101 protein-coding genes and 2 tRNA genes (2 of these 103 only partly in view) are annotated in these 114,595 nt (G+C 61.2%); 48 read left to right on the top strand and 55 right to left on the bottom strand.

What is annotated here, in order from left to right:
* The 4 genes from aat to V7651_RS14720 all read right to left on the bottom strand — a co-directional run.
* A protein-coding gene (gene aat, locus V7651_RS14735) for a leucyl/phenylalanyl-tRNA--protein transferase (protein ID WP_335613603.1) crosses the window boundary here: on the bottom strand, positions 1-487 show its 5' portion. The gene continues 236 nt to the left of window position 1, outside the view; only the first 487 of its 723 coding nucleotides appear in the window; it begins with the start codon at positions 485-487; its stop codon lies beyond the left edge, outside the window.
* 73 nt (positions 488-560) lie between these two features.
* On the bottom strand, positions 561-1,931 hold the full coding sequence (gene accC, locus V7651_RS14730) for an acetyl-CoA carboxylase biotin carboxylase subunit (RefSeq protein ID WP_035537943.1): 1,371 nt from the start codon (positions 1,929-1,931) through the stop codon (positions 561-563).
* Position 1,932: 1 nt separating this feature from the next.
* A complete protein-coding gene (gene accB, locus V7651_RS14725) occupies positions 1,933-2,409 on the bottom strand; it encodes an acetyl-CoA carboxylase biotin carboxyl carrier protein (protein WP_035537944.1) in 477 nt (158 codons plus the stop codon).
* A 6-nt stretch (positions 2,410-2,415) separates the two neighbouring features.
* Positions 2,416-2,859, bottom strand: coding sequence for a type II 3-dehydroquinate dehydratase (locus V7651_RS14720; RefSeq protein WP_335613602.1), 444 nt, complete (start codon positions 2,857-2,859; stop codon positions 2,416-2,418).
* 63 nt (positions 2,860-2,922) lie between these two features.
* On the opposite strand from V7651_RS14720, the gene thiS reads away from it, so the two are divergent.
* The 3 genes from thiS to V7651_RS14705 are packed head-to-tail and all read left to right on the top strand — an operon-like array spanning position 2,923 to position 5,173.
* The gene (gene thiS / locus V7651_RS14715; protein ID WP_335591187.1) at positions 2,923-3,135 is read left to right on the top strand and encodes a sulfur carrier protein ThiS; all 213 of its coding nucleotides are present in this window, start codon (positions 2,923-2,925) and stop codon (positions 3,133-3,135) included.
* Positions 3,136-3,190: 55 nt separating this feature from the next.
* Complete coding sequence (locus V7651_RS14710; protein ID WP_034739626.1) at positions 3,191-3,961, top strand: thiazole synthase; 771 nt, start codon at positions 3,191-3,193, stop codon at positions 3,959-3,961.
* Complete coding sequence (locus V7651_RS14705) at positions 3,962-5,173, top strand: TIGR03862 family flavoprotein (protein WP_335613601.1); 1,212 nt, start codon at positions 3,962-3,964, stop codon at positions 5,171-5,173.
* Here the strand turns inward: V7651_RS14705 and V7651_RS14700 are convergent.
* Together V7651_RS14700 and V7651_RS14695 are read right to left on the bottom strand one after the other, a co-directional pair.
* Positions 5,152-6,153 (bottom strand): amidohydrolase family protein, encoded by a 1,002-nt coding sequence (locus V7651_RS14700; RefSeq protein ID WP_335613600.1) that lies wholly within the window; start codon positions 6,151-6,153, stop codon positions 5,152-5,154. The genes V7651_RS14705 and V7651_RS14700 overlap by 22 nt on opposite strands.
* Positions 6,154-6,242: 89 nt before the next feature.
* Complete coding sequence (locus V7651_RS14695; RefSeq protein ID WP_335613599.1) at positions 6,243-7,184, bottom strand: isopenicillin N synthase family dioxygenase; 942 nt, start codon at positions 7,182-7,184, stop codon at positions 6,243-6,245.
* 361 nt (positions 7,185-7,545) lie between these two features.
* Between V7651_RS14695 and V7651_RS14690 the strand changes: the two genes are divergently transcribed.
* The 3 genes from V7651_RS14690 to V7651_RS14680 all read left to right on the top strand — a co-directional run bounded on the left by V7651_RS14690 (position 7,546) and on the right by V7651_RS14680 (position 10,122).
* Complete coding sequence (locus V7651_RS14690) at positions 7,546-7,815, top strand: SEL1-like repeat protein (RefSeq protein WP_035537954.1); 270 nt, start codon at positions 7,546-7,548, stop codon at positions 7,813-7,815.
* Between the two features lie 120 nt (positions 7,816-7,935).
* Positions 7,936-9,393 (top strand): GumC domain-containing protein, encoded by a 1,458-nt coding sequence (locus tag V7651_RS14685; protein WP_335613598.1) that lies wholly within the window; start codon positions 7,936-7,938, stop codon positions 9,391-9,393.
* Positions 9,394-9,399: 6 nt separating this feature from the next.
* Positions 9,400-10,122 (top strand): P-loop NTPase family protein, encoded by a 723-nt coding sequence (locus V7651_RS14680; RefSeq protein ID WP_335613597.1) that lies wholly within the window; start codon positions 9,400-9,402, stop codon positions 10,120-10,122.
* A gap of 45 nt (positions 10,123-10,167) precedes the next feature.
* Here the strand turns inward: V7651_RS14680 and V7651_RS14675 are convergent, their stop codons facing one another.
* Positions 10,168-12,615 (bottom strand): TonB-dependent receptor, encoded by a 2,448-nt coding sequence (locus V7651_RS14675; RefSeq protein WP_335613596.1) that lies wholly within the window; start codon positions 12,613-12,615, stop codon positions 10,168-10,170.
* A gap of 180 nt (positions 12,616-12,795) precedes the next feature.
* Here V7651_RS14675 and V7651_RS14670 point away from each other — a divergent pair, with 180 nt between their 5' ends.
* Positions 12,796-13,440: a TetR/AcrR family transcriptional regulator gene (locus tag V7651_RS14670; RefSeq protein ID WP_035538635.1), complete on the top strand. Its 645-nt coding sequence runs from the start codon at positions 12,796-12,798 to the stop codon at positions 13,438-13,440.
* On the opposite strand, the gene V7651_RS14665 is transcribed toward V7651_RS14670, so the two are convergent.
* Complete coding sequence (locus V7651_RS14665) at positions 13,437-14,600, bottom strand: SO2930 family diheme c-type cytochrome (protein WP_335613595.1); 1,164 nt, start codon at positions 14,598-14,600, stop codon at positions 13,437-13,439. The genes V7651_RS14670 and V7651_RS14665 overlap by 4 nt on opposite strands.
* Positions 14,601-14,604: 4 nt before the next feature.
* Complete coding sequence (locus V7651_RS14660; protein ID WP_335591195.1) at positions 14,605-15,840, bottom strand: parallel beta-helix domain-containing protein; 1,236 nt, start codon at positions 15,838-15,840, stop codon at positions 14,605-14,607.
* Positions 15,841-16,161: 321 nt separating this feature from the next.
* On the opposite strand from V7651_RS14660, the gene V7651_RS14655 reads away from it, so the two are divergent.
* From V7651_RS14655 to V7651_RS14645, 3 genes are all read left to right on the top strand, one after another.
* Entirely contained in the window at positions 16,162-18,453 is a 2,292-nt protein-coding gene (locus tag V7651_RS14655; RefSeq protein ID WP_335613594.1) for a Tex family protein, read from the top strand.
* A 166-nt stretch (positions 18,454-18,619) separates the two neighbouring features.
* Positions 18,620-19,063, top strand: a complete 444-nt coding sequence (locus tag V7651_RS14650) for a hypothetical protein (RefSeq protein WP_335613593.1) — start codon at positions 18,620-18,622, stop codon at positions 19,061-19,063.
* 122 nt (positions 19,064-19,185) lie between these two features.
* The gene (locus tag V7651_RS14645) at positions 19,186-20,160 is read left to right on the top strand and encodes a LysR family transcriptional regulator (protein WP_335613592.1); all 975 of its coding nucleotides are present in this window, start codon (positions 19,186-19,188) and stop codon (positions 20,158-20,160) included.
* On the opposite strand, the gene V7651_RS14640 is transcribed toward V7651_RS14645, so the two are convergent.
* From V7651_RS14640 to V7651_RS14630, 3 genes are all read right to left on the bottom strand, one after another.
* On the bottom strand, positions 20,146-20,526 hold the full coding sequence (locus V7651_RS14640) for a helix-turn-helix domain-containing protein (protein WP_162174831.1): 381 nt from the start codon (positions 20,524-20,526) through the stop codon (positions 20,146-20,148). The two genes, V7651_RS14645 and V7651_RS14640, sit on opposite strands and share 15 nt — an antisense overlap.
* 193 nt (positions 20,527-20,719) lie before the next feature.
* Positions 20,720-24,826, bottom strand: a complete 4,107-nt coding sequence (locus V7651_RS14635) for a translocation/assembly module TamB domain-containing protein (RefSeq protein WP_335613591.1) — start codon at positions 24,824-24,826, stop codon at positions 20,720-20,722.
* The gene (locus V7651_RS14630) at positions 24,826-26,604 is read right to left on the bottom strand and encodes an autotransporter assembly complex protein TamA (protein ID WP_335613590.1); all 1,779 of its coding nucleotides are present in this window, start codon (positions 26,602-26,604) and stop codon (positions 24,826-24,828) included. Before V7651_RS14630 ends, V7651_RS14635 begins: the two co-directional genes overlap by 1 nt.
* 307 nt (positions 26,605-26,911) lie before the next feature.
* Between V7651_RS14630 and V7651_RS14625 the strand changes: the two genes are divergently transcribed.
* Positions 26,912-27,931, top strand: a complete 1,020-nt coding sequence (locus tag V7651_RS14625) for a calcium/sodium antiporter (protein WP_335613589.1) — start codon at positions 26,912-26,914, stop codon at positions 27,929-27,931.
* Positions 27,924-28,391, top strand: a complete 468-nt coding sequence (gene queF / locus V7651_RS14620; RefSeq protein ID WP_335613588.1) for a preQ(1) synthase — start codon at positions 27,924-27,926, stop codon at positions 28,389-28,391. Before V7651_RS14625 ends, queF begins: the two co-directional genes overlap by 8 nt.
* Here queF and V7651_RS14615 read toward each other — a convergent pair.
* Positions 28,373-28,984, bottom strand: coding sequence for a nitroreductase family protein (locus V7651_RS14615; RefSeq protein WP_335613587.1), 612 nt, complete (start codon positions 28,982-28,984; stop codon positions 28,373-28,375). The genes queF and V7651_RS14615 overlap by 19 nt on opposite strands.
* A gap of 186 nt (positions 28,985-29,170) precedes the next feature.
* Between V7651_RS14615 and V7651_RS14610 the strand changes: the two genes are divergently transcribed.
* From V7651_RS14610 to V7651_RS14590, 5 genes are all read left to right on the top strand, one after another.
* Positions 29,171-29,881 (top strand): TetR/AcrR family transcriptional regulator, encoded by a 711-nt coding sequence (locus V7651_RS14610; protein WP_335613586.1) that lies wholly within the window; start codon positions 29,171-29,173, stop codon positions 29,879-29,881.
* Positions 29,878-31,065, top strand: coding sequence for an efflux RND transporter periplasmic adaptor subunit (locus V7651_RS14605; protein ID WP_335613585.1), 1,188 nt, complete (start codon positions 29,878-29,880; stop codon positions 31,063-31,065). The genes V7651_RS14610 and V7651_RS14605 overlap by 4 nt, the downstream gene beginning before the upstream one ends.
* 13 nt (positions 31,066-31,078) lie before the next feature.
* Positions 31,079-34,180, top strand: a complete 3,102-nt coding sequence (locus V7651_RS14600) for an efflux RND transporter permease subunit (protein ID WP_335613584.1) — start codon at positions 31,079-31,081, stop codon at positions 34,178-34,180.
* A gap of 83 nt (positions 34,181-34,263) precedes the next feature.
* Positions 34,264-35,076, top strand: a complete 813-nt coding sequence (gene cysE / locus V7651_RS14595; RefSeq protein WP_035538655.1) for a serine O-acetyltransferase — start codon at positions 34,264-34,266, stop codon at positions 35,074-35,076.
* A gap of 96 nt (positions 35,077-35,172) precedes the next feature.
* Complete coding sequence (locus V7651_RS14590; RefSeq protein ID WP_034738270.1) at positions 35,173-35,385, top strand: DUF3126 family protein; 213 nt, start codon at positions 35,173-35,175, stop codon at positions 35,383-35,385.
* A 14-nt stretch (positions 35,386-35,399) separates the two neighbouring features.
* Here V7651_RS14590 and xseA read toward each other — a convergent pair whose 3' ends face one another.
* Positions 35,400-36,809, bottom strand: a complete 1,410-nt coding sequence (gene xseA, locus V7651_RS14585; RefSeq protein ID WP_335613583.1) for an exodeoxyribonuclease VII large subunit — start codon at positions 36,807-36,809, stop codon at positions 35,400-35,402.
* A 47-nt stretch (positions 36,810-36,856) separates the two neighbouring features.
* Between xseA and purD the strand changes: the two genes are divergently transcribed.
* On the top strand, positions 36,857-38,146 hold the full coding sequence (gene purD / locus V7651_RS14580) for a phosphoribosylamine--glycine ligase (RefSeq protein ID WP_335613582.1): 1,290 nt from the start codon (positions 36,857-36,859) through the stop codon (positions 38,144-38,146).
* A gap of 2 nt (positions 38,147-38,148) precedes the next feature.
* On the opposite strand, the gene V7651_RS14575 is transcribed toward purD, so the two are convergent.
* Positions 38,149-38,736, bottom strand: a complete 588-nt coding sequence (locus V7651_RS14575; protein ID WP_335613581.1) for a murein L,D-transpeptidase catalytic domain family protein — start codon at positions 38,734-38,736, stop codon at positions 38,149-38,151.
* Positions 38,737-38,842: 106 nt separating this feature from the next.
* Between V7651_RS14575 and V7651_RS14570 the strand changes: the two genes are divergently transcribed.
* The 6 genes from V7651_RS14570 to V7651_RS14545 all read left to right on the top strand — a co-directional run bounded on the left by V7651_RS14570 (position 38,843) and on the right by V7651_RS14545 (position 45,544).
* Positions 38,843-39,931 carry a phosphotransferase family protein gene (locus V7651_RS14570; protein ID WP_035538659.1) on the top strand — a complete coding sequence of 363 codons (1,089 nt, stop codon included), beginning with the start codon at positions 38,843-38,845 and terminating at the stop codon, positions 39,929-39,931.
* A gap of 36 nt (positions 39,932-39,967) precedes the next feature.
* Complete coding sequence (locus tag V7651_RS14565) at positions 39,968-41,167, top strand: serine hydrolase domain-containing protein (RefSeq protein ID WP_335613580.1); 1,200 nt, start codon at positions 39,968-39,970, stop codon at positions 41,165-41,167.
* Between the two features lie 74 nt (positions 41,168-41,241).
* On the top strand, positions 41,242-42,153 hold the full coding sequence (locus V7651_RS14560; RefSeq protein ID WP_335613579.1) for a hypothetical protein: 912 nt from the start codon (positions 41,242-41,244) through the stop codon (positions 42,151-42,153).
* A gap of 28 nt (positions 42,154-42,181) precedes the next feature.
* The gene (locus V7651_RS14555) at positions 42,182-43,219 is read left to right on the top strand and encodes an alcohol dehydrogenase family protein (RefSeq protein WP_335613578.1); all 1,038 of its coding nucleotides are present in this window, start codon (positions 42,182-42,184) and stop codon (positions 43,217-43,219) included.
* A gap of 14 nt (positions 43,220-43,233) precedes the next feature.
* Complete coding sequence (locus V7651_RS14550) at positions 43,234-44,526, top strand: metal-dependent hydrolase family protein (protein WP_335613577.1); 1,293 nt, start codon at positions 43,234-43,236, stop codon at positions 44,524-44,526.
* Between the two features lie 148 nt (positions 44,527-44,674).
* Positions 44,675-45,544, top strand: a complete 870-nt coding sequence (locus V7651_RS14545; protein WP_335613576.1) for an OmpA family protein — start codon at positions 44,675-44,677, stop codon at positions 45,542-45,544.
* A gap of 6 nt (positions 45,545-45,550) precedes the next feature.
* Here V7651_RS14545 and V7651_RS14540 read toward each other — a convergent pair whose 3' ends face one another.
* From V7651_RS14540 to V7651_RS14515, 6 genes are all read right to left on the bottom strand, one after another.
* A complete protein-coding gene (locus tag V7651_RS14540) occupies positions 45,551-46,618 on the bottom strand; it encodes a DUF2855 family protein (protein ID WP_335613575.1) in 1,068 nt (355 codons plus the stop codon).
* Positions 46,619-46,631: 13 nt separating this feature from the next.
* Positions 46,632-47,372 carry an enoyl-CoA hydratase/isomerase family protein gene (locus tag V7651_RS14535; protein ID WP_335613574.1) on the bottom strand — a complete coding sequence of 247 codons (741 nt, stop codon included), beginning with the start codon at positions 47,370-47,372 and terminating at the stop codon, positions 46,632-46,634.
* Entirely contained in the window at positions 47,369-48,706 is a 1,338-nt protein-coding gene (locus V7651_RS14530; RefSeq protein WP_335613573.1) for a cytochrome P450, read from the bottom strand. Before V7651_RS14530 ends, V7651_RS14535 begins: the two co-directional genes overlap by 4 nt.
* Positions 48,707-48,778: 72 nt before the next feature.
* Complete coding sequence (locus tag V7651_RS14525; RefSeq protein WP_335613572.1) at positions 48,779-50,113, bottom strand: cytochrome P450; 1,335 nt, start codon at positions 50,111-50,113, stop codon at positions 48,779-48,781.
* A gap of 11 nt (positions 50,114-50,124) precedes the next feature.
* Positions 50,125-51,105 carry a pseudouridine synthase gene (locus V7651_RS14520; protein WP_335613571.1) on the bottom strand — a complete coding sequence of 327 codons (981 nt, stop codon included), beginning with the start codon at positions 51,103-51,105 and terminating at the stop codon, positions 50,125-50,127.
* 18 nt (positions 51,106-51,123) lie between these two features.
* Entirely contained in the window at positions 51,124-51,543 is a 420-nt protein-coding gene (locus tag V7651_RS14515; RefSeq protein ID WP_051624804.1) for a hypothetical protein, read from the bottom strand.
* Between the two features lie 182 nt (positions 51,544-51,725).
* Here V7651_RS14515 and V7651_RS14510 point away from each other — a divergent pair, with 182 nt between their 5' ends.
* Positions 51,726-52,955: a potassium/proton antiporter gene (locus V7651_RS14510; protein WP_335613570.1), complete on the top strand. Its 1,230-nt coding sequence runs from the start codon at positions 51,726-51,728 to the stop codon at positions 52,953-52,955.
* A 12-nt stretch (positions 52,956-52,967) separates the two neighbouring features.
* Here V7651_RS14510 and V7651_RS14505 read toward each other — a convergent pair whose 3' ends face one another.
* A complete protein-coding gene (locus V7651_RS14505) occupies positions 52,968-53,576 on the bottom strand; it encodes a TetR/AcrR family transcriptional regulator (RefSeq protein ID WP_335613569.1) in 609 nt (202 codons plus the stop codon).
* A gap of 50 nt (positions 53,577-53,626) precedes the next feature.
* Here V7651_RS14505 and V7651_RS14500 point away from each other — a divergent pair, with 50 nt between their 5' ends.
* Positions 53,627-53,956: a darcynin family protein gene (locus V7651_RS14500; protein WP_335591223.1), complete on the top strand. Its 330-nt coding sequence runs from the start codon at positions 53,627-53,629 to the stop codon at positions 53,954-53,956.
* 21 nt (positions 53,957-53,977) lie between these two features.
* Here the strand turns inward: V7651_RS14500 and V7651_RS14495 are convergent, their stop codons facing one another.
* From V7651_RS14495 to V7651_RS14470, 6 genes are all read right to left on the bottom strand, one after another.
* Entirely contained in the window at positions 53,978-54,724 is a 747-nt protein-coding gene (locus tag V7651_RS14495; RefSeq protein WP_335613568.1) for a hypothetical protein, read from the bottom strand.
* Positions 54,725-54,756: 32 nt separating this feature from the next.
* A complete protein-coding gene (locus V7651_RS14490; RefSeq protein WP_335613567.1) occupies positions 54,757-55,716 on the bottom strand; it encodes a lysophospholipid acyltransferase family protein in 960 nt (319 codons plus the stop codon).
* Positions 55,713-56,708 (bottom strand): tetraacyldisaccharide 4'-kinase, encoded by a 996-nt coding sequence (gene lpxK / locus V7651_RS14485; protein WP_335613566.1) that lies wholly within the window; start codon positions 56,706-56,708, stop codon positions 55,713-55,715. The genes V7651_RS14490 and lpxK overlap by 4 nt, the downstream gene beginning before the upstream one ends.
* Positions 56,705-57,964, bottom strand: a complete 1,260-nt coding sequence (locus V7651_RS14480) for a 3-deoxy-D-manno-octulosonic acid transferase (protein ID WP_335613565.1) — start codon at positions 57,962-57,964, stop codon at positions 56,705-56,707. The genes lpxK and V7651_RS14480 overlap by 4 nt, the downstream gene beginning before the upstream one ends.
* Positions 57,961-58,698: a lysophospholipid acyltransferase family protein gene (locus V7651_RS14475; RefSeq protein ID WP_335591228.1), complete on the bottom strand. Its 738-nt coding sequence runs from the start codon at positions 58,696-58,698 to the stop codon at positions 57,961-57,963. The genes V7651_RS14480 and V7651_RS14475 overlap by 4 nt, the downstream gene beginning before the upstream one ends.
* Before the next feature lie 69 nt (positions 58,699-58,767).
* A tRNA-Val gene (locus V7651_RS14470) sits at positions 58,768-58,842 on the bottom strand.
* A 480-nt stretch (positions 58,843-59,322) separates the two neighbouring features.
* Here V7651_RS14470 and V7651_RS14465 point away from each other — a divergent pair.
* A complete protein-coding gene (locus V7651_RS14465) occupies positions 59,323-59,565 on the top strand; it encodes a hypothetical protein (RefSeq protein WP_034738295.1) in 243 nt (80 codons plus the stop codon).
* On the opposite strand, the gene V7651_RS14460 is transcribed toward V7651_RS14465, so the two are convergent.
* On the bottom strand, positions 59,562-60,242 hold the full coding sequence (locus tag V7651_RS14460; RefSeq protein ID WP_335613564.1) for an HAD-IA family hydrolase: 681 nt from the start codon (positions 60,240-60,242) through the stop codon (positions 59,562-59,564). The two genes, V7651_RS14465 and V7651_RS14460, sit on opposite strands and share 4 nt — an antisense overlap.
* Positions 60,243-60,328: 86 nt before the next feature.
* Here V7651_RS14460 and glmU point away from each other — a divergent pair, with 86 nt between their 5' ends.
* The 3 genes from glmU to gor all read left to right on the top strand — a co-directional run bounded on the left by glmU (position 60,329) and on the right by gor (position 63,904).
* Positions 60,329-61,699, top strand: coding sequence for a bifunctional UDP-N-acetylglucosamine diphosphorylase/glucosamine-1-phosphate N-acetyltransferase GlmU (glmU, locus tag V7651_RS14455; protein ID WP_335613563.1), 1,371 nt, complete (start codon positions 60,329-60,331; stop codon positions 61,697-61,699).
* Between the two features lie 4 nt (positions 61,700-61,703).
* A complete protein-coding gene (rpiA, locus tag V7651_RS14450; RefSeq protein WP_035538701.1) occupies positions 61,704-62,405 on the top strand; it encodes a ribose-5-phosphate isomerase RpiA in 702 nt (233 codons plus the stop codon).
* A gap of 95 nt (positions 62,406-62,500) precedes the next feature.
* Positions 62,501-63,904 (top strand): glutathione-disulfide reductase, encoded by a 1,404-nt coding sequence (gene gor, locus V7651_RS14445; protein ID WP_335613562.1) that lies wholly within the window; start codon positions 62,501-62,503, stop codon positions 63,902-63,904.
* A 19-nt stretch (positions 63,905-63,923) separates the two neighbouring features.
* On the opposite strand, the gene V7651_RS14440 is transcribed toward gor, so the two are convergent.
* Positions 63,924-65,222, bottom strand: a complete 1,299-nt coding sequence (locus V7651_RS14440; protein ID WP_335613561.1) for an AAA family ATPase — start codon at positions 65,220-65,222, stop codon at positions 63,924-63,926.
* A 152-nt stretch (positions 65,223-65,374) separates the two neighbouring features.
* Between V7651_RS14440 and V7651_RS14435 the strand changes: the two genes are divergently transcribed.
* Positions 65,375-66,754, top strand: a complete 1,380-nt coding sequence (locus tag V7651_RS14435) for a class II 3-deoxy-7-phosphoheptulonate synthase (RefSeq protein ID WP_035538708.1) — start codon at positions 65,375-65,377, stop codon at positions 66,752-66,754.
* A gap of 2 nt (positions 66,755-66,756) precedes the next feature.
* Here the strand turns inward: V7651_RS14435 and V7651_RS14430 are convergent, their stop codons facing one another.
* Together V7651_RS14430 and V7651_RS14425 are read right to left on the bottom strand one after the other, a co-directional pair.
* A complete protein-coding gene (locus V7651_RS14430; RefSeq protein WP_335613560.1) occupies positions 66,757-67,452 on the bottom strand; it encodes a GNAT family N-acetyltransferase in 696 nt (231 codons plus the stop codon).
* Positions 67,449-67,925: a MarR family winged helix-turn-helix transcriptional regulator gene (locus tag V7651_RS14425; RefSeq protein ID WP_335613559.1), complete on the bottom strand. Its 477-nt coding sequence runs from the start codon at positions 67,923-67,925 to the stop codon at positions 67,449-67,451. Before V7651_RS14425 ends, V7651_RS14430 begins: the two co-directional genes overlap by 4 nt.
* 160 nt (positions 67,926-68,085) lie before the next feature.
* On the opposite strand from V7651_RS14425, the gene V7651_RS14420 reads away from it, so the two are divergent.
* Positions 68,086-69,498 (top strand): MATE family efflux transporter, encoded by a 1,413-nt coding sequence (locus V7651_RS14420; protein WP_335591235.1) that lies wholly within the window; start codon positions 68,086-68,088, stop codon positions 69,496-69,498.
* A gap of 37 nt (positions 69,499-69,535) precedes the next feature.
* Here V7651_RS14420 and V7651_RS14415 read toward each other — a convergent pair whose 3' ends face one another.
* The 3 genes from V7651_RS14415 to V7651_RS14405 all read right to left on the bottom strand — a co-directional run bounded on the left by V7651_RS14415 (position 69,536) and on the right by V7651_RS14405 (position 71,893).
* Positions 69,536-69,802, bottom strand: coding sequence for an HU family DNA-binding protein (locus V7651_RS14415; protein WP_034738305.1), 267 nt, complete (start codon positions 69,800-69,802; stop codon positions 69,536-69,538).
* 99 nt (positions 69,803-69,901) lie between these two features.
* Complete coding sequence (locus V7651_RS14410; RefSeq protein WP_035538712.1) at positions 69,902-70,813, bottom strand: hypothetical protein; 912 nt, start codon at positions 70,811-70,813, stop codon at positions 69,902-69,904.
* Between the two features lie 57 nt (positions 70,814-70,870).
* Positions 70,871-71,893: an NADP-dependent oxidoreductase gene (locus V7651_RS14405; protein WP_335613558.1), complete on the bottom strand. Its 1,023-nt coding sequence runs from the start codon at positions 71,891-71,893 to the stop codon at positions 70,871-70,873.
* Positions 71,894-72,064: 171 nt separating this feature from the next.
* Between V7651_RS14405 and V7651_RS14400 the strand changes: the two genes are divergently transcribed.
* Together V7651_RS14400 and V7651_RS14395 are read left to right on the top strand one after the other, a co-directional pair.
* Positions 72,065-73,030: an alpha/beta hydrolase gene (locus V7651_RS14400; RefSeq protein ID WP_335613557.1), complete on the top strand. Its 966-nt coding sequence runs from the start codon at positions 72,065-72,067 to the stop codon at positions 73,028-73,030.
* A 98-nt stretch (positions 73,031-73,128) separates the two neighbouring features.
* Positions 73,129-74,052: a Gfo/Idh/MocA family protein gene (locus V7651_RS14395; RefSeq protein ID WP_335613556.1), complete on the top strand. Its 924-nt coding sequence runs from the start codon at positions 73,129-73,131 to the stop codon at positions 74,050-74,052.
* Positions 74,053-74,058: 6 nt separating this feature from the next.
* On the opposite strand, the gene pth is transcribed toward V7651_RS14395, so the two are convergent.
* Both pth and V7651_RS14385 read right to left on the bottom strand, forming a co-directional pair.
* Positions 74,059-74,673, bottom strand: coding sequence for an aminoacyl-tRNA hydrolase (gene pth / locus V7651_RS14390; protein WP_335591237.1), 615 nt, complete (start codon positions 74,671-74,673; stop codon positions 74,059-74,061).
* Positions 74,674-74,759: 86 nt separating this feature from the next.
* Positions 74,760-75,428: a 50S ribosomal protein L25/general stress protein Ctc gene (locus V7651_RS14385; protein WP_035538719.1), complete on the bottom strand. Its 669-nt coding sequence runs from the start codon at positions 75,426-75,428 to the stop codon at positions 74,760-74,762.
* 404 nt (positions 75,429-75,832) lie between these two features.
* Here V7651_RS14385 and acs point away from each other — a divergent pair, with 404 nt between their 5' ends.
* Positions 75,833-77,779, top strand: coding sequence for an acetate--CoA ligase (acs, locus tag V7651_RS14380; protein WP_335613555.1), 1,947 nt, complete (start codon positions 75,833-75,835; stop codon positions 77,777-77,779).
* Here the strand turns inward: acs and V7651_RS14375 are convergent, their stop codons facing one another.
* Together V7651_RS14375 and V7651_RS14370 are read right to left on the bottom strand one after the other, a co-directional pair.
* A complete protein-coding gene (locus tag V7651_RS14375) occupies positions 77,780-79,384 on the bottom strand; it encodes a stimulus-sensing domain-containing protein (protein ID WP_335591239.1) in 1,605 nt (534 codons plus the stop codon).
* A 33-nt stretch (positions 79,385-79,417) separates the two neighbouring features.
* Positions 79,418-79,882: a peptidylprolyl isomerase gene (locus V7651_RS14370; protein ID WP_335613554.1), complete on the bottom strand. Its 465-nt coding sequence runs from the start codon at positions 79,880-79,882 to the stop codon at positions 79,418-79,420.
* A gap of 111 nt (positions 79,883-79,993) precedes the next feature.
* Here V7651_RS14370 and V7651_RS14365 point away from each other — a divergent pair, with 111 nt between their 5' ends.
* Entirely contained in the window at positions 79,994-80,464 is a 471-nt protein-coding gene (locus V7651_RS14365; protein ID WP_335613553.1) for a DUF3995 domain-containing protein, read from the top strand.
* Here the strand turns inward: V7651_RS14365 and V7651_RS14360 are convergent.
* The gene (locus V7651_RS14360) at positions 80,448-81,083 is read right to left on the bottom strand and encodes a hypothetical protein (protein WP_335613552.1); all 636 of its coding nucleotides are present in this window, start codon (positions 81,081-81,083) and stop codon (positions 80,448-80,450) included. The two genes, V7651_RS14365 and V7651_RS14360, sit on opposite strands and share 17 nt — an antisense overlap.
* Entirely contained in the window at positions 81,055-81,747 is a 693-nt protein-coding gene (locus V7651_RS14355) for a response regulator transcription factor (protein WP_034738323.1), read from the bottom strand. Before V7651_RS14355 ends, V7651_RS14360 begins: the two co-directional genes overlap by 29 nt.
* Positions 81,748-81,991: 244 nt before the next feature.
* Between V7651_RS14355 and V7651_RS14350 the strand changes: the two genes are divergently transcribed.
* Positions 81,992-82,642, top strand: coding sequence for a hypothetical protein (locus V7651_RS14350; protein WP_335613551.1), 651 nt, complete (start codon positions 81,992-81,994; stop codon positions 82,640-82,642).
* A gap of 92 nt (positions 82,643-82,734) precedes the next feature.
* Here V7651_RS14350 and V7651_RS14345 read toward each other — a convergent pair whose 3' ends face one another.
* Both V7651_RS14345 and ilvD read right to left on the bottom strand, forming a co-directional pair.
* A complete protein-coding gene (locus V7651_RS14345) occupies positions 82,735-83,364 on the bottom strand; it encodes a hypothetical protein (protein ID WP_335613550.1) in 630 nt (209 codons plus the stop codon).
* Positions 83,365-83,612: 248 nt separating this feature from the next.
* Positions 83,613-85,451: a dihydroxy-acid dehydratase gene (gene ilvD / locus V7651_RS14340; RefSeq protein ID WP_418887253.1), complete on the bottom strand. Its 1,839-nt coding sequence runs from the start codon at positions 85,449-85,451 to the stop codon at positions 83,613-83,615.
* Between the two features lie 207 nt (positions 85,452-85,658).
* Between ilvD and V7651_RS14335 the strand changes: the two genes are divergently transcribed.
* Positions 85,659-86,312: a glutathione S-transferase family protein gene (locus V7651_RS14335; protein WP_335613548.1), complete on the top strand. Its 654-nt coding sequence runs from the start codon at positions 85,659-85,661 to the stop codon at positions 86,310-86,312.
* Between the two features lie 9 nt (positions 86,313-86,321).
* On the opposite strand, the gene polA is transcribed toward V7651_RS14335, so the two are convergent.
* Positions 86,322-89,111, bottom strand: coding sequence for a DNA polymerase I (gene polA, locus V7651_RS14330; RefSeq protein ID WP_335613547.1), 2,790 nt, complete (start codon positions 89,109-89,111; stop codon positions 86,322-86,324).
* 346 nt (positions 89,112-89,457) lie between these two features.
* Between polA and V7651_RS14325 the strand changes: the two genes are divergently transcribed.
* Together V7651_RS14325 and V7651_RS14320 are read left to right on the top strand one after the other, a co-directional pair.
* Positions 89,458-89,898: a hypothetical protein gene (locus tag V7651_RS14325; protein ID WP_335613546.1), complete on the top strand. Its 441-nt coding sequence runs from the start codon at positions 89,458-89,460 to the stop codon at positions 89,896-89,898.
* Positions 89,899-89,953: 55 nt separating this feature from the next.
* Positions 89,954-90,973, top strand: a complete 1,020-nt coding sequence (locus V7651_RS14320; protein WP_418887252.1) for an NADP-dependent oxidoreductase — start codon at positions 89,954-89,956, stop codon at positions 90,971-90,973.
* 264 nt (positions 90,974-91,237) lie between these two features.
* Here the strand turns inward: V7651_RS14320 and V7651_RS14315 are convergent, their stop codons facing one another.
* Genes V7651_RS14315 through V7651_RS14300 form a run of 4 tightly spaced genes read right to left on the bottom strand, consistent with a single transcriptional unit; the run spans position 91,238 to position 95,686 of the window.
* The gene (locus V7651_RS14315) at positions 91,238-92,674 is read right to left on the bottom strand and encodes an SLC13 family permease (protein ID WP_035538736.1); all 1,437 of its coding nucleotides are present in this window, start codon (positions 92,672-92,674) and stop codon (positions 91,238-91,240) included.
* Between the two features lie 7 nt (positions 92,675-92,681).
* A complete protein-coding gene (metC, locus tag V7651_RS14310) occupies positions 92,682-93,878 on the bottom strand; it encodes a cystathionine beta-lyase (protein ID WP_335613544.1) in 1,197 nt (398 codons plus the stop codon).
* Positions 93,836-94,678, bottom strand: coding sequence for a sulfurtransferase (locus V7651_RS14305; protein ID WP_035538739.1), 843 nt, complete (start codon positions 94,676-94,678; stop codon positions 93,836-93,838). The genes metC and V7651_RS14305 overlap by 43 nt, the downstream gene beginning before the upstream one ends.
* Positions 94,679-95,686 carry a cysteine synthase A gene (locus tag V7651_RS14300; protein ID WP_335613543.1) on the bottom strand — a complete coding sequence of 336 codons (1,008 nt, stop codon included), beginning with the start codon at positions 95,684-95,686 and terminating at the stop codon, positions 94,679-94,681.
* A 164-nt stretch (positions 95,687-95,850) separates the two neighbouring features.
* Here V7651_RS14300 and V7651_RS14295 point away from each other — a divergent pair, with 164 nt between their 5' ends.
* Together V7651_RS14295 and V7651_RS14290 are read left to right on the top strand one after the other, a co-directional pair.
* Positions 95,851-96,405 (top strand): cupin domain-containing protein, encoded by a 555-nt coding sequence (locus tag V7651_RS14295; RefSeq protein ID WP_335613542.1) that lies wholly within the window; start codon positions 95,851-95,853, stop codon positions 96,403-96,405.
* Positions 96,402-97,094, top strand: coding sequence for a DUF6134 family protein (locus tag V7651_RS14290; RefSeq protein WP_335613541.1), 693 nt, complete (start codon positions 96,402-96,404; stop codon positions 97,092-97,094). The genes V7651_RS14295 and V7651_RS14290 overlap by 4 nt, the downstream gene beginning before the upstream one ends.
* A gap of 16 nt (positions 97,095-97,110) precedes the next feature.
* On the opposite strand, the gene V7651_RS14285 is transcribed toward V7651_RS14290, so the two are convergent.
* Positions 97,111-99,672, bottom strand: a complete 2,562-nt coding sequence (locus tag V7651_RS14285; RefSeq protein ID WP_335613540.1) for an AsmA family protein — start codon at positions 99,670-99,672, stop codon at positions 97,111-97,113.
* 164 nt (positions 99,673-99,836) lie between these two features.
* Between V7651_RS14285 and V7651_RS14280 the strand changes: the two genes are divergently transcribed.
* A tRNA-Asp gene (locus V7651_RS14280) sits at positions 99,837-99,913 on the top strand.
* A gap of 374 nt (positions 99,914-100,287) precedes the next feature.
* Here the strand turns inward: V7651_RS14280 and V7651_RS14275 are convergent.
* On the bottom strand, positions 100,288-102,402 hold the full coding sequence (locus tag V7651_RS14275; RefSeq protein ID WP_035541317.1) for a TonB-dependent receptor: 2,115 nt from the start codon (positions 102,400-102,402) through the stop codon (positions 100,288-100,290).
* 352 nt (positions 102,403-102,754) lie between these two features.
* Between V7651_RS14275 and V7651_RS14270 the strand changes: the two genes are divergently transcribed.
* A complete protein-coding gene (locus V7651_RS14270; RefSeq protein WP_335613539.1) occupies positions 102,755-104,098 on the top strand; it encodes a neutral/alkaline non-lysosomal ceramidase N-terminal domain-containing protein in 1,344 nt (447 codons plus the stop codon).
* Positions 104,099-104,403: 305 nt separating this feature from the next.
* Here the strand turns inward: V7651_RS14270 and V7651_RS14265 are convergent, their stop codons facing one another.
* Positions 104,404-105,552, bottom strand: coding sequence for an alpha/beta hydrolase fold domain-containing protein (locus V7651_RS14265; protein WP_335613538.1), 1,149 nt, complete (start codon positions 105,550-105,552; stop codon positions 104,404-104,406).
* Positions 105,553-105,590: 38 nt separating this feature from the next.
* Complete coding sequence (locus tag V7651_RS14260; RefSeq protein ID WP_335613537.1) at positions 105,591-106,967, bottom strand: MFS transporter; 1,377 nt, start codon at positions 106,965-106,967, stop codon at positions 105,591-105,593.
* Positions 106,968-107,101: 134 nt separating this feature from the next.
* Between V7651_RS14260 and V7651_RS14255 the strand changes: the two genes are divergently transcribed.
* The 4 genes from V7651_RS14255 to V7651_RS14240 all read left to right on the top strand — a co-directional run bounded on the left by V7651_RS14255 (position 107,102) and on the right by V7651_RS14240 (position 111,271).
* The gene (locus tag V7651_RS14255; RefSeq protein ID WP_335613536.1) at positions 107,102-108,004 is read left to right on the top strand and encodes an ROK family protein; all 903 of its coding nucleotides are present in this window, start codon (positions 107,102-107,104) and stop codon (positions 108,002-108,004) included.
* Positions 108,001-108,885, top strand: a complete 885-nt coding sequence (locus tag V7651_RS14250; protein WP_335613535.1) for an alpha/beta hydrolase — start codon at positions 108,001-108,003, stop codon at positions 108,883-108,885. The genes V7651_RS14255 and V7651_RS14250 overlap by 4 nt, the downstream gene beginning before the upstream one ends.
* Before the next feature lie 38 nt (positions 108,886-108,923).
* Positions 108,924-109,985, top strand: coding sequence for an alpha/beta hydrolase (locus tag V7651_RS14245; RefSeq protein ID WP_335613534.1), 1,062 nt, complete (start codon positions 108,924-108,926; stop codon positions 109,983-109,985).
* Between the two features lie 158 nt (positions 109,986-110,143).
* Complete coding sequence (locus V7651_RS14240; RefSeq protein ID WP_335613533.1) at positions 110,144-111,271, top strand: glycoside hydrolase family protein; 1,128 nt, start codon at positions 110,144-110,146, stop codon at positions 111,269-111,271.
* A 17-nt stretch (positions 111,272-111,288) separates the two neighbouring features.
* Here the strand turns inward: V7651_RS14240 and V7651_RS14235 are convergent, their stop codons facing one another.
* From V7651_RS14235 to V7651_RS14225, 3 genes are all read right to left on the bottom strand, one after another.
* A complete protein-coding gene (locus V7651_RS14235) occupies positions 111,289-112,287 on the bottom strand; it encodes a LacI family DNA-binding transcriptional regulator (RefSeq protein WP_335613532.1) in 999 nt (332 codons plus the stop codon).
* 320 nt (positions 112,288-112,607) lie between these two features.
* Positions 112,608-113,882, bottom strand: coding sequence for an SGNH/GDSL hydrolase family protein (locus V7651_RS14230; RefSeq protein ID WP_335613531.1), 1,275 nt, complete (start codon positions 113,880-113,882; stop codon positions 112,608-112,610).
* Between the two features lie 55 nt (positions 113,883-113,937).
* Positions 113,938-114,595: the 3' portion of a GDSL-type esterase/lipase family protein gene (locus V7651_RS14225; protein ID WP_335613530.1), read on the bottom strand. It continues 89 nt past the right edge of the window; the window shows 658 of its 747 coding nt (coding positions 90-747); its start codon lies off the right edge, out of view; its stop codon occupies positions 113,938-113,940.

Genomic DNA, 114,595 nt, shown 5'->3' with positions numbered 1-114,595 from the left:
CATCGAGCAGCGTATAGCCACCAGCGATCAGACGCGCCGCCAGATGAACCAACGCGATCTTTGACGCGTCCGTTGCGCGCGAGAACATGCTCTCGCCAAAGAAAGCGCCTCCGACCGACACGCCATAAAGGCCGCCGACGAGGTGGTCACCATCCCAGCATTCGATGGAGTGGGCGTGTCCTTCGCGGTGCAGCGCGCTGTAAAGATTGAGGATTGCGGAGTTTATCCAGGTGCTTTCGCGCCCGTCTGTTTCTTCGCCGCAGAACTCCATGACGCGCGTGAAGGCGGTGTCTGCGGTAACACGGAACGGGTCCTTGAGGACCGTCCGCTTCAGGCGGCGGGGTATATGGAAGGCGTCCAGAGGGAGGATGCCGCGCATGTCCGGGTCGACAAGGAACAGGTTCGGATCGTCGCGCGAGTCCGCCATGGGGAAGACGCCCCGGCGATAGCAGGCGAGCAGGTCCTGTGTTCCAAAGCGCGAAGACATGGCCGGAATATGAGTCCCTCAGGCCCGCCTGTCCATGGGGCAGACGGCGCCAGCTGTGGACAAGCCTTGCGACCTATTCAGCGGTGATCTTGTTCTCGGCGAGGAATTTTTCCAGCCAGTGGATGTTGTACTCGCCGGCAAGGACATCATCATTCTCGACGAGACGGCGGTGCAGGTCGAGCGTGGTGAAGACGCCGCCGACAACCATTTCCGACAGGGCGCGGCGCAGGCGCATGATGCATTCGCGGCGCGTGCGGCCATGCACGATGAGCTTGCCGATCAGCGAGTCGTAATAGGGCGGGATGCGGTAACCGGCATAGGCCGCGCTATCGAGGCGCACGTCGGGGCCGCCCGGCGCATGGAAATCCGTGATAAGGCCCGGTGAAGGGACAAAGGTTTCCGGGTGCTCGGCATTGATGCGGCACTCGATGGCGTGGCCGACCAGCATGACATCTTGCTGGCTGAAGGACAGTTTCTTGCCTTCGGCGATGCGGATCTGCTCGCGCACGAGGTCGATCCCGGTGATCATTTCTGTGACCGGGTGTTCGACCTGCAGACGGGTGTTCATTTCGATGAAGTAAAACTTGCCGTCTTCATAGAGGAACTCGATCGTACCGGCGCCGCGATAACCCAGCTTTTTCATGGCCTTGGCGCAGATGTTGCCGATCTCTTCGCGCTGGGCCTGATTGAGGGCTGGCGAAGGGGCTTCTTCGAGGACTTTCTGGTTGCGGCGCTGCAGGGAGCAGTCGCGTTCCCAGAGGTGGGCCACGTTGCCATGTGTGTCGGCAATAATCTGGACTTCGATGTGGCGCGGGCCTTCGAGGTATTTCTCGAGATAGACGGCGTCATCGCCAAAGGCGGCCTTGGCCTCGGTCTTGGCGGTTTTGACCGCGTTTTCGAGGTCCGCCTCGGTGCGGGCCAGCTTCATGCCGCGGCCACCGCCGCCGGCAGAGGCTTTTACGAGAACCGGGAAGCCGATTTTCTTGGCGGCCTTCTTGGCCTCCGCAATGGAGGTCAGCGCGCCTTCGGAGCCGGGCACACAAGGCACGCCAGCTTCGATCATCGCGACCTTGGCGGCGATCTTGTCGCCCATGATGCGGATATGCTCGGCCGTCGGGCCGATAAAGGCGAGACCGTGGGCCTCAACCATTTCCGCAAACTGGGCGTTCTCGGACAGGAAGCCATAGCCGGGATGGATCGCGTCGGCGCCGGTGATTTCGGCAGCTGCCAGGATCTGGGACTTCTTGAGATAGCTCTCGGACGACGGCGGCGGGCCGATGCAGACGCTTTCATCGGCCAGGCGAACGGCCATGGCGTCGCGGTCAGCCGTGGAATGCACGACGACCGTGGACAGGCCCATTTCCTTACAGGCGCGGTGGATACGCAGGGCAATCTCACCGCGATTGGCGATGAGGACCTTCTTTATCGTGCGGGGCTCAGTCATGCTATTCGATCAGGGCTAGCGGTTCGCCGAATTCGACCGGCTGGGAGTCGGTAACATAGAGGGCCGTGAGCGTGCCGGCCCGGTCGGCCTCGACGGGGTTAAAGGTCTTCATGGCTTCGACCAGCATGAGCGTGTCGCCCTTTTTGACCTTGTCGCCGATATTGAAGAACTGTTTCGCGCCGGGTTCTGGGGCGAGATAGACGGTGCCGACCATGGGCGACTTGATCGCATTGTCGGAAACGGCCGGTGCTGCGGGCGCTGCAGCGGCAGCAGTCGGTGCGGCAGCTGCAGGGGCAGCGGCGACAGGCGCCGGTGCAGCGGCGTACTGGGCCGTTTGCATCACGGGCGCGGCGGGCTTGCTGACGCGGATGCGCAGGCCTTCGTGCTCGATTTCAACTTCGCCGAGGTCGGCTTCCCGGAGGATGGCGGCCAGCTCCCGGACGAGGCCGGTGTCGAGTTTTGTCTTTGCAGTGCTCATGGGGTGCTAATTATCTCCTTGGCCCGTCAGGGACTTGGCTGCCAGAAGCGCGAGCTCATAACCATAGGCACCAAGGCCCGCAATTGTAGCTTTTGCAACAGGCGCAACATAATTCACTTGGCGGAAGGCTTCGCGCGCCGCCGGATTGGACAGGTGCACTTCGATGACCGGCACTGTGCAGGCCCTGAGGGCATCATGCAAGGCCACAGATGTGTGCGTATAGGCGCCGGCATTGAGAATGACGGCTGAGCCTTCGCGGGAGGCTTCCTGTACCCAGTCCACCAGTTCACCCTCATGATTGGTCTGGCGCGCCTCAAGGGGCACGTCGCCGGAGAGGCTGCGCAGGCGGGTATGGATACCCTCGAGGGTTTCGTGGCCATAGATCTCCGGCTCGCGTGTACCGAGCAGGTTGAGGTTTGGCCCACCGAGAACATATATCGGTTTTGACATGGACCCCGTCTTGCTCTGGAACGCCCGGCAAGGCAAGGGGGCACAAACGGGAGGCGAGTAGACATGCACATCACCCTGAATGGCGAGCCACGGCAGGTGAACCCGGGGATGACCGTGGCCATGCTGCTGGAAGAGCTGTCCGAGGCCACCGGCCGCGACCCGCGCGGCGTGGCTGTGGAACGCAACCTGGAGATCGTGCCGAAGTCCGAACATGCCTTTACCGTGCTGGAAGAGGGCGACCGGCTGGAACTTGTACAGTTTGTGGGTGGGGGATAAGCCGAAAGGCCGCTAAAACCCGTCAGAGAAGCCGTTCAGGAACCATTGGAAGCCCATGTCAGACCCGTTGATCATCGCCGGAAAAACCTACAACTCGCGCCTCATCGTGGGGACGGGCAAGTATGCGAGCTATCAGCAGAATGCCGATGCTGCGCGCGCGGCAGGGGCCGAGATCGTCACCGTGGCGCTGCGCCGGGTGAACCTGTCGGACCCCGGCAAGGAGATCCTCACCGATTTCGTCAAGCCGGACGAGTTCACCTACCTGCCCAATACGGCGGGCTGCTACACCGCTGACGAGGCCGTGCGCACGCTGCGCCTAGCGCGTGAGGCCGGCGGCTGGAACCTGGTGAAGCTGGAAGTGCTGGCCGACCAGAAGACGCTCTACCCGAACATGCCGGAGACGCTGACCGCCGCGAAGGCGCTGATCGCGGACGGGTTCGAGGTCATGGTCTACTGCTCGGATGACCCGGTTTACGCCAAGATGCTGGAAGAAGCGGGTTGTTGCGCAATCATGCCGCTTGGCAGCCTGATCGGTTCGGGACTTGGCATCATGAACCCGGTGAACATCCGCCTGATCGTTGAGCAGACCCGCGTGCCGGTGATCGTCGATGCGGGCGTTGGCACACCATCGGATGCTGCCATGGCCATGGAACTCGGCTGTGACGGCGTGTTGATGAACACCGCGATTGCCGCCGCCAAGGACCCGATCCTGATGGCGAGCGCGATGAAGCATGCCGTCATCGCCGGACGCGAGGGCTATCTCGCGGGCCGTATGCCGAAGAAGATGTATGCCGATCCAAGCTCGCCCCTCGCCGGGCTGATCTAGTTGCGCACTGCCATCATTGGCGCGGGACCGGCTGGCCTGATGGCGGCCGAGGCGCTGCTGGCGCGGGGCGTGGGCGTCGATATCTATGACGCGATGCCGAGCTTCGGACGCAAGTTCCTGATGGCGGGCAAGAGCGGGCTCAACATCAGCCATGCCGAGGATATGGACGTGTTCCTCTCGCGCTATCGGAGCGATGCGCGATTGCAGGACATGGTGCGGGCTTTCGGGCCAGCGCAAGTCGTTACCTGGATGGAGGCGCTTGGCATTGCCGCACATACCGGGCCGACGGGGCGCGTGTTTCCGGAGATGATGAAGGCGTCGCCGCTGCTGCGGGCCTGGCTGGTGCGGTTGCAGGACGCGGGCGCTGTGTTGCATCCGAAACATCGCTGGCAGGGCTGGAATGCGGATGGCGCGCTGGTATTTGACGGGCCTGAAGGCGCGGTGACCGCTGCGGCCGATGCGACGGTTCTGGCGCTGGGCGGCGCGAGCTGGAAACGTCTGGGGTCGGATGGAGCGTGGGTGCCCTTGCTGGAAGCAAAAGGCGCGCAGACTGTTCCGTTCGGACCGTCGAATTGCGGGTTCCTTGTCGACTGGTCGGCCCATATGCGCGAGAAGTTTGCAGGCGCACCGGTCAAGTCGGTTCGCCTGTCAGTGGACGGACAGGACACGCGTTCGGAATTTGTTATCACGCATCGCGGTGTCGAGAGCGGAGGCATCTATACACTATCGGCGGCGCTGGTTGATGTCTTGCGCAGGGCCGGGACAGCAACGCTGCTGGTTGACTTGCTGCCGGATATGGATGTGCCAGCGGTGGTCGCGAAACTCGAGCGTCCGCGCGGCAAGCAATCCATGTCCAATCATTTACGCAAAAGCCTCGGCATATCCGGCGTAAAGCTCGCCCTGCTGCACGAGGCGGCACGCGGCGTACTGCCGGACCATAAGGTGACACTCGCCCGGCTCATCAAGGCCGTGCCAATCAAGGTTACCGGCACGGCGCCGCTGGACGAGGCGATTTCGACAACTGGCGGTGTAGCCTGGGACGCGCTGGATAATGCGCTGATGCTGCGCGAACTGCCCGGCGTGTTCTGCGCGGGCGAAATGATTGACTGGGACGCCCCCACGGGCGGCTATCTGATCACGGCGTGCATGGCGACCGGCAAGGCCGCAGGCGAGGGCGCAGCCGACTGGCTTCAGACGGCGTCGAGCTTGTAGACCTTGCGCGCGGTGCCGCTGAACATGGCGGTCTGTTCGGCCTCGGAATAATCGGCGGCAATTTTCTTCAGGCCATTCCATAGCGTGCGATAACTGATCGATAGGCGGTCGACCGGGAAATTGCTTTCGAACATGCAGCGCTCAGGCCCGAAGCACTTGATGGCGTGATGGTAGTAAGGCGCCTGCGCCTCGACGAACTCATTCGACGTGGGCGGCGTGGCGCGTGTGTTCCAGCCGAAGCCATTGTCGGGCATGGCGAGGCCGCCAATCTTGGCGAAGACATTCTTGTATTCGGCTACGGCGGCGATGTCGTCTTTCCATCGGGCGAAGTTTTCGTCGCGCTTGCCTTCATAGGGGCCAACGCCCAGCGGCGTGCCGAAATGGTCGAGGATCATGGTCGTGTCAGGCACGGCTGATGCAAGTTCTGCAAAGTCCGGGATCTGGTGGTGATAGTTCCAGGTGTCATAGGTGAAACCGCGCTCTCCCAGGCGGGCGACGCCGCGCCGGAAATCATAGTCGCGATAGAGCCCTTCGGGCGCGCGGCCCGGAATAGCGAATCCGGCGCTGTCCTTGTCGAAGGCGCCAGCGTGGCGAATGCCCCGAAAGAGGCCATTGGCGGCTGCGATATGAGCGTCGAGGACTTCATCGAGATTATCGAGGCGGAGGTCTGCATGGCCGACAAAGCCGGCAATGGTGGCCTTGTCCGGATCAGCAGCGGAGCGAGCGGCAGCGGCGGCGATGAACTCGGTTTCGCCGATGGGCTTGAGGCGTTCCGGGCCGTCCTTGCGATAGGAGGAGCCGCATTCCATGAAGACGGTCTGGACCACGTTGTGACCGTCTTCGGTGTCGGACCAGAGTTCCTCAAGGTCGTAGCTGAGGAAGGGTTTGGGCCAGAGATGATGGTGCGGGTCGACGATCTCGCGATCGGGGTCGATCACGTCTTCGCGGACTTGTGCGAGCCATTCTGTATTGTTGAACATGCGCGTCCTCCTGCCTTGCCGTCAGTCTCTGCTGAGCTGTGTCCCTATTCAGGGCGCAATGCGGCGGCGAGGCAAGGGGTGGCGCGGCGTCAGGCCTTTACGAGGCCGATCTCGCGGAGGCGTTCCATGAGATAGTCCTGCGCGGTGATCGGGGGCTGGGGCTCGCCGCCTTCGGCCACGCATTGGGGCAGGGCTTCGATAACAACATCCTGGTTGAAATGCAGGAAGAAGGGCGTCGAGTACCGTGGAAATTTCGCGCGCTCGGGCGACGGGTTGACGACGCGGTGCGTGGTGGAGGGCAGGACGCCCGCCGTGAGACGCTGTAGCATGTCACCGCAATTGATGACGAGGGCGCCGGGTGGCGGGTTGACCGCGAGCCATTCGCCGGAGCGGTGCTTCACTTCAAGACCCGCCTCTTCGGCGCCGAGGAGGAGCGTGATGACGTTGATGTCTTCATGCGCACCGGCGCGCACTGTGCCCTCGGGCGGCGGGTTTTCCTGTGGCGGATAGTGGAGCAGGCGCAGGATGGAATTGCCCATCTCGACGCGGTCTTCAAACCACATCTCGTCGAGTTCCAGATGGAGGGCGATGGCCCGCAGCAGGTCGCGGCCCATCTCGTCGAGTGCGTCGAACAGGGCGCGGGTGGCGCGGTCGAAATCCGGGATCTCGCCAACGCTGGGCGTGTCCGCCATGGTCTCGCGATAGGGGGACTTGGGCGGCAGGTGTCGGCCCGTGTGCCAGAATTCCTTGAGGTCGGCCTTGGCGGCGCCCTTGGCATTCTCGGTCGCAAAGGCGGTGTAGCCGCGCTGTCCGCCGCCAGCCTTGCCGTCATAAGCGAGCTTCGCAATGTCGGGCATGGCGAAGAAGGCCTTCGTGGCGCGCAGATTGTCGTCGATCGTACGCTGGTCCACAGGGTGCCCAGCGATGACGGCAAAGCCTGTTTCGCGGAACGATGTGCCCAGCGCCTCGGCGAAGGCGGCCTTGTCTTTGCGCCAGAGCGCATAGGGGATCGGTTTGAAATACTCGGTCATGTCTTAAATCTACCGCGAAGCTGCCAGCGTGAAAATGCGGCCAAGTCGTCACCTTGGGCCGAATTGCGGGGCGCGCAAGGATTTCCGGGCATCGTTCGGGCTTTATCCGGGCTGTTTTCGGATAGCGTTCGGGCACTGATTCACGATTTCGGGCCTATTGGGCCTGAAACCAGAGGTAGGGTTAACGCAATGCGCGCAGGGCTTAACGCTCTGCCCCTTTGGGGGCCTCGCTGTTAACCATAACGCAAATCTCTGAGCCCAATCTGTACCTATCGCCGGACATGGCGGGTGGTGGTTGCCAGAGCAGGACACGGGAATGATCCCGGCGATGCGACGGCAAGGTGAAAACAGGAATAAGACAATGCCTTTTGCAGATTACTCAGTCGACCTTGCAACGATGCTCCATTCGGAGTCCGCTCCGGAAGAGCTTTACCAGGCGGGCCTCGTCTATGCGACGGGTCTCAATGTGGAGATCGACCTGATCGCCGCGCATAAATGGTTCAATCTGGCCGCCCTGCGCGGTTCGGAAGAGGCCAAGGCTCAGCGCGCTGAAATGGCCGAAATGATGAGCACCGACGAGGTCAAGCAAGCCCTTCAGGCAGCCCGCGAGTGGCTGAAACTGATGAACTAGGCCGCAAGCAGCGAGCGGGGCCAGAGTGACCTGCCCGGACGCCGCTGTTAAGGTTAATGAAATATCAAATGCCCGCGTGCGAATCTAATGGCTTATGCGCCATGAGGAGCCGCAAACGACATGCCTGTGACCGAGGCCCCCAGCCGAGATCCGGAGGGTAATGGGCTGGTGCGGACATCCGCGCCGCGCCTGCGCCTCGGTATGGCTGACGTCCTGGTCCAGTTCTGGCGCGCCAAATGGTTGATGTTGCTGGTTTTTGTGCCGGTATTCGCCCTCGGCCTGGCGGCGGCCCTGTCGCGGCCTGACCTGTATGAGGCGCGGACACGGCTGATCGTGACGGGCGCCAGCGTGTCAGAGCCGAAGGCGCTCGTGGCGCCTGAGTTGGCGTTCCTGCGCAGTCCTGTGGTTGCGACGCGCGCGCTGAACCTGTTTCCGATGTCGCGCCTCTATCCCGAAATCAATGCAGCTTGCGAGGCGCGCAGCCGTTCCCTTCGCGGGGACGCCGAGGCCCTTTCCCGGCTCGCTTCAGAGTGCCGACAGATGTGTGTTGAGGCCCTTCAGCGGGACTTCCGAGTCCATTCCGAGTCCAGTGCGCCCGTGATGACCGTGAGCTACCGCAATTCCGACCCCGAAGCGGCGGCCGAAGTGCTGAACGCCATGGTCGGCGTGTACCTAAAATATCGTTCCGACGTGCTGGCGCGGCCGGAGGCCGATGAGGCCCCTGCGCCAGACCGGACTGTGCTGGAGCGCAGCCTGCTGAAATCGGAAACTGATATTGGCGCCTTCCTGGAGACAGAAGGGCTAAGCAGTTTCGAGGCGGAGCGCGATACGGTGGCCGGTCTCTACAAGGCGGCGAGTGAAGACCTGCTGGCGACGGATTCCCGGTTGCGGCAGGTCGAAAGCCAGCTGACGGCCTATCGCCGCCAGATCCGCTCGATCCGGCCGAAGCAGGAAATCTTCGTCGAAGATTCGACCGGGCAGACCCTGCTGGACATGAAGCTGGCGCGCGAGGCGCTGCTGGTGACCAGCCTGCCCGGATCAGCCGAGGTGATCGAGATGGACCGGCGGATCGCGCGGGCTGAGGCCTTTATCGCGACGCTGGACCAACCGGTTGGCACCACGCGGACGGGACCGAACCCGCGTTACGAACAGATGCTGACGACGATAGACGACCTGAAAGCCGAAGCGGCGGCGCTGACGGACCAGCAGGCGGCCCTGGCCCGGCAGATCGCGGCGTTCAAGGAGCGCCAGGCGAAACTGGCCGCGCTGGCGCCGCGCTACAATGAGCTGAAGCGCAAGCGCGATGTGCTTGAGCAGGAGATGATGACATCATCCGTTGGCGATGAGCGCACAGGCCGCTGGCAGGGCGAGGATGTGCGCGTGCTGGAACCGGCAACAGTGCCAACCGAGCCTCAGCCGACACGGGCTGTGCTTGCGGTAATGGCCTTTGCGGCGGCTCTTGGCGCGGCCCTGTTCGCAGGGCTTCTGAAAGCGCTGACGCGGACAGGTTTTGCGACGCGGCGATCGGTGGAGCGCACGCTGGACCTGCCGGTGCTCGCAACCGTGCGGGAGGTGTGACCGCATATGCGTGACCTGAGGCCTGATCTTGCAACGCTCTGGCAGTCTGTTTCGCGCCTGCGGTCTGCGCGTGGTGCGCGCAGTGTGATGTTCGTGGCAGCGCGAAGCGGCGAGGGAACGAGCAGCATGGCAGCGTCGTTCGCGCTGATGGCTGCCGGGCATGCGGCGCGCACGGCCTGGCTCGTGGATCTCGATCTCGGGGTGAATGAGGCGTTTGGCGGGTTCGATACAGGGTTTGCGGGCGGCGTGGCGCGGCCCGCGCGGGCCTACGACGCCGCGCTTGGGTGTGAGCCGATCTATGAACTCGTCCCGGCCCCGCTGGGAGGCGGCAGCAAAATGCTGACGGTGCATCCCGTGGAGGGGACGCGCCTGCTCGTGACACGGTTCCGCACGGAGCGACTGGCTGCGGGGCAGAGTGTTCGTTTACGTACACAGCCTGACTGGTGGCAGGCGCTGCGGCGGTCAACGGACTGGATCATCATGGACGCGCCTGCACTGGACCGGTCTGACGTGGCGCTGGATGTGGCGGCGGAAGCCGATGGCGTGGTTCTTGTGGTGCAGGCGGAGACGACTGGCGCCGAGGAAGTGGCGCGCCTGCAGGCCGGTATTGAAGACCAGGGCGGACGCGTGATCGGCGTGGTGTTGAACCGCATGCGGGCCGATGCTCACCTTGCCGGACGTTTTGGCGGGCAAAATTCGAGGCGCCAATATGAAGGCAGGCGGCGCTGATATCAGCGCCGCCTGCCATTTTAGTCGATGTAGGTGTGTGGCGTCCTAGTAGACGTATTTGAAGTCGACGCCCCAAATTTGCGGGTCGGTGAGGCCGACGAAGGCCGTGCCTTGCGTTCCGACAGTGATATTATTGATGCCTGATACGTAGCGATTATCAAACACATTTTTCACGAACGCGCCGACCTGGTAGCGGCCGCTTTCAGCTGTCCAGAAGGCCCGGACATCCGTGCGTTCCTGTGCTTCGCCTACGGAGAATGCGGCATAGGTGGCGCAAGAGCCCTGCCCATCGGATTCCGCGTTGCAACGGCGCTCGCCCGTATAGGCATGTGAGGCGGAGAATTCGATCTCTCCATTGTCTTGCAGGTCAAGCACATATTGCCCGCCGAAGGCGAAGGACCATTCCGGCTCGCCCGTTGGCGAACCGGACAGGTCAACACCGGAGCGCGTGACACGATCCTTGTAGAGGACATTGATATACTGGCCGTTGCCGAAGAAGGAGAGGGCGTCGGTCGGGGCCCACTCAACCTGCAGGTCGACACCAGAGGCTTCCTCATCGCTGGTCTCCACAACGTACTGAGAGACATTCGAGCCGTTCACGCCGCTGACCAGGCTGATCGCCTGTTTGTCATTGTACGTGTACTGGAAGACCGAGGCGTTGATCAGAAGGCCAGCCGACGGGAAGGTCGACTTGATGCCGGCTTCGTAATTGGTCACGTCTTCATTGTCGAAACGGGATGCCTGTTCGACGCTGTTGAACCCGCCGGCCTTGTAGCCTTTGGCGTAAGAGGCGAAGAGCAGGATATTGTCGGCCAGCTTATAGTCGACAACAAAACGCGGGCTGACATTCGACCATTCATCATTCAGCTCGCATGTGACGCCTTCGGCCACCGTGACGCCATTGTCGCAAGGCACGCCGGCAAGGCCTGACATGTCGAATACGAGGTCAAACTGAAAGTCTTCCGGCGAGGCGCCAACAAGGCCGAGAATGCCCGCTTCCTCCAGCGCGGCCAGCGTGGCATCAAGTTCTGGCGCGACGCGCGGTCCATTCAGCCAGGAGAAGGATTTTTCATCCTTCGTATAGCGCAGACCGCCGGTGAGGCTTAGCTTGTCTGTCGCTTCCCAGATGACGTCGGCAAAGGCGGCATAGGCCTTGAAGTCACCATGGTTGATCATGTCCTCGGTCCAGCCATTGCCCATGAGGCGCGCATCGATGTCGAATGGAATGAGGACGAAATTATCGATGTCAGAGAAGGGTGTGCCAAGGCCGAGATTACCAAGGGCGGTGTTGATCGTATTGGTGTAGGCGAATGTGTTGCTGCGCTGGTCGGCAGATTCATCATAATAGCTTGCGCCAACCACCCAGTTCAGTGGGCCCGTTTCGCCAGCCGCGCGGAACTCCTGATAGAAGCTCTCATTACTCTCGACATTGTTCGTGTCGAAATAGAGATCGATGCGGTTTGTGCCGTCTTCGTCTTCGCGGTTATTGGTATCGAATGTCCGGTAGGACGTGATCGATGACAGGGTGATAGAGCCGATGTCATGCGTGACCGCAAGCGTTAACTCGTCGAGTTCCCGGCGCTCGCTATTGTCGATCACATCATTGCGGATCTTGGCCGTGAACGGATTGAGATAGGTTGACTCGTCTACCGGATAGGCAGGCTGGGCGGGGGCATCCGGGATCGGGACAATGCCGATGGCGGGGCGGGCGTCCTGGTCCAGCTCGTCATGCGTGTAGGTCAGGATCGCGCGAGTATCGGGCGTGAGGTCCCAGCGCAGGGCGCCCTTGATGGCCCAGTTGTCTTCGCGGCCAAGATCCTGACCTGTAGCGGCGTCGGTGTAGATGCCGTCACGCTTGTTCATGACACCGTTCAGGCGGATGGCCACCTTGTCATTGACGGGCAGGTTCAGCAGGCCTTCGATACGTTGCTTGTTGTATTCGCCGACGCGGACACCGACTTCGGCTTCAAACTGGTCGCTGGGCTTGCGGGTGGTGATCGAGACGGCGCCGGCGGCGCTGTTGCGACCGAAGAGCGTTCCCTGCGGGCCCTTGATGACTTCGATCCGCTCGACGTCGTTGAAGGCGAGCAGCGAAGCGCCGGAACGTGCGGCATAGACGCCATCAACGTAGATGCCGACAGCCGGATCGGTGCCGACGCCGAAGTCTGAAGTCTGGATGCCGCGGATCTTGTACTTCGGCTGTGTCGGGCTGCCATCGGACACTTCCAGACCCGGTACGAAGGCGTCGATATCGCCCATATTGTCGGCGGCGAGCGTTGAGAGCGCGTCAGCGGAGAGGACCTGCAGCGTGATCGGCACTTCCTGCAGGTTTTGCTCGCGCTGCTGGGCGGTGACGAGGACCGTGTCCATCGTGCGCTGGCTTTCGGCCGCCTCTTCCTGAGCGGAAGCGGGTGCCATGCCCAGGGCAACGATGCCTGCGCTGGTCAGTAGCGCCAGACGCGCCGTGTTCATACCAAATCGATTCTTGTTCATGTGTATTCCCCGGTGTTTGCGTCACAGTGACCCCCTGCGACTGCATTGTTATCTTGATAAATGTTTCTATGTATTGATGTAGAAGGCAGCGATAGGGCCTCCCTGTTGCGTATCCCTTGATGTTTGTTTCTTTTTCTTCTCCGATGAATCTCGCTTGATAAAAACAAAGCAGAAATTTTTATGCCCCAGAGAGATTCCTTCGAAATCGGTCCGCTGAAGACGCGCGAAGATCCCCCGCAGGCGCGGGCGCGGCAGCGGGCGAATACGATCCTCAGGGCGGCGGCCGAGTTCCTGCGCACGCATGCCGTCAGCGAGCTCACGACGACGCTGATCGCCGAAGAGGCATCCATCCCTGTCAGCTCGGTCTATCGCTATTTCCCGACCGTGGACCTGATTGTTGACGAGCTTTACCTGCAGGTCACGGAACAGATTGACGCAAAGCTGTTCGAGGTGTTGCTGGATACGGAAACGCATACCGACTGGCGCTCGCGGCTGGGCGCGGTCATGGATGTTGTGCGCCAGTATTTCGACCTGCACCCGTATTACCGCAAGCTTCTGCAAGCCATACTGATACGTACGGGCGGCCTTGCGCTTGATATTGCCAAGCAGGACTCGATCACGCTGCACCTGGCGGAATACTGGGGCGCGGGCGGGGACAATTTCAAGGGCGGCGATCCGATGATTACGGCTCAGATCACGATGCAGGTGTTCCTGTCGGTCGAAAGCATTCTTGTCAGCCAGGCGGCAGAGGAGATGGCTGACAGCTATTTCGAGTCGTTGAAGCTCAACCTCGAAAGCTATCTGGCCAATTTCCTGAGCGACTAACCGGCGCATGAGCCATCCATATTCTGGATCCATTCGCGGATAAGTGCGACGCCTTCGTCATGCCTGAGGGACCGGCCAAGCTCCGGCATCATGGCGCCCGGGTCGGTCGATCCCATACGGTAGGCGAGAACGGAGTCCTCGGGATGACCGGGCACGATATCGTAGGGCAGGTTGCCCGTGCCGCCACCCGCTGCGATGGGCAGTTTGCATAGGCCTGAGGCCTCGCCGAGCGGGATGTCAGGCGTCAGGTAAAGGCCGGACGTATCGGCCGGACCATCACGGTTGTGACAGTGGGAGCAATTGATATCGAGATAGGCGCGGGCGCGGTCGTTGAGGGGGAGCGCTTCGTCTTTCCAGTCGGCATTCCGTGGCACATTTTCAGGCGCAGGCGCGTTTTTCAGATAGCCGATCATGGCGAGATATTCCAACTGGTTCGTCTCGCCATCGCCATGCTCGAAGCGCTTGTTGAGATGGCGTGGGCGGACACCGAGCGGAGCAATCACGCGCGTGGTGTTGTTCAGCGCGTGGCAGCCTGCACACTGGTTCGTGTTGGGCACGACGTAGGTGAAATCCGTCTCCTGGCCCTGATCGTCGACAATTGTCATGTCGCGATAGGCGCCGATCCTGGTGAGCTTGGCGTCTGTCTGCTCGTCGTTCCAGACATAGGAGATGGCCTCCCATGCCTTTTCGCGGCGGACCAGCAGGCGTGTTTCTACCAGGTCCACCGATGCGAGGTCGTCTAGGATCGGTTCGACCTTTCCGGGCGTGTCATTGGCCTTGAGAATGCGGGAGCGATCTCCCGCCGGTTCACCGGAAGCGCGGGGATAGTAGAACGTCTTGCTGATGATCGTTCCGACGGGGAAGTCAGGGTAGTCATTGTCGCGAAAGGCTGCGGCCTCACCTTCCGGCACATAGATGGTGCGCAGCTTGTGGGCATAGTCCGTGAAGAGCGGCGTGTTCAGGTCATAGGGCACAACGCCCGTGCTGAGGCGCAGGGCGCCTTTCGATGCACTGAGCACGCCCCACTCGCTCAAGAGCGCCGGGTTGGTGTCCGGATAGAAATGGACGGTCGCCGTTGCCGATTTGCCTTGTGCGCCACAGGCCGTGAGCACACAAAGCAATCCGGCAACCAGGAAACCACCCAAGCGATTCAAATGCATGAACCTAGCCCTCGCGGTTCAACTCGATGGCTGGCAGCTTCTCAAGCGTGCAGCGATGCGCGTCGGTCACAAGCGCCGGGGCGGCATATTTGTTCGGTGCATCGGCGTTGAGCACTTCCGCGTCGCCATTGTCGACACAGATGCGCAGATCATCCGGCATCTTGCCGTCCACCATCTTTGCCGGATCGACATAGCCGTCCCAGAGGACGTCCGGAAAGCTGCCATCTTCGCCGAACAGCGCCACACGCGCCGCTTCCAGGCCGGCTCTGTCAGGGGCGTTGCCGCCGCCCGAGAACGTGTTGCCATAGATGTAGATGCTTTCTGGATACGGATCGAACGTGTCGCTCTTCTCGTCGTCCGAGTAGCCGGTTTCGAAGAGGCTGGAGATGATCACATTGGAGGTCTTGTTGTCGGAAATCTCGTTGTTGAAGATTTCGACCTTGTCGTTCGAGTTGACGATGACGCCCGTACCGGCAGGAACGCTGGCGACGGGTGTGCCGGCATGGCCGAAATTGCCGAGATTGTTGGCATAGACCTTGTTGTCATAGACGCGGGTCGTTGTACCTGCCTGCTTCAGGGCAGGCATGTTGAAGACGAGGATGCCGCCTGTATTGTTGGTGGTGACGTTCTCGTAGACGTCGGCGCCAATTGTGTTCTCGATCTCGATACCGGCGACATTGTATTCAGCGCGGTTGCGGCGGACGATGACGTTTTTCGACTGGCCGACATAGATGCCGGCGTCAGAGGCGCCGATGGCGACATTGTCTTCCATCAGCACATTGGTCGTCTGGACCGGGTAGATGCCGTAGGCGCCGTTTTCTGTCGCTGGTCCGTTTGTCCATTCGGTGCGAATGCGGCGGATGGTGATATTGTCGCCTTCATTCACCTTCAGGGCATCGCCGATTGTGTCTTCGATGGCGAGATCTTCAATCGTGAAGTCGCTGGCTGTGACGAGGAGGCCTTCGGCGCCGGAAATCTGGTCGGCAAAGCTCAGCACGGTCTTGTCCATGCCCTGGCCACGAATTGTCACGCCATTTACCGTCAGGCTGAGGGCGCGCTTGAAGGAAAGCTTGCCTTCGGGAATTTCGATGACATCCCCCGCCTTGGCGTCGATGAGCTGCTGCATCAGCGTGTCTTCGGCGCTAAGCTGTTCGGTCGGGGCTTCAGGCTTGGGTGTATTCTGACCGCATGCGGCGAGCATTGCCGCCAGACATACGCTGATAAGGTGCTTGGATGTCATTTATGTTTCCTCCATTTGCGCCATCGGAACCTTAGAATTCCGGTGCTGTCTAGCGCTTGAAGCGAAAAAACAGAAAAAAATTCTGTTTTCCGGTATTTCTGCTCATGAGACGCAGTGCCGGTAGAAAAAGCGAGCTGAGGGGAGCGCTTTTGTCTAGATCGCCTGTAATGACAGGCCCACAAATATTACAATGAGGGAAGGCATCGATTAACTGCAGATGTTTCTTCAAGCGTAAACGAGGTGTGAACGATTTAGGGTGAATTGATGGACCCGCGCGTTCCTGGACGCGCTGTTCCTCCCTGCATTCAGAAGGCCAATATCATGACCGGCACATCTCGTTCCTCCGCTTCTACGACTTCAGACGCCATCGCCCGGCAGATCGCCAAGGAACTGGATGTCGCTGAACGTCAGGTATCGGCCGTCATGGCACTGCTGGATGAAGGGGCCACGGTTCCGTTCATTGCGCGCTATCGCAAGGAGCGTACCGGCGGCCTTGATGACACGCAGCTGCGCGCCCTGACCGAGCGCCTGGAATACCTGACGGAACTGGCGAGCCGGCGCGAGACGGTGCTGAGCGCGATCCGCGAACAGGACAAGCTGACCCCCGCGCTGGAGCGCGAGATCATGGCGGCCGAGACCAAGGTCGCGCTTGAAGACCTCTATGCCCCCTACAAAATGAAGCGGCGCACCAAGGCGACCATCGCCCGCGAGGCCGGGCTTGAGCCACTTGCCGACCGGCTGCTGGCCAATCCCGCCCTGCTGCCAACCGCCGAAGCGAAGGCGTTCGTTTCGTCTAAGAAAGGCGTAGCGGACCAGGAGAGCGCATTGGAAGGCGCCCGCGAGATTATCGTCGAGAAAATGGCCGAAGCACCAAAACTGGTCGGCAAGATCCGTGAGACCGTGTGGGGCAGTGGCAAGCTCGGCTCGGCGCTGGTGAAGGGCAAGGAAGAGGCGGGCGCGAAGTTTGCCGACTATTTCGATTTCGATGAGCCGATCAATGCGATGCCATCGCACCGGGCGCTGGCGCTGCTGCGCGGCCAGAAGGAAGGCGTGCTGCGGGTCAAGCTGGCTGTGCCGCATGACGAGACGCGCGACCATCCGGCCATACGTGAAATCTGTCAGGAATTCGGGATCGCGACCAAGGGCCGCCCGGGAGACTCGTGGCTGAAAGAGACGGCTCAGGCCGCGTGGAAGGGCAAGCTTGAGCCATCGAGTTCACGCGAGTCCATCACGCGCCTGAAAGAACTGGCCGACAAGGATGCGATCCGCATCTTCTCCCGCAACATGCATGACCTGCTGATGGCGGCGCCTGCCGGGCCCAAAGTGGTGATGGGTATCGACCCGGGTATCCGCACGGGTTGCAAGGTGGCTGTCGTGGATGCGACTGGCAAGCTGCTGGATACGGCGACGATCTATCCGCATGAGCCGAAGCGCGATTGGGCGGGTTCGCTCGCGACGCTCGCGGCCATTTGCAAGAAGCACAAGGTCGAGCTGGTCAGCGTGGGTAATGGCACAGCGGGACGGGAGACCGACAAGCTGGTGGCGGAACTCTCTGACAAGCTGCCGGACCTGAACCTGACGCGCCTGATGGTTTCGGAAGCCGGGGCATCGGTGTATTCGGCGTCTGAACTTGCGGCGAAGGAATTCCCTAACCTTGATGTCAGCATCCGCGGCGCGGTTTCCATCGCGCGACGCCTGCAGGACCCGCTGGCGGAACTCGTGAAGATCGAACCGAAGGCCATTGGCGTCGGCCAGTACCAGCATGATGTGGACCAGGCTGCGCTGTCGCGGTCGCTGGATGCCGTTGTCGAGACATGCGTCAATGCGGTTGGCGTTGACGTAAACACCGCGTCGGCCTCGCTGCTGGCGCGCGTTGCTGGCCTCAATGCCACGATTGCTGCCAACATTGTCGCGTATCGCGATGCGAACGGGCCGTTCAAGACGCGGAGCGAGTTGAAGAAAGTACCGCGCCTCGGGCCCAAGGCGTTTGAACAGGCAGCTGGTTTCCTGCGAATCTCCAAAGGCAAGAACCCGCTGGACGGCTCATCCGTTCATCCGGAGGCCTATCCCGTCGTTGAGCGGATTGCCAAGAAGACGGGTCGCAAGCTTGAGGCGCTTATTGGCGACAAGGCCTTCCTCTCGAAGCTGAAGGCGGAAGAGTTTGCTGATGCCATATTCGGCGTACCAACGGTGAAAGATATCCTCGTCGAACTTGAAAAGCCGGGCCGTGACCCGCGCCCTGAATTCCGGACGGCGACGTTCAAGGATGGCGTGGAGAAGGTGACTGACCTGAAGCCCGGCATGCGGCTGGAAGGCGTGGTCACCAATGTCACGGCGTTTGGCGCCTTTGTGGACATCGGTGTTCACCAGGACGGGCTCGTGCACGTATCGGAACTGTCGGACACGTTTGTGAAAGACCCGCACACGGTGGTCAGTACGGGGCAGGTGGTGAATGTGGTCGTGCTGGACGTGGATGTTCAGCGCAAGCGCATCGGGCTCAGCCTCAAGCAGGCCGCGGGCAGGGCGCCGCGCAATACATCCGCGCCCAAGACGGTTGCACCCAAGGACACGCCATCGTCCAGCCCGTTCGATGTGCTTTCTTCCCTGCGCTGAAACAGCCCGAGTGCGCTGCGACAGGCGCAGTGCACTCGGGCGCCTGGGCCAGTCTTAAACTCCGTCCATATGGCCGATTCGTAACTGGCGCTGCAGCGGCAGGGCTTCTAGATTCCAATCACGATGGGTGAGGCCTGTTTGTCCATATCCGTGATTGGAGACTGCCGTGTTCTATCCGCAAATTCCCTCCCGCCAGCCTGGAACCATTCCGCGCGGGCTGCCCAATTCACCCATCGCTGCCGAGCAGGTCGAGATCGTTCGATTGCTCACCGATCCCGAGACATTCGGTGGCCATGTGCCAGCCTATTTCGACACGGCTGTCTCGCACCTCTTCGTCAATGGAAGCCATCTGTACGTCCTTCGCAAGCCGATCGACGATGATGGGTTCCGTTGCGCCACCGTCAATGATCGCTGGGACTGGTGTGAAACGCAGTGCATGCGCGGCGTCAGCGGGTTTGGTGTTGTGGCAGCGCGGCCCCTGCCGATCGTGCGGCGCGAAGGCCGGCTATGCCTTGGTGGTCCAGGAAGTATTCGCGATTGGGTTTTGAAAATCACCTGTGAATCCGTCACAGTAGATCCGGGATTCATTACGCTTCGTCGAGCTGCCTGAAGAGATAGACGGTATAGATTTTACGAATACTGGCTGGATTCCGGTAATGACGTGCCTTGTCTGCCCCGATATAGATGCGTCAGGCATGGCGTATGGCTTGTGCCCAGCGGAAGGATACGGGCATGCCGTCGGAGCGCCTCAATTGGGATAATCTCCGGGTCTTCATGGTTGTCGCGGAGCTGAACAGCATGAAGGCCGCCTCTGTGCGCCTTGGCGAGTCCCCTCCGACCATCGGGCGCAAGATTGATGACCTCGAAACCGAGCTGAACGTGCAATTGCTCAATCGCTCGACGCGGGGGGTGGAGCTGACCGAGGCGGGCAAGTTTGTCTTGAACCAAGCCAAGGCCATGGCCGGCGCCGCCAAGGAGCTGACACGCCAATCCAATGACAAGGGGCAGCCGGCTGAGGGAACAATCACGCTGGCGACAGGTGACGGGCTGGGCCCCTACTGGATCGCGCCGCGCCTGCCGGAATTCCACCGTGCGAATCCGCGCATTCAGATCAAGATGAATGTGGTCGAGAAGGCGCCTGATGTCGGGGCTGGCGATGCGGATATCGCGATACAATTCACCGAGCCGAAGCAGCACGATGTCATCGCCCGGCGCATGGGCACGCTTCACTATATCAGCTTCGCCTCACGCGGATATCTGGATGAGCATGGCGAGCCCAACAGCCTGTTCGAATATTTCCGGCACCGCTCAATTCTTCATCAGGCCTATGTGCACCAGATTGAGCGCTGGGCGCCGAAAATGTCAGAGCTGCGGAAACTGGTGAGCTTCGCGTTCGTCACCAATTCCGCAAGCGCCATGATTGAAGTGTGCAAGAATGGCGGCGGCGTTGCCTTGCTGCCATCCTATATCGGTACGGTCGAGCCGTCCCTGGTGCCTCTGGAACTGCCAGAGGTCGCGCCGATCCAGTTCTGGCTGACCTATACCGAAAGAGTCTGGCGCATGCCGAGTGGTCGTATCGTCATCGACTGGCTGAAAGACATGTTCGAAGCGGAAGATGCGTTCTGGTTCACCGAACACTTCGTCCACCCGAATCGCGTCGATTCGCTCAAGCCATACCTGAAGGGCGATGCTTCAGCCGGTGGCTAGGGCTTTCAGCACGCGAGACATGGTTTCGAGTTTCTCGGGTGATTTGGTCCGCTCGATCCAGTCATGGCATTCGGCTCGTACACGCATTGCCGGATCCTTGATCGTCGGATCGGCGTCGCCTTCGTCTTCGAACAGGTCCGCAATGGGGACACGCAAAGCCTCTGCAACAGTCGACAGCATACCGGCGCTCAGGCGGTTCGTGCCTGTCTCGTATTTCTGCAACTGTTGATGGCTGATGCCGAGTTCCGTGCCAAGCTCGGCCAAAGTGCGGTTCTGCGCGATGCGCAGTGCGCGAATTTTTTCACCTACTAGCTGATCTACGCGCGTCGGTGCGCGCGAACTGGAGTGTCTTTGCTCGTGTTGCACGTTTAATTTTCCTTTTCCAACACCCCATGCATTTCGCGCTAAGGATGTTAAAGCAAGGTCATGGCTTACCAAAAATATGAAACGCTGCAGTGCCTATTTGATGCGCTTTTGTTTGCATCCACGACCAATGGGGGAATTAACTCACGCTAAATATACCTTTGGTTTCAATGGTAGTCATCGCTTCAAATTGGAACTAGTAGTCTTTTTTCCACCTTATGGAGAGCTTGTTCTCTCCTGTCGAGGTTGTTTCAGATGTCACGGAGACGTGATCAGCAGGCTCCCATTCGACCTCGACGGAGCTGCCACTGGCACCGGCGGCATTGAGCTGGAGATAGACGTCGTCGCTCAGATATTGGCCCACACCCAGTTCAGCATTGCCGGCATCGTTGGAGCCAATCGAGAGGCGGTCAACGCCTAGCGCCGACTGCAGCTGTGCTGCCGGGTCAAAGCCGCCGCCGCGCCCGCTGAGCTTGGCGATGGATGAGGCCAGCTGGGCCGCTTCGACGGGCGAGAGGTCGATGGACGATCGTCCGAACAGGAGCCGCGACAGGATTTCGTCCTGCGGCAGGTCCGGCGTGCTCGACAGTTCGAAGACCGGATTGGACGGCTTGCCGGACACCTGGACCCTCGCGACGAAGCCGTTGACGGACCGTTCCGCGTCCACGGCGATGCGCGCCGAGTCGACAGGGCCGTCAAATGTGATCTTGCCGCTGTCGAAGATGAAGGGCCGTCCCGCGAGGTCGAGGCTGCCGCGCACCATTGTGGCCTGGCCCCTGAGGTTCACGTCGGACAACGTGCCTGTCGCCGTCAGGTCAATCGCCCATTCGCTGTCCAGACCGCGCCCCGTAACATATACGCGGTGTGCAGCGTCGATATCGAGATTGAGCCTTAGTGACTGCCTCATCTTGCTGGCCCCGGAGGCCGACACGTCGTCATCGGTCCAGCGCACGTCGATCGCCTTGGGCCCGGAGGATGGCAGGTTGTCGAGCGATACGCGCGCTTCATCGACGACCAGTTTGCCCGCCGCGAGGCGTCCGTCGCCATCTTCCGTAACGGTCACTTTTCCGCTGAGGCGGGCGATGTCTCCGTCCCGATCATAGACAAGTAGGCGGCTCAGGTCCACGTCGACACGGGTGCGCGTTTTGGCCATTGAGCCACTAACCGAGACGGTGCCATTGCCGTCGCCGCGTCCGGTGCCCTGTACGGTGAAGGTCTGGTCGTCATAGGCGGCATCAAGAGCGATGCCTGTCAGGCGCATGCCGGTTGCGCCGAACTCGTATATGCCATTGCTGATGGTCGCTTTGGCCTGATAGGCGGGCGCGGAAAGCGACCCCGTCAGTGTTGCGAGAGCATCAATCCGGCCACCGACATCATGCCCGTAGGCAAGTGCGGCTGACTGGAGCGCGCCCAGATCGCCTTTGAGCGTTGCCTCTCCGTTGAGAGGCTGGTCACGGTCGAGACTGACAAGTGATGTGGCCGAAGGCTTCACCGGCAAAGCTGCGTCGGCGATGAGGACCAGATCCTTGCCGTAATTGCTGCGGGCGTTCAGCTTGAACACCCTTGCGTTCAGCTGGGCTGTCATGTCCAGCGACAGGGACGTATCTAGACCCGGGACAGGGCTTGTCGCGGAAAAGGCGAACGAACCCGACGGCGAGAGCCCGATCGGCTTGAACTCGCCATGGCCATTCAGGCGCGCATCCACCTCGCCGAGATTTGCCAGGGCAAACAGGGCACCAAAGTCGACTGCGTTGACGTCCACGGCCAGCGTGGCCGCTTCGCCGCTGCCCGAGAGGCTCGCCTTGATCTCGCCTCCCAGCAGATCCAGCTGACCGTTGAGATCGGGCGCATCGCCAAGGCGCCAGCGCGCAGGCTGAGGCGTGTTCAGCTTCTCACCGAGCGCAGTGCCAGAAAGGCTGAAAGTGCCTTCGGGCGCATCGCCGGAGAGATTGGCCTTGCCGGAAAAAGTGAAGTCGAACGGAAACGATTCCTGCGTGCTGACGAGGGTGGCGCGGAAATCATATCCGTCCTTGTTGTTCTTTATGTCAGCAGAGAAAGTGTCGAGCTTGACGCCGTTCTTCAGTCTCGCGCCACTGCCCTGGGCCTGCACGACCAGCGACATCGGGGCGTCGCCTTCCTTGATGATGCTGGCATTGGCGCGCAGGCTTTTGACGCGGATGTCTTCCGTCGTCAGGCCATCGCCATCGGCGTTGATGGCAACGATCAGGTCGCCTGCCTTGTTGATCTCGGTCCGGCCAGCGAGGGCTAGAGGGCCATAATTGCCGCTGATATTGTCGATGACCATGTCGCCATCGGCGCGTGTAAAGTCCGCCGTCACGTCGAGCGCTTCACCGGCGAAGCTTCCGGTCAGCCTGACAGGCCCGCTGATGCGATCACCGGCCAGCGTGACTGTCGCGGTTGTCGCCACGTCTTCCATATCGCGGGAGGCCACGTGGAACGTGCCCGAACTAGATTTCAAATCCACGACAAGCGCATCGGAGGGCCCGGTAAGACTGATCTTGCCTGTGCCAAGATCAAATGCGTTGCCGCTGATCTCAAGGGGGGCGGTCTGGTCGAAATCGAAGGCCAATGCGCTGTTGCCGCCAATCCGGTAGACGCCGTCACCTTTTAGCTCCAGGCCCGCGCTAGCTAGCGTTGCCCTGGCGATGCGTATGGCCTTGCCATCAATCTTCAGTGACGCATTGACCTTCGGCGCCGGACCGATGAGCGGCTGTACGCTGTCTGGAAGGCCTGAGAAACTCTGGCCTGTAAGGCTGGTCTCGATGGACGGGCTGGAGAGTTGGCCGTGCACGCGGAATGTGCCGGCGGCGCGCCCGCCAAATGAGCCGGGCAGGCTGCGCAGTGCCTGGTCCAGCGTGCCCCGAATGTCGAGCGTGCGGGCTTTTGTGGCGACAGTGCCGGACGCGGAAACCTTGCCCTCGGGCAGGGTGAGTGCGGAAGGCGCCAGCGTCAGCACGCCGGTGTCACGGGCATAGGCGCCGCTGGCCACGAGATGGGGCTGCTTGCCGAGCAGGCCTGTCACAGTGTCATTGCCCGCGAGGATGCCTTCGCCGATGAGGTCAGCCTGGAAAGGGATTCTGTCCGGTTCCACCGAGACGGTCACAGGCCCGCTCAGCTGGCGGAAGGGGAGGTCGGTGCCGTCGAGCGCGACGAGATTTGCCTGCCCGGTATAGGAGGGCACATCGCCCGCCATTTCCAGTGTGCCATCGAGTGAGAGGTTGGCATCAAGGCCCGCGAGATCCGGCAGGCCCGTGAACTTGAGTGTCACTGCGGCCGGGCCGTTGAGCTTCCTGGTCTTGGTGTCTGCTTCGCCCTTGGCTGTGAGCAGGCCGGAGGCCATGGAGGCCGAGAGGTCAAACGACGCAATGTTCTTCTTGATATCCGCGCCGAGCACAAACCGGGCATCGGAGCCGAGCAGTGTCTGCACGTTCTCCGGCAACGGAAGCGACAGGGCGTTGACGTCCGCATTGGCCGTCAGGCGACCGTCAAGAACCTTTGCAGTCATCGAGGCGGCGTCTTCGCCTGCGATCTGGAATTGCAGAAAGCCATCGCCTTCCTCAAGCGTGCCGTCCACAGAGGCGGTGAGGGATGCGTCCTGGCCATCTTTCAGGTGGAGCAGGGTGGCAAAGGTTCCGCCCGCAGGTGCGGCCCCTTCGGCGTTCAGGTTGAACTGGCCGGCTGCGTCGCGGCGCGCGTCAATCTTGAACCGGTCGCCGAGGCCCTCAATGGGCGTGATATCCAGTTTGGCGGTGAGGATGCTGTCCTTGCCGCGCGTGAAGGCGCCAGCGACGCTGAAGGCCGCTGCCGGGCCTGCAACACCTTCGGCGAGCGACAGCTTGCCGATATAGAGATCGTCCAGCTCGACGCTCCAGCCACCGCCGCCTGTGCTTTCGCGCGAGCCGGTCTGGGGCCGGCGACTGATACTGATTTCGCCTGCACTGGCGAGATTGAGTTCGACCTTGCGCGAGAACAGGGCGCGGGGAGTCCACTTCAGGCGAACATCGTTCGCCTCAAGCCAGATGCCATCACTGTCAGCGATTGTGAGATGGTTGAGGTGCATGCGATTGAGCGGATCGCCCGTCAGCCCCTCCGCAGAGATTGTTCCAAGACTGCCGATCTCGCGCCCGTCGATCTGCGACAGGACGAAGGCACGCCCGCCATCGCTGTTGATCCAGAGCCGTGCGCCGAGGATGACGACCAGGAGCAGTGTCACGATGCCGCCCGCGCCTGAGATCAAGGGGCGTCGGCGTATGAAGGTCCAGGTGGCGCGCAGATACTTCATCAGAAGGACTGCCCGATGGAGATATAGAACTGAACCGGGCTCTCGCCGTCACGGCGGTCGACAGGCGTTGCGATATCCACGCGGACCGGGCCGAAGCCGGGATAGTAGCGAAAGCCAAGGCCGACGGCCGTGCGCAAATCGCTGAACACTTCGTCTGTGCTATTCGCCGCCGAACCGGTGTCGACAAAGAGGACATAGCCGATCTTCTCGCTGCGGCGGTAACGCAGCTCGGCCGACATATCGAACAGTGCGCGGCCGCCGAGGATGGCGCCGGAGGAATCGGTTGGCGACAGGCTCTGATAATCAAAGCCGCGCACCGTGCCGCCGCCGCCCGCGAAGAAGAGGCGGTCAGCCGGAACGCCATTCGAGCCAAAGAAGGCGCCGAACTCGCTGCGCAAGGCGGCCACGAAGGGACCATCCGCGATCTTCTTGTAGGTCGATCCGGAAATGAGGAGGCGGGTATAACCCGCATTCGCATCGCCCACCGACATGCCCGGCTCAATGCCAAGGAAGGCCTTGTTGCCCGATTGCGGGTCGAGCGGTTGCTTGACGGTCGAATAGGTCGCCGCCAGCGGGAAGGAGAGGGTCACAAGTTCGCGCGGCTCCAGCAACGCGCGCAGGCGCAGCTCCTTGGTGCGGGTCGCATCGAGCGTGACGCCTGCCGAGAGCGTGAAGTTCTTGTTGAAAGGCTGCGACAAGGCCGCGCCGACCTTTACGCCTTGCAGGTCATAGGCGTCGGTCTCTTCGGCGCGGACGCCTGTCTCCGCGGTGAACGTGCGGCCATAGCGGCCGATATTCGGGCGGGTATAGGTGGCCGTCAGGTCCCGGGCGAGTGTCGCCACTGCGCCCTGCAGGCGGAAAGTGTCGCCTGCGCCGGTCACGTCGCGCCGTTCCCAGAAGGCGTCCGCGCCGACACCGTCTGTCGTGGAGGCCGTAACGCCCGCGCCCACAGAGCGGCGCTTGGCTTCAGTGAGCGTCAATTCGACAGGGTAGAGCCCGTTCGAGTCCGGCGTCTCCGATATCGCGACGCCGATGCCGTCGAACAGGCCGCTGCTGCGCAGGCGTGCGCGCAACTGGTCGATCTTGTCGGCGACGTAGACGTCGCCGGGTGTCCAGGTGCGGTAGAGGCGGATCGTGTCCATGTCGGACGCGCTGCCTTCGGTCAGTGTCATGTCGCCGAGACGGACATAGGGACCGGGTTTCAGGGCGTAGGTGATCTCGACCGACTTCTCCTTGCGGGACGCGAGCACATCAATGCCACCGCTTTCGGCAAAGGCGTGGCCATTATCCTGCAGCGTCCGCACCAGTCGGCTGTCCAGACCCTCGATATCGATTGTCCGAGCCGGCGAGCCGACAGGAACCGTTTTGAGCGCCGCGTCCAGTTTGGCCTGAAGCGGCTCGCTGACCGGGGACGCCATGGAGAGTTTGACGGAGGCAACTTCAAAACGTTCGTCGGCCTGCACGTCGAGGCGCGGCTTCTTCTCAAGCGTGTCGATCAGCTCGGGCGAGACCTGAGCGGCGAGATAGCCTTCCGCCGCCAGGAACTCTTCCAGCGTGCTGGCCGCATCGCCTGCCTGTCGGCGCGACTCCAGGATGCTCTTTGGCGGGGCCTCATCGGTTTCCAGAACGGTGCGTGTCTTGTCTTCCAGTCCGGGCGGCAGGCCGTCCAGTTCGACAGGCATCTGCTTGTTCGCGCCGCCTATGCCGTTACTGCCTCCGGGAAATCCGGCGCACGCCGTCACTGCGCTTAACATGCACAGGCCCGTTGCGGGGTGCATCAAGGCACTCCCGGCGACAGAGCTGAAACGGGCTAGCCGCTGAGACATCAAAGAATTTACCATTCGAATTGCAATGCGAGGATTGCGCCAGTTTTCCTAAATGAAGCCTGAACAGGCCTGTATAGTGGCAACATACTGCGCAGGTCTGCCGTTTACGCCCCGAACACTGCAAGAAAATGAAAAATATTCTCGTAAGTACATCGCCATTCAGGCGAGTTTTTATAGTCTTGGGGCGCTCCATACGGGTAATTGCAAGTATGAGCGGCAACACCATATAATGCAGTTATCAACGCAGTACGGAGACTGAATGACATACCTTATGGTGCTTGGCGGCCTTGTGCTCCTGTTTGTGGGTGGTGAAGCGCTGGTCCGGGGGTCTGTCAGCATTGCCCGGAAGCTGAATATTTCCGAGCTTGTCATTGGTCTCACGCTGGTCGGTTTCGGCACTTCGGTTCCCGAACTGGTCACCAGCCTGAGGGCCATTGGTCAGGGCGCAGTCGGCATCGCGGTGGGGAACGTCGTCGGGTCGAATATCGCCAATATCCTGCTCGTGCTGGGCCTCGCCGCTGTCATCCGCCCGATCCTGACCAATCCCCGGGCGTTAAGCCGGGACGGGGCCGTGATGTTGGGTGTGACAGCCCTTTTGTGTGCGTTGATCTGGTTTGATCTTTTCACCCGGGTGGCGGGTTTTGGCTTGATTGGCCTGTTGCTGGCGTATCTGACGTATTCACTGGTGGCGGATCAGAAACGCGAGACGGATGCGGCCGCGATGCACGCCGCTGAAGGCGAAAGCGTTCAGGCGCAATATGGCCTGTTTGTCGGGCTCATTATCGCGGTTGTCGGCCTGGTAGCGGTCATCATCGGCGCGCGTCTGCTGGTGGACGGCGGTGTTTCAATCGCGCGTGATTTCGGCATTAGCGAAACCATCATCGGTCTTACGATTGTTGCGGTCGGCACCAGCCTTCCGGAACTCGCCACAACGGCTGTGGCGGCCTATCGTGGCAAGTCTGACGTGGCGCTTGGCAATATCATTGGCTCGAACATTTTCAATGTGCTTGGTATTCTCGGCGTGACGGCTCTTGTCCAGCCATTCAGCGTGCGCGGAAACACGGCTGTGGGATCCATCGCCGACGGCGCGACGACCAGTCTCATTTCGCCGCTGGATATCGGCATGCTTGTGCTCTCGACTGTCCTGCTTATGCTTTTTGCGATCACCCGCAAGCGCATCTCGCGCTGGGAAGGTGCAGTCCTCCTGCTTGCCTATGCGACCTATTTCGGGCTCTTGTTCGGCCTTGTCCCCGTTCCAGGAATTCTGACCAATGCCTGATAATCCGATCTATAGCGGCCTCGATCAGCTCGGCCAGCAAACGGCCGCCCCGCAAAGCCCGGAAGAGGCGCAGCTTGAGCGCGTGCCCAACCCGCATGCTGGCACTCTCTATCTGACGCGCTTTGTTGCCCCTGAATTCACGTCGCTTTGCCCAGTAACGGGCCAGCCGGACTTTGCGCATCTGGTAATCGACTATGCGCCCGGCGACTGGCTGGTCGAGTCCAAGAGCCTCAAGCTCTACCTCACCAGTTTCCGCAATCATGGTGCGTTTCACGAGGATTGCACCGTCTCGATCGGCAAGCGCATCTTCGATTTTACCCACGCCACATGGCTGCGCATCTCGGGCTACTGGTATCCGCGCGGCGGCATTCCGATCGACGTGTTCTGGCAGTCCGGCGAAGTGCCTAAGGGCCTCTATGTGCCGGATACGGGCGTTGCGTCCTATCGCGGACGCGGCTGATCAGGCAGGCCCGTCCAGCGCGTGACCTTCTCGCTCATGTCCGCCCTCGGGCGCTCAAGAGAGGCCATCGTGGCGGTCCCGAGATAGATGTAACCGGCAACACGCTCGCCTTCCGTGAGGCCCAAAACAGCATCGACCTGTTTGTCGAAGGCGAGCCATTCGGTCAGCCAGACACCGGCCCAGCCTGACGCGTTGGCAGCCAGCAAGAGGTTGTGGCACACCGCGCCTGCCGACAATTCCTGTTCCCAGACGGGTGTCTTGTGGGTGTGGTCCGGTGACGAGATCACGGCCACCATGACCGGTGCGCGCAGGGGCAAACCCGCCGCATGAAGCACATCCTGGGATTCCGCGTCCGGCAAATTGCTGCCGTGGATTTTGGCGATGGCCTTGCCGAATTCAACGCGGGCATCGCCCTCAAACGCAATGAAGCGCCAGGGGTTGAGTTTGCGATGATCCGGTACGCGGGCGGCAATCGTCAGCAACTCGTCCAGGTCTGATGGAGAGGGGCCGGGTTCGGTCAGGAATTGCTTACCAACCGAGCGGCGCAAAGCCAGCATGGCGCGCGCGTCGGCGCTGGGACGGGTTGCCAGCATCGGTGTGCCAACGGGCGGAGCGGGGGGAAATCGATTTGCCATCCTCGCTACATAGAGGCCACAGCGGGGGCGTGAAAGGGCGCGGTTCCATGTTTCTTCTTGCCGGGGCAGGAGGGTGGCGGTAGATGAGGTGAACAGTGTTCACTTTCTGAACATGCCTTAAGCTCATCGACTGATTAACGCTCCATGCCAACTGATCTGTCCCTCGACCCCACGCCTGCAGAGCGCCGCCGTCTCAAGGTGCGCGGCGCCATTATCGAGGCGGCCGAGCGTGTCTTCGCGCTGGAAGGCGAGTCTGGCTTGTCGATCCGCCGGCTCGCCGAGGAAATCGACTATTCACCCTCCGCCATCTACAAGTATTTCGGGTCTAAGGATGAGTTGATCGACGAATTGAAGGAGGCGTTCTTCGAGCGGCTTCTGGCGCGTGTCGGCCGGGTCTCTGGCGTGGATGCCCCTTTTGCCGTGCGCGGACGTGCCTGTGTCTCCACCTATATCGAGACGGCGATTGAGCGTCCGTATCACTATGCAGCCGCTTTTTCCCAAATCGAAAGCGCTGAAATGTCCCCTCAATGTGATGCTGACTGGGATGCGTTTACGGCATCCAACAAGGGCCGTGCCTTCGGTGTTCTCGTCTCAATGGTGAAAGAGGGGCAGTCGCTCGGCATTTTCGATCCCGATCTCGACCCCTTCCTGTCGGCCACATCGGTCTGGGCCGCATCACACGGCGTTGCGCAATTGCTGACTCACCTGCCGCACTTTCCTGCCGTTGCGCCGACGCATGCGCCTGTATCTGCGAGCGACTTCATTACCTTTCATGCCGACTTGGTCTTTCGGGGTTTGCAAGGCCCCGGCAATCGGCAGCAAACTGATTTCATCCCCTTGGGAGACAAGCCATGACGCCTTCCGATCCGTATCAGGGCGACACTGCCCGCGAGAAGCGGCCGACCTTTTTAAAGGGGCTGATTTTCCTCGTGATCCTCGCTCTGGTGGCGGGTGGGCTCGTCTTTGCGGCGTTCCAGCTGCGCAGCGCGGAAGGGCCGAAGGTCGCGACCGTGGCGCCCGAGCCACTCGTTGTCTCGGTCCTGCCGGTGCGGCTCGCCAGCGAGTTCAAGATCGATGAATCCTATAGCGGTCTTGCCGAGGCGCGCCGCAAGAGCCAGCTCGGTTTTTCGACCGGTGGCCGTATCGAGGCGATCTCGGCAGATGTCGGCGACCGGGTCAAAGCGGGCACAACGCTGGCGCGTCTCGATACACGCAGCCTCGGCGCGCAGCTCGCGTCTGCTCAGGCGACCGTCGAAGAGGCCCGCGCCTCACACAATCTCGCCCTCAACACGGTTGAACGCCAGAGAACACTGAAGGCGCAGGGGCATGTGTCGCAACAGCGCGTTGACGAGGCCGAAGCGCAGGCCAGCACATCCATGGCGCGGATCGAAGCCGCCAAGGCGCAGGCGGACACACTGCGTGTGCAGATCGACCTGGCGCGCATCACGGCGCCGTTTGATGGCGTTGTCACGGCCCGCATGTCTGACGAAGGCGCCATCGCCGCGCCGGGCACGCCGATCCTTGAACTGGTCGAATCCGGCCATCTTGAAGCCAGGATCGGCCTTCCATCTGTCAGCGCCATCCGTCTGACCCCCGGCGATATCTACACACTTGTTGCCGACACCGGCCCTGTGGACGCCAAGCTCCGCACCGTGACGGGTGTGATCGATGCAGACCGGCGCACGGTTGCTGCCATGTTCGACATCGAAAACCCGGGTAACCTGCCAGCGGGCTCCGTTGTGCGCCTCTCCATGGAGCGCGAAATCGACGAGCCGGGCTTCTGGGTTCCGGTAAAAGCCATGTCGACGGCCTCGCGTGGGCTGTGGACCGTGTTCGTTGCTGCCCCCGTAGACGGCGGCGGCTGGCGCGCCGAGCCGCGCCCCGTCGAGATGGTCCATTCCGAAGGCGGGCGCGGCTTTGTCCGCGGCCCGGTTCAGGAAGGTGACCGCGTGATCGTCGATGGCCTGCAACGCATCGCACCCGGCATGCCCGTCACGCCGCGCGATCCGGTGCTGGCCGACGCGCCGAACGGCGGCTGAGGGCGGACCGGGCATGCGCACTGTATTCTTCAACCTCCCGCGTCTGACGATCCTGATCATGATGGTCATCATGGTCGGCGGCATAGGCGCGATGTTCTCGCTCGGACGGCAGGAAGACCCGACCTTGATCGAGCGCTATGGCTTCGTGCTGACGACCTTGCCCGGCGCTGATGCCGAGCGGATGGAGGCGCTCGTCACCGAACCCGTGGAAGCGGCCCTCATGGAATTGCCTGAGGTGGACGAAGTCCATTCGGTGTCTCGTCCGGGTGTGTCGCAAGTCAGCATTCAGGTGCGTGACGATCTTTCCAGGTCTGAAGTGGATGATGCCTGGACATTGATCCGGCAGAAGGTCGAATCAGCGCGCGCAAACTTTCCGCCGGGTGCCAGCACGCCCATCGTGCACCGCCAATATGTTGGCGCGGCAACATTGGTTGTGGGCTTTGTCTGGGAAGGCGAGGGCGATCCGCCGCTCGCGGTAATGCGCCGCATGGCGCTCAACCTTGAAGATCGTTTCCAGCGTCTGCCCGGAACCGAGCTGACCGACCTGTTCGGCGTTCCCGCCGAGGAAGTTCGCGTTGTTGTCGATCCGGAAAAGCTCTCGGCAACCGGGCTCTCGATGCGGCAGGCAGCGGCCCTGATTGGATCGGCCGACAGCAAGACCCCCGCCGGGACATTGCGCTCCGATGGCGGCAATGTCGGCCTCGAAGTTGGCGGCGAGTTCGACAATATCTCGCGTATACGCAGCGTGCCGCTCATCCAGCGCCCGGATGGCTCCGCCGTGCGGGTCAGCGATGTGGCCATAGTCCAGAAAGGGTTCGAAGACCCGCCTTTGCGCATGGCCTTCGAGAACAACAAACGAACCATGCTGGTCGGCGCCTATATCTCCGAGAACCAGCGGGTCGATAAATGGGCCAAGACAGCCCATGCGCTGGTCGACGATTTCGCCATGGATGCGCCACCCGGATTGCGGATCGAGACCGTTTTCGACCAGAGCGTCTATACGAATGAGCGCCTGAACGGCCTCGCCAAGAACCTCGTCATGTCGGCAGGCATCGTGTTCCTAGTTCTCTTCTTCACCATGGGCTGGCGTTCGGCGCTGGTCGTTGGCGCGGCCATTCCGCTGACCGTCGCGCTCGTGCTGATCCTGTTCAAGGTGTTCGGTAATCCGCTGCACCAGATGTCGGTTACCGGGCTTGTCATCTCTCTCGGCCTGCTTATCGACAATGCCATCGTCGTCGTCGACGATTTTGACCAGATGCGCGCGCGTGGCGCCTCGCGTATCGGGGCGATCGACAAATGCCTCCGACACCTGTTCGCGCCGCTGGCAGCCTCGACACTGACAACCGCGCTCGCCTTCGCGCCGATTGCCATGCTCCCCGGTGGCGCTGGCGAATTCATCGGCATGATCGGCCTGTCGGTCATCTACTCCATCACGGCCTCCTTCCTTGTCTCGGTGACCGTCATACCCGCCATGGCTGGCTGGTTTGACCGGACACGCGGTTGGGAGACAGGAGAGCCCAAGCGCCCCCGTCGCTGGTGGCGTGATGGCGTGTCGGTGGACTTCATCTCGGATGGCTATCGCGCCACGATCGAGGCTGTGCTGCGCTTCCCGCCGCTCGGCATTATTCTCGGCGTTACGCCTGCTGTGGTCGGCTTCTGGCTTGTCGGCCAGTTACCCTCCCAGTTCTTCCCGCAGACAGAACGCGACCAGTTTCAGATGAGCATGCAACTGCCCCCTGAGGCGAGCCTCTCGGATACGATTGAGTCCACCAGGCATGCCACCGAACTGATCGAAGCCATGGAGGGCGTGAAGTCGGTCACATGGGTGCTCGGTGAGCCATCGCCGCGTGTCTACTATAATGTCATCAACAATACCGAAGGCGTGCAGGGCTTCGCCGCTGGCTGGGTCCAGCTCGATGACAATCGCCGCACGCACCAGATCGTGGCCGAGGTTCAGCGCGAGATGCGCGATGCCTTCCCCGGCGCGCGTGTTCTGGCTTTGCCGTTTGAACAGGGGCCGCCCGCTGATGCGCCCATCGAGTTCACCATTCTCGGCGACGATTTCGATACGCTTGGCCGCCTTGGCGACGAGGCGCGCACCATCCTCGCCCAGACACCGGGCGTAACCTACACGGTGGCTTCGCTTGAGCTTGGCGCGCCGACGGTCAGCCTGAAAGCTGATGAAGCGGCCACGGCGCTTGCTGGCGAACGCCTCACGCAGATCGCCTCCGATATGAACGCCGAACTCGAAGGCGTGCGGGCGGGCTCGGTCGTGGAGGGAACGGAAGAATTGCCTGTCATGGTCATCGCGCCGGATGACCGCCGCGGATCGCTGGCCGACCTGCGCGCCATGACCATCGGCAACGGCACGCCCCTGTCGGCGCTCGGCACAATGTCGCTTGATCCGAAGACCGCCGTTGTCTCGCGTCAGGATGGCGAGCGTGTGAACCAGATCCTCGCCTTCCTGGACCCTTACACACTTCCAGCGCCCGTTTTTGCAGACTTCCAGGAACGTCTCGCGGCCAGCAACTTCCACCTGCCGCAGGGCTACAGGATCAGCATCGGGGGCGAAGCCGAGAATTCCGGGGAAGCCATCGGCAACCTTGCCGGCGTCGGCATTCCGCTGGTGCTGGTCATGGCCGGGGCGATCATGCTCGTGTTCAACTCGTTCCGCATGATGCTGCTGATCCTGACGACCGGTTTCCTGTCGCTCGGCCTCGCCTTCTTCGGTGTCTGGCTGTTCAATCTGCCCTTCGGTTTCAACGCCATTGTCGGCGGTCTTGGCCTGCTTGGTATCGCCATCAACAGTTCGATCGTGGTCCTCTCATTGCTAAGGGCCAGTCCCGAAGCCATGGCCGATGATGTCATCGCCCAGCGCGAGATCGTTGTAGATGCCACGCGCCACATCGTGGCCACCACACTCACGACAATGGGCGGCTTTGTGCCGATCCTGCTGACAGGGGATTCCTTCTGGATGCCACTGGCGGCGGGCATCTCCGGCGGCGTGGCGGGATCTGCCCTGCTGGCGCTGTATTTCACCCCATCCGTGTTCCGTATCATGACGCTGAAGCCCATTCGCCGGGCCTTTGGCTGGCGTCCTGCGCCCGCCGAGTGAGTCAAATATGAACGCGAGGCAACTTGATACGGGCGCTCAGTTCGCCCATGTGCTTACAAAGCCCACTTCTGACGGAGACCGGAATGGTCGAAAATCCTGATATCGGTTCGCCCCCACCGGCCTGGCGCCGCCTGCGCTTCGAAGCTGCAGCAGCTGCTGCAGAAGAGCCCACGCTGGCGAGCTATATCAATGCCGCTATCCTGTCGCATAACAGCCTCTGCCAGGCCCTGTCTTACCATCTCGCTGAAAAGCTCGGCGGGCCGGTGATGGGCACGCTTCAGGTGCGCCATATCCTTTCCACCGCATATGATTCCGACCCATCGCTGCTCACATCCGCGGAAGCCGACATGCAGGCCGTGCTTGAGCGCGACCCGGCATGCCGGGGCATGTTGCAGCCCTTCCTTTTCTTCAAGGGCTTCATGGCGCTGCAAACGCATCGCGTTGCGCATGTCCTGTGGCGTCAGGGCCGCGAGTCGCTGGCCTTTCATTTCCAGGGCCTCGCTTCCGAGCTCTTCGGCGTGGACATCCATCCCGCCGCACGCATCGGCAACGGCGTCATGCTCGACCATGCGACCGGCATAACCATCGGTGAAACCGCGATTGTCGGGGATGGCTGTTCGCTGCTCCATGGCGTGACGCTCGGCGGTACCGGCAAGGAAGTCGGCGACCGGCACCCCAAGATCGGTCGCGGCGTACTGCTATCGGTTGGCGCCAAAGTGCTCGGCAACATCACGATTGGCGACGAAGCCAAGGTTGCCGCTGGCAGCGTGGTCCTGAAGGACGTGCCGGCGCATTGCACTGTGGCAGGCGTGCCCGCCAAGATTGTTGGTGAACCGCTCTGTTGCCAGCCCGCACAGACCATGGACCAGAACATTCCGGACGAAATGGCCAAATAGTCCGGCCCCTGTTCCCACACTTGTTTACAGGCGCGCCGGTTGCGCCGGAAAAGAAAAAGACTAGGTTGCGCCGCTGAATTGCGAAGGAGTTGCGTCATGGAACGTGAAGAAACACTGCGTCTCGAGGCGTATCTGAAAGAGAAACTGCACCCGGGCCTGCGCCTGCTGGCCCGCGACAAGACAGACGATTCCGTCGAGGTCTATCTCGGCGCCGAGTTCATCGCGCTGGTCTACAAGGATGTCGACGAGGGCGAGACGTCCTACCAGTTCCAGATGACGGTGCTGCAGGAAGATCTACAGGGCGCCTGAGGCGATCCCTGATCCTAGAACAAAGAGCCCTGGCCCTTGGCCGGGGCTTTCTTCGTTTTGGGGGCAGGGGCCGCTGGTGACGAGGAGGGCGGCGGTCCATCCAGAGGAGCTGCCGACACGTCGCCATCGGCAAAGCTTACCTTGAATACGGCTGCGTTTTCGGCAACGCCTGCCGACCGGATGAGCTTGCCGTCTTCGCTGCGCACGATGGCAAAGCCGCGGCTCAGCGTGGCGTGATAGGACAGCGTTTCCAGCAGTTTGCCCTGCGATTCCAGCGACACACGGCGCCGGTCCATCAGGCGCAGCAGGGCAGGGCGTGCCCGCACAGCGGTCTCCCGCAGGCTCTGGCGTGCCCGGCGAATGTCCGCCCTGAGTCCACTCGGGCTCACTTGCGCGGCCGCAAGCCGGGCGCGGCTGCGCTCGATCAGCGTCCGCGTCGCGCGGGGCAGGCTGGCCGCCGCATAGTCCAGCCGCTGGCGTTTGGACTGCAAAAGCGTTTCCGGACGCGGCATCCGCGCGGCCCGCAGCGCATCCCGCGCACGTCCCGTCCGCCGCGCCAGCGCCCGCTTCAGCCGCGCGGCATGTTCGTCAATGTTCAGCAGCAGGTCGTTGCGCACAGGCACGGCAATCTCCGCCGCCCCGGTCGGCGTCGGCGCCCGCGCATCCGACACATAGTCGATCAGCGTCGTGTCCGTTTCGTGGCCCACAGCCGAGATGAGCGGGATTTCGCTTTCAAACGCCGCGCGTACGACATTTTCCTCGTTGAATGGCCAGAGATCCTCAATCGAGCCGCCGCCGCGCGCCACGATTATCACATCCGGCCGGTCCGCACCGATCATCGCGTTGAACCCTCGAATACCGGCCGTCACCTGCGCCGCTGCTGCATCGCCTTGCACCAATGCGGGCCAAACGATCACGCGCACCGGGAAACGGTCCCGGATGCGGTGCAGGATATCGCGGATCACGGCGCCGGTCGGGCTGGTGATGACGCCTATGGTCTGCGGCAGGTAGGGCAGGCGCTTCTTGTGCGCGGCGTCGAAAAGGCCTTCGGCGGCGAGCTTCTTCTTGCGCTCTTCCAGCAGCGCCATCAGCGCGCCGGCGCCCGCTGGCCGCATGGAACTGGCCAGCAACTGGTAGTTCGAGCGGCCTTCATAGATCGACAGGCGGCCCGTCGCGATCACTTCGAGGCCTTCCTCCGGCCGGAAGGGCAGCTTGTCGACCTGGCCCTTCCACATGATCGTGTTGAGAACGGCCTTGTCGTCCTTGATGTCAGCATACATGTGGCCGGACCGGGCAATCGTCACCCGTCCCAGCTCCCCGCGCACGACGACATGGTCGAAATTGGACTCGATTGTCCGCTTCAGGCTCGCGGCGAGCTCGGAAACGGAAACGGCGTGGTCATTGGAGACTGGCGAGTCGGACATCCAGCCTTTATAGCGGCTGGGAAGCAGCAGGCGAGGGGCCAAATCCCATGAACATTCTCCTCATCGGTTCCGGCGGGCGCGAACACGCGCTGGCCTGGAAGATCGACCAGTCGCCACTCGTGGATGTGGTCCATTCCACGCCCGGCAATCCCGGCATGGACGTCATCGGCCCGTGTTTCGATATTGCCGCCGACGATATCGACAATCTGGTGAAGCTCACGCTGCAGGTGGAGCCTGACCTCATCGTCATCGGTCCGGAAGCGCCGCTGGCCCTCGGCCTCGCCGATGTGCTGCGCGCCCGCGGCTTTGATGTGTTCGGCCCCAGCAAGCAGGCCGCGCAGTTGGAAGCCTCCAAGGCCTTCTCTAAAGGCCGCATGAAGGCCTATGGGGTGCCCACGGCGGCCTATGGCGAGTTCACCTCGCCAGAGCTGGCCAAGGCCTTCCTGCGCACGATGGAAGCGCCTTACGTGCTGAAGGCCGATGGCCTGGCAGCGGGCAAGGGCGTTGTCATCGCCGAGACGCTGGAACAGGCCGACACGGAAGTTGAAGAGATGCTTTCCGGCAAGCATGGCGACGCCTCCGCCACGCTCGTCATCGAGGAATTCATGCATGGCGAAGAAGCCAGCATCTTCGTCATCACGGACGGTGTGGGCGCCGTCTACCTGCCCGCCGCGCAGGACCACAAGCGTGTCGGCGACGGTGACACCGGCCCCAACACAGGCGGCATGGGCGCCTATGCGCCAGCGCCTGTCGTCACGCCTGCCATCATGGACCGTATCAAGGCCGAGATCGTCCAGCCCATGCTGAAGGGCATGGCGGCAGACGGCATGCCCTATCAGGGCGTGCTCTATGTTGGCGTCATGGTCACGGAGGAAGGCCCCAAGGTCGTCGAGTTCAACGCGCGCTTTGGTGATCCCGAATGCCAGGCCCTGATGAAAGGCCTCGCAGGCGACATCGTGCCCGCCATCCTCGCCTCGGCCACGAACGGCTTGGCCGGCAATGAAGAGGCCTTTGAATCCCTGCTGGAACTGGAGCGGTTCGAACCCACCGCCACCGTGGTCCTCGCCAACAAGGGCTATCCGGACAGCTATTCCAAGGGTTCAGTCATCAATGGCCTGACCGACGCGAACAACTTGCCCGGCGTCACCGTTTTCCAGGCCGGCACAGACCGCGATTCCGAGAACGCCATCGTCGCCGTTGGCGGGCGTGTGCTGAACGTCACCGCGTCAGGCGATACGCTCAAGGAAGCCGTGGACCGCGCTTATGCCGGTGTTGACCGCATCGACTGGCCCGAAGGCTTCTGCCGCCGCGACATCGGCTGGCGCGCGCTGAAATAGGCCTATTTGCCGACGAAGAGCAGCGATCCTTCCGGCACATCGGCGAGGAAAGTCTTCAGGTCGGCCTTGGAGAACACGATGCAGCCGTTGGAGCGGCCGAGCTTGCCGTGCTGGGCGAGGAATTCCGGTTCGGCATAGTCGGCTGCGTGCACAACGATGGCCCGCTCGCGGGATGCATCATTGGTCGCGTCGAGGCCGTCGAGGCGCAGGCTGCGGCCATGTTGGCCGACATATTCCTCGGCAGTGGCGAACGCTCCCTGCGGACTGGCGCTGGAACCGGAAACATTGGAGAAACTGTCCAGATAGCCATCATGATCGGCGTCTGATCCCTTGCCATGTGCGGCCCGGAATGCGGCGACGTCGCCTGTCTGGAGGTTTACGACGTAAAGTCGCGCCTCACGCGAATGCTGTGAATAGTCAACGATCACAAGGCGGCCCGTGTCGCGCAAGTCTGCCTTGTGGGATTCCTGCGCGGCGAGCGCCTGTCCGAGCAATTCGGGCCGTATCTGGCCCTGCGGATCAAGCGTCACGGCCTGCGCGCCAAGCGCGGTGAAAGCGAAGAAGGCGAGGGCACTAAGGGAACGTATCATGGGGGAGACTTTCCCCGGCAAATACGGCGACCTTACGGCAGGTCTTGGCACCGCGTATGGGCCCGTTATGGTGTCCCAGAGGAAACTTCAGAAACGAGAGTACCCAATGGCAGAGACAGAAACGGCACAGGACCTGTATTCAGGGACCAAACCGGTCGTGGAATCCCACAAGTTCGATGAGTCGAAACTCGCAGCCTGGATGGAAGCCAATGTCGAGGGCTATGAAGGCCCACTCGTCGTGCGCCAGTTCAAGGGTGGCCAGTCCAACCCGACCTACCAGCTGATCACCCCGAAGAAGAAATACGTGATGCGCCGCAAGCCGCCGGGCAACCTCCTGCCCAGCGCCCATGCCGTCGACCGTGAATTCCGCGTCATCAACGCGCTCTATCCCCTCGGCTACCCCGTCGCGCGGCCTTATGGCCTGTGCATGGATGAAAGCGTCGTCGGTACGATTTTCTATGTCATGGACAATGTCGAAGGCCGCATCCTCTGGGATGGCACGCTGCCCGAATACGAGCCGGCGATGCGCCGCAAGATCTATGAAGCGAAGATCAAGACTTTTGCTGATCTCCACAATGTCGATTGGAAAAAGGCCGGCCTCGAAGGCTTCGGCAAGGAAGGCGACTATGTCGCCCGCCAGATCCACCGCTGGACCAAGCAGTACAAGGCCTCCGAGACGATGCACATCCCGGAGATGGAACAGCTGATCGAATGGCTGCCCAAGAATATCCCGGCTGGCGACAAGACCACGATCGTTCATGGCGACTATCGCCTCGACAATATGGTGCTCCACCCGACCGAGCCGAAAGTTATCGCCGTGCTCGACTGGGAACTCTCGACCCTCGGCGATCCGCTGGCCGACTTCTCATATCACCTGATGAACTGGGTCATGCCAGCAGGCGATACGACCCGTGGCGCCATCTCGGCCATCCCGGACCTGAAGGCCTGGGGCATTCCGACCATGGAAGAATATGTGGCCATGTATTGCGAGCACACAGGCCGTGACGGCCTGCCGGAGCTCGACTATTACTTCGCCTACAATGCCTTCCGTCTCGCTGGCATCCTTCAGGGCATCATCGGCCGCGTGCGTGATGGCACGGCCAATAGCGCCAACGCCGAGTCAAACGCCGCACGCGTGGTGCCACTTGCGCAGTTCGCTGCGAGCTATGCCCGCAAGGCCGGCATGGAGGGCTAGCGCCCTCCCGCCGAACTTTTGGAAAGGGTATAGGCCATGGGACTTGGGCGGCGTCTCGCCATCGGCGTGGCAGCACTGGGCGTCGCCGGTCTCGCCGGCTGGTTCTTCATCGGGCCGGACTGGCGCGCGCTGCTGGCGCACCAGCCCTATGGCCGGGACATCCTTTTCTGGAATCTCGACCAGCGCGATGCGGGCTTCCGCATGCTCGACCAGATCCCGTTCGTCATCGAGTCGCATGAGATTGCGGCCGGTGACACGGCTCATCCCTTGCCCGATGGTGAGCCGCTCGTGCTCGACATGGACATGGATGCCTACCTTGCCTCAAACCGCACCGCAGGGCTTGTCATCCTTCAGGACGGCAAAGTGCGGCTTGAGCGTTACGCGCTGGGCTTCCGCGACAATGGCCGCTGGACCAGCTTCTCGGTCGCCAAGTCGCTGACGTCGACCCTTGTCGGCGCCGCGATCAAGGACGGCGCCATCAAGAGCCTGAATGATCCGGTATCGGACTATATCGACGAGTTGAGCGGTTCGGCCTATGCCGATGTCACCGTCGAGCAATTGCTAACCATGACATCCGGCATCGCCTGGAACGAGGATTATGGCGATCCAAATTCCGACGTCGCACAGTTCGACAAACAGCCCGCCGAAACCGGCAAGAGCGCCACGGCGACCTATATGGCCACCCTGCCACGCGCCCATCCGGCGGGTGAGGTCTGGAACTATTCCACCGGCGAGACAAACCTCATCGGCATTCTCGTCATCCGCGCCACCGGCAAGCCGTTGGCCGAGTACCTGTCGGAAAAGGTCTGGCAGCCCTATGGCATGCAGCAGGATGCGACCTGGCTGCTCAGTGAGGATGGCTACGAGATCAGTGGCTGCTGCATACAGGCGGCCGTGCGTGACTTTGCCCGCTTCGGCCAGTTCATCCTCGACGGCGGCGCGGTCAATGGCCAGCCCGTCCTGCCGGAGGGTTGGCTCGAAAAGGCCACGCAGAAACAAGTCTCCTATGGCGCCCCCGGCGAAGGCTATGGCTATCAGTGGTGGACATGGGACGATGGCTCATTCCAGGCTGATGGCATCTTCGGGCAGGGCATCTTCATCGATCCCGCCCGAAGCCTCGTGATCGCATCCAATAGCAGCTGGACATCGGCCCTTGGCGACAAGGACGGCGAGTTCGAGGCCCGCAAGGCTTTCTACAAGGCCGTGCAGAAAGCCCTCGACGCGGACGCGCAATAATACGGCAGTCCCTCGCAACGGGGTGACGCCGGAACATCAGGGTGGCATTGTCTGCCCAAAATAAGGGAGATGACATGACCGACATTCTCAAAGGCCCGCTCCGCGCGCCCGCACAGATGCTGCAGGAGCAATCCTATGGCGGCCACAAGTCGCTGCACGATGATGCCGAAGCCGAACGCCTCGGCATCAAGGCCGGCCCCATCGAAGGCCCCACGCACTTCCAGCAATTCGTGCCAATGCTCTATGATATCTGGGGCAAGGCCTGGTTCGAGCGCGGATGCCTGTCTGTCCACTTTCTCAACATGGTGTTCGAGGGCGAGAAGGTGCGCGCCTTTGTCGAGCGCCCCGCCGAAGGCGCCACCCGCGCCAGGTGCTGGGCCGAAAAGGAAGACGGCACGCCCGTTCTGGAGGCCAGCGCCACGCTCGGCCCGGACCACGGCACGACGCTGCTTGAAGAGCGCATGGCCAAGCTGCGCCCCGCCGATGATCTCGTCATCCTGGAAGACATGAAGGTCGGCCTGAAGACCACCAAGGACGAGCCCGTCCGCATGGGCCCTGACCAGCACATGGGCAATCTCTACCCCTTCAGCCTCGCGCAGAAACTGGCCGTCATCACCGAGCCGAGCGACTGGTACAGCGACGCCGAGGCCTCGCCCTGGGGCCGCCCCGTCATCCCGCTTGAGATGATCAGTGTGCTTGCAAATTATACCGGCGGCATGGCCAATTGGCCCGTCAAGCACCCGTCCATCGGCCTCTTCGCCGATCTCGAAATGCGCATGATCGACGGCCCGCTCTTTGTCGACGAGGATTACATCCTGCGCCGCGAAGTGGTCGCGCTGGGCGCCAGCCGCCGCGCCGAGAATTACTGGATCCGCACGCGCATCTTCGATTCAACCGGCACGAAACAGGTCGCTGAAACGCTGCTCAATCACGGCGTTCTGAAAGCCAGCTATCCGCATTATCCAGCCGACAAGCTACCGGCATAAGCCGCTCAAACACCAAGGAATACTCCCCATGAAAGGCCTTCTGTATCGCGGCGCCCGTGACATTGAATATGCCGATGCTCCGCCGCCCCAGCCCGAGGATATCCGCAGCGCGATCGTGAAGATCACGGCATGCGGTATCTGCGGGTCAGACCTGCACATCTATCAGGGACACGGCTTTTCCGAGACGAATGACTATTGCGTCGGCCATGAAGCCGTCGGCGAAGTCATCGAAACCGGCAGTGCCGTCACCCGGTTCAAGGCGGGCGACAAGGTGATGATCTCTGCGGCTGTCGGCTGCGGATCATGCCCTGCCTGCATGGCCGGCAACATGAACCGCTGCGAGACAAACAATATCCGCTGCTACGGCCTCGGCCATAAATTGCAGGGTGTGCAGGCCGAATATACGATGGTGCCCGTCGCCGATTTCGGCCTCGCGAAAATCCCGGACGGCATCAGCGAGGACCAGGCCGTCCTGCTGACGGACAACCTTCCCACCGCATGGTTCGGCCTGAAGAATGCCGACATCAAGCCCGGCAGCACGGTTGCCATTGTCGGCTGTGGCCCCATCGGCCTGATGGCGGTTGAGGGGGCATTCCTGATGGGTGCCGCGCGCGTCTTCGCGGTCGACCTCGTGGCCGAACGACGCAAGGAAGCCGAAGCGCTCGGCGCGGTCGCCTTCGATGCGTCAGATGCCCGCGACCGCATCACCGAGCTGACCTCTGGCCGGATGTGCGACAGTGTTGTGGAATGTGTCGGGGCAGATGCCGCCATCCATCTCGCCATGAAGCTCGCACGCAATGCCGGCACCGTGTCCTGCATCGGCGTGAACCAGTCGATGGACTTCAAGTTCCCGATGGCGCTGGCCTTCATCAAGGGCCTGACCTTCCGGACCGGCACATGTTCGGTCCCCATGCACTGGCCGGAACTCGTTCCGCTCGTTCAGGCTGGCAAGCTCCGCCCGGAACGCACCATCAGCCATCACATGCCCCTGTCCGAAGGGGCAGAAGCCTATCGCATGTTCGACGCGCGCGAGAACGGCGCAATGAAAATGATCCTCACCCCATGAGAAGGTTTGCACAGATGAAACCCGTGACACTGAAATCGCTCGCCCTGTCCGCCGTCTGTCTGGGCGCTGTCGGCGCCGCCGCTGCGCAGGATGCCATCGTGCATGCGGGCCATCTGCTGGCCGTGCCAGGCGAAGGCTATCTCACCGAGCAGACGATCACCATCAAGGAAGGCCGTATCGTTTCCGTCCAGCCGGGCTACAAATCCGGCGCCAAGAACGTGCCCGTCATCGACCTGAAAAACGCCTATGTCGTCCCGGGCCTGATCGACAGCCACGTCCACATCACCAGCGAAAGCGGTCCCGGCGAGCGCCTGAAGGCTTTCACCGATTCATCCGTCGATACCGCCTTTGATGGCGCGGCCTTCGCGAAGAAGACGCTCGAAGCGGGCTTCACCACGGTTCAGGACGTCGGCGGCGAGAATGACGCCGTCTTCGGCCTGCGTGACGCGATCGCACGTGGCGCGGTGGCGGGTCCAAGGATGCGGGCCGCTGGGCAGGCCATCTCGATCACTGGCGGTCATGGCGACATCAATGGCTACTCCTCCCCGGTCCTGAAGCTCTTCACCGGTACGAACATCTGCAACGGCGCCGATGACTGCCGCCGCGCCGTGCGTCAGCAGGTCAAGGAAGGCGCCGATGTCATCAAGATCACGGCAACCGGCGGCGTCCTGTCGAACACGGCCGCTGGCCTCGAACAGCAGTTCAGCAATGACGAATTGGTCGCCATCGTCGAAGCCGCTCACTCCATGGGCCGCCAAGTCACCGCGCATGCCCATGGCAAGGCCGGTGTCGACGCAGCCCTGCGCGCCGGCATCGATTCCATCGAACATGGGACCTATCTCGACGACGAATCCATCGCCCTGTTCAAGGAACACAAGGCCACGCTCGTGCCCACCGTGATTGCGGGCGTAACGGTCACCGGCTGGACCAATGAACCATGGCTGCCCGAAGCCTCGCGCAAGAAAGCCGCCATTGTTGGCCCGCTCATGCTGGACATGCTGCGCCGCGCCCATGCAGGCGGCGTGAACGTCGCCTTTGGCACGGATACCGGTGTCTCGCAGCATGGCCTGAACGCCAAGGAATTCGCGCTCATGGTTGAGGCAGGGTTCACGCCAGAGGAAGCTATCCGCGCTGCCACGGTATCTGCCGCCGAACACCTCGAAATGGATGGCGAGATAGGCACGATCGAGCCCGGCAAGTATGCGGACATCGTCGCCGTCACAGCGGACCCCCTGAAAAAGATTACGGAACTGGAATCCGTCGACTTTGTTATGCAGGGGGGCAAGGTCTACAAGGCGCTGGAATAGCTGCATCTGCCGCAGTTTGGCCCGGAACCTGCAAGACCTTCGCCTAACCCGCGAAGCATTTTGACATTGCGGGACAAAGGTCAGAGTGTTGGGCATGCAAAAATTCCGTACCAGAAACCCTCACACCTCCAGCAGGAAAGGGCACGTCATGGTTAAGATGGATCAATTCCTGCGGGTCGGAGTCGCTTCGACGGCCCTGCTCGGGCTGGTCGCCTGTGGCGGCGACAAGGCGGCTGAAGTGGCCGCAGCGCCTGCCGCTGATGGACTGGAATGCGTAACACTGCCCGAAGGGATGTACGTTTTCGAGAATGGCAAATTCTCTCCCACGATCATGCCGCAGCAGTCTCGTGCGCCAGAGCAGGTGACACGCGCCTCCGCTGGCTGGGTCGGTGACATCGAAGACGCCTTCAGCGCAGCAGGTTATACGTGGCTGGACTTCGTTGCCCGCGAGAATATCGGCGTTGTGACCGGCGTTGCCCCTGACGAAGACACAAAGCGCCGCGCCCTTGAAGCCGCAACGACCGCCATCATGGCCGACCCAACAGGCGGAACAGAGATCAACCTTGTCGTCGACGGCATCAGCGTCGCTGAGGGCGAGCCGGGTCCGGGCGCAAGCGTCGCAGCCCTCGCGCGCGGCGGTATCTCGCAGGATGCCTGCCAACAGGCCCTGAACGAGACCATGGAGGGGCAGAAGATACAGTTCCCCACCAACCGGGGTGACATCTCTCCGGTCAGCATGGGCCTGCTCGATGCGGTGGCTGGCATCGCGATGCTGTGTGACGACTTCAATGTCGAAATCGGCTCGCACACGGATTCCCGTGGGTCTGACGAATATAACCTCGTCCTCTCGCAGAAGCGTGCGGATGCCGTGAAGCACTATCTTGAGGAAAAGGGCGTCTCGACAGAGCAGCTCACAGCTGTTGGCTATGGCGAAGGCGTACCGCTCGACACGGCAGACAATGCTGAGGCATGGGGCCGCAACGCGCGCACCGAATTCAAGATTTCCCGCCAGCCTTGAGCCAGATCAGAACGCGAGGACAAGGCCCGTTTTCGGGCTTACCTTGCCGTTCACCGTATCATGCCAGGCAGCATCAATCGCTTCCATGCCGCTATCGCTTTGCGGTGTCACGAACGCGGCTGAGGCGCGATAGAACGACATCAGCGCCGATCCCAGCTTCTGGTTCAGCACGTCCGGCCCCAGCACCTTGGCGCGTTCGGCGGCATAGGTCGGCACGAAGAAGAATTCCGGTTGCGGATCCGGCAGCTGGATCGGCGCACGATTGCCCTCCCAGTCCGTCACGCCGATCACAAGGCTGCGCACCAGCCGGTCCCGAAATGCATTGTGCACATCAGCGGTGAGGGCAGGGCGGCCAAGGAAATCCACAAACGCCGTCAGCCCCCGCGCATGCATCGTGTCGACCTGATCATAGGTCTGCGTCCGCGCGTAAAGCCCCGTGCTCTTCACGAAATCCACATTGCCCGGCGATGTCAGCGCCACCGCATCAACGCCGCCGCGCAGTTTCAGGCAGTGCGCCAGCGCCAGCGCCGTCTTGGATGAGGCGCTTGAAATCACGACCGTCTCCGGCACGGCATCGCCCGTTTCCATCAGGCAGTCGTCGATCATCCACCCGGTTGTGAACAGCGGCCGGAACAGCATCTGCTGCGCCTCGAACGCGGCATCATAGGTCGGGTCCGCCGCAGTCACGATGTAAGTATTGTAGATCGGTGCGAGGCCCTTGCGGTGTTCCGCGCCGTCCATGAAGCTTTCCTTGCCCACCCGCGCTGGCTTCACATCGAACGTGTCCGAGATCGGCAGGTAGCCATAGACCCGCGCGCCCACTTCCACGCCGGGCGTCGTCGACTCGATAACCGTCGCAAAGCCCCAAACCGGCACGCGGCCATAGGCCGGGTCGGCCGCCGGGAAGAAGTCCCAATACTTCATCGCCTCGCCAAAGCTCGCATAGGTCACGTTATTGGCGGTCAGTGCGAAGGCTTCCACGCGCAGACGCGCCATGCCTTCGCCGAGTTCCGCCACCGCGCCCTCGGTCCATTGGCAATCGCGCAGGTCATTGCGCCTGATCAGATAGTCCATATTTCGCGTCCCCTTAGTCCTTGCGCATGAAGGCGCCGATTCGCGCCTGCATGTCAGGCCCGACGCCCTCATTTTTGAGCACTTCCCACTGTAACCCGGAATCCATGTCACGGGAATCCGTGGCTTCAAGCAGCCTTTTGTTGGCGGCGTGGGAGAAGGGCGAATTGGCCAGAATCTTCTGCGCCATCGCGTCAATGGAGGCATCGAACGCCGCGTCAGGCACCACCTGCTCGGCGAGGCCGATCCGCAACGCTTCAGCCGCGCCGAACATCTCGGCCGTGAACATCAGGCGCTTCGCCGTGGCAATGCCCACGCGCCGTGGCAGGCGCTGGCTCATGCCCCAGATCGGCGTCAGCGCCCATTTCGCATGCGTGTCACCAAACTTCGCGCTCTCTGCTGCGATGATGAAATCGGCGGCCAGCGCCACTTCCAGCGCGCCGGTGTAGCAATGCCCGTGCACCGCCGCGATCACCGGCTTCGGCAGCGTCTCCAGCATGCGCAGCGTTTCCGAATGCCAGCCCGGCGATGGCACTTTCTCGCCCTCGGCAATGTCGCCAAGGTCATGCCCGGCCGAGAAACACCGTCCCGCCCCGCGCAGCACGACGCAGCCAATCGAGTCATCTTTCTTGAGGTCGATGACATGCTGGCGCAGTTCGCGGAACACGCCCACGGTCAGCGAGTTCAGCTTGTCCGGCCGGTTCAGCGTCAGAACGGCCAGCCCGTCGTGGTCTTCCCGCAGGACAAGCGCGCTCATGCCGGCTTGCCGAGGTCAACCGTCAGCGACGAGATCGCATGCACGAAATTGCTTGGCGCAATCGACTGCTCGCCCGTCCAGGCAATATCCGGGAAGCGCGCGAGAATCTGCCGATAGGCGGCATCCACCTGCATGTTGGCCACACGTTGGCCAAGGCACACATGCGGGCCATGTCCGAAGGCCAGATGGTCCTTCGCATTGGCGCGCGTGATGTCATACGTATCCGGATTGTCAAACTTCGCCGCGTCGCGGTTGGCTGACGCATAATACATGACCAGCTTCTCGCCCTCGCCAATGGGCTGGCCGCCAAGCTCGGTATTCTTCGTCGCAGTCCGGCGCATATAGGTCACCGGGCTCACCATGCGGATCGACTCGTGCACGAAGTTCGGGAACAGGCTGTCATCAGCCATCAGTTTGGCCTTCTGGTCCGGGTTCTGCGTGAGCAGTTTCATCGTGCCCGACAGCGAGTTGCGCGTCGTGTCATTGCCCGCGAACACGATCAGCAGCCACGAGCCGTCAAGGAATTCCGGCGACAGCGGCTTGCCGTCAATCTCGACATTGGCGATGGCGCTCAGCAGGTCCGGCTGCGGGCTCTTGCGCCGCTCGGCCAGCAGATACCGGCCATATTCGAACATGGCCTGAATCTCGTTCATGAAGTGCGTGATCTGCTCCATCGACACATTGCCGAGGCCTTCCTGCTGCGCCTGGAATTGCGACTGCTCGAGGAAGTGCATCCAGTGCACCAGCTTCGGCCGGTCGGCCACAGGCACGCCGAGAATCTCGCACAGCGTGAACAGCGGAAGCTCGGCCGAGAAAGTCTCCACCATGTCGACAACCGGGCCCTGCTTGGCCATGCCATCGAGCAGCACGTTCACCTGCGCCGTCACGCGCTTGCGCAGCTCGGCCACGAAATCCGCCCGGAAATACGCCATATGCTCCATGCGCAGCGGTGTGTGATAGGGCCGGTCCAGGTTGATAAGCGAGTTCAGCGAGGATGAGTGCAGCAATGGATGGCGCGGTACGCCCTCCATGCCATAATTCATCAGGATACCGCCCTTTTGCGAGGAATAGGTCTCCGGGTCGAGTTCCATCTTCTTGACGAGGTCATAGGTGCTGACAGCCCAGAAACCGGCGCCGTACTCTTCCGGATGCCACATCACCGGGGCCTTCGTCCGCATCGTCTCGAATGCGTCGAACGTATAGCCGCCATTGTCGGAGAAGACGTTGGCAGTGGTCAGGTCCACAGGCGGTTTTAGGTCATAGACAGGCTTGCTGTGCGGCGTGATGGGCGGCTGCTCAACCTGGTAGGTTTCGGTGACGTTCTGGAATCCCATAGTCTGTCCTCCTGAAATGTTTCCTCTGTCCTGCAGCGCGCCTCGTTTCGCGGGCGCGGCTTGCAGGCCTGACTAGAACTTGTAGCGCACCGGAATCGATTTCGGGCCGCCGACAAAGTTCGCCTTGATGAAGGTCGGGTCGCCGTCGAGTTCGAACGACTTGATCCGGCTGAACAGCTCTTCGTAGATGATCTGCATCTCAAGGCGCGCGAGGTGCATGCCGAGGCACATGTGCCCGCCATGGCCGAACGAGATCAGCTTGTTCGGGCTGCGGTCCACCTTGAACTTGAATGGCTCGTCGAAGACTTCTTCGTCGCGGTTGCCGGATGGATAGCAGAGCAGCAGGCTCTCGCCTTGCTTCACGGTCTTGCCGCGCAGGTCATAGTCTTCTTGTGCCGTGCGCATGAAGTGCTTCACTGGTGTCGTCCAGCGGATGGCTTCGTCAACGGCTGTGCGCGACATGCCCTTGGGGTCTGCCATGATCTTCTTCAGCTGGTCGCGGTCCTGCAACATGGCCAGAACGCCGCCACCGGTCGAGGCGCTGGTCGTGTCGTGGCCTGCCGCCGCAGTGATGATGTAATAGCTCATCGCTTCCAACTGGCCGATTGGCTCACCGTCGACCATGCCATTGGCAATCACGGTCGATACGTCGTCGCGCGGGTTGGCGCGGCGGTCTGCCGTGATCGCCGTGAAATACATGAAGAACTCTGCGAGCGTTGCCTGGATGGAGGCGAGGCCGCCTTCGACGTCCCGGTCTTCCAGACTTTTCTTGTTGCGGTTCAGGTCTTCGTCCTGCGCGCCAAAGATTTCCTGCGTCAGCTTCAGCATCATCGGCTCGTCGGATTCCGGCACGCCCAGGATCTGCATGATCACACGCAGCGGGTAGTGAAGGGCCACATCCTGCTGGAAGTCGCACTCGCCGCCCAGGTCTTCCATCCGGTCAACGAATTGCTTGGCAATCGCGCGCACGCCCTCTTCACGCTTCTTCACGTTCTGCGGCATGAACCATTCCTGCGTCAGGTGGCGCAGCTTGAAGTGCAGCGGGTCATCCAGCTGAACCAAAGTCTTCAGAAGGTGCGGCTGGCCGAATTGCGCATAGACGCCTTCTTCGGCCTGCTTGTAGGACAGCATCTCGCGCTCGCCATTGGTGAACAGCTTGTTCTGGCGGCTCACTTCCATGATGTCGGCATGCTTGGTCACAGCCCAGAAGGGACGAAAGTTTTCCGGTTCACACCAGGCAAGCGGGTCTTCCGCGCGCAGCTTGGCGAAAGCGGCGTCCAGCTTGGGCTGGTCGGCATAGACGGCAGGGTCGACGATCTGGTCACACGTGGCCGCGGCCGCCGCGCTCATCGTCCGATCCGGGTCCATTTTGGTCTCGGGTGGGGTGGCAAGTGCGGTATCGGCCATGGGGCTCTCCGTCAGGATTGTCTGGGTTTGGGTTTCCTGTTTCCAAGTCTACTGGAACCGGGCCTTGTGCCAAGGCGTGACTTTGCGGCAGGTGCCGCGCGTTTCGGCGCTTCACGCAGCGGGCGATTGGCCTCTGCGATCATGTGGCCAACAGTTTCCAGCATCAGTTCAGGCGGAATCTCCTCCACCGCGCCGGGTCGCAGGTCGCCCAGCTCGAATGGGCCGTAATTGATGCGGATCAGCCGGTTCACGATCAGGTTCACAGCTTCCAGTGCGCGGCGCACCTCCCGCTTCTTGCCCTCGGTCAGCGTCACGGTCAGCCACGAGTTGGCGCCGTTCTCCCGGTCGAACACAGCCGTGATCGGGGCATAGTCCACGCCGTCGACCGAGATGCCGGCAGCCAGGTCGGCAATCTTGAAGTCCGTCACAGTGCCCTGCGCGCGCACGCGATAGGTCCGCTCCAGCGCATTCTTCGGCAGTTCCAGCTCGCGCGCCAGCTCGCCATCATTGGTCAGAAGCAGGAGGCCTTCGGTGGTCAAATCGAGACGTCCGACTGTCACAACACGGGGCAGGGATTTCGGCAATTCGTCAAAGATCGTCCGGCGGCCTTCAGGGTCGCTGTTCGTCGCGATCAGGCCGGCGGGCTTGTGATAGCGCCACAGGCGCGTCGGCTCGGGCGCGCTGATCGTCTTGCGGCCGACCTTGATCAGCTCGCGACCGGTCACCTTGAAAGCGGGGGAGGTCAGCTTGGTGCCGTTCACCCAGACATCACCGGCCTCGATCATCCGCTCCACTTCGCGCCGTGAGGCGACGCCGGCGCGGGCGAGATATTTGGCAATGCGCTCGCCTTCGCTCCAGTCGGGCTCGGCTAGCGTTTTCGGGTTGTGTCCGGGCTTTTTCCGGGCATCCTTCGGGGTTTTATTCGGGCTGTTCTGGGGGCGCGAACCGGGCTTTGCCTGGCGCGAGCGGCCCGTCTCTCGACGCTCCGTCATATCTCTATCTTTCGTTTTCTATCCCATGAACTGCAGGATTGGGGCCGCTATAGCAAGTCCACTGAGGAATTCCATGGGAATCCACACCGGGATCATGCCGCTGCCCCGGTTCTTCTGCTTATCCAGCACCAGCGACAGCGTCCGCCCGAAGGCCGCGCCAATCCATCCCGCCGCCAGCGGTAGCACCACCAGCACGCTCAGCACATTCACCTCGCTTTGCGACACGGTCAGTAGCAGGGCCGCCGTCATCATGTGCGAAAACATGAACAGGCCGCCAAACGTCGCCCGGAATTCGGAGAAGCCGCCCGGCCGCTCCGGATCAGGATCCTCAACCAGCCTGACAATACGGGCCATCCAGCCCGGCGACAGCATCGTCATGGCGCCGAGAACCGCATAGGCGCCAAGCACGACGAGGGAGATCACTTCGCCAATCTGCATCGATTTGCCTTCCTGTTTCCCAACTACCTAATCTGTTTGAGCGAAAAGCGTAGGGCATTGGGCAAATTTCGAGGAATTCACTGCGGTTTTGTCCGCTTTGCAGCCTGCTGGGAGTATGCCCTCACCGGCCTGTCACGTAAGAAGGGAGTCAGGCAAAGACTCACGCGGTTGAAGGATAATTGATGGAACTGGCGATCCTTTTTTGCAGCCTTGTTGTGTTCGCCACCTTTGCGCTGATGCCGCTGGCGCATAAGGCGGGCGCCCCCATCCTGCTTGTGGTGCTCGGCCTCGGCATGCTGCTCGGCGTGGACGGCCCGGGCGGCATCCGCTTCTACAGCTACCAGACCGGCTTCAACCTCGGCAGCATCGCTCTTGCCATCATCCTGTTCGCCGGTGGCCTGGAGACGGAGCGCGGTGTCATCCGCAGCGCGCGCAATTCCTCGATCATGATGGCGACGGTTGGCGTGCTCGTCACGGCGCTCATTGTCGGCCTGTTCGCAACATATGTCCTCGGAATGCCACCGCTTGTCGGGCTGCTCCTTGGCGCCACCGTGGCGTCCACCGATGCCGCCGCCACGTTCCTGCTGATCCAGCAGAGCAAGCGCGACATTGGCGACCGCGTGAAGAACACGCTGGTGCTGGAATCCGGCCTGAACGACCCGATGGCCATCTTCCTCGTTGTCGCGCTCACCACCATGGTCAATGGCGGTCTGCCGACCTCGGCGCTCGAAGTCGGCGGCTTCTTTGTGTTTCTCGTGGCGCAAATCGGGCTCGGCCTCTTGGGCGGCATCGGCGGCGGCCGGATACTGACCTTCCTTATCGACAAGATGACCCTTCCGAACGGCACCTATCCCGCCATGGCCCTGGCCGGCGCCCTCGCCATCTATTCAGCTGTGGCGCTCGTCGGCGGCAGCGGCTTCCTCGCCGTCTATTTTGTCGGCATCGCCATCCGCAACCGCCTGCGGCGTCCGCTCGACAATATCCTGAACTTCAACGAGGCCCTCCAGTGGATCAGCCAGATGGCGCTCTTCCTGATGCTGGGCCTGCTCGTGGCGCCCAGCCACCTCCTGAAGGATATCTGGGCTGCGCTCGCCGTGGCTGGCGTCCTGATGTTCGTCGCACGCCCGCTGGCCGTGATGCTCAGCATCGGATGGATGGGCTTTTCCTTCCGCGAGAATGTCTTCCTCAGCTGGGTCGGCCTGCGCGGCGCGGTGCCGGTCCTGCTCGCAATCTATCCCGTGATCACGCCCGGGCCGGTCACGATCGAGTTCTTCAACATTGTCTTCGTCATCGTCGTCACTTCGCTCATCGCGCAGGGCTGGACGATCGTGCCGCTGGCACACGTCCTGCGCCTGGGCAGCGACAAGACGGCAGAAGAAGACGAGGAACGTGAGGCGGTCGCAGAGACCTGAGGGAACGCCCCGTCAGTATTTCAAGTATCCAAGCGTTGCCCGCTTTACGCGCAGCGACAGAGCCTTGCTGTCTGTTTCGCCTGTTCGCCCAGCCGCATCAATCATGCCTTTGCTCATGGCCACGAGGTCTGCGGCCGCTTGATCAGCGAGAGGATAATCATAGCGACGCAGCAGCGAAGCAACGGCTGCCCGTATTTCATCGCCCATCTGCACGGTTTCGTCGAAGAGGTTCAGCGAATCCTCAAGATAATCCAGGGTTCTTGCAAGCCGCGGACGTGCCAGTTGATGCGCGACCGCCACCTCAATCAGCGCCAGCAGCGTCTCTTCCAGCGGCGCGGAATCAAACTCCAGTGCAACGCGGTTTACATTGTCCATGAGTATACCGCGCTCGCGCAAGGTCAGCTCTGCGAGGATTGCGGCCAGGTTGGGGAAGTACTGGTAGAGCGAACCGATGCTGACGCCTGCGGCCTCCGCGACGGTGTTTGTTGTCACAGCGGTGAGCTCTTCCTTCTCGATAATGCGAGCTGCCGCTTCCAGTATGTCATCAAACATCGCCCGAGAGCGTGCCTGCTTCGGGCGTTTGCGAACGCGGTCTGAGGTGGCCTCAATACGAGTTGTCATATGCGAGCTATAACTCGTATTTTTGGGCAAGCAAGTACAGGATACTACCTATGACCACGACCTACACGATCTTTGTTCTGTTAAAGGCGCTACCGGCCTGGTTGCGCCTGCCACGTGATGAGCGCAGCCGCATTGCCGACAGGGCATTCTCCAAGGCGCTGGCCGAACATGCGATGGCTTTTCGCTATTTTGATGCGGAAGCCTTCTCGGCGCGTGCGAGCGACGTCGCCCTCTTTGAGACAACAGACCTTCGCGCCTATTATTTCGCCATGGAACATCTGCGCGACAGCCCGATCTTCGCCGAGCCGTACTTCGAGATCGTCGACATCATCCCCACCATCGAGGACGGCTATCAGGCGTTTGAAGCCGCTGTTGCCTAGGCCGCCCGTGTTTTCGGTAAGTTACGGCTGGTGCGCGGCAGGAACATAAAGAGCCACGTCGCTCAGGGCGCCAATCTGCCCGAGATGCCCGGTAATCTGTGTTCCAACGATATGCGCGTGGGCATGAAGCGTCCGGCCGTCCGGAAGGAAATAGGTGTCTTCAGGGCCGGGGGCGTAGATGCCGACGATCTCTACGGCCACATCCTCTGCGTCGCCCTTCGCGCCGGTCGGTTTCCCGACAGCGCTCCAGCTCGCCTGTGACGCCGTGCCGGTCAGCTTGAACGGAAAGGCCGCGCCGGCTGGGCAACCAGCTGCCTCAGCCGTATCTGTGAGCAGGCTTTCGATGCCCTCAAGGCCTGCCAGGTCAGCGACTGGCTGAACGGCTTTCCAGCCCGCCGGGCTGCTTGCCACCAAAAAGGCAGCGCCCTTTTCTGGCGATACATCATGCGAGAGCGAGACCATGTCACCGCTCTCTGGTGTCGCGATATGAAAGACACCATCCATCAGGGTGAGTTCATCCCGGTACCCAGCCGAGGGGCCATACCCAACGGTCGTGTCACTGATCGGCACGTCGCTGAGTTTGACGCTCTGCGTGAACCCGGGCGCCTTGATCGACGCGCGCGTGCCAAACACCATGATCGGCGTATCGCAGGACATGACAGGGTCGGCGGCCTGTTCCACAGCCGATGGCGAGGTGCAGCTTGCCACGCTGATCGCGGTCATAAGGGCCAGCCTCGCGAAAACGCTCTGGGTAATGGATCGGCTCATATATGCGTTCCTTCTCGGATCGATATCGATCCCTATACCACGCCAGCCTCGCGCCAGGCCTCTTTCGGCCAGCGGCGGTGTTGCCAGAACCATTGGCCCGGCTCGGCGCGGATACAGTCCTCCAGGAACTGGTTGATTCGTGTCACGGTGGAGAGGATGTCTGCCTCGGCATCCCCGGTGTCCTGCGGCAGGAAGGGTTCATGGATCTCCACCCGGAACCGGGCAGGGCCCGTGCGCACGGTCGAGACTGGAACGATCGGCACGCCATATTTCAGCGCCAGCCGCGTCGGCCCCTGCGCCGTCATCGCCTCATGCCCGAACAAAGGCACGGCAACACCCTCACGAAACTTCTGGTCGTTCATCAGGGCAATCGGCGCGCCGCGTGCCAGCGCCCGCATCAGCTCGCGCGTGCCAATGCCCTTCGGCGCGGTCGTGCCGGTGCCATAGTCATGGCGCAGCTTGTTGATGCGCCGGTCGATGTGCGGATTGTTCAGGGCCCGGTAGGTCATCACGGCATGCGGGATGCGCTTGCAGATCGCCGCCGGCATGATTTCCCAATTGGCAAAGTGGCCGGAGATGAACACGGCGCCCTTGCCGCTGGCATTGATTTCATCAAGGCGCTCGACACCGACGACATCCACCCGGCCGCTGGTATACGGGTCGATGGCGGGCAGGTGAGGCAGTTCGCCCGCCGTGCGTCCGGCGCTCTCCCACGCGGCCATCGCCGTGCGCTCTATCTCGGCTTCGGTCCAGTCGGGGAAGGCCAGTTTCAGGTTGCGCCGCATCGTCTTGTGCTGCGACAGCTTGGGCCCGATCTTCTTCAGCAGCCATCCGCAGAAGTCAGACGCCTTGTCCGGCCCGAGCATCTTCATTGGCCACCAGTAGATCACGTCCCAGGCCACGGTCTCCAGCCGCCATTGGACCCGCTGCCAGAAGGAGGCGCGGTTATCGATGTCCTTCGGGCGGACATAGGCGGGGGGCATGTCTGTCATTGGCGTGCAGAGAAGATGATGGCGTCCAGCAGCGCTTCAAGCGCAGGCCTGTCTTCAAATCGTGCTGCGACAGGAAAGGCAAGCACGCGCTTCTGTTCCGCCTGTGGCAGGCGCACATGGTCTTTCGTCGTTGTGATCAGGCGAGCGCCATGCGCCTCGGCCAGTTCGTGCAGGAATTTCAGCTCGCCTTCGCTGTACACATGGTGGTCGGCATAACCGACCGCCTCGCGCAGGTCAGCCCCAGCTGCCTTCAACCCATCGAAGAACTTGAGCGGTCGTCCAATGCCGGCAAAGGCCACCAACGGCCCGGTCGGCATGACCTTTGTCGGCCCGATCTTCGCGCGCAACACTGGCAGGCCGGAGCGGGTCACCGCGTTGGGCACATCGCCGTCGCCCATCAGGATCACGCCATTGGCCCGCGCCAGCCCGTCGCTGACCGGCTCGCGCAGCGGCCCTTTGGGCAAGAGGTGGCCATTGCCAAACGGTGCGGCGGCATCAATCACGATGATGGACAGGTCCTTGTAGAGCGACGGGTTCTGGTGGCCGTCATCCATGATGATCACCTGCACGCCGTCGGCCTGCATGGCCTGCGCCGCTTCGACCCGGTCGCGCCCGATCCAGCTCTCGCCGGTCGCGGCCAGCATCAAGGGCTCGTCGCCCACCGTCGCCGCCGTGTGTTCGCCCGGAACGACCCTCAAAACACCCTTGGAATCCCCACCATAGCCCCTCGAAAGGGTCGCGGAACGGACTCCGAATGACCCGAGAACGGTCCGGATAGCCTCAACAACGGGCGTCTTGCCGACGCCCCCGACCGTCAGGTTGCCGACGCAGACGACCGGGATATCCACCCGGACAGGCTCGGCCTTTTCCAGCTTTGTCTGTACGCCCAGCCGGTAGGCAAAGGCGAGTGGTGATAACAGGAGGCGCGTCAGCGGCGCGGCTTCACGGGACTTCGGGTCGAGGCCCGCAGACCAGAAGTGCGGCGCCTTCATTGCAGCAGACCCGGTTCAGGGATGAGTGGCAACAGCGCCTTCAGCGTCTCCACCATGGGCGCATCGGCATGTTCCGCTAGCGCTGTAACAGCTGCAACAGGTGGGGGCGGTGTGTTCTGCAGTGCATCGGCCACCCCGGCAGCATCATCGGCCAAGCGTACCAAGCCGCGTTGTTCAAGATCAGCCATCATGCTGGCAAAGTTGTGCACGCGGGGGCCGGTTACGACAGGTTTGGAAAAACGCACGGGTTCCAAGGGGTTATGGCCGCCGACGCCCTCAGCATGCCCGCCGCCGAGGTAAACTGCATCCGCCAGCCTCAGCCACAGGCCCATCTCGCCCATCGTGTCGGCCAGCAACACACGGGTCCGCGTGTTAGGCACTTGTCCTTTGGACCGCCGCGCGAAGGGCAGGCCCCGCGCCCGGATAAGCGCCTCGACCTCATCCCCGCGCACCGGATGGCGCGGAGCAATGATGACAGCAGATTCAGGGATGTCAGCGATGGCGTCGAGGAACAATGCCTCCTCGCCGTCATGCGTCGAAGCCGCCACAAGGCAGCGCCTGCCGCCGACAAAACCCTCACGTATCCTCTGGATTTCGAAATCGCTCGCTTCCGGGCCGGGCAGGGCCGATTTCAGGTTACCAGACGAGCGCACATTTTCGCCCAGCAGGCTTCCGAGCCGCTGCGCCGTATCGGTATCTGCAGCAAGAACAACGTCGAAACTGCCAACCAGCTTGCGGAATAGGCCCTGAAAGCGCTTCCAGCCATCGGCAGAGCCTTGCGTCATGCGCGCATTGACCAGTGCGCGTTTCGCCCCGCTTTTCCCCGCTTCAAAAATCAGGTTCGGCCAGATCTCGCTCTCGCCGAACACGCAAAGGTCAGGCTTCCAATGCGCGATGAAGCGCTTTGCCACGGCGGGCGTATCCAGCGGCGCCATCAGGTGAATTGCTGCGTCCGGCAGGGCAGGGCCCAGCAAGCGGGCAGAGGTCAGCGTCTGGCTCGTGAACACAAGCATCAGGTCCGGACGTGCCGCCACCAGCCGGTGGCCCACTTCGAGTAACAGGCGGCTTTCGCCGACGCTGGCGCCATGCAGCCAGACGAGCCGTCCCTGGCGCCTGTTGGGCATGTTGCGCGCGAGGCGCTCATTCATCCGTCCGTAATCTTCCTTTCCCTTGCCGGCGCGTCGGCGCAGCACGCCCGGCAGGAAGGGCGACAGGAGGCGGGTAATCGCCCGATAGGCATGAAAGGCTAGGGTCATGTTGCGCTCAGCCCTGCCGTGTCCGGAACGGAATAGCCGACCAGCGCTTCAGCGCGGCGCGTTGCGGCGTCCATGCGGCGCTGCAGTTCGGCACGCAGGGCTTCCGGGCTTTCCGACCGTGGTGTTTGCAGCATTTCCCCGAACACGATGGCCCCTTTCGTAAACGGCCAGGGCAGGATGAACCTGTCCCAGCTGTCAAAGCGCTTGGCCGGCCTGCTGGCCAGAGCATAGGGTAGGATAGGCGCGCCCGAGCGCTGCGCAATCATGATGGCACCAAGGCTCACCTCTTCACGAGGACCGCGCGGCCCGTCAGGCGTGATACACACAGCGCCGCCAGATTTCAGCAGTCTCACGGATTCTGCGATCGCACGGGCGCCGCCCTTATCCTTGTTGGCCTTCTTCTTGTTGCCGGCGGATCCTCGGATTGGCTCCAGCCCGAGATGCTTGATGGCGCGGGCCACAGGTTCGCCATCACCGGAGAGAGATATCAGCATGGCACCTTTTGCATCACGTCCGGGCCAGTCGCGCATGCATTTCATCCAGCCAGAGGGAAGCAGCATTATGCGCGAATGCCAGGCCGCCACAACCACGCCCGGAGCCTTGGCCCAAGCAGCTTTTGCCTCATGCTCGCCTTCGACTGTCCAACGCAAGGTGCGACCGATCATCACCATCCAGAACCAGATCAGGAATCCCAGCAGAATCACGACAGGTTTTGATCGGAACAGTGACTTCATCGCGTCGCTTATACTTTGCTTTGCGCCATGCGCCATGCTGGCAGGCAATGATGACTGACTGATCAGAAATGGTGGGCGATGCAAGGTTCGAACTTGCGACCCCTGCCGTGTGAAGGCAGTGCTCTACCACTGAGCTAATCGCCCCGGTTCCGGGAAACGGGTCCGTAATGCCATGCCCCGCCAACGTCAAGCGCGGAACGCTTTTGTTACCGCTAGCAGGATTATAGTCAGAAATAACTAATGCGTGAATGCATGGCTGTATCCCGATAGGCGTCAATTTCACATGCAAAAGCACAATTGCCTTATTTTGGCTTCCGTACCATCATAGTTGGTCGATGAGGGCTAAATCCTAGCTGTGTTTGCTTATTTTTGCGCATGCGAGCAGGTTTCCCCATCAAAAAACTCAGCTTCCCGTGCGAGATGAACATCTGTTCATAATGAACGCCTGTTCATGTTAGATCATTACCTTTCTTTCATCGCGCTAAGCCCTTGAGAAACCCACAGAACATCGTCATCTTGCAATCATAAGCGATGGGCTGATAAGCGGCCCACGACGTAGTCAGAAAGAAGGACAGGCATGTCGAAGTAATTCGACAGTAAAATAATAAGCCTGGAGAGAGTGATATGAAAGACTGGTGTGACGAAGAAGGCGCAAAGCGCCTTTGCGAGAAAATCAATGCCTATTGGGCCGAGCGCGGCTATGAAGTGGACGTCGACCTTGTTGACGCTGGCTTCGTGCCTGCAATGCGGAGTGCCCGCACCGACGTGCGCAGCAACATGGTGAACGGTATGCCCCGTCGTCGTGCAGCTGGCGAAGCAGGCGCAGCGCGCCCCAGCTACCGTCCGCGTGCCGAAGCAACTGCCTAGCCGATAAGGCGAAGCAAAGCCGGAACTAGTTCGGAATAGTTGCTGACAACTTCGTCAGCGCCGATTTCATCTTCAGTTTCGGTCTCGTACCCAAATGGAACGAATACGAAGGGCAGCCCGGCATTCCGGGCTGCCCTTTCATCTGTCCGGCTATCACCCACCATGATGGCCCGTGACCGATTGCCACCTGCACGGTCGACGGTCAAAAGAATATGATCCCCATGTGGTTTGCGATCCGGCACGCTGTCGGCTCCCACTATAGCTGCAAACTTTTCAGAAATTTGCAACGCGTCCAGCAATCGGTCAGTCGAGCGCTGGCGCTTGTTGGTACAGACGGCAAGTATGGCCCCCTCGTCGGTCAGCGCATCTAGCGCATCCAATGCATTTTCGAATGGCCGCGATCCGACCGCGATGTTGGCTTCGTAATAGGCCAGGAACTGATCGAAGAGCGCATCCATGCGGTCTGCGTCTGGTTCAGCGCCTTGCGCCGTCATACCTTTGACGATCATGGCCTTCGCGCCATGGCCAATCATCGTGGAAATCGTTGGAAGGTCGACCGTTTGGAGGCCTGACTCCACCAGGACATGGTTCAGCGCGTCCAGCAGGTCAGGCGCGGTGTTTACCAGTGTCCCGTCGAGATCAAATACAATCGTCCAGCCCTCGAACCGCTTTGCCATGCCTGATATGTATTCCCGTCTCGCCACTCGCCTTGAATCGGCCTTTGGTCTAGGCGAAAGGTCTGGGGAAAGCGAGAGGGCCACCTGTGACACATATCGCCAGAGACCGCGCCGCGATCATTCTTGCCGCTGGCAAGGGCACGCGCATGAAGTCAGACCTGCCAAAGGTCATGCATGCCGTTGGCGGCCGACCCATGATCGACTGGTCGATTGACCTGGCCCGTAATGTGGGCTGCTCGAAGATCGTCGTCATCGTGCATCCTTCGCAAACCGTGCTGATTGAGCATGTCACGGCTCTTCTGGGTGAAGGTGCCATCGCCTTTCAGGACCCCCCGCAGGGCACAGGCCATGCTGTTCGCTGCGCCGAAGACGCCCTGGAAGGGTTCGTCGGTGACCTTGTGGTTCTCTATGGTGACAGCCCGCTTGTGCCTCCTTCTACCATTGAAGACCTATACGCAGCCCTTGAGACCGGCGCCTCGCTCGGCGTGCTCGGCTTTGAAGCCGCCGAACCCGGCCTCTATGGGCGCCTCATCCTTGCGGCTGACGGCGATCTCGACGCCATCGTTGAAGCGCGCGAAGCAAGCGCTGAACAACTCGCTGTGCGCCTCTGCAATTCAGGTGTCATGGCGGGCCGGGCTGAGACCATGTTCCGCCTGCTCGCCAAGGTGACCAACCAGAATGCCAAGGGCGAATATTACCTGACGGACCTTGTCGGCCTTGCCCGCGCCGAGGGTGCCATCTGCAAGGCCGTCCAGTGCGGCGAAGACGATCTCATCGGTTGCGACAGCAAGGCAGACCTTGCGGAGGCCGAAGCGATCTTTCAGTCGCATCGCCGCCTTGAAGCCATGAATGCGGGCGTGACACTGGTTGCCCCCGAAACCGTCTTCTTTTCCCACGACACACTCCTTGAAGCCGATGTCGTGGTTGAGCCCAATGTCGTGTTCGGCCCCGGCGTGCATGTCCGCTCCGGCGCCCGCATCCGTGCCTTCAGTCATCTTGAGGGCGCCGATGTGGCCTCTGGCTGCGAGATTGGCCCCTACGCTCGCCTGCGCCCGGGCACCGTTCTCCAGCCCAATGTTCGCATCGGCAATTTCGTCGAGACCAAGAACACGCAGATGGGCGAGGGCGCCAAGGCGAACCATCTGGCCTATCTGGGCGACGGCACGATTGGCGCCAACGTCAACATCGGCGCCGGCACGATCTTCTGCAATTATGATGGCTTCATGAAATACGGCACGATAATCGGGGAGGGTGCCTTCATCGGATCGAACTCCTCCCTTGTTGCGCCTGTCGAGATTGGCAAGGGCGCCATTGTCGGCTCCGGCAGTGTCATCACCAAGGACGTTGAGCCGGATGCCCTCGCCGTCGCACGCGGCCCGCTCATTACGCGCGCAGGCTGGGCGATCAGCTTCCGCACCCGAAAAGGCGCCGAAAAGGCCGCCAGCAAGAAGGACTAGCCGTATGGCCAACGAGCACGAAAAGGAAAATGCCGCCCTGGCAGCGATGGAATATGTCGAAGACGGCATGACCATCGGCCTCGGCACGGGCTCCACCGCAAAGTATTTTGTCGAGATGCTGGCGGACGAGGTTGCCGATGGCCTGCTCGTCAAATGTATCGAGACCAGCGAACAGACCCGCGCGCTCGCCTCCAGCCTTGGCGTGCCGCTTATTCCGTTCGAGCAGGTCGAGCGCATCCACCTCACCGTGGATGGCGCCGATGAGGTCGATGCGCAGGGCAACATGATCAAGGGCGGCGGCGCAGCACTGCTGCGCGAGAAGATCATCGCCAATGCCAGCGATCACATGGTGGTGATTGCAGACCCCTCAAAACAGGTCGAGCGCCTTGGTTCATTCCCCTTGCCGGTCGAGGTCACGCCTTTCGGCTACACGATCACGGCGAAGAAGGTCTTTGACGTCCTCTGCGCCGCCGGTGTCGACCGTCCGCGCGTCGAATTGCGCAAGAAGCCGGGCAGCATGGAGATGCTCGTAACAGACGGCGGCAACCACATTCTCGATTGTCATTGCGGCCGCATTCCCGATGCCGAAGCGCTTGCCGCGCGCCTCTCCAATGTGCCGGGTGTTGTCGAGCATGGCCTGTTCATCGGCATCGCCCGCACTGTGATCATCGGCAATGAAAACGGTGCGACTGTCTTTGAATTCTAGGGGCAGGCCCCTACATCTGCTGAAGATTCAAAGGATTGCCCGGCCAGCGCCCTGATGGTGCTGTTAGATGGCCGGCTTCACGCAAGGAATAACCTATGGCCGATACGTCCTACGACTATGATCTCTTCGTCATCGGGGGCGGCTCCGGCGGTGTCCGTGCAGCCCGGCTTGCGGCCCTTACGGGTGCCAAAGTGGCCGTTGCCGAGGAATACCGGATGGGCGGCACCTGCGTTATTCGCGGCTGTGTGCCGAAGAAGTTCATGGTCTATGCGTCGGGCTACGGCAAACATATCGAGCACGCCAAGGGCTATGGCTGGAGCGTCGGTGACGTGTCCTACGACCACGCCGTGTTCGCCTCCGCAATGCATGCCGAGGTCGACCGCCTCTCGGGCATCTATCACCGCAACCTCGCGAATTCCGGCGTCGAGATCTTCGAAGAGCGCGCCGAGTTCGTTGATGCGAATACGCTGCGGCTCAAGGCCAGCGGCAGGACCATCACGGCCGCCAAGATCCTTATCGCTGTTGGCGGGCGTCCGTGGATGCCTTCGCCGGACGAGTTGCCGGGCGTTGAGCATGCGATCACGTCCAACGAGATTTTCGATCTTGAGACGCTGCCCAAGCACCTGGTCATCGCTGGCGGCGGCTATATCGCCGTAGAGTTCGCTCACGTCTTCGCCGGTCTCGGCGTGAAGACCTGCCTCGTCTATCGCGGCGACACCGTGCTTCGCGGTTTTGACGAGGACGTCCGCATGGCGGTGCATGAAGGCCTGAAGGAAGCCGGCGTGCGGGTCATCACCCAGACCGTGTTCGAGAAGATCGAAAAGGTCGAAGGCGAAGACCTCCCGCTCTGCGTCCATCTCAAGAACGGCCACAACATCAATGCAGATGTGGTCATGATGGCTGTCGGCCGCCGCCCAAACACCGAGAGCCTCGGCCTTGAAGCGGCTGGTGTTGCCGTCAGCGATGGCGGCGCCGTCATCGTCGATGAATGGTCAAAGACCAATGTGCCCAGCGTCTGGGCAGTGGGCGATGTGACCGACCGTGTCGCGCTCACGCCTGTCGCCATCCGCGAAGGCCACGCCTTTGCCGAGACGGAATTCTACGACAAGCCATGGCATTTCGACCATTCCGACATCCCGACAGCCGTCTTCACCCAGCCGGAAGTCGGCACGGTCGGCATGACCGAGGCAGACGCCCGCAAAAAGTACGGCAATGTCGATATCTACAAGACCCGCTTCCGGCCGATGAAGAACATGCTGAACGGCGATACCAGCCGCGTCCTCATGAAGCTCGTGGTCAAGCCTGACGATGAGAAAGTGCTCGGCGTCCATATCGTTGGGGATGACGCTGCCGAGATGATTCAGGCCGTAGGGATTGCCATAAAGATGGGCGTGACCAAGCCGGACTTTGACCGCACGTGCGCCCTCCACCCCAGCGTCGCCGAAGAACTGGTCACCATGCGCCAGAAATGGGTGCCGGAAGTCACGTCCAATTCCTGATCGCTGACGGGAAAGCCGCTCAGTCCTCTAGCAGCGCCTGGAGCTCCATCCCGACAGTCTTCAGGCTCTCGCGGATGGATTTCAGGCCGCCGCCACGCCCGGAATGAATGACCAGCTGGCGCCAGACAGGCTGTCCGTCCTTTGGCGCCTTGACCATCAGGTGACCTGAGCGGGGCAGGGCGGCTTTCAGTAGCGCTTTGGACAGGGGAAAGCCCGCCTTGCCATCATACGTTCCATTGCGAGCTTCTGCCTCGAACGATGATTGTTCGCTCCGGCCCACCGCATTGAACATCACCGAGAGCGCAGGCCGCTTGCCTTCTTCCACCTGCTCTTCGATCACCTGGTTCAGCAGGCGAACGCCGCGCAGCGAATAGACATCCGCATGCATCGGCGCCAGCACCCGGTCTGCCGCCTCCAGCGCGCAGCGTGTCAGGAAGGTGGCGTTCGGGTTCGTGTCGAAGACGATCAGGTCATACTCGCTGCGATAATGGTCCACCATTCGCAGGAATTGCGACTTCACTTTCAGGAGCGCGCCGGAATCATTGGCGAAAGCGTATTTCGAAATCTCGAACTGGCCGGAGATCAGGTCCAGCCTTCCGCCGGGACTGCCTTCGCCCATGAGGTCATGCATCAGGTCTTTGCGCGGCACCGGCGAGAAAGGCTCTGTCGACAGGGTCAGCCAGCTCTCGCCCGGGCTGGTCGCATCGCGGGCATGTAGTTTCGAGCGTTCAAACAGGGAGATGACCGAGCGATCGGCTGCGGCGCTCGCGTCGGCCTCTTCCATGTCGAAGAAAGTCTGGGTCAGGTTATATTGCGGGTCGAGATCGACCAGCAGCACACGCCCGCCGAGCGCGCCCTGCCACGCGCCGAAGACCTGGCTGGTTACGGTCGTCTTGCCGACACCGCCCTTCAGGTTCATCACCGCCAGTACAGGGCATTTGCGCTTGTAGGCTTTCTGCACTTCATCAACGAGCTGCGTGACGCCATCGGGCAGGGTGGACGACAGCTTCAGATGCGGCTGGACTTCATGCTTGAAGAAGCCGTTCATCCGGGCCTTGTCGATCTGATAGGGGATGAGTCGCAGATTGCGCGCCTTGGCCCGCTCGACATCCTGCCTGACCGTCTTCGACCGCACAGCGCTGGCTGACACGATGACAATCATGGCGAACGCGTCATCGATGGCCTGGTCGGCTTTCGGGCGGTCTTCGGTGTCGTTCGGCGCATACCAGTCGGGTATGGCCGCCATGCGCAGCGCTTCATGGATTTCCAGCAGTTCGTCCAGGTCTCGCGTCGAATGGCTGATATAGACGTGCGACATGGGGCTAGGACAGTCCTTCAGGTGGCGGCGTTGTTCCTACGTTACTAAGGGACTTCGCGTTGATTCCGCCACCTTTCTGCTGTGAAATTATGGTGAAACTTGAGCAACCGAGGTCCATGTGATTTAAGCTGCACTCGAACGGAGCACTTAACATGACATGGACCCCTTCTGATTGGCGGAATCTGCCTGCCAAACACATCCCGTCGGACTATACCGACGCTGCAGCATTGTCTGCAGTTGAGGCACGCCTGAAGGGCTATCCCCCACTTGTGTTTGCTGGCGAGGCCCGGCGCCTGAAACAGCGCCTCGGCGATGTTGCTGCCGGCAAGGCCTTCCTGCTTCAGGGCGGCGATTGCGCTGAGAGCTTCAAGGAGTTCCACCCGGACAATATTCGCGACACATTCCGCGTGATCCTGCAGATGGCGGTCGTGCTGACCTTCGCTGCGGCAAAACCCGTTGTGAAAGTCGGCCGTATTGCCGGCCAGTTCGCGAAGCCGCGCTCGGAGCCGACCGAAACCATCGATGGCGTCACGCTGCCCTCTTACCGCGGCGACAATATCAATGGCATGGATTTCACACCGGAATCCCGCAACCCCGATCCGGAACGCCTGATCCAGGCCTATTCGCAATCGGCTGCGACGCTCAACCTCCTGCGCGCTTTCAGCAATGGGGGCTATGCCAGCCTTGCCAACGTCCATCGTTGGATGCTGGGCTTCGTTGACCGCAGTTCGCAGGGCGAACGCTACGAGAAGCTGGCCGATCAGATTTCCAAGTCCCTGGATTTCATGCAGGCCGTCGGCCTCAATGCCGAGACCGTGCCGCAAATGGCGCAGGTAGACTTCTACACAAGCCATGAAGCGCTTTTGCTCGGCTACGAGGAAGCCCTGACCCGCATCGATTCCACGTCGGGCGAATGGTATGACACGTCCGCCCACATGCTGTGGATCGGCCACCGCACCCGCCAGGTCGACCATGCCCATGTGAACTTCTGCAAGGGCATCCGCAACCCGATCGGTATCAAGTGTGGTCCCGGCATGGAGACAGACGAACTGCTTCGCCTGATCGACACGCTGAACCCGCATGACGAGGCTGGCCGCATCACGCTGATCTCGCGCTTCGGCTCGGAAGGCGTGGCCAAGGGCCTGCCGCCGCTGGCGCGTGCGCTCAAGAAAAGCGGCCGCACGGTCGTCTGGTCCTGTGACCCGATGCACGGCAATACGCTGAAGACCGAGAGCGGCTTCAAGACGCGCCCAGTGGATCGCATTCTTTCGGAAGTCCGCCAGTTCATCGACGTCCTTTCGGCGGAAGGCTGCTATCCCGGCGGCGTGCATTTCGAGATGACAGGCCAGGACGTCACCGAATGTATCGGCGGGGCGCAGGCCATTTCCGAAGGCGACCTGTCATCGCGTTACCACACGCATTGTGATCCGCGTCTCAACGGCGAACAGGCCCTCGAGCTTGCATTCCTGATTGCCGAGAAGCTGCAGGACATGAACGTTGCCGAGGCGACCGCCTCGCGCATGGCTGGCTAGACTTACGCCGCTACAGGCTTTCGTTCCCAAACCGCGTGCACCAGCTGTGCACGCGGTTCAAAGCCCATGCGCGTGTACATGGCGATGGCGACGTCATTGGTCGGATAGGTGTGCAGGAAGGGCGTCAGTCCCTCTGACAGAATCCTGTTGGCCAGCGCCGCAAGCAATGTCTTGCCATAGGCTTTCCCGCGATAATCAGGATGCGTGCACAGCGCGGTGATTTCCGTGAATCCGTCGGTCGCAAGGCGTTCGCCGCCCATGGCGACGAGCCGTGCGCCATCCCGAATGCCGAAGAAGCGCCCCATCGTATGCGTCCGCGTCCTGAAGGGGCCAGGCTTGGTGAGCGTCGCCAGTGCGAGCATCTCGGCTGCATCGGCATCACCGAGCGTCACAAGCTCGACATGGCTGCTTGAGGCTGGCGGCTGCCCCGTCATGATCATCTGGAGGAGCGGACGCTCTATTGCGTTCACCGTCACAGGCGCTGCGGGCATGCTTGGCTCAAGGATCGATACGTCATACTCGGCAGGTATCTGCCGAACCAGGTCTGCCCAGGCCTCTTCCGATGTATCACGTGCGGCGATGAAGGGGCTCACCTCGGATGGAAACTTTCGCGCCAGTTTGCCCTGCGTATCGAAATGCGCTTGCCGGCTCGCCAGTGCGCTCCAGATCGGCCGATCAAGGGGGTGGGGCTGTGTCATTGTTTGCCTGCTTCGCTGGTGGATGCGCGGCGCTTGCCGAGCAGTGTCTCTATCGTCGTCATTGCATCGACGAGCTGGCGTCGCTCGGCGGCCGACAAGGGCGCGAGCATGTCTGCTGTCAGCGCCGCCTGACGCTCATCAGCGGCGTTCACGATGGTTTGTCCGTAATCGCTCAATGCCAGCTCATGCAGGCGGGCGTCCGTCTCTGACGGCGTGCGGATCACGATTCCCTTGGTCACAAGGCGTGAGAGCAGGCGTGAAAGATAGGCCGCGTCCAGCTCAAGCTCACGGGCGATATCGCTGGCGCTGATCTTTGCGTGGTTACGGATTTCATAAAGGATCCGCATCTCGCCAAGCGTCCACGGCGTGTCGAGAAAAGTCTTCCGCAAGAGGCCGACTTCGCGCGTGTAGAAGCGGTTGAAGCCCCGCACGGCAGCAATGGCATCAGATAGGCTGGGGCGACTTTGAGGCATGACCGCACTTGGGCCAGTTAGTTGACTATGTCAAGTAACTGTCGCGCGCGAAACCCAGTCACGGAATATTCGCCAATCTCTCTTCGTGCGCCCTTGTCCCGGCAACGTCTTTCCGTCAGAAAGCCCGGCTTGTTTCAAACCGGGCCTAAAGGAGGCTGTCATGCGCAAGTTCAGTCTTCCCGCCTGGGTGCGGCCCGCCGACATATCGGACCTGCTCAAGCTGTCGGTGCCGATTGCGATCAGTCGCATGTCGATGATGCTGATGGGCATTACCGATGCGATCGTGCTCGGCCAGTATGCGCCGGGTCAGCTGCCTTACATCCTGAATTCGTGGCTTCCCATGGGCGTCTCCATCGGGTTCGGCATGGGCCTGCTGCTGGGTACGCAGGTGCTGACATCCGAACTGATCGGTATTGGACGCAAAGCGGATACGGGCCGCATCTTCCGGCGGGGGCTCTGGGCCTCGCTGGGCCTTGGCGCTGTGCTGACGGGGCTCGTCTTCTTTGGCGCCGAGCCGCTGTTTCACTGGATATTCGTCACCATCGCGCCCGTGTCAGACGTCGCCGACAAGGCGGACCCGCACATCGTTGCTTCTGAGACGGCTAAGGTCACGCGCATCCTGTCCAGCGGCCTGCTGGCCTTCATGGTCTCCCAACTATGCAGCTTCTATCTCGAGGCGCTGCGGCGGCCGCTGCTGGTGACCGTGGTGATGTATCTGGGCGTGGCCATCAACCTGGTCATGGACCTCGCGCTCGTAGGCGGCTTTTGGGGCGTCGCACCAATGGGGGCAGAGGGCGTGGCATGGGCGACAACAGGCTCACGCTGGGCGCTGACGCTCGTCATGTTCATCATCGTCATCGTGCTTACCCCCGCCTTCCGGAATTCCGTGGCGGGGCCCCTCCACGAGGGACGTCGCCAGTTCAGCGTCGGCATCGGCACAGCCATCAGCAATGTGGCTGAGTGGGGCGCGTTCAACATGACCTATATCATCGCCACATGGATCAGCCTCGCCGCAAATTCGGTCTATGGCTATTCGGTTCAGGTAATGGGCCTCTGCTTCATGTTCTATCTGGGCATCGGCTCAGCCACGAGCGTGCGGGTGGCCGAGGCCTTCGGCAGTGGCAATCGCGACGCGGTGCGCGATGCCGGCCGACTGGGCGTGGCGGCAACCATCGTCATGGGCATCATTCTCGCCCTTGTGCTTATCCTGTTCAACGGGCCGATCTCGACCATAATGGTGCGCTCGGATGCCGTGCTGAACGGCGTAGTCCTCGCACCAGCCATTGCCAGCCTCCTCGTCATCGCAGCGGCCATGACCATCTTCGACGGCTTGCAGGCGACCTCCTCGATGGCTTTGCGTGCGCAGGAGATCATCTGGACGCCTAGCGTGCTCCATGTCGGCTCGTTCGTGTTCGTCATGATCCCTGCCTGTTACTGGCTGGGCCTTGTCGAAGGGCGCGGTGCGCAGGGCATGATGGAAGGCGGGCTGATCGGCGTCGGAACGGCCGGTATCGTGCAAACCCTGTTCCTTGAATTGAAAGCGGCGCGCCTGCCAAACAGACGCGCCGCATGAATTCAGGACCGGCCTCCAAAACGGGAGGCCATATGTCCTAGAGGTCTTTGAGTGCCGTGGCTGGCTTGAAGGCCAGTGACGTTTTCTCTGGGATCTTGATTTTATCGCCGGTGGCGGGATTGCGGCCTTCGCGTGCGTTGCGGGTCTTCGCCGCGAACGTACCGAAACCTGCGATTGCCACTTGCTGACGCGACTTCGCTGCAGCAGCGATTGTGTCGAATACAGCGTCAACAGCCTTGCCAGCTTCGCTTTGCGAGAGGCCGGATTCGGCAGCAACTGCTTTTGTAAGTTCACCCTTGTTCATAGGGGTTCTCCTCTAAGTTAAACGGCGATCCCCCGCCGTTGGCTCGACATGCCCACGATTCGTTTTACGTGAATATGCCGAAAGGCCAGTAAACACAGGCTATGTGCCCAGAATCCAGCCCTCCTCGGCCTGAATATGCTCGATTTTTCGCTCGTCAAGCGATTTGCCTGTGGAAAACGTGCCCCCAAGGAGGCCTTTTTCGTCCAGTTGCGAATAATGACGGGCGATCTCGCGAACCTGCACTTCGTCCAGTGTTTCGCCTTTTTCCGGTTTTGCCTTGATCAATGAAGGGTAAATCTCGGCAATAACGACTTCAATGCCATCGAGACCTTCTTCCGTCATTTCGTCGGCATTTATCTCGAATGGCCAGATCCGCGCGTTCGGCCAGGCCGCCCGCAGCGCGTGGACATGGGGAATGCCGGTCAGCGACTGGCTGCCCACACTTCCCGTATAGGCAAGCTGCCAGACTGATTTCGGCTGGCCGACCTTCGTTTCGCGGAGGTGGTTCTCGACGATGCGGAATTCCGGCAGGGGCTGGCCGGCATAATCCGGCTTGGTCGACGACAGGGTCGACACGACATCCCGAGCAGGCGCGCCCCAGAACGGGTAAGGCCCTTTCGAGATGGCATAGTTCATACCCGCGGCGATGGCATAGCGCGCATTGGAATTGTCGGCCTTGTCCTTCAGCTTGGTCGCCAGGTGCGCGTGCATCGCTGCCCAGGGCGCCTGCTTCGACACGTTCAGGCCCAGCGCCTCAGCTGTGCCGGCCGGATAGCCGAGCGAGAAGTCAAAGCCGAGCAGAACACGGTCGCCGCGCCGCGTGAGCTTGGCGACCATGTCCTCAATGAAGGCGCGCGCCTTCAGGCGCGTGTCGATATTGACCGCCTTGAACTGCAGCTTCAACCGGGCATCCTTCGCGAGTATCCCGATCCAGATCGAATTGGCGCCGAGAGCCGGCTTGGCCGCCGCGCTCCAGTCAACCATGATATAGGCATCGAACAGCCGTGCCATATTGCTCGTCTCCGTGACCGCTCCGCGGCCTTTGGAGACGCGGAGCGAATATGTTTCCTAGGTGAGTTTCACCAGCATCTTGCCGGTGTTTGCGCCTGTGAAGAGGCCCATAAAGGCTTCCGGCGCCTTGTCGATACCCTCCATCACAGTCTGCTCGAATTTCATCTTGCCGGCCGGGATCCACTTGGCCATGTCGGCGAAGAAGGCAGGCTGCATGTCGGCATGGGTCGACACGATGAAGCCCTGCAGCTTCAGCTGCTTGCCGACGGCCATGATGATATTGTGCGGGCCAACGGGCGTGCCGGTCTCGTTATACTGGGCAATCATGCCGCAAAGTGCCATCCGCGCCATCGGGCGTGCGACTTCGATCGCTGCCGTCAGGTGATCGCCGCCGACATTGTCAAAATAGACGTCAATGCCCTTGGGCGAAGCTTCCTTGAGGGCTTTCACGAGACCAGCAAACCCACCGGCCTTCTTGTAGTCGATGACATGATCGGCGCCGAGCGACTTCACGAAGGCGCACTTGTCGGGTCCACCGGCTGAACCGATCACCATGCAGCCCTTGTTCTTGGCGATCTGCACCACGGTCGAGCCGACCGCGCCAGCTGCGCCGGAAACGAAGACCACATCGCCTTCTTTAAGCTCTGCCACGCGCAGCAGGCCCGCATAGGCCGTCAGGCCCGGCATGCCGGCAACGCCGAGGAAGGCGCTCTCTGGCAGGCCCACGTCCGGCAGTTTCTGCACCATGGCAGCTTCAGGTTTGCCAACCCAAGCGGTGCGCCAGCCCATCATTGAGGAGACAAGGTCGCCCTCTTTATAGTCAGGGTGCGCGGACGCGGCCACGCGGCCCACAGCGCCGCCCTGCATCGTCTCGCCAATCTGGAAGGGCGGCACATAGCTTTCCCGGTCATACATGCGGCCGCGCATATAGGGGTCGACCGACATCCATTCGTTCTTCACTTGGATCTCGCCATCCTTGGGCGCGGCGATCTCGACCGTCTTCTTGCCGAAGTTTGCCGGTTTCGGCATGCCCTCGGGGCGAGAGGCGAGGCTCCATTCGGTTGAACTCAGAGTAGCCATTGGGTGTTCCTTCCTGTTTATCGTTGTCGCTTAAGTGGACTGTCGCACCCCGGCTGTGAAGGGGGCGGCCCCAATATCTTGCCGTGCGCCTGCAGCACGGGTTTGATCTTGCGCGCTCCGGGCGACGCCGTAAGTTGCCGCAAAACAAAACAGCAAGGCAGGAAACCCATCATGAAAACGCGCCATCTCGTCGACCCGGACCTGCTTGCCATTGCGGATGCGTTCCCGCCCATCGACCTGCAGGAGAGCACCCTGCAAGGCATTCGGACGATGTTTGCCGAAATGAGCGTGATGGGCGATCCGGCCGCCTTTGGCGTCACGCGCCGGGAGGTGAGCGTGCCCGGCCTCACCGGAGCGCCGGATGTACGCTGCCTCGTGTATACGCCAACATCCACCGGCAAGGCGCGCCCGGCCTTCCTGCACATCCACGGTGGCGGCTACGTCATGGGCACGCCCGAAGGCTCTGACATCCGCAACATGCGCGTGGCCTCTGCGTTGGGGGCAGTCGTTGTCGCGCCTGACTATCGCGTCGCGCCGGAACACCCCTATCCGGCGCCGCTGGACGATTGTGCCGCAGCGCTCGCCTGGCTGTTCGGCAATGCGGAGGAACTCGGCATCGATACAAAACGCGTAGCGGTGGGCGGCGACAGTGCCGGCGGCGGCCTCGCAGCAGCGCTTTGCCTGCGCACGCGCGACGAAGGCGAGTACACCATCGCTTTCCAACACCTGGTCTATCCCATGCTCGACGACCGGACGGCGGCGCACGGTGCACCGCTCGATCCCATCGTGGGCGAATATGTGTGGACACCCGCCGCCAACCGCTTTGGCTGGGGCGCCTATCTCGGCGGTAATACGCCATCCGCGCCCGCCGTGCCCGCCCGTGCGGAAAGCCTCGCGGGCCTGCCGCCGACATGGATCAATATCGGCGCACTCGATCTCTTCCTTGACGAGAACATGGCCTATGCGCGGCGCCTTCTGGCAGACGGCGTCGCCACGGAACTGGTGATCTATCCCGGCGCCTTCCATGGTTTCCAGATGGCTGTGGAGGCACCCGTCGCCCAGCGTTTCGAGCGCGACTATCTGGAATCGCTGGCCCGTGGCCTCGGTTGTCAGATTAAACAGCCCGCCCAGGCATGACAGGGTTAATGCCTCCGCCTGCGGCAAAGTTTGCTGCCCGCAGCCCTTGCAGCAGGGGGCGATGCGGTGTCATGTCCGCCCATACGAGGGCCTGAACCATGACAAAACTAAAAGTAGGCGTCGCAGGCGCTGGCGTATTCGGAAATTACCACGCGCAGAAAGCCGCTGCTTCAGCGCGTACAGAGTTTATGGGCGTTTACGATATCGACCAGGCGCGCGCTGAAAGCGTCGCCAGCACATTTGGTGCGCCGGGCATGTCGGACTACCAGGCCTTCCTCGAGATGTGCGATGCCATCGTGGTCGCTGTGCCAGCGACCTTCCACGAATCGCTGACGCGCGAAGCCATCGAGGCGCATTGCCATGTCCTCGTGGAAAAGCCGCTGACCCTCTCCGGCAAGACAGCGCGCAGTCTCGCCGATGAGGCCGCCGCACGCGGACGCATCCTGCAGGTGGGGCACCAAGAGCGTTTCGTCGCGCGTGCCATGGGCGTGCTCAGCATTGACGAAGCCCCGCTGCTGATTGAATCCGTTCGTGCCGGCCCGCCAGCTCCTGACAATCGTGCAGGTGACGTCTCGGTCATCTGGGACCTGATGATCCATGATCTCGATCTCGCGGCCATGATGCTCGGCACCGAATTCAATGGCGTTACCGCCAGCGGCAAGCGTGTCCATTCGCGCCACCTCGATGAGGCCAGTGCCCAGTTCACCTATGCCAGTGGCGGCGTCGCACGCCTGCGCGCCAGCCGCGCGGCTGAAGTCCGTGAACGCACCATGCGCGTCGTCTATCCGTCGGGCGAAATCGCCATCAACTTCCTGACACGCAAGGTCGAGAATTCGACGCCCTATGAAATACGCGTCGATATTGCGGCAGAGCTGCCCGATCCGCTCGGCGCCGCTGATGAAGGGTTCTACGCGGCCTGTCTCGGTCTCGCGCGCAGCCCGGTTCCGGCGCACGGCGCGGTGGCGGCTGTGGCCATGGCGGAAGCGGCGGAAGCCTCGGCGCTCGCTAAGGTTGACGTCTAGATCGGCCTAGCTACGTCCGGCCTGTTTCGGGTCGTGCTTCGGTGCAGGCGCCAGGCGCATCACTTCAGTCTGGAAGCGTTCATCGTCATCGGCCGCCAGATAGGGCAGGGCGTCCGAAATCGCTTTCTGCAGCGGCTCGAACCAGTCGCGATCCGCCTTCGAAAAATCTGACAGCACATAAGGCATGACCTGTGACTTGTCGCCGGGATGGCCAATGCCGATACGTATGCGGCGTACATTCTCGCCCAGATGCGCGATCATGGAGCGGACACCATTATTTCCGGAATGCCCGCCGCCGCGCTTCACACGGGTGCGGCCGGGTGCGAGATCAATCTCGTCATGTAGCACGGTCACGGCTTCCGGATCGAGCTTGTAGAACGTCACGGCCTTTGACAGGGCGCGACCGGTCTCATTGTAGAATGTTTCGGGTTTCACCAGCAGGACTTTGACGCGGCCATTGCCGGTATTGATCGTGCCTTCGGAAATCTGGCTCTCGAACTTGCTGCGCCAGGGCCCAAAGCCATGGTCGGCGTGAATTCTGTCGATAACGAGAAATCCGGCATTGTGCCGGTTGCCGGCATATTTCGGGCCCGGATTGCCCTGTCCTGCGAGGATCAACATCGGGGTATCTCCCTTGTCTGATCGTGCAGGGATCGGCTGCGTGCCCGGCCGTAAAAGGCCGAGCACGCTTTGCCAGATCGAACGGATCAGTCTTCGCTCGCTTCGCCGTCGGCGTCGTCGCCTTCAGCTTCTGCAGTCGTTTCGTCTTCGGCTTCTTCGCCCTCGGCATCGTCGGTTTCGACAACGGCAGCGCGGCCGGCAATCGTCGCGATCGTGAAGTCACGGTCGGTGATCGTTGGCTCGGCATCGGAAGGCAGCTTGATGTCGGAGATTTTCACATTGTCGCCGATTTCCAGTTTCGAGACGTCGGCCTCGATGGATTCTGGAATGTTGCCAGCTGGCACAAGCAGTTCGACCGTGTGGCGAACCACGTTGAGCGTACCGGCCTTCTTGAGGCCGGGGGACAATTCTTCACCAACGAAGTGCACAGGTACTTCAACCTTGATTTTCTGTTTCGCGGTGACGCGGAAAAGGTCGACGTGCATCGGGCGGTCAGTGATCGGGTGCATCTGGATCGCTTGCGGGATCACCATCTGCTTCTTGCCGTCATGGACCAGTGAAGCGGTCGAGGACAGGAAGTGGCCGGTTTCAATGGCTTTGAGCACTTCAGGAAGGCGCAGGCTGATCGCGACTGGATCTTCGCCGCCGCCGTACAGGACGCCTGGCACAAAGCCGTTATTGCGGGCTTCACGTGCGCCGCCGGTACCGATGCGCTCACGCAGCTCGATATTGAACGTAATCTGTTTCTTGGACATGTTTTTTCCTTTCGCCCTGAAATCCGCCGCCGGACACCCGGACGGTGATAGCCTGACACGCACGGCCTTGCGCCGCCGTTTCAAGAGCGGGCCTATAGGCGATCAACGGGTATCTGGCAAGCTGCCACGGCAGGCCATGTCGCCGATAAGGAGCAGCATGCGCTCACCGTAATGGAAACAGCGGATTGCGCTGCTGCCCCTTATAGTCAGCCGGAAACAGGCGCCAGGGCGGAAAGCCCCCTCGGGACCACCCTGATCCGCTGATCTGTCTCGTATTTGAGACATTTTCAGGCATCAGGCCCGCACCAGCCCTTTAATCGGTCCGGCAATTCTGTAGAAAACTTCTCAAGTTGCCGTCTTCCCTATAAGCAACACACAGAAACGCACCAAAGGAGAGGCCCGACATGAGCGACGCCAACAAGACATATCCCGTCCCGGCCGGTTTTGCGGCAAACGCAAACCTGACGCCAGAAAAGTACCGGGAGATGTACGCGGCTTCGATCGCCGATCCGGAAGCCTTCTGGGGCGAGCAGGGCAAGCGCCTCGACTGGATGACACCCTATACAACGGTGAAGGACGTCTCTTGGGAAACCGGCGACCTGCACGTCAAATGGTATTCCGACGGCGTGCTCAACGTCTCGGCCAATTGTATCGACCGTCACCTTGCCACGCGCGGCGACAAGGCCGCCTTCATCTGGGAAGGCGACGACCCGTCCGACAGCTACACGGTCACGTATAATCAGCTCCATGTCGCGGTCAGCAAGTTTGCCAACGTCCTGAAGGAACTCGGCGTCAAGAAAGGTGACCGCGTCACCATCTATATGCCGATGATCCTCGAAGCGACCTATGCCATGCTCGCCTGCGCGCGCATCGGGGCCGTCCACTCTGTCGTGTTCGGCGGCTTTTCGCCTGAAGCGCTGGCCGGGCGCATTGTCGACTGCAAATCTGAGGTCCTGATCACCGCCGACGAAGGTCTGCGCGGCGGTCGGAAGGTGCCACTGAAGGTGAACGCTGATGCCGCCGCCAAGATCGCCAATGGTATGGTCAAGAAGATGCTCGTCGTGCGCCGCACCGGCGCGGATGTGGCGATGGCCGAAGGCCGCGACCACTGGCTCCACGAGATCGGTGCCGACATTTCCGCCGATTGCCCGCCCGAGCCGATGAGCGCCGAAGACCCGCTCTTCATCCTCTACACGTCCGGCTCGACCGGCCAGCCCAAGGGTGTGCTGCATACGACTGGCGGCTATCTGGTCTGGGCCTCGATGACCCATGAATACGTCTTCGACCTGAAGGAAGACGATATCTTCTGGTGCTCGGCCGATGTCGGCTGGGTCACGGGCCACACCTATATCGTCTACGGCCCGCTCGCGAATGGCGCGACCAGCGTGCTCTTCGAAGGCGTGCCAACCTATCCGGACGCGAGCCGTTTCTGGCAAGCCTGCGACAAGCACCAGGTCACCATCTTCTATACCGCGCCTACCGCCATCCGCGCCCTGATGCGCGAAGGCGAAGTGCCCGTGCGGAAGACCTCCCGCAAATCGATACGCCTGCTCGGTACGGTCGGCGAGCCGATCAATCCGGAAGCCTGGGAATGGTATTTCCACGTCGTCGGCGAGGAACGCTGCCCGATCGTCGACACATGGTGGCAGACCGAAACCGGCGGCACGATGATTGTGCCGCTTCCCGGCGCGACCGACATGAAGCCTGGTGCCGGCAGCCACCCCTTCTTCGGCATCAAGCCGATCCTTGTTGATGCCGAAGGCAATACGCTTGAAGGCGCCGCTGATGGCAACCTGCTGATCACCGACAGCTGGCCCGGCCAGATGCGGACAGTCTATGGCGACCACCAGCGCTTCATCGACACATACTTCACCGCCTATCCCGGCACCTACTTCACCGGCGACGGATGCCGCCGCGACGAGGATGGGTTCTACTGGATTACCGGCCGCGTCGATGACGTGATCAACGTCTCCGGCCACCGCATGGGCACCGCCGAAGTCGAAAGCGCACTCGTCAGCCATGATGCCGTCGCCGAGGCAGCCGTCGTCGGCTATCCGCACGACATCAAGGGGCAGGGCATCTATGCCTATGTCACGCTCGTGGCAGGCTGCGAGGCCACAGACGACCTGCGCAAGAATCTTGTCCAGCACGTTCGCGCTGAAATTGGCCCGATCGCTTCGCCCGATCTCATCCAGTTCGCGCCGGGCCTGCCGAAGACGCGTTCGGGCAAGATCATGCGCCGCATCCTGCGCAAGATCGCCGAGAACGAGTTCTCCAATCTGGGTGACACGTCAACGCTGGCCGATCCTGAAGTCGTCACCGACCTGATCGAGCATCGCCAGAACCGCTAGTCAGATCGCGGGCAGGTCCACGATAAACCGGGCGCCGCCTTCTTCGCGGTTCTCGGCATATACTTCGCCGCGGTGCGTCGCGATGATCTGCTTGACGATGGAGAGGCCCAAGCCGGAATTGTTGCCAAAGGCCGTGCCCTTGGGCCGGTCGGTGTAGAAACGGTTGAAAATCTCTTCCAGCTTGTCGGGCGGTATGCCGGGGCCAGTATCTTCGACACGCACGCGGGCAACGGTCTGCGGACCGCTGTTCGTCTGCTCCAGCGTCACCTGCACGTTCGCTCCGGGCGGCGAGAAAGACTTGGCATTGTCGATCAGGTTGCGCAGCACCTGTCCCAGCGGGCCTTCGCGTGCGCGAACCAGAAGGCGCGCGCCCATCGTGGCATCCTCGAACGATACCGTGATATCTTCCGGCCCGTCGACCATGGCCTCATAAGTGCGCACCACATCGCGGGCAAAGCGCGCAATGTCGATCTGTTCAGTGGGTACACGCGTCATCTCGGCCTCGATGCGTGAGGCATTCGAAATATCCGTGATCAGCCGGTCGAGTCGCTTCACGTCAGACGCGATCACATTGCGTAAGCGCTGGCTGGCGACCGGATCTTCCGTCACACGCTCCGCCGTCTCGACGGCCGAGCGGATGGAAGTCAGCGGGTTCTTCAGCTCATGCGCCACGTCGGCAGCGAACTGCTCGTTTGCCTCGATCCGCTCCAGCAGCGCCTCGGTCATGCCCTGCATGGAGGAGGCAAGATTGCCGATCTCGTCCTTGCGTTTCGTCAGCGCCGGAATGTCGATCCGATCAGACGCACCTGAGCGGATACGATCGGCTGCAAGCGACAGGCGCCTCAAGGGCCGCGCAATACCCAGCGTCAGCAGGAAGGACGTAATGAACGCCACCAGCACGGCGACGCCAATGAACGGCACCAGCGCAGCGCGCTCCGCCCGGATGATCTCGTCAATATCGCTGGCTTCCAGCGTCAGCACGCCCACGACGGCCGACACGCGCTGGATGGGCATGGAGACGGAAATGATCCGCTGGCCACGATCCGAGAAGCGCTGGCTGGCGGCAACATCGCCCAGAACGGCGCTGTCGAATTCTTCCTCGAAACTCTGTGTTCTGATAGCTTCCGAACTGCGACGCGGCATGATCGGCCCGAACACGCGGCCTGCCCATTCCGACAGGGCCGCACCGATGCGGGCAATCCGGCTCGGCTCCTTGATCGGGGGGAGGGCATCAATATCGACGCGTTCAGAGAGATAGAAGCTGTCACCCACCAGCTCTTCGTCCGGCGTGTAGATGCGGGCGCGCACACGCTCGGGGAGGTTCAGGCGAACGATCGTCTGGCGGGCGGCATCCACGTCGAGGCTCGGCTCGGGCGTGGTGGCATCCTCGCCGAGCAGGCTGGTGAAAATCTGCGCCTGTGCGACGAGATCCTGCTTCTTCGAGACGACGAAACCCGCGCGCATCTCGTTCAGCACCATGGCGCCGATAATCAGGATGGCGAGACCGGCCAGGTTGGACGCAAAGATCAGCCGGGCAATGCGCGAACCCAGGAACATGGATCCGCGCCGTTTGCCCGGCAACCTGATGCGTCTCGACTCAGCCATCCCGTTCACCCTGTTACCGGGCTGCGGCTAAAATCAGGCGTCGGCCGCAACGCGCATTGTTACAATCTTGTCAGGATTACGCGGCGGCTCACCTTTCGCAAGCTGATCGATCACATCCATGCCTTCGGTGACCTTGCCCCAGACCGTGTATTGGCGGTTCAGGAAGCTCGCATCGTCGAAGCAGATGAAGAACTGGCTGTTGGCGGAGTTCGGCGCAGCGGTACGCGCCATCGAGCAGGTGCCGCGAACGTGAGGCTCTGCATTGAACTCGGCCTTGATGTCCGGCTTGCTGGATCCGCCCGTGCCATTGCCTTTGGGGCAGCCGACCTGCGCCATGAATCCCGCGATCACGCGGTGGAACACGATGCCGTCATAAAACCCCTCACGGGCGAGTTCCTTGATGCGTGCAACGTGTCCCGGCGCAAGATCAGGGCGCAGCTCGATTTTTACCGGGCCTTTCGAGGTTTCGAGAAGCAATGTGTTTTCAAGGTCTGTCATGGGAATATCCTGTTTTGAGGGGGCGATGATCACTGGCTATTGAATGAAGGCGATGGCGGCAAGCCCGCCGGGCATGTTAATGTAGGCCCGTAACAAGGTTCCCGCAGGCTCATGATCGCAGAAACACTCTCCCTGGTCCTTACCGTAGTGCTCGCCGTGATTGGCTTCGCGCACGTCGCATGGGCCTTTGGGGCGAGTTTTCCCTATGCAAACCGGCAGGCCCTTGCGCGCGCCGTCGTGGGCCGTCGCGGCATCACGCAAATGCCTTCCATGACGGCGTCGCTATTCGTGGCTGTTTGCATCCTGGGGGCGGCTGTGTGGGCCGCGCTCCTGGGCAGGTTGGTTATCCTGCCCGTCTCGCCATGGCTGCTGCTGGCCGGCGGTATGGTCCTGTCGGCAGTCTTCCTCTTTCGGGGCATCATTGGCGTCATGCCGGCCTTTGAGCGGGCCTTGCCGGAACAACCCTTCCTGACGCTCAACCGGCGCTTCTACTCGCCGCTATGCGTGCTGATCGGCCTCGGCTTTCTCGCGCTGACCGTGGCCCTGCCGAACTGGTCCTGGCGCTTCAGCCTGCTCGGTTAGAAACCGCGCGCCACCCGGCTTCATTGATCCGTGCCTGCAGGGAAACGCCATCGCTGCCCGGCGCGGCCATCATGTGCGCAAAGGCCCAGTGGTTGAGTTCAGTCGAGATCGTCACGTCCGCCTCGCGCCACGCCCGCGCCAGTCCGCCGCCGAGCACCACGCCCGTCGCCTTCACAATATCGGATCGGTCAAACGCGCGCGGCCGTGCATCCACATGCACCAGAACGCCAGCATTGTCCGGCCGCCGCGTCACATTGGAAAACATGCCGCCCGGCCGCATCACCGGGTCAACGCCCGCCAGCAGCGCCACATCCCCATGCAGCTTATGGCTCACCCGCAGGGCCGCATCGCTGCCCCAGCTATGGCCGACGAGCACCAGCTCATCGCCCTGCGACAGCGCCACGCGGCAATGCTCCAGCACCCCGTCCAGATCATAATGGGCAAACCATGTCGCAGACCTTCCAACGCCCGCACCGCCCTCAAGCAGCGCCCGCTGGCGGGCCTTCACATAGCTGACAACAAGCTGCGACTGTCCGTCCGCGGCGCCGCCGATATAGATCTCGGCAACGCCCCGTCCGCGCGCTTTGCGCCTATTCGGTATAGCGGTAACCGACGCCATAGAGCGTTTCGATCGCGTCGAACTCGTCGGTCACTTCGCGGAACTTCTTGCGCAGCCGCTTGATGTGGCTGTCGATGGTCCGGTCGTCGACATAGATCTGATCGTCATAGGCGGCGTCCATCAGCTGGTCGCGGCTCTTCACGTAACCGGGGCGCGAGGCGAGGGCCTGCAGGATCAGGAACTCGGTCACGGTCAGGCGCACAGGGTGGCCGTCCCAGGTACAGGCATGACGGTTCGGATCGAGTGTCAGCTTGCCGCGAACGATCGGCTTGTGGTCGCCCTCTTCAGGACCGGCCACGCCGCCGCGTGCACGCCGCAACACGGCTTTCACACGCTCGGCCAGCAGGCGATTGGAACAGGGCTTCCGCACGAAATCATCCGCGCCGATATTGAAGCCGATCACTTCGTCGATCTCTTCGTCCTTCGACGTCAGGAAGATCACCGGCAGCTCGCTGGTCTGGCGCAGGCGGCGCAGCAATTCCATGCCGTCCATCTTGGGCATCTTCACGTCGAGAATGGCAATGTCTGGCGGCGTCTCGGTGAGCGCGGGCAGGGCGGATTCGCCATCATGATAGGTGCGGACATTATAGCCCTCAGCCTCAAAGAACATTTTCAGCGACGCAACGATGTTCTCGTCGTCATCCACCAGTGCCAAAGTTGTCATCGCTCGATCCTTCTCAACCAGAGTGTACCCCGTAACGGGGTCTGGCCGTTTTGCATTATGGTGTTCAACCACGGTTCGCGACATGACAAAAGCCCTCCTTCGGTGCTGTCCCAATGAAAACAGCAGACTAGGGCAAGCAAACGCTCACATTACGGCGATTTAAGGAATCATTGGGGCGACTGTGGCGGCAAACAGGATGCAACCCTCTGCCAACTCATCGGTTCATTGCGCAACTAAGGAGACAATGATGACTTTTCGGCTCACCCTGACAGCCTCCGTATCCGCCCTTCTGCTCGCGGCCTGTTCGCCAGATGCAGGGCGAACGACTGAGCCCGCTGAACCAACACCGGCGCCAGTCGAAACGCCATCAGCAACCCCGACAGAGGCCGCGCCCGCTCAGGAAACGCCCGCCTCAGCCGAGCCTGTCCTGACGGCCAACGGCTACGGTCCGCTGACAATTGGCATGACACGCGAAGCCGTCGTTGAGGCCGTGGGCGGCCCGGCCAATGAGAATGCCGCCAGCGAGCCTTTCGCCTGTGAAATCTTCCACCCGTCCAATGCCCCGGAAGGCCTCTATGTCCTGCTCCAGGAAGACAAGCTTGCGAGCGTCTACCTCACCAAGGGCGCGACAATCGAAACGGCTGAAGGCCTGAAGGTCGGTGACACAGCTGAGGCGGTGATGACGGCCTATGGCGACAAGGTCGTGAAGTCGCCGTCCAAATACCTGGAAGCCCCGGCCGCTTACCTGACGGTCTGGCAGTCCGGCAACACAAGCGCCGACTGGGTCGACGATCAGGACGCGCGCGGCATCCGTTTCAGCACTGGCACGGACGAAACCATCGAACAGATCACAGGCGGTGGCCCGGCGATCCAGCTGGTTGAAGGCTGTAGCTGAGTTGGTTCAGTGCATTAAGGCCAAAGGCCGCGATGCGCCGCTCCAAGTCACCGATTGTGCATTGCGCTTCGCTTAATGCACCCTACGCTTTCTTAGTCGTGGACCAGTTGAATTTTGAATTCTCTCATACTCTGGACGTTCTGTTCCGTGAGATGCGGTCGACCATTGCGATGCCAAGTCCAAAGTTCTAGCGCTCCCAAAAAAAGCTGACGAGATCTGGCGTCGAGATGGCCATCTTGAGCCATGGCATCCAAGAGATCGCCTAATTCATTATTGCCGTATCGAGCGTATCTTGTTCGTGTTTTGCCATGAATTGATGGATCGTTGGCTCGACGCCACAGTTCGTTTCGAATTGCATACCAGTTTTCTTTGAGCTGCGTCCGCCGAATTGCATTGTCTTGCTCAGCTGGTTGAGCATTCTGTTCTTCCGCTACCTCTGCGTCGCTTTGAATATCAGACACTGCACCTCGGAGTTGGCCGAGCGCCGCCATTGTTGACGCCATCTGTTCGTTCATTTCGTTCAATTTATCTTTTGTCTCACGGGCGTGAATTTCAATAGCTTCTATCGAACTTTTAAGTGCGGTTTGTAGATCTCTCACTCGTCCCCCGAAGAGCAACGAACCCAACACCACACCTCCAGCCCCTCCTGCTATAATCATCGTAGTTGTGACGATAGCGGTCTGACTCTCGTTGAACTGCCCAATAAACTCCCACCACCCCAAGACGCTTCCTCCCGCTATCTTTGGTTGATGATGTTTGGCGGGCTATTGAGCAAAGTCAATCACTCGCGCACAAATTCATTCCATAACTATTTTTAGAGCACGAACTTGCATATTCTGACTGAGCCAGTCCGATAGGGCATCCAGTCTGTCATCTGATAGATTCATGCCATAAGCCAATGGGCCGAGATTCAGCGCTATTGATCGCCTAGGGTGCATTTCGCATTCGACTAATACGCTCTCTTGGTCGACTACGGATCCAGTCGCACAGCCCCTTGCGACGCATTCCCCACATGCGCAGCGTACACTTTCAGTGCACGGCTCACTTTGCGGGGGCGGTCCTTCACCGGTTTCCAGGCCTTGTCGCCGCGGGCGTCCATGTCGGCGCGGCGGCGCGCGATTTCGGCGTCGTCGATCTTCGCATGGATCGTGCGGTTCGGGATGTCGATCTCGATGATATCGCCTTCCTCCACGAGGCCGATCAGGCCGCCTTCGGCCGCTTCCGGGCTGACATGGCCGATGGAGAGGCCCGACGTACCGCCGGAGAAGCGACCGTCGGTGATCAGGGCGCAGGCTTTGCCCAGCTTCATCGATTTGAGGTAGGAGGTCGGGTAGAGCATTTCCTGCATGCCGGGCCCGCCGCGCGGGCCTTCATAGCGAATGATCACCACGTCGCCAGCAGCCACGCCCTTGTTCAGGATGCGGTCGCAGGCCTCTTCCTGGCTTTCGCACACAATGGCGGGGCCGGAGAATTTGAGGATCGAGTCGTCAACGCCGGCGGTCTTCACCACACAGCCCTGTTCCGCGATATTGCCGAAAAGCACGGCCAAGCCACCATCCTGCGAGAACGCGTGGGACGCTGCACGAATGACGCCCTTTTCGCGGTCTGTGTCGAGTTCCTTGTAGCGGCGCGACTGGCTGAACGCCTGCGTCGTGCGCACACCGCCCGGCGCGGCGAGGAACAGTTCCTGAACGTCCGGGTCATTGGTCAGTGCCACGTCCCACTTGGTGATTGCCTCGGCCATTGTGGCGGAGTGGATGGTGCGCACGCTCGTGTCGAGCTTCCCGGCGCGGTCAAGTTCGCCGAGGATGCCGAAAATGCCGCCCGCCCGGTGCACGTCTTCCATGTGCACGTTCGCGACGGCCGGGGCGACCTTGCAGAGGCAAGGCGTGTCGCGGCTCAGCCGGTCGATATCGGCCAGCGTGAAGTCCACCTCGCCCTCGCTGGCAATGGCCAGCAGGTGCAGGATCGTGTTGGTCGATCCGCCCATGGAAATGTCCAGCGTCATCGCATTCTCGAACGCCGCCTTGCTGGCAATGCCGCGCGCGGAGACGGACTTGTCGCCCTCCTCGTAATAGATCTTCGACAGCTCGACGATGCGGCGCCCGGCGCGGCGGAACAGCTGCTCGCGGTCAGAGTGCGTCGCCAGCGTCGAGCCATTGCCCGGCAGGGCAAGGCCGAGGGCCTCGGCAAGGCAGTTCATCGAGTTCGCCGTGAACATGCCGGAGCATGAGCCGCACGTCGGGCAGGCGGCCTCTTCATAGGCCAGCACTTCGGCATCGGTGCGCTCGGGGTTTGCCGCTTCGATCATCGCATCGATCAGGTCGACCGCTTTCAGCTCGCCGTCGATATTGACCTTGCCGGCCTCCATCGGCCCGCCGGATACGAACACGACCGGAATGTCGAGCCGCAGGGCGGCCATCATCATGCCGGGGGTGATCTTGTCGCAATTGGAGATGCAGACCATGGCATCGGCGCAATGCGCGTTGACCATGTATTCCACGCTGTCGGCGATCACTTCGCGGCTCGGCAGCGAATAGAGCATGCCGTCATGGCCCATCGCGATGCCGTCATCCACGGCAATCGTGTTGAATTCCTTGGCGACGCCGCCCGCAGCCTCGATCTCGCCTGCCACCAGCTGGCCAAGGTCCTTCAGGTGCACATGGCCCGGCACGAACTGGGTGAACGAGTTCACCACCGCAATGATCGGCTTGCCGAAATCGCCGTCCTTCATGCCGGTTGCGCGCCACAGGCCGCGTGCGCCGGCCATGTTGCGGCCATGGGTGGATGTGCGGGAACGATACAGGATTGCCACGATTTACCTCTCAAAGGTCATGTGCAGGGACAGACCCCGCCGCAATACAGCGCGCCCGGCCATTTATCAACAATAGGTGACGATGCGGGTCCATCGGGTCAACCGCCCGGCGGCAGCCCCGCCCGACCGGACGACCACTTTCTGCTTGCACTTTCAAGTTGGATCCAGATGGTTGCAAGTGGCAAGCAGATAGGATGTGCCATGTCTCTCACGCTCTACTCCCACCCATTCTCGTCCTACTGCCAGAAGGTTCTCATCGCGCTGTGGGAGAATGAGACGCCGTTCACCTATCGTCACCTCGAAGACCCCGGAGCGGGCGAGGAACGGGCCGCCTTGTGGCCTTTCGGTCGCTTTCCTGTCCTCAAGAACGGTCCGGGAATGGTCGCGGAATCCAGCATCATCATCGAGTATCTGGACATTCATCACCCCGGCCCGGCGCGCATGATCCCCGAGGATCGCACCGCTGCCCTCGAAGTCCGCTTCATGGACCGCTTCTTCGATAACTACGTCATGACCGAGATGCAGAAGCCCGTGTTCGAGGCCATCAATGGCGATCCAGCCTCCACGGCAGCAGCCCTGACGGCCGCCGCGACAGCGCTCGACACGGCCTATGCATGGCTCGAAGACCGGTTGTCAGGCCGCACATGGGCCGCAGGCGAGATGTTCAGCATGGCCGACTGCGCAGCCGCGCCATCGCTTTTCTACGCCGACTGGGTGCACGAGATCGCAGATCAGTTCCCCACAGTTCGCGCCTACCGCACGCGGCTCCTCGCACGCCCGTCCTTCGCGCGCGCTGTCGAGGAAGCACGGCCCTACCGCCACTACTTCCCGCTCGGCGCGCCCGACCGCGACTAAGCCGAGGCGCTAGTGCGCTTCAGCCCAGTTCTTCGCGGCACGGGCATCGACCACCAGCGGCACGGACAGGTTCAGGGCCGGCAGGGCCGCGCCCTGCATCGTGTCCTGCGCCACCTTGATGAGCGTCTCGGCCTCGTTTTCGGGGCATTCGAACACGAGTTCATCATGCACCTGCAGCAGCATGCGCGCCGTGAGGCCCGCTTTGGCCAGCGCGTCCGGCATGCGGATCATCGCGCGCTTGATCACGTCCGCCGCTGAGCCCTGGATCGGCGCGTTGATCGCCTGACGCTCGGCAAAGGCCTTGGCTGGCCCCTTGGACTTGATGGCTTCGAGATGGATCTTCCGCCCGAAAGCCGTCTTCACATAGCCGGTCCCTTTGGCAAAATCCTTGGTCTCGTCCATATAGGCGCGAATGCCGGGGAAGCGCTTGAAATAGGTCTTGATATACTCGGCCGCCTCGCCCTGCGGGATGCCCAGCTGGCGCGCGAGGCCGAAGCCCGAGATGCCGTAGATGATCCCGAAATTGATGGCCTTGGCCTGACGGCGCACCATCGGGTCCATTCCTTCAATCGGTACGCCGAACATCTCGCTGGCCGTCATGGCGTGAATGTCGAGGCCATTCAGGAAGGCCTCCTTCAGCGCCGGAATGTCGGCCATGTGCGCGAGGATGCGCAGCTCGATCTGGCTATAGTCGGCGCTCACCAGAACATTGCCTTCATCGGCAATGAAGGCCTGCCGGATCTTGCGGCCCTCTTCCGTCCGCACGGGGATGTTCTGCAGGTTAGGGTCGGAGGATGACAGCCGCCCCGTCTGCGCCACGGCCATGGCATAGCTCGTGTGTACGCGGCCCGTCTTCTTGTTGATCGCGGCCTGCAGCGCCTCGGTATAGGTCGAGCGCAGTTTCGACAGCGTGCGCCAGTCGACAATCGTGCGGGGCAGGGCATGGCCCTCCGCCGCGAGGCCTTCCAGCACGTCAGCATCGGTCACCCAGGCGCCGGTCTTGGTCTTCTTGCCGCCGGGCAGGCCCATCTCGTCGAACAGGATTTCGCCCAGCTGTTTCGGGCTGCCGATATTGAAGGCGCGGCCAGCCTGCTCCTCGGCTTCGGCTTCCAGTGCCGCCATGCGCTGAGAGAAGTCCGCCGAGAGGCGCGAGAGCTGGTCGCGGTCGACCTTGATGCCTTCACGCTCCATCTGCGCCAGCACAGGCACAAGGGGGCGCTCCAGAGTCTCGTAAACAGTGGTCACCTGCTCCGTGTGCAGCTTGGGCTTGAACGTCTGCCACAGGCGCAGGGTCACGTCGGCGTCCTCGGCGGCATATTCCGTCGCCTTGTCGAGGGCTACGCGGTCAAAGCTCACCTGCTGCTTGCCGGTTCCAGCGACTTCCTTGAAGGCAATCGGCACGTGGCCGAGATAGCGCTCTGACAGCGTGTCCATGCCATGGCTGTGCTTGCCGGCATTCAGCACATAGGACAGCAGCATCGTATCGTCGATCGGCGCGACGCGAATGCCCTGCGTGGCGAACACGCTGTCATCATACTTGATGTTCTGGCCAATCTTCAGGACAGACGGGTCCTCCAGCATCGGCTTCAGGGCCCGCATTGCGTCCTTCATGCGGATCTGCCGTGGCGGATCAGCGCCGAACATGTCGCCATCGCCAGCAGCGTTCGGGTCTACATGCGCGAGCGGAATGTAGCAGGCTTCGCCCGGCGCCAGCGCCAGCGACACCCCGACAAGGTTTGCCGCCACGGAATCGAGGCTGTCGGTCTCGGTGTCCACGGCGACATAGCCTTGCGCCATGGCGCGGGCGACCCATTCCTCCAGCCGCTCGAAGTCGCGCACGGTCTCGTATTGGGTCCGGTCAATCGGTTCCTCGGCCGGCGGGGCGGCCTCGATAGCGCCTTCCATTTCCATGGACTCGCGCACGCGCCGCGTGATGGTGCGGAACTCCATCTCTTCGAGGAAGGCGATCAGCACTTCAGGGTCCGGGTCTGCCACTGCCAGCTCTTCCAGCGGCAGCTCCACCGGCACATCATCCTTCAGCAGCACCAGCTGTTTCGACAGGCGCACCTGTTCGGCATTCTCGATCAGGCTCTCGCGGCGCTTCGGCTGTTTGATCTCACCCGCGCGTTCCAGCAGCGTTTCGACATCGCCATATTCATTGATCAGCTGGGCCGCCGTCTTGATGCCAATGCCCGGCGCGCCCGGCACATTGTCCACGCTGTCGCCGGCCAATGACTGCACGTCGACGACCCGTTCCGGGCCCACGCCGAACTTCTCGAACACTTCCGCGATGCCCAGTGTCTTGTTCTTCATCGTGTCGAGCATCACGACGCGCTCGGATACAAGCTGCATCAGGTCCTTGTCCGATGACACGATGGTGACGCGCGCGCCCTTGGCCTCGGCCTGGCGGGCATAGGTCGCGATCAGGTCGTCGGCCTCATAGCCTTCCAGTTCCAGCGCATGTGCCGCAAAGGCAATAGAGGCGCGCCGCACCAGCGGGAATTGCGGGCGCAACTCTTCCGGTGGTTCAGACCGGTTCGCCTTGTACTGGTCATACATGTCATTGCGGAAGGTGTGGGACGAGGCATCGAAGATGCACGCGAAGTGTGTCGGCCGGTCCGGGCCTTTCAACTCTTCCAGCAGCTTGAAAAGCATGTTGCAAAAGCCGGACACGGCGCCGATGGGCAGGCCGTCAGAGGCGCGTGTCAGCGGGGGCAGGGCATGGAAGGCGCGGAAAATATAGGCGCTCGCGTCCACGAGATAGAGGTGGCTATCCTTGGTAACGGGGGCAGTGGCCATGAGCAGGGAATCCTTTGCAGGCCGAAGGTTTAACGCCTTGAGGCGGGCCCGTCACCCGCTGCTTATCCTACACCGGCCCGGCGGGTGTATTATGTGCCCGTCGCCTGAATGGAGGCGAAGGGATGGAGCCAGCATGCGCGGCGCCATCTTTCGGGCAGGACGGGGAATCGCGACCCCACTTCCTGTCGCACCAGCCAAACGACGCGGTCTCCTTCCTGCCCGCCCGACATATAAAGGAAACCGGACGCGATCCCCCCCCGCGATCCGGTTTCCGGTGCTGGCGTTCCAGTTCAACCTAATTCGTGGTAATGTCCTCGCCTGAATTGCAAATCGGGAGGGACGCGCAATGTCGGAATACAAAGAACCTGCAAGCGTAAAAACGCCTTGGCATCTCTGGTTGGTCGGCGGGCTCAGCGTTTTTTGGAACGGCTTCGGCTGTGTGGACTATATCATGACGGCGACACGCAATGCGGCCTATCTGAAGCCTTATCCGCAGGAAATGCTCGACTATTGGCTCAATATGCCGACCTGGATGTGGGCAGCCTGGGCGGTGGGTGTCTTCGGCGGCCTCTTTGGCAGTCTCGCGCTGCTGGTGCGCCGCAAGGTGGCGTTTCCTTTCTTCGCCGCATCTTTCGTCACTTCGAGCATCAGCATGAGTTTCGGCTTTCTCGACAAGAATGCCCCGCGCATGGAAGGGGCCAACATCATGAGCGGCATCATCCTCCTTATCGCGTTCCTGCTCGCCCTTTACGCATGGTGGATGTCCCGGCGGGATGTCTTGCGCTGAGGCGGTTTCGGTCTAGCCTCCCGGTCCAGAAACGGGAGGAATAATAATGACCGAGATGAACAAGACCTGGATACTGCGCGCGCGGCCTGTCGGCGAAGTGAAAGAGAGCGATCTCGAACTGGTCGAGGCGCCGCTTGCGCCCCTGAATGAGGGCGAAGTTCGCGCCCGCACGATCTATCTGTCGCTCGACCCCACGAACCGCATCTGGATGAGCGACATGGATGCCTACCTGCCGCCGGTTGGCCTTGGCGACCCGATGCGCGGCGGCGGTCTCGGCCTCGTCACGGAGAGCCGTTTCGACGGGCTGGAGCCGGGCGATATCGTCAATACCGGCCTCGCCCACTGGTCGCTCTATAACACGCTGCCCGGCGCGGGCCTTGCCAAGATGCCCCAGCTGCCCGGCGTGCCGCTCACGGCTTACATGGGCCCCATCGGCGCAACCGGCATGACGGCCTATTTCGGCTTGATGGATATCGGCAAGCCGAAGGAAGGCGAAACGGTTGTCGTCTCTGCCGCTGCAGGCGCTGTCGGCTCCATGGTCGGCCAGATCGCCAAAATTCAAGGCTGCCGCGTCGTCGGCATCGCTGGTTCTGACGACAAGTGCAAATGGCTGGTCGAAACCGCCGGCTTTGATGCGGCGATCAATTACAAGAAGGAAGACGTCGGCGCGATGCTGGACAAGCATTGCCCCGATGGTATCGACATCAACTTCGAGAATGTCGGCGGCGAAATCATGGACGCGGTCATCGCCCGCCTCAACGACTTCTCCCGTATGCCGCTGTGCGGCCTGATCTCCACGTATAACGCCACGGACCCGGTGCCCGGCCCCTATAATTTCGCCAACCTGCTGATGCGCCGCACGCTGGTGAAGGGTTTCATCGTGATCGACTATTACCCGCGCTTTGCCGAGGGCATCCAGCAGATGGCCCAGTGGCTGATGGAGGGGAAGCTCAAGTTCGAGACGGATGTTGTCCGCGGTCTCGAGAACGCGCCTTCCAGCCTGTCACGCCTGTTCGAGGGCAAGAACCTCGGCAAGCTCGTTGTTCAGGTCAGCGACGAGCCGAACAAGTCATGAGGTGATGTGTCCTGTAGTGGAAGCTGCAGGACATGACATCTTTTTAATGACAAAAAAGTTACAGTAAATGCGTCTCGTACAGCGACGGGTAATCCCCATCTGACCGTTCTAGTCATGTGATGCCGACCGGATCCTACCCCGGAAGGTGTCACATTCTTTCGTGTTCCCGCTGCTGGTACCTCCAAACCTCACCCCTGGCCTGCAGCGGAGTCCCCCCACGTCCCTCACCCTTGCAAGTGGGGGGGCTGCACGCGAAGCCCGGCCTTAAAGCACCAATGGCGCGATGAAATAGCCGATCAGGGTGATGATCAGGATTCCCATCAGGTTCACACGCAATCCGCGCTTCACCATGTCCTGGATCTGTATCTGCCCCGTTGAGTAGACGATGGCGTTCGGCGCTGTCGCGACCGGTAGCATGAACGCACAGGAAGCGGCCACGGCGGCCGGACCCAGCAGGCTGGCAGGCGCCATGCCCACGGCGACCGCGAGTGCCCCGAGAATGGGCGCCAGTGTCGTCATCGTCGCGACATTGCTGGTCAGCTCGGTCAGGAACAGGACCAACGCCACGACAACAGCGATGAACAGGATCGGCGGGAAGGATTCCATGATGGACAGCTGGTTCCCCAGCCATTCCGACAGGCCCGTGCGCGAGATCGCGTTGCCCAGCGCGATGCCGCCACCGAACAGAACCAGCACGCCCCAAGGCAGGCGTTCGGCTTCTTCCCAGTTCAGCAACATCCGCTTCTCGCCGCCACCAGCGGGCACGAGGAACATGATCACGGCGCCGGCCATGGCGATCATCATGTCCACTTCAGCGCCGCCAAAGGCAGCCAGTGTGCCCCAGCCCATCGCATCCAGCAGGTCGACAAGCCAGAGCCGCGACACCCAGAGCAGCGCGACAAAACCGAATACAATCGCGGCCCGCGTTTCCGGCTGCGTCATCCGCCCGAGCCCGCGTATATCCTTGCGCACGCGGTCGCGCACATCCTCTCCGCCTTCGAACCGGGGCAGGGACCGGGTGAGGATCCACCACGCTGCGGGCACCATCAGGGCCGCCGCCGGTACACCAAAGGCCATCCATTGCGGGAAGCCGATATTGCCGCCCATCTCTGCCTGCAACCAGTTGATCGCGATCAGGTTTGTCGGCGTCCCGATAGGCGTCGCCACGCCGCCAATGGAGGCCGCATAGCAAATACCCAGCAACAGGGCTGTGGCGAACCGCCCGCTCTTGTCGCCGAGCGTCTGAGCCGCCGAGAGCGCAATTGGCATCATCATCAGGGTCGTCGCAGAGTTCGATATCCACATCGACAGCAGCGCCGTTGCCAGCATGAACCCGAAGATCAGCGCCTTGGGCGCCGCCCCGACCTGCGAGATAACGTTCAGCGCGATACGCTTGTGCAGGTCCCAGCGCTCGATGCCCATGGCAATGATGAACCCGCCCAGCAGAAGCAGGACGATGTAGCTCGCATAGTCCGCGCCCACCTGTCTCGGTGTGCCCGCGCCAATCAGCGGCAGGATAACGAGCGGCAGCAGCGATGTGGCTGGAATCGGGATGGCCTCGGTCGCCCACCATGTCGCCATCAACACCATCAGCGCGCCCGTATACCAGGCGGCTGTCGTCAGGCCGTCAGGCGGACCGAATAGAAGCATGATCCCGGCCAATACTGGTCCGAGGATCAGTCCGATTTTTTGTGCCCCCATAGTGCGTTCAGCTCCCCGTCATGGCCTTAAGGCCCGCTGTAAGGTCCGCAACGAGATCGTCAACGGCCTCCAGTCCAATATGAATGCGCAGCAATGGGCCGGATCGGGTCTCGGTCCAGCTCCCCTGCATGCGTGTCAGCTGGTGGTCGCACGGAATGATCAGGCTCTCAAAGCCTCCCCATGAGAATCCCATGGAAAACAGGTGCATTGCCTCAAAAAAGCGTTCGAGACCGCCTTCAGGCACCGGATTGAGGACGATTCCGAACAATCCGTTGGATCCGCTGAAGTCGCGCTGCCAGATTGCGTGGTCCGGATGCGACGGCAAAGCCGGGTTCAGCACCTCGGCGACTTCGGGGCGCGATTCGAGCCATTCGGATATGGCGAGCCCGGCCGCTTCGTGCGCTTTCAGGCGGGTCTTCAGGGTACGCAGGCCCCGCACGCACAGATAGGCGTCGTCCGGCGCGAGGCTGATGCCCCAGTCTTCGGCGAGGGCTTCGAGCCGTCCGGCCATGGCATTATCGCGGGTCATGACCGCGCCGCCAAAGGCATCGGAATGGCCCGCCGGGTATTTCGTGAGGGCCTGTGCCGAGAGGTCCACGCCCAGCGCCAGCGGCTGGTGATGCAGGCCGGCGCCCCATGTATTGTCCATGATCGTGCGAATGCCGCGTGCCTTCGCCACTTCAACAATGGCTGGCGTGTCGCTGACTTCGAAGGTCAGCGAGCCCGGCGATTCGAGGAAAATCGCTTTCGTGTTTTCCTGGATCAAGTCGGCAATCCCGGCGCCGATGCGTGGATCATAACGGTCTGTCTTGACGCCCATGGCGGGCAGGCGGCGTTCGCAGAAGCGGGCCGTAGGGCCATAGGAAGAGTCCGGGAAGAGCAGATGGTCCCCGGCGCGCACACAGCTTGCGATCGCCAGCGTGCACGCCTGCAGGCCGTTGGCCGCGAGGCGCGTATAGGTCGCGCCTTCCAGCTCGCACATGGCCGCTTCCAGCTCGCGGTGCACCGTCAGGCCCATGCGGCCATAGGTGGGCTTCGGGCCGTAGAGCGCGTCTTCCGTATCGAACAGCACCGTCGAGGCGCGCTCCACGGGAGGGTTTACCGTGACACGCCCCAGCCGGTCGCGCCGCGTGTGGATCAGTCGCGTTTCGAGATGCTTCATCAGGCTTCGGTCGCAATCGGGCGGGACGGGTCGGAGGCCCATTCGGTCCACGATCCGTCATACACAGCGACATCCCAGTTGCCGAGGCGAGCCAGGGCCAGCGCCGTGACGGCGGCGGTAACGCCCGAACCGCACGTTGTGACGGTCGGTGCCATCGGGTCCTTAAACAGGCCTGCCAGCTGCTTGGCTGATTTCATGTGGCCGTCTTCGGTGATCAGGGCGCTGCCAGGCAGGTTCATGCTGCCGGGTATATGACCCGATTTCAGCCCTTCGCGGGGCTCCGGCACGCGGCCGAAAAACCGCCCGTCCGGCCGTGAGTCGATGATTGCCAGACGCGCCGAGCCAACGGCCTTTTCGAGGCCTGCGGCATCCATCACGAGATCGCTGCGAACGCGCGGCGTGAAATGGCGTTCGCTGACCATGGGTGGCATGTCTTCCAGCTCTCCGCCGGCTTCCACCCATGCGGCCAGCCCGCCATCCAGCACATGGACATCGGTATGGCCCATCACGCGCAGCATCCACCAGACACGCGCTGAGGCGAAGAACCGGTTCTGGTCGTAGACGACGATGCGGTTACCATCGCCGACGCCCAGCTTACGGATGCGCGAAGAGAACTTCACGGCATCGGGCAGCATGTGCGGATAGGGCGACGTGTCATCGGCAACATGGTCGATATCGAAAAAGGTGGCGCCCGGAATATGGCCGCGCGCCCAAACTTGTCGTCCCGTCTCGGGCGGATTGGTGAAGTCGGCAAAATAGGTCGCATCGAGCACACGCACATCCGGTGCATCAAAGTTTTCAAGCAGCCATTCGGCGCTGACGAGGGGATCGCCTGACTCCATCTATTTCGTCTCCATCCACGGTGGCACCGGCAGGTCCTTCGACCGAAGGAATTCCGGATTATAAAGTTTCGATTGATACCTGTTGCCATAGTCGCACAGCATCGTCACGACCGTATGACCCGGTCCCAGGTCGCGCGCCATTTTTACGGCGCCTGCCACATTGATACCCGCTGAGCCGCCGAGGCAAAGCCCCTCTGTCTGCACGAGGTCGAAAAGTATGTGGAGCGCTTCGGCGTCGCTGCACCGATAGGCGCGGTCGACCTCAATGCCTTCGAGATTGGCCGTGATGCGCCCCTGGCCGATGCCTTCCGTGATCGAGGTGCCTTCGGACTTCAACTCGCCATTGGTGAAGTATTCGTACATCGCTGCGCCGCCCGGATCGGCAAGGCCGATCTGCACCGACTTGCGCTTCTCCTTCAGCGCCAGCGAGACACCGCCCAGCGTGCCACCGGAACCGACGGCGCAGATGAAGGCGTCGAGCTTGCCGTCGGTCTGCTTCCAGATCTCCTGACCTGTCGTGTCGTAATGCGCCTTGCGGTTCGACACATTGTCGAACTGGTTGGCCCAGATGGCGCCGTTTGGCTCCGACTTGGCGAGGTCTTCGGCGAGGCGGCCGGAAAACTTGATGTAATTGTTCGGATTGGCATAGGGCACGGCGTCCACTTCAATCAGCTCGGCGCCGAGCAGGCGAATGGCGTCCTTCTTCTCCTGGCTCTGGGTGCGGGGCATGACGATCACGACGCGGTAGCCAAGCGCCGCGCCGACCAGCGCCAGCCCGATGCCCGTATTGCCAGCTGTGCCTTCGACAATCGTGCCGCCGGGCTTCAGCTGGCCGGCCGCTTCAGCGTCGCGGACAATGCCCAGCGCGGGTCGATCCTTGACCGACTGGCCGGGGTTGAGAAACTCGCACTTTCCAAGGATTTCACACCCGGTTTCATCTGAAACCTTGTTTAGGCGCAGCAGCGGCGTATTTCCGATCAGGTCAATGACTGAGCGATGTGTGGTCATGCGGGAAGGTCCGGTTGGTTTGAGGTGGCGGTGCCCGATCAAGCTAGGGTGCGGCGGCCCAATGCACAACTGCTGCAGCCATGCTTGCGCAAGTGATCCATATGCCCGTCCGCGCCGTACAAGACTTGAAACCATTCATTTACCCTAAAAGGCCGCCCTCGCTGATGACCGAATCCTACGCCGCCTTCATGCTGGATCATGCAGCCGGAAATCATGACGGCGCGCTTGAACTGGCGGGCGACATGCACATGTTGCTGAACCCGAAAGGGGCCGAAACGGCCTGGCTTTGGTCCGTTATTGGCGGCGCGATGCTCGAACAGCGCCCGCCATCCGAGCCGACCAATACCCAAAAAGCCAAGCCATGGCGCCGCAAGGCCCGCAAAATGGCGCAAAGCGCCCGGGATCTGCTGGCAATGGCCGAGTCGTCCCTGGAATGGAAACGCGGCATTTCCGGCATTTCCTATGCAACCACCGGCACGACGGGCGCCAAGTTCATCAAGCTGAAACCCGGCCAGTCTGCTCCGGCCCATGGCCATGGGTCTCTTGAAGCGACGGTCGTCCTCCAGGGCCGGTTCAGCGATGGGCATGGCGTCTACAAAAGGGGGGACCTCGTTCTCGGTGAACCCGGAAAACGCCACAAGCCCGCTGCAGTCGGTGACGAGACGTGCATCTGCTTTATTGCCGAAACCAGCCACCCTCTCTGGAACCTGTTCCGATGATCAGACACGCCTTCACAACGGTCGCGCTTTCCCTGCTGCCTGGGCCTGCATGGGCCGACAATATACCTGCGTCTGGTCCCGGACTGGTCACGGAAAACCCCTGGCAGCCACAGGACGGAGACCGCATTGCCTTTGATGTTCTGCGGAAGGGCAAGCCGTTCGGCACCCATACGGTTTCCTTTACCGTTGCCCCAGACGGCACATTGAAGGCCACAACTGATGTGCGTCTGAAGGCCGGGCTCGGCCCGATCACGGTGTTTCACTACGAACTGGATGCCACTGAAACATGGAAAGACGGCACGCTCGTCGCCCTGAAAGGCGCCGTGGATGACAATGGCAAGGATGGCTCGGTCAGCGCCGTGCGGGCGGGCGATGAGCTTGAGGTAAACGGCACCGAATATACGGGCGAGGCGCCGCTTGGCATCCTGCCATCGAGCCACTGGAACTTTGCGCAGACCCAGGCGAAAGAGCTTCTCTCGACCGAGGACGGCGAACTGCTGAAGGTCAAAGTCATCGACAAGGGCATGGACACGGTCACCGTAGCCGGAAAGCCGGTTGACGCGCACCATTACCTCATGGACTCCGCCATCGATGTCGATCTCTGGTATGATGATCAGGGCCGCTGGGTGAAGTTGTCCTTCGTCGCCCGTGACCAACAGATCGATTACGTGCTGACCCAGCCCTACTAAGCCCGTAGGCCAGAGGCTATTCGCTCTCCGGCGCCGGCGCAGGCTCTTCCTTCTTTTTCTTCTTGTTGAACAGGCCACCCAGAGCGTCGATGGCGGCTTTCTCGGCCGCGTCCTCGATTGTGGGTGCCTTGGTCTCAGGCTCCACGGTTTCCGTGGCTGCGCCGTCGGTGGCGGGTGTGGGCTGTGCCTGATTGCCGCCGAGAACCGTGCCGAGGATTGCGCCTGCATCGCCGCCCAGCTTGCCGGTCAGTTCGTCCTTCAGCTTGTTGCCGAGTTCCGCCTTGAGGGCAGACTGGATGCCCGATGTATCCGGCGAGACCTTGAGATTCGTCCACGCACCTGAAATGCGCACAGGCACCGGAATGCCGTTCAGCTGGATGACGCTGCCATCACCCTGGCCCTTCTTGTCAACACTGGTGGCGAGGCGCATGTCCAGCGACTGGCCGCCAATGTTGATCTTGCCGGACCCGTCAATGCCGAGAACCGGGTTGATCAGTTTCATCAAGTCCACATTGGCGACACCATCCGTGATGGTGAGCACCGTGTCGAAGCTCGTGAAGTCTGTCTCGGCGGATGGCGAGAGAGCCGACGAGAAGTCGAGATTGGCGAGGCTGCCGGTTGTCAGAGCGCTTTGCAGTGACTGGGCGCTTCGCACCAGTTGGGCGACATTCAGACCCTTCAGGGCGCCGTCCGTCAGGTTCGTGGTGACCTTGCCGTCCAGCGCATTGACGATGTCATAGAGCGAGTTGCCGGTCGCCGCGCCCGAGAGCTGGAAGCCGCCGGTGCCGGTCAGCTTGTCAAAGCCGGCGAGCGTGCCGAGCAGGCTCGAAATGCCGACGCCGCTGCCATTCATCGTGAAGTCCATGGCAGGCATGGCGCCCTGTGCGTTGACGTTCAACTTGCCGTTCCAGTTGCCACCGAAGGCCTTGAACTGGGAAAGGTCGGTGGCGAGCTTGCCATTGTTCAGCGTGGTCGAGAGGGCAGCATCGGTCAGCTTGACCTTGCCGATCGTGAGGGCGCTGGTCTTTATCTTGATGTCTGCGTCGACGGCCTTGAGGCCTGCGAGATCCAGCGGCTCCTTGCTCCAGCCGGAATTGGCTGTGGCGGGCTTTTCGGCCGGGTCGCCTTCGCCAAGGAAAGGCGAGAGATCGAGCGGGCCCATGTCGAGGTCGCCGGTGATTTTCGGCCGTTCGCCGGTGAGGTCGACCCCTGCCGTGCCCTTGCCCGTAATATCGTCGAGCGTAAGCGTCAGGCCGGTCAGGTTCAGCTTCTTGAAGCTGCCCTTGATGGCGCTGTCGACCTTGAAGGTTTTGAGCGTCTCGCCGGGCGCCATCTCCACGTCAGCCGCCTTGAGCAGGGCGCGCAGTTCGTTGCTGGAGGCATTGACCTGACCATTGACTGTGCCGTCGCCCCCAAGGCCGACGGCCCCCATATAGCTTGCATTGAGGAGAGCGCCGGTGTGCTTCACGTCGAGATTTGCGAGGTTCAGCGCATCGACCGGGCCTTTGATGGCGCCCTTAAGCTCTACGCGCTCAAGCGCATCGCTCGCTGGAATCTCAATCCCCATCTCGGCGGCGAGATCACCAGCCTGCGGGAGGACAGCGGATAGCTGCCCGTCTACCGTGATTGCCTCACCGAGGGAGACCGTGCCGGTATAGCCAGCGTCGATCAGCTTGCCTTTGATGGTGAGGGTTTCGAACGTGATCTGAGGCGCCTCAAGCGAGCCTGAAAGCGTCGCCTTCACGTCTGCGCCACCGAGTGGGGCGACATTGTATGGCATCTCCACGTCGGCAAACTTGGTTAGATCGGCAATGCTGGGGGCCGAGAGGCTCAGCGTGCCGGCAAGGGCCGACGCGTCGCCCATCGTGATGCTGCCATCATAGTCGGCATTCACAAGGCCTGACTTCAGGCTGAGCTTGGCGGATGCGGGTGAGTTGCTCGTCAGGGCCTCAGGGGAATCGAGATCGAGGGTGACGTCGAATTTTTCGCCCTGGAAAAGGCCGGATGCCTTGATGTCCACGGGCTGGTTCATCGCCTGCATGGAGGCCTGCAGGTCCAGCTCCTTCAGTTCATAGGTGCTGCCGGCCGCATCGTCGCGATAGGTGAGGCTGGCATTTTCAAGCCGGGCGGAGGCAATGCCCGCATCGAAGCCGCCACCGGAGCTTTCATTTGTCTCCTTGGGCTCGGAAGACGTGGCGAACTCCCAATTGGCTTTGCCGTCTGCCAGACGGTGCAAGTCGACATTGGCATCGACGAAGGCAATCTCCTGCACATCGACGCGCCGCGAGAGGAGGGGCAGCCATTTGACCGATCCACGTAGTTCGCCGGCCTCGATCATGTTCGGACGATCAAAGCCTTCAGGGTTGGCCACCGTGACGCCGCCGATGCTGGCGGCGATTCGGGGGAAGACCGAGATTTTGACGTCGCCTGTCAGGGTCACCTCGCGTTGCAGGGCGTTCGTCGCGGCTTTTTCGATCTGATTGCGATAAACATCCTTGGGCACGAGGAAGGGAATCACCAGTGCCGCCACCGCAAGCAGGCCGACAATCCCTGCGATAATAAGCAATATCCGTTTCATGTGGCCGTCCTGTTTGCTGCGAACCAATCCGATAATTGTATAATGTGACCGATGAATGACCAGAGAATAGCAGATAATCGAAAATAGCCTGACGTTACGCGCTTGACCGTCCATCCCCGCTTGATTAGAGAGGCGCTTCGCCGCCTTGCGGCTGAAGAAAATACGCGGGTGTAGCTCAGTCGGTTAGAGTGCCGGCCTGTCACGCCGGAGGTCGCGGGTTCAAGTCCCGTCACTCGCGCCATTTTCTTGATATTACTGACAAAAAATCCCCGCCTTCCTAGCGTTTCGCTCCGGGAAGGCGGGGATTTTTGTTTGTCACCAATATGCATCGCGCTCAGCAGCACTGTGTGCGCCCTCAGCGGCGGCGGGGAACCGACCCTCACATGTCACCTAAAGATCAGCTCAAGGTGCGCCTGGAGGCCGCCAGAGCGCTCACCATAATATAAGTCTGTCAGGGATGCCGCATGCTGGAGAGACTGCGTGTCTCGATCCGGCGCGGACTGTATTTACAGATGCCGCCTGGAGGGGCGGGTGATGCTGATGGGGTTATCGATTGCGATTGCCCAATAGAGGGCTCCCGGCCCCTTACGAGGGCCGGGAGAGAGTCTGGGAGGACTATTGGGAGAACAGGCGCAGGCGGACGCCAACTGTGCGCGGGTTGGGACCAGCGCCGGCCGGAACACCATCGTTGCCGACAAAAGTCGGACCGCGTTCATCGGTCAAGTTGGTACCGAACAGTGAAAGCTCATAGGTTTCAGTGCGCATGCCGAGTGTCATGTTCGCCAGGCTGTACGGATCAGCGATCGCGCCGTTCGACTGGAGACGGTCGCCATTGCGGCTGTAGCCGATATTACCGAAGCCTTCGATGTTCGCCGTGATGTCCCGCGTGTAGGCGGCATCAATCCGGTAGTTGGACTCAATCGTGTTGACCAGTCGTGAGCCCGGCTTGAACAGTGGAAGCGCGGCCTGCACGGCAGCATCAACGCGATCAAACTTCGAATCATTGAAGTTACCGACAGCATTCAGGCTTAGGCCTTCAATCGGCGTATCCCAGTGAACTTCAAGGTCGATACCTTTCGACGTACCGTCGCCGAAGTTTGAGAAGCCGTTGACGCCGTCGATGGCGCCCGGCGTGCTGGTTTGCAGATCGGTATATTCGGTCTGATAGAGGTTCAGCCCAAATGTAAGGTTCCGATCAGGCGTACGCCATTTCAGGCCAAACTCGTAGTTCTGCGACGTTTCCGGCTCCAGGCCGACCTGTGCAGGCACGCCGGCCAGCTGGAGTGATTCCACCTGTACCTGCGACTGCACGATACCAGCACGGAAACCCGTCGACGCGGTCACGAACATGGTCAGGTCGTCCGTCGGTAGGTAGGAGAGGTTTACGCGCCACGTGGTCACGTCCTTCTCGGTCTCCAGCGAGCTTGTTGCATCTTCAAACGTGCGTTTGTCGTGATACTGACGAAGACCGACAAGTGGGACGAGCTTGCCATCAAACAGATCATAGCTGACCTCGCCGAAAATGGCGTGGTTCTTCGTGATCGTGTTATTGTCGGCATTGATCATCAGGCCTGGGCGCTCAAGCGTGTTTGCCTGAGGGCCTTCGCCGTCCTGGTAGGACGCGCCGATCAGCCAGTGCAGTGGGCCAGCGCCGGTCGAGTTGGCGCGAACCTCCTGCGCGAACATTTCAGGATAGAACTGGCTGGAGAAGAAGCCCTGCGGCGCGATCGGGATATAGATCCCGAAATTGCCTGTCAGGTCGCTTGTCGCGCTTGTGATCGAGAAGTTCTCAAAATCAATATCGGCCGTGAAGCTCAGCAGTTTGAAGTCGCCGTTGCCATAGCTGGGCTGGCCTGCCGTGTTGGCATAATAGGCCGGTTCGACCGATGCCATGTTGCCGAGGAAGTCCTGGCGTGGCTGGAAGTGCCAGTACTGGGCGCGCAGCGTGATGTTGTCAGTCGGCTTGGCCAGCGCCACAACGCGGACATCGTCATTCTTGGAGCCGTTTACGCCGGTTGCATCCGGCGTGCCGTCATAGGGGCCGAAATATTCGTCGGCCCAGCCCGGGTTATCGGATGTGCCGCCGCTGATGCGAATTGCCAGCTTGTCTTTGATGATTGGAACGGAGACCGCCGCCGCTGCGCCGAAATTGTCGCCCACGGCGTCCTTGGTTTGCGAGGCTTCGAGTTCAGCGCTCCATTCCATGTCGCTGAGGTTCGGATCTTTCGTGTGGAAGATGAACACACCGCCGGACGAGCCTTGCCCGTAAAGCGTGCCTTGCGGACCGCGCAGGACTTCGACACGTTCCATGTCGAGGAAGCGGACAGGTGGCGCGATGCCGAAGTTCGTTACGATGAATGGGACATCGTCGAGATAATAGCCGATCGGGGAATCGCCGTTCGCGTTGCTGCCACCGGCGCCGCGCAGATTGTAGGAGCGCGATGCGACTGACTGGCGCTGGCCTTCATAGGCGCCCGGAACGGTTGAGATGAGATCGTCGATCGTATTGATATTGCGGACCTTGAGGTCTTCGCCACTGAATGCCTGAACGGCAAGCGGTACGCTCTGCAGTTCCTGGGCGCCGGTTTTAGAGGCCGTGACGACGACTGTGTCGAGTTCGTAGTCCTTGTCCTCCGGCTCGGAAGTGCTTGCCTGAGCATAGGCAGAGCTGCTTGCCATGGAGATCGCGATCACCAATGACAATGCGGTTGTGTTACGTGTACGCAGCATTTTGTCCATCCCTAAGGGTCTAGTATTCTTCTGATAGTCCAAACGATTGCATACTCCTAGTTCACGGATAATCCAAGAGTGCAAGAGGGCCGAAAAAATATTTTTGAGAGAGCGTTGCTGAAATACACAACTGGCTGAGCCGACGGTGAAATAGGCTTGCGTAGCTGGCTCTCAGAGAGTCCTTCGGCCTTGCGTGTATCTCAGCAGGGCTTGTGTGGCAGCAGGTCTCGGCCTATGAAAATACAAACGGTTGCAATAATTAAGGCGGCTGTAAGGGAGATTGCCAATGGTCATACAATTCATGAATCGAAATCTATTTGAGCCAGCGCAAAAGCTGCTGGCGCGATGCAGTGTGAGTCTTGCTACCTGGCGGGCACCTGCAATCGCGGGCGCACTTTGCCTTGCTGCGCCGATGGCGGCCCATGCCGGACCACTGCAGGTGGGGGCCGCCAAGGTCGACATCACGCCGTCGCCACTGCCCGAGAATTTTCTAGGCGTGCTCGATCCGATTTATGCCCGCGCCATAGTTGTTGAGAGCGACGGTAACCGTGCAGCATTCATCACGGTCGATACGGGTGGAATTTCCACCGACATCTGGAAAGCCGTCAGCGAACGTACCGCGAAAGAGCTTAGCATACCCGTGGACCAGATGATGCTGACGGCCACCCACACGCACAGCGTGCCTTTTGGCAGAAAGGGTGATGCCTATGTCGAGCTGATCTACCAGTCCGTTAAGGATGCTGCCGCCGCGATGCAGCCAGCCCAGATGGCCTATGGAACGGGCGTTTCCTACATCAATGTGAACCGCAACATCATTGATCCGGAGACGCATCGCTGGTGGGAAGGCCCCAATTATGACGGGCCGACCGACAAAACGGTGGCTGTTGTCAGGTTTGAAACGCCGAAGGGTGCGCCGATCGCGGTCTACTACAATTATGGCGTTCATGCCGTTCTGACGGGCAACCTGGACCTCATCAGCGGGGACCTGCCCGGTGCCGCGTCAGCCTATATTGAGGACTCGCTGGGCAAGGATGTGGTGGCTGTCTATTCGAACGGCGCAGCCGGTGACCAGAACCCCATCTATTTCCAACAAACCTATGATCTGCGGGCGATCCGCATTGATGACTATGCCGCACGCGGTGAGGACATCAGCAATGGCATGCCGCCGGGTGGTCAGGGTATGGATCGCGGCAACCCGGAAGTTGCGAAACTGATGGAGCAGCAGAAGCAGATGAATCTTTCGATGGGCCAGATGCTCGGCGAAGAAGTGCTTCACGTGATGCGCCGCTCGCTTGAGCGGCCCGTTTCTGACGCGACCATTCGCGGTATGCGCAAGACGGTGTCCTGCCCGGGCCGCGTGCGGCTCGACAAGGGCCGCGCAGGCTATGCTGGCCAGTATGAAGATGCAGATCCTGTCGACATCCAGCTGAGCCTGCTAAAGATCGGCGATACTGTGATTGGCGGCGTGAATGGTGAGGTCTTTACAACCATTGCCCAGCGCTTCAAGCAACTGTCCCCCTACAAGCATACGATGATGACGACCCTGACAAATGGCACAGCCAAATCGGGGTACATTCCGAATGACGCGGCTTATGGGCAGTACACGTTCGAAGTTGTTTCCTCGCGCCTGAAGCCAGGTTGCGCAGAGACGGCGATTGCCGAAGGCCTTGTCGATCTGATTGACGCGGTCGAGTAGAAGTAAAGGCGACATTCGTCGGCTCAGCCGAACCGTTTATCCGATACATTCAGGGCGCGCATCTGCATAGGCAGGTGCGCGCTCTTTTCTTTGGGGCGATGCGGCGAGGAAGTGGCCTGCGGGCACTCGGCCAAGGCTTGCCAGTATGAGGCGTCCATACGGACAGATAAAAAAGGGGCGCCGTGCTGTCGCGCGGCGCCCCGAGGCTTAGAGGAGGAAGTCTTCTTCGGTGGTGGGGTATCCGAATTAGACCTCCGTCTGGTCCGGTCATGTACTATGAGCCGGATCATCCCAGATGGATCGTCTTATCTGCCAAGATGGCTGTTGAAGAAGTCGATCATGACCTTGTAGGCGTCGCGAGATTCCGGGACGTCCGGATTGTAGAAGAAGCCGTGAAACATGCCTTCCCAGACATGGAGGTCGGTTTCGACGCCGAGCTTCACAAGACGGCTGTGCGTGTAGACAGCTGCGCTCATTTCGAACCCGCGCGTGCCTGTAATGATTTGGGTCGGCGGGAAGCGGGAAAGGATTTCATCGGACTCTGTCGGAGCAACAAGCGGATCATAGGGGTCGGCTTCTGACAGATAGGGCATGAGTGAGCGTGCCGGTTTGTCGGAGGCGGGCTCCTCTGTCGGCGGAGCCATGAAGCGTCCTTCACCGATGGCTGTGGCAGTATAGTTGGCATCACCACCAAAGCCTTTCACGGGTGGAGCGGCGCCGGCGCAATAGATGCCGATGGCGCCGGGCATAGGCAGGTCATGGGCCTGGAACCAAGCCATGGACATGCCGGTCAGCATGCCACCGGCGGAGCACCCGTAGATGCCGATATTTTCTGGCGCATAGGTTTTCAAAAGCTCGGTATAAACCTTGGCGACATCTTCGCTGGCGGCCGGAAACTTGTATTCGGGCGCCTGGCGATAGTCCACGGCAACGACACGGAAGCCACCAAGCGACGCCAGCGGAACGGACTCAAGTTCCGCGCAAGCAGGCCAGCAGGTTATGAAGCCGCCGCCATGTAGATCGATCAATACGCGGTCTTTTTGCGCATCGGAGACGCCACCAACGGGGGTGTAATCATAAACGTGAACACCGCCCATACTGGTGTCGGTCTTGCTAAAGGGATAGAGCTCTGCCTGCCGGTCCATGTAGGTTTTCAGAAACATGGGGGCGCCGATTTCTTCGACTTCCTTGATCATTTCCGGATTTTGCATCGCGGTCAGGTGGTCGGTTAGGTATGCCTTGCCCTCGGGGCTGAGATAGTCAGACACCGGCACGGACATGGCCGGTACCAGCACTGTGCCATCCGGCTTAACGACGACTTTAGCGGCGGTAGGCGGTGTGGTCTCCGGTGCTGGCGCGCTGGCGCAGGCCGCAATGGCGAAAACAGAAAGGGCCATCGCGCAGGCGACTGCGAGACGTCCGGGTTTTCGTTGGGAGTTTGGCTGTATATCCATTTCTCTTCTTCCTGGCGTCATTGTGAGATTGTCGAGCTTCATTGGTCTGCTGCCATCGCGGCGCCGTCAGCGGTAGCGACTTCGGTTTTGACCCACCAGACGGCAGCGGCAGCGCAGAACATGCAGACGCCGCAAAGGCGCAGTACATTGCGCGCGTCACCGCCCAGCAGCGGTTCGTAGTAGAAGGGCAGGGTGGCCGCGAGCAGCAGCATCGGGATCACGATCATCATGTTGAAGATGCCCATGTAGACGCCCGTACGATCTGGCGGGATGGCATTCGAGAGGATGATGTAGGGATTGCCCATGATGGACGCCCAGCCGATGCCTATGCCGATGGCCGGAATGAACAGCATCCACTTCTCCAAAGCGAAGGGCAGACTAAACATGCCGATGCCCGCCAGGATGAGACAGAGGGCGTGAATGCGATGTGCGCCAAGCCTTTTTGCGAGCGGGACCATGGCGAAGGCCAGAACGAAGCCCAGCCCGTTATAGAAGGCTGCCATTTCGCCATTCGCAAGAACCGCTGAGCGGAAACCATCCGAAACAGCATCAGACGTACCGTAAACCGAATGCCCGATCGAGTAGACGACATAGGCCCAGTAAGCGGCCATGGCATACCACTGGAACAGGCTCATCAGAGCAAGTTTGCGCATCGCAATTGGCATTTCGATGATCGCCTGCCAGATCTCCGCGAAGACCGGGAGGAAGCCTTTCGGCTTGGCATCAATGGCGGCCTCTTCCTGAGGCGTCAGGGGCAGTTCCGGAACGCGGAGAATGGACCAAAGGATCGTTGTGAGTGAGAGAAATGCGCCGATCATAAAGGCATAGCGTGTAACATATGGAATGTTGTGGCTGTCGATGGCGTTCATGTTCATGCCAAGCACGTAGACCATGAAGGACGGGGACAGGAAGGCCAGCATCTGTGCCAGCCCAGTGAACGCACTTTGTGTCAGGAAGCCGAGTTGTCGCTGCTCGGGTTCAAGCCGGTCGCTGACATAAGCCCTGTAAGGTTCCATTGTTATATTGTTGCCGGCATCGAGGATCCATAGCAGGCTGGCCGCCATGAGGATCGATGAGCTGAGCGGCATGAAGAACAGGCCTAGCGAGCACAGAATGGCGCCGAAGATGAAATACGGGGTGCGTCGACCCCATCGCGATTTGGTCTTGTCGCTCAATGCGCCGATGATGGGCTGAACAATCAGGCCTGTCATCGGGCCGGCTAGCGTCAGAATGGGAAGCGCTGCTTCATTTGCCCCGAGATAGGAATAGATCGGGCTCATGTTGCCTTGCTGCAGACCGAAGCTGAACTGCAGGCCGAGGAAGCCGAGGTTCATTTCCAGTATGCGCAGGACGCTTACGTGCGGCCGGGGTGTGACCCGCTCATGTGCGGGCGCGGTGCCTGTAGACTGAACCATTTTGGCCTCCCAGCCCTGAAATTTTTATGAGATCATCAGGATCAGACTTGCTTATACGAGGCATGTTTGCGTCATACAACAATCGATTGCTTTTTTGCGCCGACCGTGGGAATTTTAAGCTCGGGAGTGCGCAAATGTCTAAACAAAATGGTCTTTTGGTCGGCGGCGTGGATGGCGGCGGAACCACATTCAAATGCTGTATCTCCACGGCCGAAGGCGAAATACTGAGGTCTGAACGCTTTGTCACGGCAAGGCCTGAAGACACGATGGACGCCTGTTCTGATTTCTTTGTGCGCTGTGCCAAGGCCGGCCAGCCGCCCGAGGGTATTGGGATTGCCTGTTTTGGTCCACTCGATATTGATCCTCAGTCTGCTAACTATGGCTCCATCCTGAATACGCCAAAGGCTGGCTGGAGCGGATTCAATGTCAGGAATGAGCTGGCCGACAGGACGGGGCTGCCTGTTAGTGTCGATACAGATGTGAACGGCGCGCTGGGGGCCGAAATGGCCTGGGGCGCGGCGCGCGGCGCGAAGAGCGCCGTTTACGTGACCGTTGGAACGGGAATAGGCTCGGGAATATTCGCCAATGGCGACTTTCTTGGCCGGCCGAGCCATCCGGAATTCGGCCATATCCGTGTGACGCGGCATCGGGATGATATCTACGGAGGGTCCTGCAGCTTCCATGGCGACTGCTTGGAGGGGCTGACGAGCGCGCCTGCGGTGGAGGCGCGGTTTGGTCCGCCCGAACTGATGGCGCCGGATCATCCCGGCTGGGAAATCGTGGCCTGCTATCTTGCGCAGGCGTGCATCTCGCTGACCCTGACACTGAGGCCTGAAAAGATCGTTCTGGGCGGTGGCTTGTTGCTTGCGCCCGGGCTGATTGATCACATTCGCGAACAGTATGCCGCCATGCTGAACGGCTATCTCGACATGCCGATAGATGCTGTCGCGCAGCTGATTGTTCTGCCTGGGCTTGGCGACAATGCCGGATTGCTGGGCGGCGCCAAGTTGGCCTTGCAGAGCTTGGTGAGCCAATGACAGATTCTGCTGAGCGGCTGGCGCTTGAGACTTGGGCCAAGGGGGAGAAAATTTTGCTGTGGCCTGACGGCGTGCCAGGCTGCGCATTCGCTGCGCAGGCGCTTCCTTCTGGCTGGCCGCAAACCCAGCTACGGAATATCGCGCAGCCTTATATGCGTCTTTTCCGTCCGGAACGCGCTAACGGCCGGAGCCTTCTGGTTATTCCCGGCGGGGCCTATAAGTTTGTGTCCATTGCCAATGAGGGCGTTGATATTGCCCGGTCAATGACCGCCGAAGGCTATACTGTTTTTGTGCTTGTCCACCGTTTACCATCTGAAGGGTGGGGGCAGCCGTCTGAGGTGGCACTTCAAGATGCGCGGTGCGCTTTGGTCCTTATTGGCGAGATGTCGGCGACGCTTGGGACGGACGTGACTCAAGTGCATGTCATCGGCTTTTCCGCTGGCGGGCATCTCGCTGCGTCACTTGCCACGCGGCCGGGGGATGGGGCGACAGATACGCCGTCTCTAAGCTCGATGGGGCTTATTTACCCTGTGATTTCGCATGAGAAGCGGATCGGGAACGCGTTGTCGACGCAAAGCCTTCTTGGCGACAATCCTTCGGAGAGCAGGGTCGCGCTGCACTCGCCTGCAGGACATGTTTCGGCAAATTCACCGCCCGGGTTTTTTGTGCATGCACTCGATGATGCTGACGTTCCATCGGAGAACAGTCTTGTCATGATCAGGGCCATGCAGGCTGCTGGTCGTCCAGTAGAGCTACATCTGTTTGAAGAGGGTGGTCACGGATTTGGCCTCGGGGCACCGCACCTGCCGGTGAGGCAGTGGCTGGGGCTCTATTGTGACTGGCTCGACCGGAAAAATACCAAGCCAGAAAGCGCAGCGTGATGCGCAAATACAGAAAAAATATAGAGGAGACGTAGAGGATGGTTGATTTCAACAGACGACAGTTCGCCATGCTGGGCGGCATTACCTTGCTTGGCACGCTTGCGGCTGGCTCGATCGGAGCGTGCGCCTCGGCGCCCGAAGCGATCGCCAGCAATGATCTGAGTATGGTCGACCCGGAGCTGCGCGAAGCCGCAGGAAGAATTCTGGAGATGTCGTCCAAGGGCGGCGGGTTTTCGGACGCGACCCTGCAAGCATCGCGTGAGCGTGGCGCTTCTTTTGTGCGACCTTTCTTGCCCGATGTGCCGGTGGTCGGGCGGCAGGTTCCTGGCGCATCTGGCATGCCGGATGTGACCGTTTACGTGGTAAATGGCGGGGGCGAGGCGGCGCGTCCTGCCATCCTTCATACACACGGTGGTGGTCACATTCTCGGGTCTGCGAAAGGGGATGTGCCTTACCTTCAGGCGATGGCACGCGAGCTCGATTGTGTGGTCGTAACGGTTGAATACCGTCTTGCGCCCGAAACTAAATATACCGGGTCGGTAGAGGACAATTATGCGGGGCTGCTCTGGCTCTACAGAAATGCCGACGCGATCGGCGTGGACAGGTCGCGTATTGCCCTGCTGGGTGAAAGCGCCGGCGGAACGCATGCGGCCTTGCTCGCGATTGCAGCGCGTGATCGTGGTGAAGTGCCTATTGTTCTTCAGGCGCTGATATATCCGATGCTTGACGACCGGACGGGCAGCACGCGTTCCGTACCACCCTTCATTGGTGCGATTGGTTGGGATGCTAAGTCCAACGGCTATGGCTGGACGTCATTCCTGGGACAGGAGGCTGGAAGCGCGAGTGTTCCGGCAGCCGGTGTGCCGGCGCGCATTGCCGATCTAACCGGACTGCCGCCCGCATTTATCAGCGTCGGTGCACTCGACTTGTTCGTATCGGAGGACATCCAGTATGCGAACCGCCTCATCGATTCTGGTGTCCCGACCGAGTTGCTGGTGGTTCCGGGAGCCTTCCACGGGTTTGATCGTGTGGGAGCCGAAGCGGCCGTTTCGAAGCGTTTCGATGCTGCAAAGATGGCGGCCTTCCGGCGCGCTTTTTAGCCAGCCGTCGTGACGCGCTCTTCGCAATAAGCCAAGCCATTGCGCATCGTGTCAGACGCGACGAATGAATATAGCAATCGATTGTATAATGCGATAAACAAACAATCGAAACGCCAATGCCTGATAGGACGCGTACCAGTCCGGGGACGAAGGATCGTATGAGATCGAAAGTAATTGTGAATGTCCCCGAGGCATCGTCAACGCGCTTTACACACGGTATCGCGCACCCCGAGCTGTGGCTGTGGGATTCGTGGACGTGCAAGTCTGAGGGCAGGTACCACCTGTATTGTCTGGCTTTTGCCCGAAAGGATTCAGAGGGGCGTCCAACATCTCCAGCCCAGAGAAACGATTTCAAATTCCATATCCGGCATTTTGAAAGCGAAGATGCAGGTGAATCATGGCGTGACCGGGGTGCTGTCGTGCAATCCACGTCGGAGCCAAATGCGACCCTGAGCGATAATGTATGGAGCGGGTCTACCCACATAGACAGCGATGGCACATTTCTGTTCGCTTATACGGGCTTGCCAAGTGTGTCGAAGGACCGGCGGTTTCTCCAGACAATTTGCATCGCAGAAGGCGCCGATCCGGGCGACGTGTCCCGCTTGCCACTGGCAGCTGTGTCCGATCCTTTGCGGGATTACGACTCCATTCGTGCGGCCGGTTACTTCCTCGGTGAACGCGAAATGCTCGGTGCAAATTGCGGTGAATCCGGCGGTCCCATCCTGGCTTGGCGTGACCCTTTCCTTTTCAGACATGAAGGCAGCATTCATGCGCTCTGGGCCGCCAAGGCGGGGGCCTTGCAACCTGCTGTGGCACATGCGAGCCTGCGCCGGAATGAGGGCGGTGGCTTCGTCGTTGACGAGCTATTTCCGCCGATGCTGTTGCCTGATGGGGATGCGTTTACGCAAGCCGAGGTGCCGAAGGTCTATTTCGACGACAGCAACCAGAAATGCTGGCTCATTATATCTGCCTGCAATCGTATCTCCGAAGATCAGCCTGATGATGAAATTGTTAAAGATCAGCGCTTGTATGTCAGCGACAAGCTTCGCGGTCCGTGGATCGCATATCGCGGGACGACGAGTGTCGTACCGGATATCGAGCATCTGTTTGGCGCCAGCGTAATGGACGCCGACTTTGCCGCCGGTCAGCTCAGGCTGATCGCTCCCTATACTGAAATGGCGGATTCCTCACTGCAGCTGACATTTGCGCCGGTCAAGACTGTGGTGCTCCCAGAGCAGGAGCGGCTGGCGACACTATTGGGAAGAAGCATGGCTGACGGGTTTTAGCCAGGGTGGGCGATGCCTTACCTATTTGGAACGCTGGACTGACGGACGACCAGTTCAGTATTCGTAAGGCGTGACCTGACGCGCTCTCCGTTTATCTTTTTCAGGAGGAGGGAGACCAAGAGCTCTCCGCCTTGCGCAATGTTCTGATTAATTGTGGTCAGCGCTGGCGTTGATAGTGCGGACTGGCCGATATTGTCATAGCCCACGACGCTGACGTCGTTCGGCACACTCAACTTGACCGAATGAAGAGCGTGGATGGCGGCCATGGCCAGAACATCCGATGCTGCGAAAATCGCATCGAATTCGACGCCTGACTTCGCAAATTCGATCACAGCTTTGTAGGCTTTCCTACCGCCAAAGTTGACGGGAAGGATAAGGCGCTTGTCATGGGACCTGCGGGCTTTGGTGTGGACTGCGGCAAAGCCGTCATAGCGCAGTTGAACTTCCGGAAGCGAAACGTCGCCGAGAAAAAGGATGCGGCGTCGGCCGACGGAGAAGAGGTGCTCAGCGGCCAGACGACCACCTTTTTCGTTGTCGCTCCCGACAAAGGTGTAGCGGTTGTGTGCAAATCGGCCGCCCCAGACGACGACATTCTTGCGAAGGTCGCTGGCTTCGTTCAGTCGATCCGAACGGCCGGCCTGTCCGATCACGATAAGGCCATCGGCACGGCCCGTCTGGAGGAGGCGGCGCTCGGCAATTTGGCTTTCAGATTGTGGAAGGCTGATAACAAGATCATAGCCTGCGCGCGCGGCGGCGTTGGACACGGCGCCCACCATTTCGAGGTAGAACGGATCCGAAATTGTCTGCTCGGATTTGGCATCAATCGGGATAACGATTCCGAGCATATTGCTGGACTGACGCCGCAGGCTTTGTGCTGAGGCATTGACCACATAACCGAGCTCATCGGCTAGTTTCATAATGTGGTCTTTGGTCTTTTGTTTCACGAGAGGGCTGTCAGCCAGCGCGCGTGATACTGTCGAAATATCAACCTGGGCCTGCTTCGCCAGCTCGCTCATGGTTACGCGCTTGTTCATTGATTTTGCTCCAAAGTCGCGCCTGCCCACGCCGGGTATCTCTTATCGACCACTCCGAGAAATACAAGAATATTGTAAAACCATACGGGGCATTTCCCGCGATGCAAGGAAGCGTGGCGTCGCGGCCGACGAATCGGATGTAGCGTGGGCGGCCATATGATCACGGTCAGTGCGCTCGCGGCCTTCTGCCCAGCAGCCTTTAGTGTGCTTTTTTGCAGGCTCGGGCACGTCGGTGCTGCTCGGCTGGAACTCGCCCCCCTATATCGGGAGGGTAGGGTCGGACGTTCAGACGGTACGTTGTTTTACCGGAAGAGATCTAGGTCGATGGCGTCTGCCATGGCGCGGTAGCCAGCGTCCGAGGGGTGGATTGAGTCGCCTGAATTATATGCTCTCGCCAGACGGCCTTCGTTATCCGGGTCGCGCACGATTGCGTCGAAGTCGATGACGGCGTCGAAAGCGGCGCTGTTACGGATCCAGTCGTTGACTTCCTGCCTGATCACTTCCTTTCCTTCCGTGGCGTAGCCGGGAAGGGGGGAGCCCAGATCAGGCGTGAGTGTGGCGCCGATAATTGTGACGCCGCGCGCGTGCGCTCTGCTGATCAGTTGTGAGTACGCTGCAATGATGTCGTGTGTGCCGAGGGTTCGGTATGAGTCGGACATACCATTCAGGGTGAGCCCGCTGAGGCCGATGTCATTGATGCCCTCCATCAGGATGATGTGGGTTACGCCGGGAACTGACAGTGCATCGCGATCGAATCGCGTGAGCGCGCTTTCTCCAAGTACGCCTTCTTCGAGCAGACGGTTGCCGCCAATTCCCTGGTTGGCAATCGCAATATTTTGCAAGCCTTCCGCCCGGAAACGTGCTGCGAGGTAGTCTGGCCAACCGCGCGTCAGCGGATCTGCGCTGCCATTGCCGTCGGTAATGGAATCGCCAAAAGCAACGATAACGCGGTTCACGCTCGGATTGTCGACAAGTATGGCCGTTACGAGGGGGCGCGCCACAATGGTCTCGGCGCCTTCGAGAACTATCTCGGCTGTTCTGTCATCGCCTGGCAGCATGCTGACGACCAGCTGCTTGTCAGCCTGGGGCGGGCTAACGGGACCCACCAGGTGGACGCTGACTGCGAGTACATTGCCCGAGGCGACAGGCAGTGCCACTGGGTCACTCCAGACCGTTCCGCCGGAAAGCAGCGAGACACCGACTTGATCGTTGAATGAAAGCTTTTGCATCGTTTCGGGCATGATGCCCGTGGCGTCAGTCAGCGCGATGGTGGCGCCGTCAATGGCAAGCTTTGGCACGCTCGGGCCACCGGACAACGCGATGCGTACCGAGTTGCCTCCCGCGCTGACACGCATGAGATAGCGGAGGTTTCCCTCAAGTTGCGGCGTGGTGACGCCCGGGGGCAGGATCTCGGGCGGGATTGGCGTCGAGGGGCTGCTTGTCCAGGTGGCGACCCAATTGGGGCGGGCGGTCGCTGGCTGTTGCGTGTCCTGTATGGTCGTGCAGGCGGCAGCAACAAGAATACCCGTTGCGAGCAGCGTATATCTGACTGCGGCGCAAATAGGGGTACTGAGCATGAGGGACATCCTTTGAAATCGGTCGGCGCTGCGGATCGGTGGTCAGGGGCAGGCGCTAGTTTCCGGCCTTATCGACGGCTTTTTGAATCGCGACGACGGCATCGTCGTGCATCGCAGCGTACCCAAGACGTTGGGGGTGCACGCCGTCATGTGTATAGTCGCCCTTCATCTCGCCCTCGTCGCCAACCAGATTGGCGTAATAGTCCACATAGACGGCGCCGATCTCTTCGGCATAGTCCTTGAGCCACTCATTGAGCGAGGCGATGCGCTCTACAGGCTGGATGTCCGCGCGCCAGCCAAAGGACTTCGCAGGCGGGATACTGGCGAGGATAACGACAATGTCCTGGCTTTGCGCCATGGCGGCCATGGCGCGAATGTTCGCTTTGTAGTCCTCGTCGCGCACAAAACCCGTGTTTTCGGCAAGATCATTCGTGCCGGCCATTATATGGACCGCTGTGGGATGAAGGGCGACCACGTCCTGCCAAAAGCGGGCGACCATCTGTGTGCTCGTCTGGCCACTAATCCCGCGGCCAATCACGCCGTCGGTAAAGAGGTCGGCATCTCCGACGGTCCAGAATTCGGTAATCGAGTCGCCCATGAATACGGCTCTCGGCGCTGGTCCGTCGGAAAGAGCCGCGTTGGCCGCCTTATATTTGCAGACGTAGGCCCAGTCGTTTTTCTGGCGATACTTCTCGCCCTCCTGTAGCGTGGCC

The sequence above is a fragment of the Hyphomonas oceanitis genome, assembly GCF_036964545.1.
In the GTDB taxonomy this organism is placed as follows: domain Bacteria; phylum Pseudomonadota; class Alphaproteobacteria; order Caulobacterales; family Hyphomonadaceae; genus Hyphomonas; species Hyphomonas oceanitis.
Note: the sequence above shows the minus strand (reverse complement) of the source record. Positions and strands in the feature narration are given on the sequence as shown.

Coding starts and splice junctions, on each gene's coding strand:
- V7651_RS14315 (WP_035538736.1), bottom strand. CDS start 92,674: ATGGGGGCACAAAAAATCGGACTGATCCTCGGACCAGTATTGGCCGGG.
- V7651_RS14590 (WP_034738270.1), top strand. CDS start 35,173: ATGGAACGTGAAGAAACACTGCGTCTCGAGGCGTATCTGAAAGAGAAA.
- V7651_RS14535 (WP_335613574.1), bottom strand. CDS start 47,372: ATGAGCGCGCTTGTCCTGCGGGAAGACCACGACGGGCTGGCCGTTCTG.
- V7651_RS14440 (WP_335613561.1), bottom strand. CDS start 65,222: ATGTCGCACGTCTATATCAGCCATTCGACGCGAGACCTGGACGAACTG.
- acs (WP_335613555.1), top strand. CDS start 75,833: ATGAGCGACGCCAACAAGACATATCCCGTCCCGGCCGGTTTTGCGGCA.
- V7651_RS14230 (WP_335613531.1), bottom strand. CDS start 113,882: ATGCTCAGTACCCCTATTTGCGCCGCAGTCAGATATACGCTGCTCGCA.
- V7651_RS14295 (WP_335613542.1), top strand. CDS start 95,851: ATGACCGAATCCTACGCCGCCTTCATGCTGGATCATGCAGCCGGAAAT.
- V7651_RS14320 (WP_418887252.1), top strand. CDS start 89,954: ATGAACAAGACCTGGATACTGCGCGCGCGGCCTGTCGGCGAAGTGAAA.
- accC (WP_035537943.1), bottom strand. CDS start 1,931: ATGACTGAGCCCCGCACGATAAAGAAGGTCCTCATCGCCAATCGCGGT.
- V7651_RS14395 (WP_335613556.1), top strand. CDS start 73,129: ATGACAAAACTAAAAGTAGGCGTCGCAGGCGCTGGCGTATTCGGAAAT.
- V7651_RS14670 (WP_035538635.1), top strand. CDS start 12,796: ATGCCCCAGAGAGATTCCTTCGAAATCGGTCCGCTGAAGACGCGCGAA.
- V7651_RS14285 (WP_335613540.1), bottom strand. CDS start 99,672: ATGAAACGGATATTGCTTATTATCGCAGGGATTGTCGGCCTGCTTGCG.
- V7651_RS14710 (WP_034739626.1), top strand. CDS start 3,191: ATGTCAGACCCGTTGATCATCGCCGGAAAAACCTACAACTCGCGCCTC.
- thiS (WP_335591187.1), top strand. CDS start 2,923: ATGCACATCACCCTGAATGGCGAGCCACGGCAGGTGAACCCGGGGATG.
- V7651_RS14435 (WP_035538708.1), top strand. CDS start 65,375: ATGACATGGACCCCTTCTGATTGGCGGAATCTGCCTGCCAAACACATC.
- V7651_RS14355 (WP_034738323.1), bottom strand. CDS start 81,747: ATGACAACTTTGGCACTGGTGGATGACGACGAGAACATCGTTGCGTCG.
- V7651_RS14520 (WP_335613571.1), bottom strand. CDS start 51,105: ATGACGGAGCGTCGAGAGACGGGCCGCTCGCGCCAGGCAAAGCCCGGT.
- V7651_RS14400 (WP_335613557.1), top strand. CDS start 72,065: ATGAAAACGCGCCATCTCGTCGACCCGGACCTGCTTGCCATTGCGGAT.
- V7651_RS14560 (WP_335613579.1), top strand. CDS start 41,242: ATGACCGACATTCTCAAAGGCCCGCTCCGCGCGCCCGCACAGATGCTG.
- V7651_RS14460 (WP_335613564.1), bottom strand. CDS start 60,242: ATGGCAAAGCGGTTCGAGGGCTGGACGATTGTATTTGATCTCGACGGG.
- V7651_RS14290 (WP_335613541.1), top strand. CDS start 96,402: ATGATCAGACACGCCTTCACAACGGTCGCGCTTTCCCTGCTGCCTGGG.
- V7651_RS14570 (WP_035538659.1), top strand. CDS start 38,843: ATGGCAGAGACAGAAACGGCACAGGACCTGTATTCAGGGACCAAACCG.
- V7651_RS14480 (WP_335613565.1), bottom strand. CDS start 57,964: ATGACCCTAGCCTTTCATGCCTATCGGGCGATTACCCGCCTCCTGTCG.
- V7651_RS14610 (WP_335613586.1), top strand. CDS start 29,171: ATGCCAACTGATCTGTCCCTCGACCCCACGCCTGCAGAGCGCCGCCGT.
- V7651_RS14405 (WP_335613558.1), bottom strand. CDS start 71,893: ATGGCTACTCTGAGTTCAACCGAATGGAGCCTCGCCTCTCGCCCCGAG.
- xseA (WP_335613583.1), bottom strand. CDS start 36,809: ATGTCCGACTCGCCAGTCTCCAATGACCACGCCGTTTCCGTTTCCGAG.
- V7651_RS14550 (WP_335613577.1), top strand. CDS start 43,234: ATGAAACCCGTGACACTGAAATCGCTCGCCCTGTCCGCCGTCTGTCTG.
- V7651_RS14545 (WP_335613576.1), top strand. CDS start 44,675: ATGGTTAAGATGGATCAATTCCTGCGGGTCGGAGTCGCTTCGACGGCC.
- V7651_RS14360 (WP_335613552.1), bottom strand. CDS start 81,083: ATGGCGTCGGTTACCGCTATACCGAATAGGCGCAAAGCGCGCGGACGG.
- V7651_RS14335 (WP_335613548.1), top strand. CDS start 85,659: ATGTCTCTCACGCTCTACTCCCACCCATTCTCGTCCTACTGCCAGAAG.
- cysE (WP_035538655.1), top strand. CDS start 34,264: ATGGTCGAAAATCCTGATATCGGTTCGCCCCCACCGGCCTGGCGCCGC.
- V7651_RS14665 (WP_335613595.1), bottom strand. CDS start 14,600: ATGCATTTGAATCGCTTGGGTGGTTTCCTGGTTGCCGGATTGCTTTGT.
- V7651_RS14525 (WP_335613572.1), bottom strand. CDS start 50,113: ATGGCCGATACCGCACTTGCCACCCCACCCGAGACCAAAATGGACCCG.
- V7651_RS14430 (WP_335613560.1), bottom strand. CDS start 67,452: ATGACACAGCCCCACCCCCTTGATCGGCCGATCTGGAGCGCACTGGCG.
- V7651_RS14660 (WP_335591195.1), bottom strand. CDS start 15,840: ATGACATCCAAGCACCTTATCAGCGTATGTCTGGCGGCAATGCTCGCC.
- metC (WP_335613544.1), bottom strand. CDS start 93,878: ATGGGCCTCCGACCCGTCCCGCCCGATTGCGACCGAAGCCTGATGAAG.
- V7651_RS14255 (WP_335613536.1), top strand. CDS start 107,102: ATGTCTAAACAAAATGGTCTTTTGGTCGGCGGCGTGGATGGCGGCGGA.
- V7651_RS14655 (WP_335613594.1), top strand. CDS start 16,162: ATGACCGGCACATCTCGTTCCTCCGCTTCTACGACTTCAGACGCCATC.
- V7651_RS14510 (WP_335613570.1), top strand. CDS start 51,726: ATGGAACTGGCGATCCTTTTTTGCAGCCTTGTTGTGTTCGCCACCTTT.
- V7651_RS14605 (WP_335613585.1), top strand. CDS start 29,878: ATGACGCCTTCCGATCCGTATCAGGGCGACACTGCCCGCGAGAAGCGG.
- V7651_RS14475 (WP_335591228.1), bottom strand. CDS start 58,698: ATGAAGTCACTGTTCCGATCAAAACCTGTCGTGATTCTGCTGGGATTC.
- V7651_RS14615 (WP_335613587.1), bottom strand. CDS start 28,984: ATGCTGGCAACCCGTCCCAGCGCCGACGCGCGCGCCATGCTGGCTTTG.
- queF (WP_335613588.1), top strand. CDS start 27,924: ATGCCTGATAATCCGATCTATAGCGGCCTCGATCAGCTCGGCCAGCAA.
- V7651_RS14365 (WP_335613553.1), top strand. CDS start 79,994: ATGATCGCAGAAACACTCTCCCTGGTCCTTACCGTAGTGCTCGCCGTG.
- V7651_RS14275 (WP_035541317.1), bottom strand. CDS start 102,402: ATGCTGCGTACACGTAACACAACCGCATTGTCATTGGTGATCGCGATC.
- pth (WP_335591237.1), bottom strand. CDS start 74,673: ATGTTGATCCTCGCAGGACAGGGCAATCCGGGCCCGAAATATGCCGGC.
- V7651_RS14350 (WP_335613551.1), top strand. CDS start 81,992: ATGATGACTTTTCGGCTCACCCTGACAGCCTCCGTATCCGCCCTTCTG.
- V7651_RS14635 (WP_335613591.1), bottom strand. CDS start 24,826: ATGAAGTATCTGCGCGCCACCTGGACCTTCATACGCCGACGCCCCTTG.
- V7651_RS14630 (WP_335613590.1), bottom strand. CDS start 26,604: ATGCACCCCGCAACGGGCCTGTGCATGTTAAGCGCAGTGACGGCGTGC.
- V7651_RS14425 (WP_335613559.1), bottom strand. CDS start 67,925: ATGCCTCAAAGTCGCCCCAGCCTATCTGATGCCATTGCTGCCGTGCGG.
- accB (WP_035537944.1), bottom strand. CDS start 2,409: ATGAGCACTGCAAAGACAAAACTCGACACCGGCCTCGTCCGGGAGCTG.
- lpxK (WP_335613566.1), bottom strand. CDS start 56,708: ATGAAGGCGCCGCACTTCTGGTCTGCGGGCCTCGACCCGAAGTCCCGT.
- V7651_RS14645 (WP_335613592.1), top strand. CDS start 19,186: ATGCCGTCGGAGCGCCTCAATTGGGATAATCTCCGGGTCTTCATGGTT.
- V7651_RS14690 (WP_035537954.1), top strand. CDS start 7,546: ATGCCTTTTGCAGATTACTCAGTCGACCTTGCAACGATGCTCCATTCG.
- V7651_RS14490 (WP_335613567.1), bottom strand. CDS start 55,716: ATGACAGACATGCCCCCCGCCTATGTCCGCCCGAAGGACATCGATAAC.
- V7651_RS14600 (WP_335613584.1), top strand. CDS start 31,079: ATGCGCACTGTATTCTTCAACCTCCCGCGTCTGACGATCCTGATCATG.
- V7651_RS14420 (WP_335591235.1), top strand. CDS start 68,086: ATGCGCAAGTTCAGTCTTCCCGCCTGGGTGCGGCCCGCCGACATATCG.
- V7651_RS14300 (WP_335613543.1), bottom strand. CDS start 95,686: ATGACCACACATCGCTCAGTCATTGACCTGATCGGAAATACGCCGCTG.
- V7651_RS14515 (WP_051624804.1), bottom strand. CDS start 51,543: ATGCAGATTGGCGAAGTGATCTCCCTCGTCGTGCTTGGCGCCTATGCG.
- V7651_RS14720 (WP_335613602.1), bottom strand. CDS start 2,859: ATGTCAAAACCGATATATGTTCTCGGTGGGCCAAACCTCAACCTGCTC.
- purD (WP_335613582.1), top strand. CDS start 36,857: ATGAACATTCTCCTCATCGGTTCCGGCGGGCGCGAACACGCGCTGGCC.
- V7651_RS14540 (WP_335613575.1), bottom strand. CDS start 46,618: ATGGACTATCTGATCAGGCGCAATGACCTGCGCGATTGCCAATGGACC.
- rpiA (WP_035538701.1), top strand. CDS start 61,704: ATGGCCAACGAGCACGAAAAGGAAAATGCCGCCCTGGCAGCGATGGAA.
- V7651_RS14235 (WP_335613532.1), bottom strand. CDS start 112,287: ATGAGCGAGCTGGCGAAGCAGGCCCAGGTTGATATTTCGACAGTATCA.
- V7651_RS14245 (WP_335613534.1), top strand. CDS start 108,924: ATGGTTGATTTCAACAGACGACAGTTCGCCATGCTGGGCGGCATTACC.
- V7651_RS14305 (WP_035538739.1), bottom strand. CDS start 94,678: ATGGAGTCAGGCGATCCCCTCGTCAGCGCCGAATGGCTGCTTGAAAAC.
- V7651_RS14565 (WP_335613580.1), top strand. CDS start 39,968: ATGGGACTTGGGCGGCGTCTCGCCATCGGCGTGGCAGCACTGGGCGTC.
- V7651_RS14415 (WP_034738305.1), bottom strand. CDS start 69,802: ATGAACAAGGGTGAACTTACAAAAGCAGTTGCTGCCGAATCCGGCCTC.
- V7651_RS14385 (WP_035538719.1), bottom strand. CDS start 75,428: ATGTCCAAGAAACAGATTACGTTCAATATCGAGCTGCGTGAGCGCATC.
- V7651_RS14375 (WP_335591239.1), bottom strand. CDS start 79,384: ATGGCTGAGTCGAGACGCATCAGGTTGCCGGGCAAACGGCGCGGATCC.
- V7651_RS14695 (WP_335613599.1), bottom strand. CDS start 7,184: ATGACCGAGTATTTCAAACCGATCCCCTATGCGCTCTGGCGCAAAGAC.
- V7651_RS14325 (WP_335613546.1), top strand. CDS start 89,458: ATGTCGGAATACAAAGAACCTGCAAGCGTAAAAACGCCTTGGCATCTC.
- V7651_RS14500 (WP_335591223.1), top strand. CDS start 53,627: ATGACCACGACCTACACGATCTTTGTTCTGTTAAAGGCGCTACCGGCC.
- V7651_RS14555 (WP_335613578.1), top strand. CDS start 42,182: ATGAAAGGCCTTCTGTATCGCGGCGCCCGTGACATTGAATATGCCGAT.
- gor (WP_335613562.1), top strand. CDS start 62,501: ATGGCCGATACGTCCTACGACTATGATCTCTTCGTCATCGGGGGCGGC.
- V7651_RS14370 (WP_335613554.1), bottom strand. CDS start 79,882: ATGACAGACCTTGAAAACACATTGCTTCTCGAAACCTCGAAAGGCCCG.
- V7651_RS14675 (WP_335613596.1), bottom strand. CDS start 12,615: ATGAACAAGAATCGATTTGGTATGAACACGGCGCGTCTGGCGCTACTG.
- V7651_RS14465 (WP_034738295.1), top strand. CDS start 59,323: ATGAAAGACTGGTGTGACGAAGAAGGCGCAAAGCGCCTTTGCGAGAAA.
- V7651_RS14700 (WP_335613600.1), bottom strand. CDS start 6,153: ATGTTCAACAATACAGAATGGCTCGCACAAGTCCGCGAAGACGTGATC.
- V7651_RS14680 (WP_335613597.1), top strand. CDS start 9,400: ATGCGTGACCTGAGGCCTGATCTTGCAACGCTCTGGCAGTCTGTTTCG.
- V7651_RS14240 (WP_335613533.1), top strand. CDS start 110,144: ATGAGATCGAAAGTAATTGTGAATGTCCCCGAGGCATCGTCAACGCGC.
- V7651_RS14410 (WP_035538712.1), bottom strand. CDS start 70,813: ATGGCACGGCTGTTCGATGCCTATATCATGGTTGACTGGAGCGCGGCG.
- V7651_RS14685 (WP_335613598.1), top strand. CDS start 7,936: ATGCCTGTGACCGAGGCCCCCAGCCGAGATCCGGAGGGTAATGGGCTG.
- V7651_RS14495 (WP_335613568.1), bottom strand. CDS start 54,724: ATGAGCCGATCCATTACCCAGAGCGTTTTCGCGAGGCTGGCCCTTATG.
- V7651_RS14250 (WP_335613535.1), top strand. CDS start 108,001: ATGACAGATTCTGCTGAGCGGCTGGCGCTTGAGACTTGGGCCAAGGGG.
- V7651_RS14625 (WP_335613589.1), top strand. CDS start 26,912: ATGACATACCTTATGGTGCTTGGCGGCCTTGTGCTCCTGTTTGTGGGT.
- V7651_RS14505 (WP_335613569.1), bottom strand. CDS start 53,576: ATGACAACTCGTATTGAGGCCACCTCAGACCGCGTTCGCAAACGCCCG.
- V7651_RS14530 (WP_335613573.1), bottom strand. CDS start 48,706: ATGGGATTCCAGAACGTCACCGAAACCTACCAGGTTGAGCAGCCGCCC.
- V7651_RS14265 (WP_335613538.1), bottom strand. CDS start 105,552: ATGGATATACAGCCAAACTCCCAACGAAAACCCGGACGTCTCGCAGTC.
- V7651_RS14260 (WP_335613537.1), bottom strand. CDS start 106,967: ATGGTTCAGTCTACAGGCACCGCGCCCGCACATGAGCGGGTCACACCC.
- polA (WP_335613547.1), bottom strand. CDS start 89,111: ATGGCCACTGCCCCCGTTACCAAGGATAGCCACCTCTATCTCGTGGAC.
- V7651_RS14575 (WP_335613581.1), bottom strand. CDS start 38,736: ATGATACGTTCCCTTAGTGCCCTCGCCTTCTTCGCTTTCACCGCGCTT.